Raw genomic sequence first — 113,565 nt, forward strand, 5'->3', positions numbered from 1 at the left:
CAGACGATCCCGCCGGCCGCGCAGCGGGCGATGTCCGCGCGGGCGGGTGCCACTGTGGTCGAAGCCGAGGGCAGCCACGCTATCTACATCTCCCAGCCGGAGGCCGTCGTCGCGCTGATCAAGCAGGCGGCCGCCGGCGGCTGAGCGAACGATCCATAGGAACGGCCATGGCAGCCCGGCGGTAAGCCCCCGGGCTGCCCCCGGCATCAGCTGGCAGAGGTGTGGCCCTCGCTGGTCTTGTCGGCCGTCTGGCTGCCAGGTGTCTGTACGTTGTCGCGCTTCACCGTCGGCACGCTGTTGGCGAACGTCTCAGTCGCGTACGCCGCGCCGTCCGCGAGCTCGTTCAGGAGGGACGTGTTGACGTTGTTGTAGGTGTCGCAGGCCTTGTGGTAGCAGGGGTCATAGGCCACCCCGGCCGTGCCGCCGAAGACAGCGGCCTCCTCAGCCGTCTTGACGGTGTCGGTGCCGGACCGTACGCCGCCCGCCGGGATGCCCGCGTCCATGAACGACTGGTAGTCGGAGGTACCGGTGAACGCGTCCTGCTTGAGCGGGAGCTTGCGCCCGGCGTAGTAGTCGGTGAAGGTCTTCTCGATCGCGGCCGAGCCGGCCGGCGGCTTGGAGCTGTTGGTGCCGAGTGAGTCGTCACCGTCCAGGACACCGCGGACTCCGTTGGGGGAGCCGATCATGTCGAGGTTCAGGTAGAGCGCGATCTTCGCCTTCTCTTCGGCGCTGAGGTTCGCCACGTAGTACTTGGAGCCGAGGTCGCCGCCTTCCTCGGCGCCCCAGAAGGTGAAGCGGACCCGGTTGTTGACCCGGCCGCGAATCTCGCCGATCTTCTGGGCGATGGTGAGGACCGTCCCCGCGCCGCTGCCGTTGTCGTTGATGCCGGGGCCCGCGGCCACGCTGTCGAGGTGGGCGCCGACGGTGACCACGCGGTCAGGGTTGCCGTATGCGGTCTCGGCCACGATGTTGGAGGTCGTGCGCTGTTCGCTGATGGTGTCGGTCTTGATGTGGAGTTTCAGGTCGCCCGCCTTGGCCGCCTGAACCAGTTCGACGCCCAGCTTGTTGGTGAAGCCGATCAGCGGGATGGTGAACGGGCGCAGCGCCGTACCCTCCACTGGCGCATCGGGGACATCAGGCCGCTGATAGTAGGCGACCGCGCTCGCGCCGGCCTTCTGGGCGTTGTCCGTCTTGACCTCGAAGGTACAGCCGCCCCGGCGGATGAGCGCGATGCTGCCGGTGGTGAAACCGGCGAAGTCGTCAGCCTCGCAGCCGCTGCCCAATCCGGCCGCGTCGGGATCCACGGCCACCGCGGCTGCCGTCACGTCGCCGGCGCCCGAGTAGTCGAGGGTGCGGTAGTCGGTGCCATGGGTGTAAGAGGTCGGGGACGGAGCGGTCTGCGCGAAGACCGAGGGTGTGACCTCTTTATAGAAGGGAAAAGCGAAGCGCTGGATCGTGGGTTTGTAACCGGCCAGCGTGAGTTTGGCCACAATGTAATTCGCTGACTTCTCGAATCCGACCTCGCCCGAAGCCCGGTTGCCGCCGTTGTTGTTGGCGATCGTCTGGAATGCCAACTGGTGCGTCCGGATGTCCTTGAGTTGGACCAGGTCAGCGAGGCTCGGGGTGCCGGCGTTGGCGGACGGTGTCGCGCCGAGAGTTGCCGCTAGGCCGATCAAAGTGCCAATAGCGATTTTGCGCACGTGTGCCCTCTCAAGTTCATGACTGACTTCGCGAATCGGAGTCAAGAGATCCGCGCAGATCCAAGATCATAGCCATGGTTTCTGTGGGATAGAGGGCTTACGTGATAAATGCGGCGATACTCCAGGCTTGCGGCTCTTTATGGCCGATGTCCGATCGCCCCTAGCGCACCACCCCGGTGGAACGGCCGTGGAACGCCCTAGAGAGGAGAACCGTCACCGTTCGAAAGGAGACCACATGCGCCACCAGACTGGCTTCCAGCGCCGCGTGTTAACCGTCCTGGTCATGTTCGCCATGGCTCTCGGGCTCCCGGCCGCCGCCCAGGCGAGCGCTCTTTCCTCGACCGCCTTGCGCAGCAACGCCGCCGGCACCGCCAAGTGCATCGGCCTGGCGAACAACGGCAGCACCGCCAACGGCACCCCGCTCGTGATCTGGGACTGTCATTTCCACCCCGACCAGATCTGGCAGGGCAACAACGACCGCTCCATCCGTACGCTCGCCGGCAGCGGCAAGTGTGTGGGGCTGGCGAACAACGGGAGCACCGCCAATGGCACTCCGCTGGTGATCTGGGACTGCCATCTTCACCCGGATCAGCAATGGAGGTTCGCGGCCCTGGGCGCCAACATCTACTCCATCCGCAGCTTCGCTGCCAGCACCGCCAAGTGTGTCGGTCTGGCCAACAACGGCAGCACCGCCAATGGCACCCCGCTCGTGATCTGGGACTGCCACCTCCACCCCGACCAGCAATGGGGGCTGCCTGCCTCTCCCGCGGCCTTCGGATTCGCTTCCTGATCCACTTCTTCGCAGCCGGAAGCGCTCAGGACCGCCCCTAGTGGGAGGTCCTGGGCGCTACCGGCTGACAGAAGAACACGTGCTCTACGCGCGGCCCAGCAGGGCCCGGGCCACGTCGACGTCCGTGATGAGGATGTTGATCCAGCGCCCGCGTACCGCTCCTCGGATCGCGGCGAGCTTGGCCGCGCCGCCCGCGACCCCGATGCGGCGCTCCACCGCGCGCAGCTGGTCGGGGGCGATGCCGATGATGCGGTCGTCGAAGTCGGCTTCGACGGCTCGTCCGTCGGCGTCGAAGTAGCGGGTGCAGACGTCGCCCACGGCGCCGAGCTCCTGGAGCTGGCGCTGGTCCTCGGGGGCGATGGCGTTGCCGGAGCGGCGGAGCAGTGGGGAGGGTTCGAGGGTGCCGATGCCGAGGAGGGCCAGCGTGAGGCGCGACCATGACTTCATGACCTCGGCGACGGCGGGCTCCTTCGACAGCATGTCGCGGAGTTCGCGGCTGTGGACGAGCGCGGCCGACGGCGCGAAGACGGGCCGTGCGCCGGTCAGCTCGGCGAGGCGGCTGGTGAGGCGGGTCGCGTGCAGTTGCACTTCGGGGCTGCCCGAGCCGCCGACTATCTGGACGACCTCTTCGGCGACGGGGGTCGTCTTGGCCCGCATGACGTTGATCGCCTCCAGGAGCGTCGCGCTCCAGGAGGAGATGCCGATGACGTCGCCGCCTTTGAGCGTGGCGTCGAGGTAGGTGGCCGTCGCGGCGGCGAGCGCCGGGATGACGTCAGGCCCCACGCCCTCGGTCTCGACGACGACGGCGTCGCGCAGCCCGTACTGCTCGACGAGGGCTTCCTCGAGCTCGGCGTGCACGCCGTCGGGGGAGACGACCACGGTGCGTACGACAGCGCGGTCGGCGGCCTCTTTGAGGAGGCGCGAGACGCGCGGCTGCGACATGTTGAGATGGGCGGCGATCTCTGGCTGGCGTAGCCCGCGCTCGTGGTACATGCGGGCCACCTTGACCAGTAGCCGCATGTGGTCGGGGCTGGGAGTCGAAGCGATCACCACGTGAGTTCCCCGTCCTTTCTCGCTCCGGTGAGCGCGTCGCCCGGAGCGTCCGGTCTGCATGCTAGACGTTGGAGTGGCTAGAGGCGATGCCGTCGCCCCTAGCCTCCGGCGCCTCAGAGTTTCGCGAAGACGCCGTACTGGTCGGCGTTGTCCTTCGTGATGATCTCGCAGTCGATCGACTGCTTCTCCGGCTGCCCGGTCGCACCGGTCTTGACGAACTTGTCGGCCTGCTCGACCGCGGTCGTGGCGCCGAGCGCGGCCGGCTGCAGGGACGTCGCGAGCATGGTTCCGGCCTTGATCTGCGCGATGGCGTCCGGGCTGCCGTCGAAGCCGACGACGATGACGCCGGTCTTCTTGGCGGCCTTCAACGCCGCCACGGCGCCGAGCGCCATCGTGTCGTTGCCGGCGATCACGCCTTGGATGTCCGGGTTGCGCTGGAGGATGGTCTCCATCTTGCTGAAAGCCTCCTGCTGGTCCCAGTTCGCGGTCTGCTGGGCGACCCGCTTCAGGTCCGGGTACTGCGAGATGACGTCGCCGAAGCCCTTGGAACGCACGCCGGCGTTGGTGTCGGATTCCTTGCCGGTCAGCTCGACGTAGTTGCCCTTCTCCTTCATACCCTTCACGAACTCCTGGGCGGCGAGCTGGGCTCCCTGGGCGTTGTTGGAGACGATCTGGGCCTTGGCGATGCCGGTCTGGTTGATCTCCCGGTCGATCAGGAAGACCGGGATCCCGGCGGTCGTGGCCTTCTGCACGGGGCCGATGGAGGCGTCGGCGCCGGCGTTGTCGAGGATGATCGCCGCGGCCTTGCGCGAGATGGCCGAGTCGATCAGCTCGCTCTGCTTGTTCGGGTCGTCGTCGTGGGAGTCCACCGAGGTCTGGTAGCCGAGCGACTCGGCCTTCTTCTTGGCCGCGTCCGCCTCGGCCTTGAAGAACGGGTTGTCCGGCGAGGGGGTGATGATCGCGATCAGGTTGCTCTTGGGCGCGGAGGCGCTCGACGACGAGGAGGCGCTCGACGACGTCGAGGCCGCGGGTTCGCCGGATGATCCGCATGCGGTCAGCGTCAGCAGCCCTGTGGTCAGGGCCGCCGCGGCCTGGACGACCAGGCGACGGCTGGGGTGGGACATGGTTTACCTCCTGGAAGACGCGCCGGCGTGGACGCGGGATGGGGGATGGGACCGGTTCTGAAACCGTTCCGGTCTGGCATCTGGCAATGGGGTGGGGTGAGGGTCGGCGCTTGGAAAAAGATGAGGGTCAGCGGGCGGGGGTGCCGGGTCTGACCGGGGCGTTGTCGGTTGCAGCCGGTTCGTCGTCGGTGGTCGCCGGTTCGTCGGCGACCGCCACCGCGACCGCCGATGCGGCGGCGCCGCGGCGCTGGAAGCGCTGCTGGGTCTGGTCGAGGATGACCGCGACGATGATCACGGTGCCCTTGATGAAGATCTGCCAGAACGTCGAGACGCCGACGATGACCAGGCCGTCGGCGAGGAAGCCGATGACCAGGGCGCCGACGAGAGTGCCGCGTACGTTCCCGCGCCCGCCGGACAGGGCGGCGCCGCCGATGACGACGGCCGCGATGGCGTTGAGCTCGAAGCTGTCGCCGGCCTGCGGCGCGGCCGAGGTGAGCTCGGAGGCGATGATGAGGCCGGACATCGCGGCGCAGGCGCCGGAGATCATGTAGACGATCACCTTGACGCGCTGGACGGGGACGCCGGTGAGTTCGGTGGCCCGCTCGTTGCCGCCCGTGGCGTAGAGCCAGCGGCCGAAGGGCGTCGAGCGCAGGAGTACGGCGACGACGGCGGCGAGGATGATCATGATCCAGATCGCCACCGGAAGGCCGAGCGGCCGGCCGCCGCCGATCCAGTCGAAGCCGGTGTTGTGGGTGCTGGGGTCGCCGCCGAGCTTGGGATAAGTGGTGCCGCCGGAGATCAGGAGCGCGGCGCCGCGCGCGACGTACAGCATGCCCAGCGTCGCGATGAAGGGCGCGACGTTCAGTCTGGTGATGAGCAGGCCGTTGATGCTGCCCATCACGGTGCCGGCCGCGATGCACAGGATGACCACCGCCCACACCGGCGGGTAGGCGATGACGCCGAACAGGCTCAGATGTACGCCTTGGAGCAGTTCGCCGGCGATCACGCCCGACAACCCGACGATGGAGCCGACCGACAGGTCGATGCCGCCCTTGAGGATCACCAGCAGCATGCCGAGCGCCAGGACGGCGTTAATGGCCACATGCTTGATCATCGTGATCAGGTTGTCGACGGTGAGGAAGGAATCGGACAGCAGGGCGAAGACGATGATCAGGACACCGAGCGCGATGAACGCACGTAGCTCGAAGATCGAATTGAGCGTCTTCAGGCGGCGCGCCTCCGCCGCCGCCCGGCGGCGTTGCCGCAGCACGGCTGCGTGGTCGTTGGTCAGGGTGTCAGCCATGGCTAACCTCTTCGGTGGTGTCGGCGCTGTCGGCCAGGCTCATCAGCTGGTCGCGGGTGATCTCGCCGGCTCGGAGGTCGGCGATCAGCCTGCCGCGGACCAGGACGAGCAGGCGATCGGGTATGTGCAGCGCCTCTTCGGTCTCAGATGTGGTGAACAGCACCGCCAGGCCGCGTTCGGCCTGCCGCGCCATCAGTTCGAAGACGTCGGCCTTGGCGGCGACGTCCACGCCGCGGGACGGTTCGTCGAGCAGCAGTACGCGGGGGCCGGTCATCAGGGCCTTGCCGATGACGACCTTCTGCTGGTTGCCGCCGCTCAGCGAGCCGATCGGGGCGTCGGGGCCGCTGGTCTTGACGGTGACATCGGTGATCATCGTCTGGACGGCGGCGCGTTCCTTCGTGCGATTCACGAAGAGGCGGCGCACGAAACCGGTCAGCGCGGCCAGGGACAGGTTCTGGCCCACGCTCATCGTCTGGACCAGCCCGTCACGCTGGCGGTCCTCGGGGACCAGAGCCAGCCCGGCCTGGATGCGGCTGCGTACGTTGCCGACGACCGGCTCCCCGTACAGGCGGATCTCTCCCGATTCGGCGTGCAGGCGGCCGGCCAGGCACTCCAGGAGTTCGGTACGGCCGCTGCCCATGAGCCCGTAGATGCCGACGGTCTCGCCGGCGCGGACGGTGAGCGAGACGCCGTCGACGGCCAGGCGGTCGGGGTTGGCGGGGTCGGCGACCGACAGTTCGACCATCTCGAGCGCCACCGGCCCGAGTTTGGGCTCGCGGGTCGGGAAGAGGTCGTCCTGGTCGCGGCCGACCATCTTGCGTACGACCCAGGCGAGGTCGACGTCGTCGGCGGCGGCCGTGGCGACCATGGAGCCGTCGCGGAGCACGGCCACGTCGTCGGCGATGTCGAGCGCCTCTTCCAGGTGGTGGGAGATGTAGACGATCGCCACGCCTTCGGCCGTGAGCTCGCGGATGACCTGGAAGAGGACCTTCACCTCCGGGGCGCTCAGCGCCGACGTCGGCTCGTCCATGATCAGGATCCGGGCGTCCTGCAGCAGCGCGCGGGCGATCTCGACGAGTTGCTGCTGGCCCAGCCGCAGGTCGCCGACCATCAGGTCGGGGTTCAGCGCCCCGTCCAGACGGCGGAGCACGCCGGCCGCCAGCGAGCGCATGGTCGCGCGGTCGACGAGGACGCCGCCGCGAGTCCGCTCCCGCCCGAGGAACAGGTTGTCCTGGATGCTGAGGTTCGAGCACAGGCTGAGTTCCTGATGGATGATCGAGATGCCGCGATCGGCCGCGTCGCGGGCGCTGCCGAACTCGACGACCTTCCCGTCGAGCTCCACCTGGCCGGTGGTGGGCGACTCGACCGCGCTGAGGATCTTCATCAGCGTCGACTTGCCGGCGCCGTTCTCGCCGAACAGCACCACCACGCGCCCCGGGACGATGTCGAGCGAGACGCCCTTGAGCGCCTGCGTCCCGCCGTACACCTTGGTGACGTCGACCGCCCGCAGCACCGGGGTCGCCGTCATGACGCCGCCTCGACGGAGATCGGCGTGACGGTCAGCACGTCGGCCGTCAGTGGCGTCATCGCGCCGACCACGGTGACCTTCTTGCCGTCGAGCGACGGGACATCGAGCGACGACAGCACCTTCGCCTTGACCTCGTTGTTCAGGGCGGTGCCCGCGTCGGCGTAGTCGACCTGGTTGACGAACTGGCCGAACGCGATGAAACCGACCGCGTCGCGCAGCGCCGTGCCGTTGATGGCCGGGCCGATCTGCACCTGGACCCTGGACTTGCCGATGCCGGGCACCTCGACCGGCAGCAGGCCGCTCTTCGCCGAACCGGCGGTGCCGGTCAGCGTGACGGCGTAGCTGTACGGCCCGGTGCCGGCGCGGTGGCCGTACTTCTGGCCGGCCGCGTCCGTGTCGTCGGCGATCGCCTTGCTCAGCGTGACGATGTCGACGGCCTTGCTCTTGATCGCCGGTACGACCTTCGGCCCGTAGGTCGCGGCGCCGTAGCGGGCCGGGTCGAATTTCGCCTGCTCGCCGGCGCGCGGCGCGGTGTCCGAGCGGTACGTCGTACTGGCGATGATCGCGATGATCACGAGCACGAGCGCGATCAGGCTGCCGCGGCCCAGCGTGAGCCAGCCGGGCCGGGTGGATTGCACTGCTGTCATGACGTACTCCCGTTCGCGCGTGCGCCGAGGTCGCGTGCGACCGTGAGGCGCTGGTGCCATCTCGCCGCGGCTGCCCTGCGGTGCTCCGCGCTCCAGTCAGGGGTGAAGATCTCCACGTCGCCGTCGGCCCGGCGTTCGAGGTCGCCGGTGGTCCACAGGCCCAGTCCGAGACCGGCCAGGTCGGCCGCGCCGCCCGCCGACAGCTCGTGATGACGGGTGCGGGCCACCTCGACATCGCTGAGGCCGGCCTGCAGCCGCATGAGCGCGGTGCTGCGGGTGAGGCCGCCGTCGGCGACGATCCGGCGCAGGCCCGGCATGGCGGTCAGGACGTCGTCGACCTGGTGCGCCACCGACTCCAGGGCCGCCCGCGCGAGCTGCTCCCGCCCGGTGCCGAGGTCGAACCCGGCCAGCACCGGCACCGCCCGGGGGTCCCACCACGGCGCTCCCAGGCCGCCGAATGCCGGTACGAGGGTGACGTCGCCCGCGTCGGAGCCGGCCGCCAGGTCGACGACCTGGTCCGCGGAGATGCCGAGCAAGTCCGCCAGCCAGGTCAGGGTCCGGCCGGTGGAGCGGATGTTCGCCTCCCTGGCGAACGTCGGCTGCCCGGTGGACCAGGCGATGGTGTCGCAGACCGGACCGCCCAGGCCGCCCGGCGACTCCGCGACCGTCATCACCGACGATCCCGTGCCGTAGGTCACCTTGACCACGCCCGGCCGCCAGCCCGCGTGCGCGAACAGCGCGGCGTGCGAATCGCCCAGCACCGCGAGCACGGGCACCCCGGCGGGCAGCGGGTCCAGGTCGCGGACCGTGCCGAAGGGGCCGGTGGAGGCGACGACGCGGCCCAGCGCCGCGCGGGGGACGCCGAAGATCTCCAGCAGTTCGTCGTCCCAGTCACCGGTCGCGAGGTTCAGCAGCTGAGTGCGGGAGGCATTGCCCACCTCGGTGACGAATTCGCCGGTGAGCGCGTCGAGCAGCCACGCGTCCACGGTGCCCAGGCGCAACTCGCCGCGCCCGCTGCGCTCGCGCGCCGGGTCGTGCCGGTCGAGCAGGGCGCCCATCTTCAGCGCCGAGAACATCGGGTCCAGCGGGAGCCCGGTACGACTCCGGACCAGGTCGCCGTACCCTTCGTCCAAGAGCTGGGCCGCTCGGTCCGCGCCGCGCTGGTCCTGCCAGCCGACCAGTGGCGCGACCGGCCGTCCGGTCGCCGCGTCCCACAGGACCACCGACTCGCGCTGGGTGCTCAGCCCGATCCCGCGTACGGCCCGCGGATCGGCCTGCCGCAGGCAGGCGGCGACGGCGTCGCGGACGCTGCCGAGCAGTTCCTCGGCGTCCTGCTCCGCCAGCCCCGGAGCCGGGTGGCTCTGGGACAACGGCGCACTGGCGCGGGCCACGACCTGGCCGGCGGCGTCGACCAGCAGGGCCTTGGTGGAGCCGGTGCCCTGATCGATGGCGAGGACGAGCGGTTCCATCAGTCCCGTCCCAAAGCCTCACGGGCGGCCTTGACGATGCCCTCGGCGTTCAGGCCGAAGTGGTCGAGCAGGAAGGACGTGCTTCCCGTCGGTGCGAACGTCGGGACGCCCAGCATGCGTACGGGCACGGGATGGCGCTCCGCGACGACCTTGGCGACGGCGGCGCCCAGACCGCCGGACAGCAGGCCCTCCTCCGCGGTGATGATCGCGCCGGTCTGCTCCGCGGCGGCGACGACCTCGGCCACGTCCAGCGGCTCGACGAAGGTCATGTTGACCACCCGCGCGGTGAGGCCCTCCGCGCGCAGGAGCGCGGCCGCGTCGAGGGCCCGCGAGACCATCGTGCCGATCGCGATCACGGTCACGTCGTCGCCTTCGGCCAGGCGCGTCGCCCGGCCGGCCTCGAAGGGCGTGCCCGCCGGTGTCACCGCGGGGACCTTGAAGCGGGGGATCCGGATATAGGAGGGGAGACCGGACGCCGCGGCCCAGCGGACGGCGTCGCGAGTCTGCGACGGGTCGGCCGGGACGACGATGCGCAGCCCGGGGACGGCGCGCATCCAGGACAGATCCTCGATGGAGTGGTGGGTGGGTCCCAGCTCGCCGTACGCCATGCCCGGGCTCTGCCCGCACAGCACCACGTGCCGGTCGCTGTAGGCCACGTCCGCCTTGATCTGCTCCAGGGCGCGCCCGGTGAGGAACGGCGCCGCGGCGGAGACGAAGGGGATGAAACCGGCGTTGGCCAGGCCGGCTGACACGCCGACGAGGTCCTGTTCGGCGATGCCGACGTTGATCAGGCGGTCGGGGAACTCCTCGCGGAATTTGACCAGGTTGCTGGATCCGACCGAGTCATTGCAGACCGCCACGATCCGCTCGTCGGCGCGGGCCAGGGCGGCCAGCTCCTCGCCGAAGTCGACGCGGCAGTCGAACGTGGGGGCCTGCTCGGCGAGGGCGGTCATCGGCTCAGCTCCTCGAGCGCGAGCTGGACCTGCTCGTCGGTGGGCACCTTGTGGTGCCACTCGACCCGGTCTTCCATGAATGAGACACCCTTGCCCTTGACGGTGTTGGCGATGACGGCGACGGGCCTGCCCGTCGACGACGGCGCGTACGCCTGCTTGATCGCGGCGTGGTCGTGGCCGTCGATGACGCGCACCTCCCAGCCGAAGCTCGCCCACTTCTGGTCGAGCGGCTCCAGCGACTTGGTGTCCTCGGTACGCGCGCCCTGCTGCAGCCGGTTGCGGTCGACCACGGCCGTCAGGTTCGCCAGGCCGTAGTGGGCGGCCGTCATGGCCGCCTCCCAGTTGCTGCCCTCCTGCATCTCGCCGTCGCCGAGGACGACGATGGTGCGCCAGGTCTCGCCGCGCAGCTTGGCGCCGAGGGCGCAGCCGGTGGCGACCGGGAAGCCGTGCCCGAGCGGGCCCGTGTTGGTCTCCACGCCGGGCACCTTGACCCGGTTGGGGTGGCCGTTCAGCGGCGACAGCGGCGCCATGTACTCGGCGAGCCGATCCTGGGGGAAGAAGCCGCAGGAGGCCAGCGTCGAGTACAGCGCGGCGGCGCAGTGACCCTTGCTCAGCACGAACCGGTCACGCAGGGGGTTGGCCGGGTCGTGCGGGTCGAGCCGCAGTGTCCCCCACATGGCGGTCACCAGCAGGTCCGTCACCGACAGGTCGCCACCGACGTGCCCCATCCGGGCCGCCTGGATGGTCGTGAGGATGTCGCGCCGGATGCGGGTGGCGATTCCGGCCAGCTCGGGGGCCGCCTCGGCGGGCGAGGCCGCGCGCAGGAGCGCACTCCGCTCGACGTAGGCGTTGGCGACGGGCGCGTCCAGTTCGAGGGGCCTGGACGCGATCTTCACGGCGGTCATGCGGACTCGCTCTCGGCGAGTGCCCGGTAGAGCGCCCGCTTCGCGATGCGCTGGGCGCCGAGGGCGTCCTGCGCCGACTGGGCGGCGGCGAGCGCGTCGCGGTCGAGGTAGCCCAGCGCGTGGTGGAAGGCGCGCATGGTGCGGATGCCCGCCCGCGCCGCCTCGACGGAGTCCTCGCGGAACGGGAACTGGTCGAGCTGCCAGACGCCCTGCCAGCCGGCGTCGCGCAGGGCGAAGAAGAACTCGAACGTCTCCAGCAGGTGCACCGAGCCGACGACCATGTCGTCGTCCCAGCCGCGGAAGTTGTCGTTGACGTCGATCGCGAAGAGTTTTCCGCGGCTCATCGCCATCTTGGCGGCCTCGGCCGGTGTCTCGCCGCCGTACAGGGAGTGGCCGAAGTCGAGCAGGATGCCGACGTTGTCCACGCCCATGTCCTCGATCGCGAGCAGGGTGCGCGCGACGGAGGAGAAGACCATCCGGTTGCGCGGCTCGCGCGGCTTGTACTCGATCGCGAACTTCAAGTCGGGGAACGCCTGCGCGAGCTCGCGGACCGCGCCGACCGACTTGTCCCACAGGTCGGTGTAGTCGGCCTGGAAGGGATAGTCGTAACCGTCCTGCCCGGGCCACAACTTGACGTAGTCGACACCCAGCTCACGCCCGACTTCGGCCGCGGCCGCCACCAGGTCGATGGCGTCCTGGCGTACGGCGGGGTCGGGGTTGGTGAAACCGCCCTTGGCGAACTTGCCCGTGTAGAACTCGGGCGTCACCGCGATCGCGCGCAGGTTCTGCTCGTCGAGCGCCGCCCGTACCTCGGCGGTGCTGATGCCGCCGGGCGGAAACGGCCAGTTCAGGTCGACCACGGACAGGTCGCCCACTGCCCCGGCAAGCTTGATGCAGTCCAAGACCGTCTTCGGCTCGCCGTAGCCGTCGGTCGCATACCGGTCGACATAGGTGGCGAAGTGCCAGATGCCGGCCCCGTAGACCGGCTCATCGTGGGGCTGAATGTTTATGCGATCACGATCAGACATGCAAGCAAGTTACGGGAGGATGAAAAGAGGTGTCAATGGGGTGCCCTTGGTCATGCGTCGGCAACCTTGACGACATCCAGGAGCAGCATGAATACTGCGCATGCCCTTCGCCACTCAGCGGTGAATAGGTATTCGCAGAAGGAGTTGCCGTGCCCCCCTCCAGACTCCCCGCCCCCCGGAGCAGGCGACGTATCCGGGCATTGACCTGCATGATCGCGGCTCTCGGCATGACTGTCGCCACGCTCCCCGCGGCGGCCGAGGCCGACAGCATCCACCCGGAAGGGAACCTGCCCAGAACGGTCGTCACCACCGACATGGAGCAGGATGACTACGCCTCGCTCATCCGTTATCTGCTCTACACCAACGAGGTCGACACCGAGGGGATCATCTACAGCAGCGGCAGGTTCCACTGGTCAGGAGATGGCAAGGGCACGCCGTTCTTCCTCCCCGGCCGGGAGTACACCACGCCGCAGACCTCATGGCGATGGACCGGGACGCGGACCATCCAGGACCAGGCCCTGCGCGCGTACGCCGAGGTCTACCCCAATCTGCGCAGGCATGACTCCCACTACCCCGCGCCGGGCGAGCTGCTGTCCAAGGTCAAGATCGGCAACATCGAGTTCGAGAACGAGATGGCCAAGGACACCGAGGGCTCCGACCTCATCCGCGACCTGCTGCTGGACCACGATTCCCGGCCGCTGTACCTCCAGGCGTGGGGCGGCACCAACACGATCGCCCGGGCCCTCAAGTCGATCGAGGACCGCTTCGGCCGCACGAGGCAATGGCCTCGCGTCAAGGCCGCGGTCTCGAAGAAGGCGGTGATCCTGGCCAGCGGCTTCCAGGACGACACCTACGCGCAGTACATCGCTCCCGTCTGGCCGGAGATCCGCGTCGAGAACCTGGCGGCAGGCTACGCGACCTGGGGCTACAACTGCGAGCGCGGGCAGGGCAACGTCCGAGGCCTACCGGCTGACCGCGTCTACTTCAGCGGCGCGTGGATCAAGAAGAACATCCAGATCGGGCCGCTGGGCTCGCTCTACCGGTCATGGCTGGACGGCCAGTCCATGCCGGGCGACCAACTCGACATCTTCGGCGACCCCGAGCGTGCGGCTGGCGGCTGGTGCAAGCCGCTGGCGCCGTACGACTTCCTCTCCGAGGGCGACAACGTGGCCTTCAACCCCTTGCTCAACACCGGCATCCAGGAACCGGAGAACCCGCTGCTCGGCGGCTGGGGCGGCCGCGCGACCCAGACGACCACCACGCCGAACCTGTGGACCATGGTGGGCGCGGAGAAGGACGAAACCGGTGCCGACGTCAAGAACTACACGACGCTGCGGTGGGCCGGAGCCGCGCAGAACGACTTCGCGGCCCGCATGCAGTGGACGCTGACCCCCAAATACCGCGACGGCAACCACCCGCCCACGGTCGGCATCCATGGCAACGACACCGTCCGGGCCCGGCCCGGCTCGGTCGTCACGCTCACCGGCCGCGCCACCGATCCTGACAATGACCCGGTGGCGCTCCGCTGGTCGCAGTACCGGGAAGAAGGCAGCTACCCCGGCACCGTCACCATCACCGACCGCGGTCACGGCCGGGCCGCCGTCACCGTCCCGGCGGACGCGACACCGGGCCAGACCATCTCGATCATCCTCCAGGGCACCGACGACGGCACGTTCCCCCTCACCCGCTATGACCGCCTGTTCATCCGGGTCGTCTGACGACGCGCGGCATCGCCCGGCGAGCCGTTCCGCCCGCCGGGCGATCCGGGTCAGTGGGCGGCGTCGAGTTTCGCTCGCTGTTCCGCCGTCAACTCCAGGTCCGCCGCGGCCAGGCTCTCCTCCAACTGCTCGACCGAGGAAGCGCCGACCAGCGGGATCACCGGGATCTCGCCGCCGATGAGCCAGGCGAGCACCACCTGGTTGACGGTCGCTCCTGTCTCCTGGGCCACTTCCCGCAGCGCCGCGAGACGCCGGGGGGTGCCCGCGTGCTCGAACGCGTCGCCGAGCGGCTTGTCGTCACGTACGTAACCGCCGCTCAGCAAGGGTGAGTAGGCGACCAGCGCGAGTTCGGGCTCGGCTCGCAGGTAGCTGAGCAGATCACCGCCGACCACGCCGAGGTTGCCGTCCTGAGAGCGCAGCGTCGGAAGATCGGTGCGCTGACGGAGGTACGTGTGGTGATATTGCACGACCTCATAGCCGGGCAGCCCCGCCGCGGCCGCCAGGTTCCGGGCCCGCTCGAGTCGCCACGTCCAGTGATTGCTCGCCCCAAGTAGACCGACAGTGCCTTCCTCGACCAGACCCGCGAAACCCTCGACCGTCTCCTCCAGCGGTACCTTCCAACCTTCGAGGTAGGCGTGTGCGTACAGGAGATCCAGCTTGTCTACGCCAAGCCGCTCCCGGCTGCGCTCCGAGGATTCCCGGATCACCCGGGCCGACAAGCCCTCAAGGTCATGGCTGAGGGCAGACGATGGAACGTTCGGCCGCCCGCCGAGCTTGGTGGCGATGACGATCTCGTCCGTGATGCCGCGGCTGCGTCGCCAGCGGCCGAGCAGCGCCTCGCTTTCACCCCCCTGAGTGCCGTTGACCCAATAGGCGTAGTTGTTGGCGGTGTCGAGGAAAGTGCCGCCGGCCTCGACGAAGCGGTCGAGGATGGCGTACGACGTCGCCTCGTCGATGGTGGTGCCGAACAGCATGGCGCCAAGACTCAGCACACTGACCTGACGACGGGTCTTCGGATCACTGCCGATCGTGCGATACCTCATGGGAATCCCTTCCAAATTGAGCGTTGGGCGGGATTGTGCACCCTAGAGGCGACTCGAGGTCAATGCGTCAGGCGCGCTCGAATTCTGCCGGGCGGCCATTCACGATTCGTTGACACCGCATAGACGCTCAGGCAAGGCGCTCCTTTTCGGCTGGTCGTGGCATCGGGGCGGGCGATGTCCGCTCCGGATGGCACAGCCCCAGCAGGCGCAGCGCGGGCACCGTCATCACGGTGGTGATCAGCGCCATGAGCATCAGCACCGTGAACGTGCCCGCTCCGATCACGCCGATGCTGAGCCCCGTGCTGAGCACGACGATCTCGGTGACGCCGCGCGCGTTCATGAGGACGCCGAGGCCGAGCGCGAGCCGTCCCGGCATGCCGCCGGCCCAGGCGGTCACGGCGGCGGTGCCGAGTTTGCCGAGGACCGCGGCCACGAGCAGCACCGCCCCGCCCAACAGCACCGTCGGATCGTCGAAGGCCATGCGTACGTCGGCCTGCAGCCCGATCGAGGCGAAGAACACCGGCAGCAGCAGCGCGCGGTTGAGTGAGGCGAGCCGGTCGGGCACCGTGCCCAGGACGCGGGCGTTACGGGGGATCACGACGCCGGCCAGGAGGGCGCCGAAGATCGCGTGTGCGCCGATGACGTCCGTCGCCGCCGCCAGGGAGAAGATCAGGCCCAGGACGAGCACGAGGCTGGCGGGCGCGGGCAACCTGGTCGCCGCGTACCTGTCGGCCAGGGTCTTGAGCGCGGGGCGGAGCACGAGGAGCGCGACGAGGACCAGGATGGCGGAGAGCAGCATCGTGGTCAGCGCGCCGGCGGGTGAGCGGGCGTGCGCGAGCGCGATCACCGCGGCGAGCGCACACCACGCGAGTACGTCGGCGATGCCGGCGCACAGGATGGCCAGCGAGCCCAGCCGGGTGCCGGTCAGGCCGACTTCCTGCAGGATCCTGGCCAGCACGGGTAACGCGGTGACGCTCAGCGCGGTCCCGATGAACAGGACGAACTCCGTCTTGCCCGCCGTCGGGCCGGCGAGCGCGGAAGCGAACGGGATCGCCGCGACCGTGCCCAGGGCGAAGGGGACGGCCACCATTGACAGGGCGGCGACGCCCACGACGATGCGTTGCCTGCCCAGGGCGGTGTGGTCGAACTCCGTTCCCACGGTGAAGATGAAGATCGCCAGCCCGGCCTGGGCGAGCAGGTTCAAGTGCTGCATGGCGGCGGCGGGCATGATCAGCTCGGTCGCCGCCGGCGCCAGCGCGCCCAGCGCGGACGGCCCCAGCAGCAGCCCGGCCACTATCTGTCCCACCACTGAGGGCTGGCCGATCCGACGGGCCGCGATGCCGCCGAGCGAGGCCAGTCCGCCGATGACCGCCACGGCGAGGAACAACCTCAGGATCGACTGGATGGGCGTCGCCTCCGCTGCCGGCGATGGCACCACCCCGCGCGCCACCGGGTGGACACCCCAGCCGAAGACCATCAGGAGCGATACGGCGGCCACGGCGGTCAGCGTGAGCGCGATCACCAGACCCCAGGCCGGGGCGGGCAGGAGGCGTTGTTCGGTGTCTTCGAGCGGGTTCTGTCCACGCATGCTGACGCCCCCTCCGGCGGTCTGCGATGGCTACATGGGTTGCGCTTTGAAGGGCTCAGCCGACGACCGGGCCGCTCGCCCGCCGACCAGCAGCAGCGCGCCGACGGCGGCGACCATCCCGACGGCGATGACCGGTACGAGGGCCTGGAAGCCCGGCCCGGCGACCACCAGGCCGAACATCGGCGGGCCGAGCAACGATCCGAGGCTGCCCGCCTGAGCGACGACGCCGTTGCCGACATCGGCGTGGTCGAGACGGTCCAGCACCATTGGGAGCGCGGCGAAGACGAGGGCGCCCAGGAAGCCGTTCTCCATCGAGATGATCGCCGCGCCGACCTGCGCCGCCGTCAGCGAGGCCGCGCCACCGTACATGAGCCAGGCCGCCGGGACGGTGAGGAGTCCGACCAGCGCGAGCACGCGGACCGGCGTGCCACGGCGGAGCAGCACTCCCACGGCCAATCCGCCGAGCGCGCTGAGCAGGGAGATCACCGAGGTCACCGCGCCGGCGGCGGTGGCCGTGCGGCCGTACTCCTCGATGAGGAGCGTGGGCAGCAGGACGATCACCGGAATGGTCACCAGCGCGCCCAGGCAGAAGGCGAGGGCGAGTGCCGCCGGCCACTTCAGGGCCCCGATCTTGGGAACGGGTCCGGCCGCCGCCTGCCGGCCGGACCCGCGCGGCAGCCGTACCCAGACCACCAGGGCCATCGCCAGCGTCAGTGCGGCGATCAGCCCGATCCAGCCCCGCCAGCCCAGAGCGGAGCCCAGCACGCCGCCCCCAAGGGTGCTCAGTCCGATGCCCACGGCGACGAACGTGGCCCAGATCGACAGGGCGGTGCCGCGGTCCCGTTCGCCGGCCAGGCGGAGGATCAGCGCCGGGCAGGCGATGGTGACCAGGACGTATCCGGTGCCTTCGACGCCTCTGGCGGCCAGCAACCAGCCGAAGTCGCCCGCCCACACGCTCGCCGCGCTCGCCGCCGCGATCAGGACCAGCCCGGCGATCAGCGACCGCTCCGTGCCGAAGCGGCGGACCAGGTATCCGGCGGGCAGGCCGACGACGGCGCCCACGCCGACGACCGCCGAGATCACCCAGCCCAGTTCCGACAGCGACAGCCCGAGCTCACCGGCCACGGCCGGCCCGACGGAGGCGAACTTGCCGAGGCTCATCGCCGCGGCGACCCCGCCGAGGTAGACGAGGGCGATCAGCACCCACTGGGAGCGCTGCGGCGATTGCTCGCCCGGCTCCGAGATGCCTGGCGTTGGCTGGCGATCCATGAATCTCCTTCGATCTAATCTGGTTCATCCGCCGCTGCGGTCAGGCGCGCCTGGATGCCCACCAGCCCGGCTCCGGCGAAGGAGAAGCGCACGTCGGCGGGCCGGCGATGGCGGGACACACGGTGACCGTCCTGGACATGGATCCACAACCAGGCTGCGTCCAGGTCCAAGGCGACGGGGCCGCTGTCGGTGGTCGGGCGGGGAGGGACGGCGTACCGGCTCAGTGGCGCCAGCAGTTCGGCGGGCAGCCCGATGAGGTCGACGTCGAGCACGCGGGAACGGCCGTCCATGTCAACGGCGAGCAGGACGCCGCGGGTGACCGCCACGACGGAATCGGCGGAGACGGGGGTGGCCAGACGCAGTTCGAGCAGGCCGGAGGACGCGCGCCAGCCGGCTCCGTCCGCGGGGACGAGCCGGTTGTTCGTGGTACGGATCAGCATCGCGACACGTTCGAGGCGAGGAGGCCGATTCCCGATTCGGTGACGTCGACCGCTCCGGCCGACAGCAGGACGTCGATCATCTCAGGGACGTCCCCGCGCAGCAGCACTCCCTGGAGCACGACCACATTCTCGTCCGCCAGGTCCGACCCGGCGCGCCACGATCGGCCGGGCATCGCGGTGACCACCTGGGGCAGGCTTTCGGCCAGCGTCCGGACCGTCAGCAGTACGTGGGACGGGCCGACCCAGGCGCCACGCAGCAGCAGCGCGATGTTCTGGATCACGCCGCGTTTGCTCTTCTCGGCGTACGCGGCCGGGTTGGCGATCAGTTGCGCGCCGCAGGTCCGGATGGTCTCGATGATCCGCAGGTTGTTCTGGCGGAGCGAATGGCCCGTCTCCACGACGTCCATCATCACATCGGCCAGCTCCGGGATCTTGGCTTCCGTCGCGCCGTAGGACACGACCACCTCGGCCCGCCGTCCGGCGGCCTGGAAGAAGCGGCGGCCGATGTTCGGGTATTCGGTGGCCACGCGGACGCCGTCGGGCAGATCGGTCACGCTGGTGGCGGGGTGGTCGGCCGGGGCCGCGAGCACCAGCCGCCATGGCCGCTCGGTGTTCCTGGAGTAGTCGAAGGACTCCGCCACCTCGACCTTGGCGCCGGTCTCCTCGATCCAGTCGGCGCCGGTCAGTCCGAGGTCGAACGTCCCGCTCTCGACCGCCAAGGGGATCTCGCGCGGCTTGTAGAACGCGACGTGCGTCACGCCGGTGTAGTCGATCACGCCACGGTACGACCGTTCGGAGGGCCGCCGGATGGGCAGCCCCGCGGCCGCGAACAGTTGCAGGGCCCGCCGCTCCAGCGACCCCTTCGGCAGTACGAGGGAGAGCATGATTCCTCCTCGGAAACTACACATGCAGAAGACGGTCGATGCCGGTGATGGGCGGTTCGGCGAGGTCGGCCGGGCGTACCTCTATTTCTCCCACCACGAGGTCCGTCGGCCAGGAGTCGACGATGGTGCCCACGCAGCGGGCGACGGACCGCGTGCTCATCTTGTGCGCCGAGTCATCGCCGTCCAGGTTGGCGATGGCTCCCGGAGAGACGAGGCAGGCCCGGACCCCGTTGCGGCGTTCCTCCAGCAGCAGCGTCTCGACCAGCGCCTTCAGCCCGGCCTTGGTGGCGCTGTAGGCGGCGCCGCCCTCGAAGTAGCGGGTGCCGGCGTGGCTGCCCATCGCGACGAAGACGCCACGGCCGGCCCGCAACGCGGGCAGGACGGCCTTGACCAGGTGGAAGCTGGCGCTGAGGTTGATCGAGACCAGCCGCTCCCAGTCCGCCTCGGTCAACTCGGCTATCGGGTCGAGAACCCGCTCGACCGCGTTGGACACGCAGACGTCGATCCGGCCCGCCTCGTCGAGCACCTGGCCGACCCCCCGCCTGATCTGCGCGGGGTCGGCCAGATCGCACCGGAGCTCCCCGAGCCAGTCCTCCCTCGCCAAGGACCGGTTCAGGGAGAACAGGCGGTAGCCGCGGTCGCGTAGTTCCCCGGCGATGGCCTTTCCGCTGCCGCGATTGGTGCCGGTGACCAGCGCGACCCGGGCGTCACTTGATGACATCGAGGACGCGACTCCACTGGTTGACGATCTCGTCTCCTTCGACACCGTCCCGGAACAGGTCCTTGTCCAGGGGGGATCCGTCCTCGTGCCGCAGCCGGATGCAGTCCTGGGAGATCTCGGAGATGACGGTCAGCTCGCCGTTGCCCGCCTGCCCGAAGATGAGGCAGAAGTCCCACACGTCCAGCGGGCGCAGCCACGATCGCAGCACGTCGTTGACGGCGAGCGCGCGTTCGCGCATCTCCTCGACCGGCAGCCCGAGGACTCTCAGGTAGTCCTCGCCGATCGGCTGGTCCTCGGGGTCGATCCGGTAGTCGAACTTCACGACCGGGCGGGGCAGCGGCGCGCCGTCCTCGAACAGGCCGGGGTACTTCCGGGTGGTCGATCCGGTGGCCCTGTTCTTCACGATCACTTCGAAGGGGGGCGCCGGGCAGTAGTCGGCGAGGTAGGAGTCCTCGGCGACCCGTTCCCTGAACGCGCACCGCACCCCCGCGGCCTCGATCATGGCCGCGGCCCTTTCGTAGAAAGCGAGCCGCAGCGGGCCGGTGCGCTCGACGATTTCATCACGCTGGTAGGTGAAACTGCGCAGGCTGGGGATTATCTGCACGAGGCACTGCCCGCCGGGCAGTAACCACAGACGCTTACTGCGCCCGATGATATCCGGGCTTCCCCGGGTCGCTTCGTGGTCCACGTCGCCTCCACATCACCGCCGACAATGGCCCACACAACTTGATATGCGGCGACCGTTTTGTCAACCCTGGAAAAAGGTTCACTTGACGGCGCTCTCGAAGCCTTGCTATGTCGCCGCCGAGTCGCCTGGCCCGCGCGTGATCGGCGCCGCGTGATCTCTTTTCTTTTCATCGCGCGAGGAACCCGGAATATCGGTTGACCCTGGAAAAAGGAGTACTTGACGGAGTCCGGCCGGGCGAAGGTATTGTCGCTGGAATTACATTTCGATCTTATTAAGCCTGGCCCGGAAGGAGAGGATCATTGTTGCAATATGAGCGGATCGCTCACTCGAAGATCACCAAAAAGTTCAGGGCAGAAGGACAACAGCTCCTGTTCTCGCGAGGTAAGAGAGGCGAGGTGTCGGACGCGAACGGCGTGCCGTACATCGACTTCGTCATGGGTTATGGGCCAGTGATAATCGGCCACTCGGACGACCTCTTCAACGAAATTCTCGGCGGCTATCTGGCCAACGGCATCATGATGCCGGGGTTCACCACGTTCCACCAGGAATATCTGGAACGACTGCTGGGCGAGCGGCCCGGAGACAGGGGCGCGTTCTTCAAGACCGCCTCGGAGGCCGTCACCGCGGCTTTCCGGCTGGCCGCTATGCGGACCGGCCGGCTCGGAATCGTCCGCAGCGGCTACGTCGGCTGGCACGACTCCCAGATCGCCAACTCCCTGAAGTGGCACGAGCCGCTGCACTCGCCCCTGCGCGAGAAGCTCCGGTACACCGACGGGATGCGCGGGATCGGCGAGTCCGAGCCCGTACTGAACTGGGTCGATCTTCGCCTGGAGTCACTGTCAGAGCTGCTGGAGCGGCACCGGGGCCGGTTGGGCTGCTTCGTCTTCGACGCCTACCTGGCCTCGTTCACCACACCTGACGTGCTGCGGCAGGCCGTCGCGATGTGCCGCGAGGCCGGCCTGCTGACCGTCTTCGACGAGACCAAGACCGGCGGCCGGATCTCGGCGCTGGGCTATGACCATGACAACGCCATCGGCTCGGACCTGATCGTGATCGGCAAGGCGCTGGCCAACGGGGCGCCGCTGAGCATCCTGGTGGGCGGCGCCGACCTGCTCGCCCACGCGGAGCGGGCCCGGCTCAGCGGCACGTTCTCCAAGGAGATGATCGCCATTTACGCCGCACTGGCGACCAGGGACATTCTGGAGAAGCCCACCCAGGACGCGCCGGACGGCTGGGCCGAGGTCGGCCGGATCGGCACCGAGGTGGCGGCCGTTCTCTCCGCTGCCGCCAAGGAGGCGGGGGTGGCGGACCTGCTCGGCGCCCGCCCGGTGCTCGGCGGCGGGATGTTCGAGCTGGTCTATCACGACGAAGCGCTCCTTGGCGACAAGGAGCGGCGTGAGGCGCTGCTCGGCGCTCTCACCGGCGCCGGCATCCTCCTGCTCGAAGGGCACCCGTCCTTCGTGAGCCTGGCCCATCGTGACCTCGACTGGAGCGACTTCCATGACCGGGCGCGCCGCGCCTTCCAAGACTGGAACGGAGCCGACCGTGGCTGATCTCCTGCGCCTCGCGCTCGTCGGCTGCGGCCGGCAGATGCAGCAGAACCTCTTCCCCTTCCTGCAGCGGATCCGCGGCTACCAGGTCGTGGCCTGCGTCGACCCTGACCTGTCGCTGGCCGCCGAGGTCCAGGCCTTGGCCCGCGGCGCGGTCTGCGCCGACTCCATCGAAGCGATCGACCTCAAGACCGTGGACGCGGCGATCCTCGCCGTGCCACCGGAGCCTTCCTACCGGCTCACCCGGCAGCTGGCCGAACGCGGCGTCGACTGCTTCGTCGAGAAGCCGGCCGGGCCGTCCACCGACGCGCTCCAGGATCTGGAGCGCGTGGTGTGCCGCAGCGGCCGGCACGTTCAGGTGGGCTTCAACTTCCGCTACGCCGAAACCCTCCAGCGGCTGCACGAGTTGAGCACCGACATCCGGTCCAGTCCGTGCTCGGTGACCATCGACTTCTACAGCCGCCACCCGTCCGCTCCGCAGTGGGGGGTGGACACGACCCTGGAGGCGTGGATCCGGCACAACGGGGTGCACGCCCTCGACCTGGCCCGCTGGTTCGTGCCCTCGCCTGTCGTCCAGGTGGACGCGCACGCCATCCCCGGCGCGCCCGACCGCTTCCAGGTGAACCTCTTCCTGCGTCACGACGACGGCTCACTCTCGACGCTGCGCATGGGCAACCATGTCAAGCGTTTCCTGGTGGGCGTCGAGGTGCAGGGCATGGACGGCAGCCGCTACAGCGCCCCTTCCCTGGAGCGGGTGACGCTCGAACTGTCCGACGGCCTGCCGTACGGCCAGGAACTGCACAGCACGCGCAACCTGGACCACGGCTGGGCGCGCAGCGGGTTCGGACCGGAGCTCCAGGCCTTCGTCGACGCCTGCCGTGCGACGCGGGACGGGCACCAGACGAACGGCCACGCCAAGGACGCACCGTCGATCACCGATGCCCTGGCGGCGTCCGTGCTCTGCGACCGGGCGATGGAGGAACTGAACGCGGCGGGGGAGAACGGCTCCGGCCTGCTGAAGCATCCGGTCCAGGCGTGGGCGTAGGCGGAAGTCGCGGTGAGCGGAGTGAGACATGGCTGAGGAGACGCGGCCGGCCGGTGGTGCCCCACCGGCCGCGTCCCGGAGCATAGGGGGGTGGGTCGCCGGTCATCTCCGGCGGCACAGGATGCTCCTGCTGCTGTTCGCGATCACGGCGGTGGCGGCCAACCTCTGTTCGACGCTCATCCCCGTACAGATCGGCGCGGCGTTCGCCGAGGCCACCGGCGCCCGCCACGACCTCGCCGCGGTCGGGGCGGCGGCGATCACGGCCGGCCTGCTGGCGGCCGGCCGGTTCGCCGCCGACCTGATGTCCAACGGCTCGATGGAGATCATCGCCCAGCGGGTCAAACGGGATGTACGCGACGAGCTGTACCGCAGCCTGCTGGCCAAACGCATGTCCTTCCACGACCAGCAGCGCATCGGCGACATCCTGGCGCGGGCCATCAACGACGCCAGACTCGTCGACTACATGCTCAGCCCCGGGGTCGCCACCGCCGCCAACGGCGTTCTGGCGCTGCTGGTCCCGATCCTGTTCATCGCCACCTTGAACGCCCAGCTGCTCCTGGCTCCCGGCGTGCTGGTGCTGGTGTTCGCGTACGCGCTGTACTACCACCTGCGCCGACTGAACCCGCTGGTCATCCGTACCCGCGAGACCTTCGCCGACCTCAACGAACGCTTCTCCGCCACCCTCGCCGGCATCGCCACCGTCAAGGCGTCCACACAGGAGGACCTCGAACGGCGAGCGTTCAGGGACACCGCCGCCGCCTACCGGGACGCGTTCGTCAGGCGGGGCAGAGCGCAGGCCGTCTACCTGCCGGCGCTTAGCTTCGCGCTCGCGATGGCGATCGGCGCCCTCCACTCCCTCTACCTCTACTCCCAAGGCGGGCTGGGCCTGGCCCAGGTGGTGACCTATCTCGGCTGGCTGGTGCTGTTCGCGCAGCCGGTCACCATGTCCGAGCAGGCCGTTCCGGTCATCCAGGAGGGCTTCGTCGCCGCCGGTCGGATGCGGCAGATCATCGAGGGCGACCCCGCCGAGCGTGAGGACGCCCGGGGCACGGTGGCGGAGATCAACGGCGCGATCACCTTCGACCACGTGTCCTTCCGTCACGGAGGCAAGGACATCCTGCGCGACGTCTCCTTCCACCTGCCCGCCGGCCGCACCCTCGCCGTCGTCGGACCCACCGGCAGCGGCAAGAGCATGCTCGTCAAGCTGGTCAACCGGATGTACGACGCCACCGAGGGACGGGTGCTGATCGACGGCCGGGACGTGCGCGAGTGGGAACCGGGCGCGCTGCGCCGCCAGATCGGCCACGTGGACCAGGAGATCTTCCTGTTCGCCAAGAGCGTGCTGGACAACATCGCCTTCGGCTCGCCGGACGAGGCCGAGTACGAGAACGTGCTGCGCGTCGCCAAGCAGGCGTGCGCGGACGAGTTCGTACAGGAGATGGAGCACGGCTACGCCACCATCCTCAACGAGGGCGGGACGACGCTGTCCGGCGGGCAACGGCAGCGGCTGGCCATCGCCAGGGCGCTGCTGACCGAGCCGCGCGTCCTCACCCTGGACGACGCGACCAGCGCGGTCGACGCCCGGACCGAGACGGCCATCACCGAGGCGATCGAGCGCGCGGCGGCCGGCCGTACCACCGTGCTGGTCTCGCACCGCCCCGGCCAGATCCGGCGCGCCGACGTCATCCTGCTGCTGGACGGCGGGCGGGTCGTCGACCAGGGATCGCACGACGAACTGATCGCGCGCTGTGCGCTGTACCGGGAGATCTACACGTGAGCGACCTCTTCGCGGGCCTGCACGCCGACGAGTACGACCGCGTCTACGGCAACCGCCGGCTGCTGGCCCGAATCCTGCGCTATCTGCGGGCCCAGCACGGCGCCATGCTCGGCTCGGCCGTGCTTGTCGTGGGGTCGGTCCTGCTGACCGCCTCGGTGCCGATCGTCATCTCCCGCATGATCGACCAGATCGGCGGGGGAGCCGGGCTGGGCCTTCAGCTGTGCGTGTTCGTGGTCGCCGCGGCGGCGCTGGCCTGGGCGATGAACTGGGCCCGCCAGGCCATCACCGCCCGGCTGGTGGGCAGGATGGTCTACCGCCTGCAGTGCGAGGCCGCCGACGCCGCGCTGGCCAAGGACGTCGCGTTCTACGACGAGAACTCGGTCGGGAAGGTGCTGAGCCGCGTCACCGGCGACACCGAGGGCTTCGGCTCGGTGATGACCCTCGCCCTGAACCTGCTCAGCCAGATGCTCCTGGTGCTGCTGCTCGGCGGCGCGGTGTTCTGGATCGACGTCGACCTCGGCCTGATCATCCTGGCGGCGCTGCCGATCCTGCTCGCCGCGGCCCTGGCCTTCCGCAGGGTGGCCAGGACGGCGGCGGCGGCCACGCGCCGGGTGATGGCCAGGGTCAACGCCAACGTGCACGAGACGATGATGGGCATCTCGGTCGCCAAGAGCTTCGGCCGGGAACAGACGGTCTATCGCGACTTCGACGCGGTCAACCGGCTGTCCTACCAGGTCTACGTCAGGCAGGGCCTCATCTACGCGGTCATCCTCCCGGTCCTGACGCTGCTGGCCGGTCTGGCCACGGCCGTGGTGCTCTACCAGGGCGGCCGGTTCGCGGTGCTCGGCGGGCTCTCGCCGGGGGAGTGGTACTTCGCCCTGCAGGCGCTCGGCATGCTGTGGCAGCCGGTCACGCAGGCGGCGGCCTTCTGGAGCCTCTTCCAGCAGGGGCTCGCGGCCGCCGAGCGGGTCTTCGCGCTGATCGACAGCGAGCACGCCGTCGTCCAGCGCGGGAACGAGCCGGTGACCGCCCTGGCCGGTGAGATCGAGGCGCGCGGCCTGCGCTTCGGTTATGGGCCAGGCAGCACGGTGTTCGAGGATTTCGAGGTACGGCTCGCCGCACGGGAGACGGTCGCCGTGGTCGGGCACACCGGCGGCGGCAAGTCCACGCTGGCCAAGCTGATCGCCAGGGCTTATGAGTTCCAAGGCGGCGAGCTGCTGGTCGACGGCCGCGACATCCGCTCGCTCGACCTGCGGGCGTACCGGCAGCGGGTGGGTGTCGTCCCGCAGCACCCGTTCGTCTTCGCGGGCACGCTCGCGGAGAACATCGCGTACGGCCGGCCAGGGGCGAGCCGCGCGGACACCGAACGCGCCATCGAGCGCATGGGGCACCACGTGTGGTCGCGGAGCATGCCGATGTCCCTGGACGACCACCTGAGCGCTGGCGGCCGGGGGGTGTCGGTCGGGCAGCGGCAGCTCATCGCCCTGGCCCGGATGTTCCTCCGCGAACCGGACATTCTGCTCTTGGACGAGCCGACGGCCAGCGTCGACCCGCTGACCGAGCGGGGCATCCAGGACGCGTTGTCCCGGCTGTTCACCGGCCGGACGGTGCTGGTGATCGCCCACCGGCTCTCGACCATCCGGCGGGCCGATCGCGTCCTGGTCCTCGACCAGGGCGAGGTCGCCGAGGAGGGCCGCTTCGACGAGCTATTGCGGCGCGACGGCCCGTTCGCCGCCCTGTACGCGACCTACTACGCGCACCAGGAGGCGGTATGAGCGGCTGTGCTCCGCATCCGGTGGAGTTCGAGCGCGTCCAGCGGGAGGCGGCGGCGGAAGGCGTGCGGTGCGTGGTGGGCGCCGTTCTCGTCAACTCGGCCGGTGCGGTGTTCATGCAGCGGCGCGCGCCCCACGTGCGGCTGTTTCCGGGCTGCTGGGACATCGTCGGAGGGCACGTCGAAGAGGGGGAGACGCTGTGCGGGGCACTCGCGAGGGAGATCGAGGAGGAGACGAGGTGGCGACTGGTCGAGGTGGACGGCGTGGTGGACGTCTTCGACTGGAGCGATGGCGACGGAGCGCGCAGACGCGAGATCGACGTGCTCGCCACCGTCGCGGGCGACCTGACCCGGCCCCGGATCGAGCAGGACAAGTTCGTCGAGGCCCGCTGGATGGATCGGGCCACGCTGCGGCGCATGGCGTCGGCCGCCACCGACACCGGCATGATCGACCTCGCCCTGCGAGCTCTCATGAAACAGGCTTAGGAGGACTGCATGGTCTCGCTCGCGCTGCCCAAGGGGTCGTATCTTGAGCGGCCGATCCTGAGCCTTTTCACCGCCGCCGGTCTCGACGTGCGCAGAACCTCGGACCGCAGTTATCGGGCGAGTATCGAGTACGGCGATCGCCTGAAAGTGGCCTTCTACAAACCGCGCGAAATACCGCTGGTCGTCGAGAGCGGCGCCTTCGACCTCGGCCTGACCGGCACCGACTGGATCGAGGAGACCGGCGCGAAGGTCGAGTTCGTGGAGGCGTTCACGCACGTCGTGGGGGCGGATCCGCCCTGGCGGATGGTGCTCGCCGTTCCGGGCGATCATCCGGCGGAGAGCGCCGACGATCTGCTGCCCGGAATCCGGGTCGTCACCGAGTATCCGAAAATCGCCCGGCAATTCTTCGAGAGCCGGTCATTGCCGGCCGAGGTGATTCATTCCTTCGGCGCCGGAGAGGCCAAGATTCCCGAACTCGCCGATGCCGTCATCGACGTCGACGGACCCGATTCGGCAATGGCGCACCACCATATGCGGATTATTTGCACACTACGTTCGTGCGTCCCCCACCTCATCGCCAGTCCGGCCGCCTGGCGTGACGCGGACAGGCGGACCAGAATTCAGAAGGTCGCCCGGCTCCTGGGTTCGGTCGGCGCGGGCGCGGCATGTGCGCTGCTGACAGTGCGCACCTCCGCGCGCGACCTGCCGCGCGTGGCCAGATCCATGCCGGAGCCGTCCTGGCGGGCCGGCACCGGCCTCGCGGACGCCGACCTGGTGGTCCTCCAGGGGCTGGCGCCACGGCGGAACCTGGCCGAGACCATCGACGGCGTCCTGACGGCGGGTGCTCTCGACGTCATCGAATCGCAGGTCGCGAAATGGGTGACGCCGCACCTGACCGAGCAGCCACTGTGAAGCGCCGGATGATCGTGTGCGACCTCGACGGGACCCTCCTGGACTCCCGTGGCCTGGTGTCGGAACGTACGCGGGCGGCCGTGCGCCGCGTACAGGACGCGGGGCACGTCTTCGTCATCGCGACGGCCCGGCCGGTCCGCGACACGCGGCACGTGGCGGCGGCGGTCGGCGGCGCGCCCATCGCGGTCTGCGGCAACGGCTCCATCACCTTCGACTTCGCCCGGGAGGAGGTGGTCGACTACTGCCCGCTGGCCGAGACGCGCCTGGTGACGGCGCTGTCGGTGTTGCGCGACCGCTTTCCCGGCGTGCGTCTGGGCGCGGAGTGCCGGATGGAGCTGCTGCTGGAGGACGCCTTCGAACTGCCCGCCCCCCTGTCACGGAGCGCGCGGCGGGTGCCACGCCTGGAGGAGGCGCTTGCCCGGCACGAGGTCGGCAAGCTCATGGTGCAGTTGGAGGGGATCGCCCGCGAGTACTACGAGGGCGTGCGCGCGCTCCTTTCCGGGTGCGAGGTAACCATCTCGGCGGACGTGTTCTGCGAGGTGATGCGCGCCGGTGTCACCAAGGCGGCCGCCCTGGAGTCGATGGCGGGGCGACTCGGATTCGGCAGCGCGGACGTCATCGCGTTCGGCGACATGCCGAACGATCTGCCCATGCTGACCTGGGCGGGAACGGCGGTGGCCGTCGCGAACGCCCATGCGGCGGTGCTCGCGGCGGCCGACGAGGTGACCGCGTCCAACGACGACGACGGGGTCGCCAAGCGGCTGGAGCAACTCATCTGAGAACCCTTGACACTTGTCTGATGAGTATTCACGATGGGCGCTGAGCCGGGATTCCCTCGGAGGTGCGCATGTCCCGATTAGTCACCCTCTGCCTTGTGCTGTGTTCGCTCGTGGCCTGTGCCACCGTGAACCCGGCTCCCGGCAGGAACGGCGCGGCCGCTGACTCCGCCATCGCGGTCGGCGTGGCCTACAGCCGCGGTGGACGCGGTGACAAGTCCTTCAACGACTCGGTCGGGTCCGCGGTGGACCAGGCCAAGGCGCAGCTGGGCGTGTCGGTGAAGGAACTCAGCCCCAACTCGGCCGGGTCGGACCTGGAGGAGGTCCTGCGGCTGCTGGCCGAGACGGGCCACAACCCCGTACTGGCCGTCGGCTTCTTCTACGCCCAGCCACTGACGAAGATCGCGCCCGCCTTCCCCCACACGCAGTTCGTCATCATCGACGACGCGACCGTGAAGCTGCCGAACGTCACCAACGTGGTGTTCCGGGAAGAGCAGGCCAGCTACCTGGTCGGCGTGGCCGCGGCGCTCAAGTCGCGCACCGGGCGGATCGGCTTCATCGGGGGCGTGCAGACGCCGCCTCAGCAGAAGTTCCTGGCCGGGTACGCGGCCGGCGCCCGAGCGACCAACCCCAAGATCCAGCTCTCCAGCGTGTTCATGAGCCAGCCGCCCGACTTCAGCGGATTCTCCGCGCCGGACAAGGCCCAGGAAGCGGCTCGCGGCATGTACGACGGCGGCGCCGACGTCGTCTACCACGCCGCCGGCGCCTCCGGGATCGGGGTGTTCCAGGCGGCCAAGGCCGCGGGCAAGTGGGCGATCGGGGTCGACGTCGACCAGCGCAAGACGGTCGACCAGGGGCTCTCCCAGGTGATCCTCACCAGCGCCACCAAGAAGCTCGACGTCGCGGTCCTGCGCATCATCCAGGAGGCGGTGCGGGGCAAGACGATCTCCGGGCTGCGCGAGTTCGGGCTCAAGGAGGACGGGGTGGGCTACGCCACGAGCGGCGGCGGCCTCACCGACGTCGAGCCGCGTCTTGAGGAGATCCGCAAAAAGATCATCTCAGGCGGGATCACCGTCCCCGTCGTGCCCTGACCGATCGACCCAGGAGGAGAGAGAGGAGGCCCGATGTCCCCCCGCGCAGCTTCACTCACCAGGCGGATGTTGAGCGCGCTCACTGCTCCTGCGTTCGCGCTGCTGATCGCGCTCACGGTCACCACGGCGCTCCTCGCCGCGGTGGGCGCCTCGCCGGGGCGGGCGTACCTGACGATGCTGGAGTTCGGGCTCCGGCCGGACTCGCTCGTCTCCGCGGTCAACAGGTCGGCCATCTATTTCTTCGCCGGTCTCGCCGTGGCCGTGGCCTTCCGCATGAAGCTGTTCAACATCGGGGTCGAAGGCCAGTACCGCGTCGCCGCGCTGTTCGCCGCGGTCGTCGGCGCGTCCGTGAACCTGCCAGGTCCGCTGCACCTGGCCCTCGTCGGCCTGGTCGCCGTGCTCGCCGGTGCCCTCTGGGCCGGGATCGCCGCGGTGCTCAAGGTGTGGCGCGGGGTCTCGGAAGTGCTGTCCACGCTCCTGCTGAACTACGTCGCCACCGCCGTCATCGCCTACCTGCTGGCCGACTTCTTCGCGGCCGGCAGCGCCTCCGGATCGACGCCGGAGCTCCCGCCGTCGGCCCGGCTGCCCGAACTCGACGGGCTGGTGTCGCTGTTCGGGCTCTCGCTGCCCGCGGGCACCCACCTCGGAGGGGCCGCGCTGGGCGCGGTCGTGCTGGGGGTGGCGGTGCATCTGCTGCTCACGCGCACGCGGTACGGCTACGAGCTGAAGGCCAGCGGGCTGAACCCGGCGGCGGCCCACGTCCACGGCATCGAGCCACGCCGCATGATCCTCCTCACGATGCTCGTCTCGGGTGGGCTGGCCGGCCTGGCCGGGCTGCCGGACCTGCTGGGCAACACCTACAGCTACGGCGTGGACTTCCCCTCCGGGGCGGGATTCACCGGGATCGCCGTGGCCATGCTCGGCCGCAACACCCCGGTCGGCATCGCGCTGTCCGCGCTGCTCTTCGGCTTCCTGGAGCGCTCGGCGCTGATCCTCGACATCCAGGGCCTGCCCAAGGAGATCGTCACGATCATGCAGGGCGTCATCGTGATCAGCGTGGTGGGCGCCCATGAAGTGGTGCGCCGCATGGACCTCAGGCGCGCCGCCCGGCTCATGCGCGAGGAGAGCGTCCCGGTGATCACGCCTGAGCCGGTGAGGCCCGCGACATGACCATGAAGAATCCGCGCGGCTGGGTGCTCGCCGTACTCATCCTCCTGCTCGCGATGTCGGCCGTCAGAACCTTCACCGGAGCCGAGGCCCTCACCGGCTCCGGCGCGATGGGCGCCGCGCTTCGGCTGGCGGTCCCTATCGGGCTGGCCGCCCTCAGCGGCCTGTGGAGCGAACGCGCGGGCGTCGTCAACCTCGGCATTGAAGGCATGATGATCATCGGGACCGTGTGCGGGGCCTGGGCCGGCCACTTCTACGGTGTCTGGGCCGGGGTGCTCGCCGGTGCGCTCGGCGGCGTCATCGCCGGCCTGCTCCATGCGGTCGTCACCGTGACATTCGGCGTGGACCAGGTGGTCTGCGGCATCGCCGTCAACATCCTGGCCGTGGGTGTCGCCCGCTTCCTGTCCGTCATCGCCTTCAGCGGCCTGCCGGGGGCGGGAGCCACCCAGTCGCCTCCCGTCACGGGTGCCATCGGCACCGTGAGCATGCCGTTCCTGGCGGGCGGCTGGGGCACGCCGGACCTGCTCGGACAGCTTGAGCGGAGCCGGTGGTTCCTCCTGGCCGACGTCAGCGGCATCCTGCGGGGATTCCTGCACGAGGTCTCCTGGTTCACCGTGCTCGCCGTCGCGCTGATCCCGGTCAGCTTCGTGGTGCTCTGGAAGACCGCCTTCGGGCTGCGCCTGCGCTCCGTCGGCGAGCACCCCGCCGCGGCGGACTCGCTCGGCGTCCCGGTCCAGCGGATGAGGTACTACGGGGTGCTGGTGTCCGGTGCGCTCGCCGGACTCGGCGGGGCGTACCTGGTCACCGTCTCCTCCACCATCTACCGGGAGGGCCAGACCGGCGGCCGGGGCTTCATCGGGCTCGCCGCCATGATCTTCGGCAACTGGCGCCCGGTCGGCACGGCGGGTGGGGCCCTGCTGTTCGGGTACGCCGACGCCCTGCAACTGCGGGAGCCGAGCGCGGTACACGTACTGCTGCTCCTGGCCGCCGTGCTGCTGTGGACGGCGGCGATCGTCTTCGTACGTCGGCGGCCCCGCCTGCCCTTGACCCTGGCGCTGCTCGGCGCGGCCGCCTTCGTGGTCTTCCAGAGCACCGATTCGGTGCCCACGCAGCTCATCTACGCCACGCCGTACCTCGTCACCCTGCTGGTGCTGGTCACGGTCGCCCAGCGGCTGCGCATGCCGGCCTGTGTCGGCATTCCGTACCGCCGAGGAGGTGCGTGAGCGGATGGAACCGCGTCTGATGGGGTACGCCGACCGCTGGTCCGCCGTCCCCGGACAACAGCTGACCTTGTACGCCGCAGGCCCGCCGGGAGCCGGGACCGTGGACCTGGTCGACCTGATAGACGAAGCCAGCCGCACCCCGGCCGAACCGATCTCCCTCGCGTCACAACCTCTGAAGACCGGCTCCCACCTGGAAGCCTCCGTCCCGGTGCCCGCCAGAGGGAGCGTCGCGCTGTGGATTCGCCCGCACCGGCTCGGCACCCGCCAGGTCGTGGCGGAACTGGGCACACCTGGCTGGCGACTGCTGCTCGCGCTGGACGAGGAGAACCGGGCCGAGGCGAGTCTGGAGACGACATCGGGACTCCTGACCTGCCATGGGCACACCGCCGTTGAGCGGGGATCCTGGTCGCTGCTGGTGGTGGCCTGGGAGGCGACGCCGTCGACGACCACCGTGCGGTTGGCCGTTGGCCGCGCTCCTGGTGTGAGTGCGCAGGCCGCGGGCTTGGCGCTGCCGCACGGGACCGGAGAGGTGCGGCTCGGAGCGGGCTCCTTCGTGGGGCGGATCGCCCTGCCGATGCTGACGAGCGGCCTGATCACCACGTGCGCTCCGCTGCTCGACCTGACCACCGGTGCCGAGCTGGCCAAGCACCTCGGTGAGGACGTCTTGGCCCTCTGGGACGCCTCCATCGATCCGGGCGCCTGCCTCGTCACCGACATCAGCGGGAACGGCCATCACGCCCGCGCCGTCAACCGGCCACTCGCCGGGCTGATCGGGCCGGGCAGCGGCACGGACCGCACCGCCGTACAGCTGAGTCCTGAAGACCTCGACGACGCCCGATGGAAAGAGACGTGCGCGCTGACCATCCCGGAGGAGACGACCTCCACCGTGCTCGGCGTCCGCCTGCGGACCCGGAGCCAGTCCTGCGTCATCCCGGTGATCGTCCGTCCCGCCGGCCCGGGTCGCGCCCCGGTCGCGGTCGTCCTGCCCACCTTCACCTACCTGGCCTATGCCAACCACCGCCAGCTCAGCGAGGCCGAGTACTTCGGGGACTACTCGCGGGTCACCGACCACGGGATCACGCTCTCGCCGACGGACGCCTACCTCAACGAGCACCGGGAGCTCGGCCTGTCGCTGTACGACCAGCGGCAGGAGGGCGGCCCCGTCTACTACTCCTCCGGGCGCCGCCCCGTGCTGAACTTCGCCCCCGGCTACCGCTGGTGGATGACCGGAGCGCCGCGGCACTTCTCCGCCGACCTCCTGCTCCTGCGCTGGCTGCGGTCCGAGGGGTTCGCCTTCGACGTCCTCACGGACGAGGACGTACACGAGGGCGGAGCCGGCCTGCTCGCCGGCTACCGCGTCGTCATGACCGGCAGCCACCCCGAGTACATCAGCGCGCCGGAGCGCGCGGCCGTGAGCGCGTACGTGTCCGGCGGCGGACGGCTGATGTACCTCGGCGGCAACGGGTTCTACTGGGTGACCGGCGTCGACCCCCGCCACCCCCACGCCATCGAGGTCCGCCGCGGCCACGCCGGCGACTGGTGGGACAACGAGCCGGGCGAGGACGTCCTCACCTCCACCGGCGAGCCCGGCGGGCTCTGGCGCCACCGGGGCCTGGCACCACAGGAGCTCCTCGGTGTCGGCTTCGCCGCGCAAGGCTGGGGACCGGCACCCGGCTACACCCGCCTGCCCGACAGTTACCGCGACGACGCCTCCTGGATCTTCGCCGGTGTCGAGACGGACACCGTGGGCCGCTGCGGGCTCGCGCTCGGCGGAGCGGCCGGAGACGAGATCGACCGCGCCGCACCAGAGCTCGGCACCCCGCCCGGCACCCTGCTGCTGGCCACATCCGCGGGCGGGCACAGCCACCATTACCAGCCGGCCACCGAGGAGGCCGCGCTGGGCGCGCATACCGTACGCGCCGACATGACCCTGCGACGCCTCGGCAACGGCGGCGCGGTGTTCGCGGCCGGATCCATCAACTGGGTTGCCAGCCTCGCCTGCTGCGACGGCGACATCAGACGCGTCACCCGGAATGTCCTGTCCAGATTCCTGCTCTCCCCGCCCCTGTGAGGAGGAGTGACATGACCAACGTCAGCGAGCGGCACATTGGTTACCCCTATCCCGACAAGTCGAGTGACCTCACCGATGAGCAGTTGTCCATGCCCGCCGAAGACCTCGCGGCGATCGCCCGCCACCCCCTGACCGTGTACGCGGACACCACCGAGCTCTATCACCGGCTGGCCCGCGAGATGGCCGACGAGCTGCGCGCGAACAACATGCGCGGCGAACCCACCCGCTGGATCCTCCCCGTCGGCCCCAAGGCGCAATATCCCATCCTCGCCCGCATCTGCAATCAGGAGCGCATCAGCTGGACCGAGGTGTTCGCCTTCCACATGGATGAGTTCCTCGACTGGCAGGGCCGGCCCGTGGACCCGTCACACCCCTTCAGCTTCCGCGGCTACTGCGACCGCAACCTCTACCAGCTGCTCAACCCCGATCTGCGGCCCCACCCCGACAACATCATCTACCCGGACGTTTTCGACCCCGACGCGTACGGTGCGCGCCTGCGCCAGGTGGGCGGCGCCGACACCTGCTTCGCGGGATTCGGCTACCGGGGACATCTGGCCTTCAACGAGCCGCCGACGACGCGCTGGCACCACTACGGCCTGGAGGAGTTCGCCGCCTCGACCACGCGCATCGTCCCGCTGCTCGACGACACGATCATGGCCCACTCCCACCGGGTGACCGGCGGCTACACCCAGGCCATTCCCCGCATGGCCATCACCCTGGGCATGTCGGAGATCCTGTCGGCCCGGCGGCTGCACCTCATCACCGACGGAGGCGCCTGGAAGCGCTACATCGTGCGGGTCCTCCTGCTCACCACCGAACCCGAGGTGCAGCTCCCGGTCACCCTCGCGCATCGCCACCCCAACGTGCACGTGAGCCTGGACGCCGACAGCATCGCCCCTTGCGCGTTGGGGCTCGGCTCATGACCGTCCTCGCCATCGGCGCCTACACCGTGGACCTCTACATGTTCGGCGACCACCTGCCGGCCAAGGGGGAGAGCGTCGACGCCGTCGACTACGCCACCGCGCACGGCGGCAAGGCGGCGAACGTGGCGGTCGCGTCGGCTCGGCTGGGCGCGCCCACCCGCTTCGTCGGCTGCCTGGGAGACGACACAGACCGGCTGACGGCGCTGGCCGCGCTGGCCGCCGACGGCGTCGAGGTCGACGACTGCGCCACTGCCGACGGCATCGCGACCGGGCGCAGTTTCGTCTACGTCGACGCGCATGGTCAGCAGATCGTCATGACCTGGCCGGGCGCGGCGAATCTGCTTCCCCCTTCCCGGGCGGCCGCCACAGTGTCCGAACTGCCGGGCACTTCCGTACTCGTCCTTCAAGGTGAGATCCCCGTGGCGACCTCGTCGGCGGCGGCCGCCGCTGCCTCGCCGGACGTGCGCGTCCTGCTCAACCCCAGCCCGGCCGGACCATTCCTCAGCGAAACCGGAGAGGACCTGCTCAGCCGGGCCGATGTGCTGGTGCTCAACGAGAGCGAGCTGTCCGCGCTGGCTTCGGACACACACGACGCGGTGGAGTGCCTGCGCCGCAGAACCAGAGGGCGCACGGTGATCGTCACTCGCGGCGAGCACGGGGCCGAGATCACCGACGACCACGGCACTATGCTGATCGACGTACCCAGCGTGAACGCTGTGGATACGACCGGCGCGGGTGACGCCTTCACCGGGGCCCTGGCGGCCGCCCTCTGCACCGGCGCGAGCCTGGCGCAAGGAGTCCGGCTCGCCTGCCGGGTGGCAGCCGTTTCCGTCACGCGCCGGTTCTGTGCTCCCAGTTACCCATCAGCCGCAGAGCTCGGTGTCGCGCCGCTCCAAGGTGCGCCCGGGCAGGAGAGAACCACGTGACACGACGACACCCCACCCTCGCGATTCAGGTACGCGATCGGCTCCACGCGCTGATCGTCGAACAGGGGCTGCGCCCCGGGGACAGACTGCCCTCGGAGAACGAGCTCATCACCCTCTTCGACGTCGGCCGGACCAGCATCCGAGAAGCGTTCAAGCTCCTTGAGCAGGAAGGACTCATCCAGTCCCGCCACGGCGACGGCCGGTATCTCACCTCTCAGCCCAGCCTGGACCGCCCGCTGACCCGCCTCGAAGGCGTGACGGAGATGCTGGCCAGCCGCGGCTACACCGGCGTCAACACGGTGCTGGACATCGCGGCGACGGAACCGGACCGCAACCAGCGCGAACTGCTTCAGCTGCCTGGCAGCGAGGCCATCGTCCGGCTGGAGCGCCTGCGCCGCTACCAGGACGACGCGCTGCTCTACTCGATCGACCTGTTCCCCCGCTCGCTCATCGGCCGGCCGCTGGACGAGGTGGACTGGACCGGGTCGCTGTTCCAGCTGCTCACCGAGTACGGCCACAACATCGCGTACGCGATCACCCAGGTCCGCGCCGTCACCCTCAGCCAGGCGCAGGCGGAGCGCATCGGCAGCCTCGAAGCCGACGGCGCGTGGCTGCTGCTGATTCAGACCCACCACGACAGTGCGGGCCGGCCGCTGCTGTACTCCCAGGACTACCACCGGGGCACCGACTTCTCCTTCCACCTGGTGAGGCACCGTGACTGACACCTTGAGGCGCCGCCGTCAGGTTCTGTTCGACCAGGACGGCGCACCGGACGACCTGCTGTCGCTTCTCCTGCTGACCCAGTACGACAACGTCGACCTGCGCGGAGTCGCGGTGACCCCCGCCGACTGCCTTCCCCGGCCGGCCCTGTCGGCCACCCACAAGATCCTCGACCTGGTGGGCAGGGACGTGCCGACGGCCGTGGGCGTGCTGCCCGGACGCAACCCGTTCCCCCTCGCCTGGCGGATCGACGCCCTGCGGGCGGACGCGTTACCGGTGCTCAATCAGAAGGATGAGCGCCCCGGCGACGCGGACGCGCTTCCCGCGCACGAACAGCTCGCCACCTGGCTCATGCGGGCGCCGGCTCCGGTCACCGTGCTCGCCACCGGCCCGCTGACCAACCTCGCCTGGTGTCTCGATCACCACCCGCAGGTCGAGTCACGCATCGAGGAGGTGGTCTTCATGGGCGGCGCGCTCGACGTCGCCGGCAACGTCAGACAGCCGGATCACGACGGCAGCGCGGAATGGAACGTCTTCTGGGACCCCGACGCGCTCAAGCGGGTCTTCGACTCGTCCGTCCCCATCACGATGTTCCCCCTGGACGTGACCAACCTCGTGCCGGTGACCCACGACTTCGTCCGGGCCTTCGGCCGCCACTACGGGTGGCACGTCAGCGACCTCGCCGGATCGCTGCTCGCGCTGACATTCGGCACCTTGGAGACCACCGGCCTGCCGTACTGCTGCTGGGACAGCCTGACCACCTCGTACCTGGCCGAACCCGACATCTGCACGTTCGAGACAGTGCGCTGCGACGTGATCACCCAAGGAGAGAGCCAGGGACGGATCGTCCGGCTCCCTGACGGGCGGCCTGTCAGATGCGCACGCGCGGTCGACGCCGACCGGTTCTACCAGCACTTCCTCACCACACTAACCCCGGATAAGCCACCGAATCTCTGACCTAATCCGGGATCCGCGGTTCATGGATCAAGAAGAAAGGATCATGCGATGAGTACGAGAACATTGGAGGTCACCAGGCCGTTCCCAGCCTCCCTGTCCGGCCACCGGGCAGGGTGCTCCAAGCTGTCGGTCTTCTGCCTCGCCATGGACGAGGTCTCCTATTACGGGCTGCCGCTGCTGCTCATGAAGGTGCCGAACGTCGCCAAGGCCGCGGTCGGGCGGAGCGCGGCGGAGGCCAGATCGCGGCTCGCCGGCGAGGATTTCGACGTGGCGGTGATACCGCTCACCATGTTGCCGGAGGTACTGGACGGCGGTCCCCGGCGAAACCGCCCGAGGATATTGGCCCTCGTGCGGGAGCAAGGAGAGATCGTCTCGCGCCTGGCCTGGCGGCACGGCGTGGCCGGCTGCCTCCTTTGGGACGAGATCAATGTCGCGAGCCTGGCCCGCACCTTCGACCGGCTGATCCGCGGCGACGTGCCCACTACGGTGCATCGCCCCGACACGCACCTGAACGGGAAGTTGACCCAGCGGGAGCGTTTCGTGCTGGCCCTGCTGCTGCGGGGGATGAGCAACCACCAGATCGGCCGGGCCATGGGGATATCCGTCCACGGCGTCAAACGGCATGTCTCGAACCTGCTGGTGAAGTTCAACTGCTCCAACCGGACGGAGGTGGCTCTGGTCGCCCAGCGGCTGGGGCTGGATTCCGCGCCGCCGAAGGCCATGTAAGCATCACCGGAATTGATCCGCTTTGTTCGCGCCCAAAAATATGTCTTTCTTGGCCGCCCCCCAATGAAAGGTATGAGCCGCAAACAGGAAAAGGTCATCGAGAAATGGAGTGACAATGGAAATCCCGCCCCTGGAACTCAGTGGTCGCGTTCCCATGGTACGGTCGGCGGAAATCGAGGCGGACATGACGTCCGCCACGGAAGCCATCAGGTCACAGCTGACCGGATGGGGATTCATGGCCGCCGAGGTGCCCGGTATCGGCGCCCGCGTCGAGACCATGATGAACGAATTCGCCGCGGCCTGCGCGTCGACCGAGCCGAGTCTTTCCGATTACACGCACACCGCCGTGCCGCAGTTAGGCGTCGGCGGCACCCACGGGTTCTTCCCGTACAATTCGGAGATCCCCCGGCTGGCCAACGGCGTACCGGATCCCAAGGAATTCATTCACGTCAGCGGAGCCATGATCTCCGACCAGCCGCCCGGAGCCGGAGACCTCATTCGCGCCTTCCCGGCCTTCGGCACCGCCGCCACCGAGGTGTTCGACATCGCGTTCCGGCTGATCTCCCGCTTCGGCGAGGTCGTACGCGGCATGCTGCCGGACGGCACCCCGGAGCTGGAGCTGTCGCGTGACGCGACGAACCTGCGGGTGATCAACTACCGGGACGTCGGCGACCGCCGCGTGCTGGCGCACGAGCACTCGGGGATCCAGATGCTCGGCCTCCAGCTTCCCCCCTCCGACCAGGGCCTCCAGTACGTCCTGCACGACGGCACCTGGGTCGAGCCGGTGATCGCCAAGACCGACGTGGTCCTGTGCAACATCGGCCGCATGCTGACCAGCGCCTCCGACGGACGTTTCCGGCCGTCCACGCATCGGGTGCACACGCGGCCCATGCCCGCGGGCTACCGGCGCCTGTCGTCCGTGCTCTTCGCCTACCCGCCGCACAAGGCCCGGCAGTGGAAGATGGTGGACGGCGAGCTGATGACGCTGAACGCGACATGGGGCGACTTCATCGAGAACAGATTCCAGGGCTTGGGAAAGTAGTCACCCGAGACCCGGGCGGCGGGCAGGGCCTTTTGGTGGCTGCCGGAGCGTCCCTCAGCCCGCCGCCCGCTTCACGAGCTCGCCGATCCGCGCCTCGTCCTCGGCGGTCAGCGTCGTCAGGGCGAAGGCGGTCGGCCACATGGTGCCGTCGTCGAGGTACGCCTGGTCGTTGAAGCCGAGCGTGGCGTACCGCGTCTTGAACTTCTGCGCGGGCTGGAAGAAGCAGACGATCTTGCCGTCCCTGGCGTAGGCCGGCATTCCGTACCACAGCTTCGGCGACAGCTCCGGCGCGTTGGCCTTGATGATGGCGTGCAGCCGTTCGCCGGTGGCGCGGTCCTGCTCCGACATCTCGGCGAGCTTGGCGAGCACCTCGCTCTCCCCGTCGGCCTTGGCCGAGCGCGAGCCGCGCCGGGCGGTGGCCTTCAGCTCCTTGGAGCGCTCCTTCATCGCGCTCCGCTCCTCGTCGGTGAACCCGTCGTACTTCTTGTCGGCCTCGGTGGCGGTCTTGGTGGTCTTGGCGGGCTGCTTGGCGGCGCTCATGGCGTGCGTCCTTCCGTCTGGGTGGCAGTTCGTCGGTGCGTTCCGACAGGAGTTATCTGACCACCGACGCGTCAAGGCCCGCACCGTCCGTGGGACACCGTGGGACATCGGGAACGCGGCCTAGCTGCGGAAACGAGGCTCCGTTCCATGCTCGCGGGCTGGGACGGCACCCACGGTGGCTTGGTACGCCGCACGCGCGAGCTTCTCGTTGTGCGGCCGCCCGAGCTTGCGCGCCAGCTCGATCGTGCGCTCGTGCAACGCCAGCGCCTCGTCTTGGCGGCCCGCCACGCGGCACGTCTCGGCGTACGCGGGCAGGAAGTCGATCTCCAGCTGGGCCTCGGCCAGCGGTTCCAGCAGCTCGAAGGCCTGTCGATGGTGCTCGAGCGCCTCGTCGAGCGAACCCATGACGCGCAGCGCGACACCGAGATAGTTGTGGCACCACGCCTTGTTGTGCTGAGCCTCGGCGAGCTCCAACGCCTCATGCAGCGCTCGCAGCGACTCCGCCGGGTCGTCCGGCGCCAGGGCGACACCGAGCGTGACCAGCCCGGTCATCCGGGCGGGGCCATCGGCCAGAGCCAGTGACGCGCGGGCGAGTTCGGCGGCTTCGCCGTGCCGTCCGAGGTGGAGGGTCACCCATCCGTCGAAGGCCAGCGCCTGGGAGCGTCCGGAGCGATGCCCGGTCTTCTCGAACAACAGGCGCGCCAGCCGGAACTTCGCCTGTGCCGCCTCGAAGTCGCCGAGATCCCGGCGGACGAAGCCGGTACGCAGCGCCAGCGCGCCGGCCAGCTCGTCATCGGCCACACCGGACTGTTCGGCCAGTTCGTACGCGGCGAGCGCCTCGGTGAGACGTCCGGCGGCGGCGCGGGCGAACCCGAGATCCACGAGCAGTGAGGCACGCTGCTGGTCGCGCCCGAGACGTCCCGCGGCGGCCGCGGCCGCCTCGAGCAGACGTATCTGGTCGTCGGTTCCGCGATGCCGGAAGAACCAGACGCGCATGGCCGGCGGCAGCTCAGCCACCACCTCATCCGCGCCGAGCCGAACAGCGGCGTCGAAACAGGCGATCAGGTTGGCGTACTCGGTGTCGAACCAGACCATGGCCTTCGCCGGATCGCCCGGGACGGCCTCCTTGCGGTGGGGCAGGGGCAGTGTCCGATCGTAGGCGGTCGCCCGCGCCAGATAGTGGCTCAGAACACGGTGTACGGCGGCATCCGCCTGCGGCTCCTCATCGGCGGCGAGGTCCGCCGCGTACCGCCGGATCAGGTCGTGCAGCCGATACCGTCCGGGCGAGGGCTCCTGGACCAGATGCGCGTCCACCAGCTCTTCCAGCACCGCGTTGACGCGGTCCGGCGTCATGTCGGCGAGCGCGCCCGCCACCGCCGCGTCGAAGTCGGCGCCGGGCAGCACGCCCAGCAACCGGAACACCCGGCGCTGTCCCGCGTCGAGCTGCTGCAGCGACATGCCGAACACCGAGTCGAAGCGACTGGCGCTGTCCCGCAGCCGCTCGGCCAGCACCGCCACCGTCCAACCCGGCCGGTGCCGTAGCCGCGCGCCCGCCATCCGCAGCGCCAACGGCAGGCCGCCGCACTGCCGCAGCACCTGGGCGACCGCCTCCTCCTCGGTCAGGTCCACCCCGGCCGCCCGGCCGAACAGCGACGCCGCGTCCGCCGGGGGGAGCGCCTCCAGGGAGACCGGCGGCACACCGTCCAGACTCACCAGCCGGTTGCGGCTGGTGACCAGCACCGCGGACTTGCCCGCGCCAGGAAGGAGCGGACGTACGTGCTCCGCGTCGACCGCGTTGTCGAGCAGGACGAGCGCCCGACGCCGGGACAGCTCCGACCGCCAGAGCGCCGCGCGTTCGACCGTGTCGGCCGGGGGATGCGCGACACCCAGGGCGCCCAGGAGCCGGCCGAGCGCGGCCGACGGCTCCAACGGTTCCTGGCCCGGAGTGAAGCCGCGCAGGTCGAGATAGAGCCCACCGTCAGGAAAGGACGGCGCGAGCCGGTGCGCCACGTGCACGGAGAGGCTGGTCTTCCCGACACCCGCCATGCCGTCGATCGCGACCGCGCCCGTGGTACGCAGCAGCTCCTCGACCAGCGCCGCCTCCCTCTCGCGTCCGGTGAAGTCGGCGAGGTCGGCCGGAAGGTCGTTCCGGCGCGGGCTGGGCGCCGCGCCGGCCTTGGACGCCTCGACCCACATCGTGCGCAGCGGACGGGGATCGCGGGCGACGACCCGGCACAGTGCCACGACGGCTTCCCACGGCGGCACCAGCCGGCCGGTCATGTACCGGGACAGGGAGGAGCTGCTGAGGCCCGCCTGGCGGGCGAGAGCGCGCACGCTGAGCCCGCTCAACTCCTTGATCTGGGTGAGCTGGGCGGTCAGGTGTTCGGGTGCGCTCGACACCCGCACACGGTACCCGTCCCAGCCCGCGACCACGGAACAGAGGGTCGTTTCCGCAGCTGGGCCGCATTCCGGGTGTCCCACGCTGTCCCACGGACGGGGCGGTTCCGGACGCGCCGGTGGTCAGATGACTCCCGTCGGAACACGACGGACACCCGTCACCACATGGGCCGACACCCGTCAGAACACTCGCTCAGAACACTCGCTCAGAACACTCGCTCAGAACATGACCACGAAGGAGAAAGCGATGCCCACCGAACGTATGCCGAACCCGGCGACCCTGATCCCCGAGGCGATGCAGGCGCTGATGGCCGTCAACAAGGCCATCGTGGGCGCCGGAGTGGACGGGAAGCTGCTGGCGCTGTGCCACCTGCGAGCCAGCCAGATCAATGGCTGCAGCCCCTGCGTGGCCGGTGGCGCCCAGCAGCTCCGCCACCACGGCGCCACCGACGAACAGGCCCACGCCGTCGTCGCCTGGCGTGAGACGCCCTGGTTCAGCGAGGAGGAACGCGCCGCGCTGGCCCTGACCGAGGCCATCACCCGGCTCGCCGACCGGCCCGATCCGGTGCCCAACGAGGTGTGGGACATGGCAGCCAAGCACTTCGACCAGAAGGAACTCGCCGCACTCGTACTCAACATCGCCATCACCAACGCCTTCAACCGCCTCAACGCGCCGACCCGCCAGCAGGCGGGCGGCAAGTGGTAAGCGCGTCGCGTGAGGGGGGAGCCCTTGGGCGGGCTCCCACCGGTCATTTCAGGAGCTAGGTAGGCGGACGACCGCGGCTCCGTGCTGATATTCGCCGAAGCTCCAGCCGGCGATGAGGGTGGCGCCCAGGTCTTCGACGGCGCCGCTGCCGGGGGGCCATTCCGTGGTGGCGAGGTACTGGGCGCCCGCGGAGACGGCGTCCGCGTCGCCCACACAGTGGAAGCGGAGGTGGTCGCGCAGGGCCTGGTTCTGGATGGGGCGAAGGGCCTTTTCCCATTGGGGTTCGGCCTCTTCCACGTACCCGCCGTCGCCGCCCATGGGGATGAGGTGGGCAGGGCCTCGGTGGGTGAAGGTGGCGGCGCGCAGGGCGTCCAGGAGGGTGCCGTCGGTGGCCAGGCGCAGGGTCGCGGTGATCGAGTAGTGGAAGTCGCCGAGGTCCTCGGCGGTCAGGTCGATGCCGTGGCGGTTCAGGAGGGGAGACAGGTCCGCGCCACGGATCAGCAGGTCGACGCCGTCCAGGGCGGCGGCGGCGCGGACGTCGTCCCCGAAAGCGCCGGAGAACGGACCGTCGAGCAGTCAGCGGGCGGCGCCATCTCGTTGAGGACGTCGCCACCGTAGTAGACCGCGTACGTCGCCGCCGTGTCGTAGTCGTCGAGCCTCCTGCCCAGCAGGAGCCCGAACGCCTCGCTCAGTTCCTCGTCCCAGCCCATGTCTGCCTCATTGCCGAAGGGGTGAATCGCGTAATTATCCTCGATCTCTACCCCTTGGCGGAGATCGAACAGAACTTCGTCGGCGTCGAGCCTTCGCCGGGTCACTTCTCGATGAGGGTCTCGAAGGCCGTGCACAGAAGGCGGACGCTCCGCAGGAACTTCTCGTCCTGGCTCATCCCGGGCGCCTCCTGGAAGACGCGCGGGAAGCGTTCGAGCAGGGCGGCGTAGGCGTTCGGGGTGAGGTCCCGTACCGGAGGAGTGCCCTGCTCCTGCAGGACGAACCCCGTGACGTGGCTGAGGAGGGTGTCGGCGGCGACGATGCGGGGCCCGGCGGGTACGCCCGCCCCCTCCAGGGTGGACAGGAGGCGTTCCATGAGGGACAGGGCGCCGGGGCTGAGCATCTTGGGGCTGTCGGCCAGCAGGATCGCGCCGCTGGGGTGGCGCAGGATGACGTGGCGCAGCGCGCCGGCCTGGGCCTGGATCTCGTCCTGCCAGGTGGCGCCGGGCGGGAGCGCGGTCAGGGCGGCGGTGCCCGCGTCGTAGGCCTGCCCGCAGACGCGGTCGGCCACCAACGCCAGCAGGTCCTTCTTGTTGCGCACGTGGTAGTACAGGCTGCCCGCGTGCGCGCCGAGCCGTTCGGCCACCTGGCGCATGGACAGGCCGTGGTAGCCGACCTCGGCGAACGCGTCGATCGCGGCCTCGACGATCCGCTCCTTCGTGAGCTTCATGGGCCTACCGTATCCCGTTTTCAAACGGTGTTTGAATCGTGTGCTAGCGTGAGCCGTACGGTTTCAAACACTGTTAGAAAAGGTGGGTCACCTTGGACGGGCTGCTGTTCTTCGCGACCACGGCCGCGTTGATGGTGATGATGATCAACTGCGGGCTCGGCGCGCTCGGGGGCGGGCCGGTGCGTGACATGGTGCGCGGGCGTCCCGTCCCGTGGGTCGCCGTGGTGCTGACGACGCTGGCCGTGGCGGGAGTCGTGCTGCAGTCGTCCTGGCCGGGAGCCATGGCCGCGCTGGATCACGACCCCGCCAAGAGCGGCTGGTGGCGGGTGTTCACGTCGGTCTTCCTGCAGAACGGCGGCGTCGGCGGCGCCGTCTGGAACATCGCCACCCTCACCATCGTGGCGGCGCTCGCCCAGTGGCTCTGGGGCACGTGGACGAGCGCCATCCTCTTCCTGGCCGGCGTCCTCCTCCCGGAACGCATCGACGCCCTGCTCGGCATGGGCGGTCCCAGCACCGATCCCCGTAACTTCGCCGGCAGCTCGGGCGCCACCTACTTCCTCGGCGTCTCCCTGGCCCTGGCCCTGCTGACCCGCACCAGGGCCGTGAAGCAGCGGGTCCTGGCGGCCGGCGTCCCGGCGCTCGGGCTGCTCATGTGGTTCCTGCAGGACAACGGCCACGGCCTGGTCGCCGTGTACGGCTTCGCGCTCGCGGTCCTCATCTGGGCGGGCCGCCGTCTGATGCGACGTCCCGCTCAGGTGGGTTAGGACTTGGGCTCCACCGCTTGGCCGCAACTCCACGGGCGGTGGTTCGGGCGCGCCCTTCAGCTCCGCAGGGGGTGGGTCGGGCGCGAAATACGGCGGTTCAGGCGCGCATGTTGGCGCCGCCATCCACGGCCCACACCTGGCCGTTGATCCACTCGGCGTCGTCCGACAGCAGGAAGGCCACGGTCGCGGCCAGGTCGCTCGGGCGGCCCAGGCGGGTCGTGGGGACCATCTCCAGGAACATCTTCTGCAGCTGGACGTCGTTCTGTTCCTTCTGCGTCTCGCCCATGACGAGGCCGGGCATCACCCCGTTGCAGCGCACGCCCGCGGAGCCCCAGTTCCCGGCGATGTGACGCGTGAGCGCGTTGATGGCCGACTTCGAGGCCGCGTAGGCGGGGCGCTTGCGGTCGCCGCCGCTCACGGCGGTGCCCGAGGACGTGTTGACGATGCTGCCACCGCCGTTCGCGAGCAGGTGGGGCAGAACGGCGCGGACGGTCCGTACGTAGCCGACCACGTTGACGTCCATGGTGCGCTCCCATACGTCGAGATCGGTGTCGAGCAGCGACTTGTCACGCCCGAGATTGCCCGGCGAGAGATCAGCGCCGACATTGAACAGGCCGTGCACCGCGCCGAACGCTTCCATCGTCCTGGCCACCATCGCGTTGATGGACGGCTCGTCGGCGAGGTCGAAGTGCACCGCGATCGCCGAGCCGCCCGCCTCGGTGATCTTGGCGGCGGTGGACTCCGCCCCGGGCAGGTTGATGTCGCCGACGACGACGTTGGCGCCCTCCTCGGCGAGCCTGACCGCGGTACCAGCGCCGATGCCGGTCGCCCCGCCGGCCACGATGAACGTCTTCTCCCGCAAACCGCGCATTGTGTTGTGCTCCGATCCATCCGACGCTCTGGCGTCGTGTACGTGATGTAAGTCGCCGTGATCCCACAGGTGCGGGACCACACATCAGCTAACCGTACACCTGTGTACGTTTATGCCCGCTAGGGTTGGATCGTGCGTGAAGACGGCCCACCGACGATGCGGCGTGACGCTGCCCGCAACCGAGACCGATTGCTGTCGGCGGCCCGGCAGGTGTTCGCCGAGCATGGTCATGACGTGGCGCTGGAAGAGGTCGCGCGGGTAGCCGGGGTCAGTCGCACCACCATCTACCGAAATTTCGCGACTCGTGAAGAGCTCGTGGCCACGGTCTTCGAGGACAACGCCGCCCAGATCGAGCGCTATGCGGCGGAGCTGCGTGAGGTGCCTGACGGTGTGGTGAAGCTGCTCGACTTCGTGCTGGACATGCAGGTGGAGAATCGCGGCCTCGCGCAGGTTCTCGCCGGAGTGGACATGCAGTGGTTCACCGACCTCTACAGTCGCATCGCCGCCTCTTTCGAGCCGCTGCTTGAGCGAGGTCGTACGGCCGGGATCGTCCACCCGGTCATCGACATCGAGGACCTGATGCTGGCCATTTCGATGGGCGAGAGCGTCGTGGCCAGCGATGACCTGGTCCGCCGCGAGGGGCGCATCAGGCGGGTGCGGGGCATGCTGCACCGCGCCCTCTTCACCAGGTGAGGCCGAATCAGGGCTCGTTGAGGTAAGTGAGGACGGCGAGGACGCGGCGGTTGCTGCCGTCGTCATCGGCGATGCCGAGCTTGCCGAACATGGAGGTCGTGTACTTGCTGATGGCGCTCTCACTGAGGAAGAGCCGCTGGCCGATGGCCTGATTGGACAGCCCTTCGGCCATGAGGCTGAGCACGGAGTGTTCGCGTTCGGTGAGTCCGCCGAGCCGCCGGGTCGAGGACCCGCTGGACAGCAGCTTGGAGATGACGGCCGGGTCCATCGCGGTCCCGCCACCGGCGACTCGGTGCAGAGCGTCGATGAACTGGTCGGCGTCGAACACGCTGTCTTTGAGGAGATAGCCGATGCCACCGGCGCCGTCGGCCAGGAGCTCGCGAGCGTACAGCTGTTCGATGTGCTGAGAGAGGATCAGGATCGGCAGTCCGGGCAGTTCGCGACGGGCGGCGAGCGCCGCCCGCAGGCCCTCGTCCGACTGCGTCGGCGGCATGCGGACGTCGACGATGGACACATCAGGCCGCCACTTCAGCAGCGCGTCGAGCGTCTCGGGCCCGGTGGTCGCCGTCGCCACGACCTGGTGTCCGTACGCCTCGATGAGGCGGACCATCCCATCGCGCAGGAGGTAGAGGTCTTCGGCTACAACGATTCGCATGGCACCACCATCCTCACACAGGTCGGACCGCCCACCGGGCTGGTGATCCGCAGAGCGCCGTCGAAGGCCGCGAGGCGGCGGCGGAGCCCCGCGAGTCCACCGTCGGCTGACATGCCGGCCCCGCCTCGGCCGTTGTCTTCGACGTCAACGACGATGCCGGTGTCATTCCTGGCGATCGAGATGCGCGCCCGGGTCGCATGGGCGTGTTTGACGGCGTTGGTCAGCAGTTCGGCGACTCCGAAGTACACGGCGGACTCGATCGGCGGGTCCAGGCGTAGCTGAAGGTCGGTGCTGACCGTCGCTTCGAGCGGGCTGTCCAGGGCGAGAGCGCGTACGGCATCGACCAGTCCGCGCTCGTTCAGTATCGGCGGGTTGATTCCCTTGACCAGCTCGCGGAGCTCGGTCAGTGACGTGGCGGCGCCGACCCGTGCTTCCCGCATCAGCGCCTTGGCCTGGTCGGGGTTGGTTTCCATCAGCTTCTCCGCGGTCGCCAAGGAGAGCCCGAGCGCGACCAGGCGGGCCTGCGCTCCGTCGTGCAGGTCCCGCTCGATCCGGCGGATCTCGGCGGCCTGGGCGATCGTGATGTCCGCGCGCTGGGCCGTCAGCTCGTCCACCCGGTCCGCCAGGGCCGTCGCGGGGGAGGCGCGCAGGAAGCGGACGGCCACCGGCTCGACGGACCGCCAGGCGTACGGGGCGCCGCCGATCGCCACGGCCAGGCCGAGCGCCCCGACCAGGCGCGCGGAGAGCGCCGGCTGGGACAACCCGAGGACCGCCGCCACGACTCCGGCCGGTGGGATCGCGCAGATCACGCCCGCGGTGATCGGTACGATCGCCGTGAACCGCAGGTCACGCCAGACGGCGGGATCGCGCCACCGGGTTCGCCACTGCAGATCCATGCGGGCGTCCCGGCTGGTGCGCTCGTAGGAGTAGCCGTTCCACCAGTGCCCGGTCGCCATCTGCGTCACCGGCCCGGCCTGCCGATATCCGGCGGGAATGTCGGTGCCCGTCCACCTCGCGACGAGGGAACGGACCATTCGGCACACCGGGCGGGACAGGGCGAGCGTGCCGATGCACGCCCATATGAACGGCGCTATCCCCGACCACGGGTTTCCGCCCCACCACCAGAACCACAGCGCCACGGCAGCGGCCCACACGGCCGGCACCAGCGTGGCGACGACCACCACGACGCACGCTCGCACGAACCCCACGCAGGCGCTCGCCACCCACTGTCGCATGACTCTTCCTTCGCACTTCATGACCCTGCGCCGATCCGGCCAGTACGGCTTGGTGTCTCCACTGTGCACCGCACCCGCCCCTGGTCCCCACCAGATCGGCTGTGGAGTGGGTCTAGCCCTACCTACCTGTACGTCCAGGCCGATACCGCGCCACTCATGCGCTCCCTAACGTCGACACCGCTCCAGTCGACACGAGAGAAGAAGAGACATGGAAACCATCAACCATCCAGGCATCCAGCGGGCCTTCGGCAAGGCGAAGATCCTCGTCGCGGTCTACGGAGCCCTCAGCGCCGCGGTTCTCATCACGGTCGCCATCCTCGCGATCACCGGGCACACGGTGACCTCGTTCATGTGGGGGCGATCAGCCGGAGTGCTCGCGAGCGCGGCGGTGACCTACTGGCTGACCGTCCTCGCCGCACGAGGAGCACGAGGAGCACGAGGGGCCTTTCTCCGCGTACGCATCATCTCGATCGTCATGCCGGTCGCGATCATCGGCGTCGACCTGATCCCCGGTGTCACCACGGCTTGGTTCGCCATGCTGCAGGCCACCTGCGCCCTTGCCATCGCCGCGGTCGCCTTCATCGTCAACGGGTCCCGACTGCGCGCCGCCTTCTCCGGATGATCGACTGGCCGGGCATTGCCGATGTCCGGTAGATGCCCTGGATCGGCGGCCAACCGCGATTGACACTGGCTCCATGAAATCGACAGTGAAGGCGTTTCTCGCCGCGTCGGCATTGGCCTGCGTGGCAGTGGCAGGCACCGCGGGTGCGGCGAACGCGGCCACCGGGCGGCTGACCTTGATCAGCGGCACAGGTGCCGCCACCATCGCCTACTCCGCTTGCCAGAGTCCGCGGCAGTATCCGGTGCGGCAGTACGAGATCGACGCATTCGTCAACGAGCCGCTGCCCGGCTGTCAGGCCGTGCTGGTCAACCTATCGGGCACCCCGAAAGTGCTGTGCGTCGGCCGCGGGAGCGTGCCTGCCGAATTTCGCCGGTCGGCAAGCGTCATCATCCAGCCTGGCATCGCACCGGCCTGCACGTATTGAGTAGCGATCATCAGCCGGCGTTGCGGCGATACCAGTCGAGGGTCGCGGCGATGCCCTCGGCGTGCGGGGTGACCTCGACCGGTCCGAACGCTTTACGGAAGGCCGAGTCGTCGGCGACGAACGGGCGGTCGCGCTGATACCAGGTTTCGCCGAGTTCGCGCACGGTGGGGTTGAACAGGCCGATGAGGCGCTGCATACCCCGGCCCAGTCCGGCGGTCTTCAGCTCGCCTCCCACCGCGGCACGCACGAGGTCGAGGAACTGGCGGCCGGTGATCGCCTCGGCGGCGGGCAGGTGCCAGGAGCGGCCGTCGGCGTCGGCGCGCTCGCCGAGGGTGACCAGCCCGGCGGCGATGTCCGGCAGGTACGCGACGGTGTGCGGCTGGTCGAGGTCGCCGACCCAGCGGGCGGTCTTGCCGGCCAGGGCGGCGGCGAAGATGGTCGGGCCGTAGGTGGTGTTGACGCCTCCGGGGCCGTAGTAGTCGGAGGCGCGCCCCATGGTCGCGCGGACCCGCCCGGACCGGTGGGCGTCGAGGATCAACTCGTCGACCTCGGCGCGGGCCCGGCCCTTGCGGGTGGTGGCGGCGTGCGGGAGGTCTTCGGTCATGTGGCCGTCGACGGGTCCGTAGACGTACAAGTTGTCGGCCATGACCAGCTTCGCCCCGGCAGCCTCCACCCCGGTCAGGATCGTACGGATGAGGCCGGGGAACTCCTCGGCCCAGCGCTCGTACTTCGGCTGCGCGCACTGGTAGACGACCGCGGCGCCCTGGCAGGCGGCGATGGCGCCCTCAGAGGTGGTGACGTCGTGCCGGTCCACGGCCGCGCCCCGGCTGACGGCGCGGACTCGGTGGCCGCGGGCGGTGAGTTCGGCGACGACGGCCGAGCCGACCCCGCCGGTGGCGCCAAGGACAACGTGCAGGTCAGACATAGTAAAGTCCCCCGGAAGCTGATTTCAAACCGTTGTTATGTAACAACGTTATGCTAATCTTGCTCCCATGGCAAGACCGAGAAACCGTGACTACGGCGAGCTTCGGCACGAACTCGTCGATGCCGGCGGTCGGCTCCTGGCCGCAGAGGGCCCGGCCGCGCTGACCACCCGCCGGGTCGCACAGGAGACGGGCGTGTCCACCACGGCCGTCTACCAGCTCTTCGGTGACAAGGCCGGACTCGTCCGCGAGATGTTCCTGGCCGGCTTCGAGCGCCTCGCCGAGGCCTTCGCCGCCGTCCCCCGCACCAGCGATCCGGTCGCCGACCTGCTCGCGCTCGGCCACGCCTACCGGGCCAACGCCGTGGCCAACCCGCACCTGTACGAGCTCATGTTCGGCCGGCCGATCCCCGCCTTCCAGCCCGACGCCGCCACGGCCGCGCTGATCCAGCCGACCTTCGACACTCTCGTCGCCGCCGTGGCCCGCTGCGTACAGGAAGGCGAACTCGCGCCCGGTGAGCCTTATGCCCTCGCCGTGCGGATCAACGCGCTCGCGCACGGGCTGTGCAGCCTCGACCTGCGCGGCGCCCTTGGTGGCGCCGACGAGGCACGCCGCCACTGGGACGACGCCTTTGACACCATGATGCGAGGGTTGCGCGCCACCGAATAGCAAGACCGGGCGGCCCCTGTGCGGGGCCGCCCGGTCTTTTCAGGAGGGGGAGGGCGTCAGGCGATCGCCGGTTCGCCCGAGGGGCGCGGCGCGCTCACCGGAGCCTCGTCGAGCGACTGCGGGGGAGCGTTGAGCACCGCCTCGTCGAGACGGCTCTCGCCGCGGGCGACGAGGACCGGCACCACCATCTGTCCCGCGACGTTGGTCGCGGTGCGGATCATGTCGAGGATCGGGTCGATGGCCAGCAGCAGGCCGACGCCCTCAAGCGGCAGGCCCAGGGTGCTCAGCGTCAGCGTGAGCATGACGATCGCGCCGGTCAGACCGGCCGTCGCGGCCGAGCCGACCACGGAGACGAACGCGATCAACAGGTACTCGCCGATCCCCAGCGGGACGTTGAACACCTGCGCCACGAAGATCGCCGCCAGCGCCGGGTAGATCGAGGCGCAGCCGTCCATCTTGGTGGTCGCGCCGAACGGCACGGCGAAGGAGGCGTAGTCGCGGTCCACGCCCAGGCGCTCGATGGTGACCTTCTGAGTCAGCGGCAGCGTGCCGACCGAGGAGCGGGAGACGAAGGCCAGCTCGATCGCGGGCCACGCGTTGCGGAAGAACGTGATGGGGTTGACCTTGCCGACCACCGCGAGCAGCGTCGGGTAGACGGCCAGCAGGACGATGAAGCAGCCGACGTAGACGCCGAGACTGAACTTGGCCAGCGGCGCGATCAGGTCCCAGCCGTACGTGGCGACCGACTTGCCGATCAGGCCGGCGGTCCCGATGGGGGCCAGGCGGATGACCCACCACAGCGCCTTCTGGACCAGCTCGAGGATGGAACGGCTGAAGGTGAGGAACGGCTCGGCCTTCTCACCGATCGCGATGGCCGCCGCGCCGAGGACGATCCCCAGGAAGACGATCTGGAGGACGTTGAGCTCGGTGAACGCCGTCACGATGTTCGTCGGGATGATGCCGGTGAGGAAGTCGACCCAGGTACCGACGTTCTCGGGCGCCTTCGCGCCCGCCGTGTTCAGGGTGATGCCCTGGCCCGGGTTGAGGATCAGGCCGAGGCCGATGCCGATGACGACGGCGATCAGCGCGGTGGCCAGGAACCAGAACAGCGTCTTGCCGGCCAGCCGGGCCGCGCCGTTGACGTTGCGGAGGTTGGCGACGCTGACCACCACAGCGGTGAACACCAGCGGCGGCACTGCCAGCTTCAGCAGCTGAACGAAGAGTTTTCCGACTTCGGTGAGCGTGGTGGCCAGCCAGGCGAGGTCCCAGATACGGGCGGCGAAGCCGAGGGCGATGCCCACGACCAGGCCCAGCAGCAACTGCAGGGAAAAAGAGAATCTCTTCACGATGAGGAAGGCTCCGAAAGACGGCATGCCTAAGAAGGCATGCGAAAGGGGGGCGGGTGAGGGGTCGGGGGATCCAGCGCTCGTCAGAGCGCGGTCAGCGACAGAGGGAGCCGGTCAGACGACAGAGATCGATGTGCAGCCGCTCAACAAGCCACACAGACAGGACGATGAACCTCACAGGATCACTTAACCGTAGTTAACGGGACACTATTCCGACTCTACGAGCGATCTATCTTACAAATCAAGACTTTCCCGACCAGATGTCAGGGGATGGACGGCCGGGTGCTCACCGGCGCGCGTAGTGACTATTGGCTCTGATCAGTCAGGGGTGAATGGCTGCGTTTGACCTCTACCGCAGTTGAGGTTCCAGACTGGGGCTCGTAGTCGTCAAGCGAGGAAGTGAGCAGTTGTGCGAGTTGTACGAGTGGCGGAGTTCGGCGGCCCGGAGGTCCTTCAGATCGCGACCGTGCCGGACCAGGTCCCCGGGCCGGGCCAGGTCGTCGTCGACGTCGAGGCCGCCGGAGTCCTGTCGATCGACACGGTGATCCGCAGCGGGCTGGCCGGTGAGATCTTCCCGGTGGAGTTGCCCTATGTGCCGGGCGTCGGCGCGGCGGGGCAGGTCAGCGCGGTCGGCGAGGGCGTCGATCGGGAGTGGATCGGCCGGCGGGTCCTCGCCGACGTCGAGAACGGCGCGTACGCCGAGCAGGTCAGCACAACGCTGGAGAACCTCATCCCGATCCCGGATGGCTTGGGGACGCGGGAAGCCTTGGCGTTGCTGCACGACGGCGCCGGGGCGATGCAGATCTTCGACCGGGTCGATCTGCGGCCCGGCGCGACCGTGTTGGTCCAACCCGCCGCCGGCGGCCTGGGCAGCGGGCTGGTGCAGCTCGCACACGCCGCCGGCGCCCGGGTCATCGGCGCCGCCCGTGGCTCCCGCAAGCTCAAGGCCGTCAAGGAGCTCGGCGCCGACGTGGTGGTCGACTACACCACGCCCGGTTGGCTCGACCAGGTCGGCAGGGTGGACGTGGTCTTCGACGGCGTCGGCGGGGAGCTCGGCCGGGCCGTCTTCGACCTGGTGGAGCCGGGCGGCACGTACTCCAACTACGGATTCTCCGGTGGCGGCGGGTTCACCGAGATCGACCGCGACGAGGCGGCGCGCCGCGGGGTGACCGCGATCGGCATGGAGCAGCTTGTCGAGGGCCAGCCGCATCGAATGACGTGGGCGCGGCGAGCGCTGAAGGAGGCGGTAGCCGGCCGGATCCGTCCGCTCATGGGCCAGACGTTCCCGCTGGAACACGCCGCCGAAGCGCACACCGCCCTCGAGAACCGCGACACCCTGGGCAAGACCCTCCTGCTGACCTGACAGGTTTCTCGGTTGTGGCGAGCTTTGGTCAGGGCAGGAGGACCCAGAGGTCGTACCCCTCTGGTGGGTAATAGCAGGCCCAGTCCTTCATGGCGGAGGTCCGAAGATCCTCAAGGCGGCCCTCTGGGCAGTGTCAGCCGCCGGCGGCCGATCGCCTGGTGTTCAGCTGGTCGAACCCCACCGCGACGAGGATGAGCACGCCGATGGCGATCTGGAGGTAGAAGGCGTTGATCGCCAGGAGGTTGCCGCCGTTGTTGAGTACGCCCATGATCAGTGCGCCGGTGGCGGCGCCGATCGCGCTGCCCTTCGCGCCGAAGAGGCTGGCGCCGCCGATGACGCAGGCGGCGATCGCGTTGAGCTCGAAGCCGGTTCCTGCGGTGGGGATGCCCGCTCCCAGACGGGAGGCGAGCAGCACCCCGCCGAGGCCGGCGAGCAGGCCCGAGATCATGTAGACGGAGATCGTCACCAGGCGGACGGGGACGCCCGCGAGGCGGGCCGACTCGGGGTTGGAGCCGACGGCGTAGATGTAGCGGCCGAAGACCGTCCGCGCGAGGACGAACCACATCACGGCGGTGACCACGGCGGCGATGATGAGCAGGTTGGGGATCCCCAGGATCGTGCCGTTGGCGATGGTCTGGAACGCGTCCGGCACACCCTGAATGGTCTGGGCGTCCGTGGTGACCAGGACCAGGCCGCGGGCGATGCCGAGCATGCCCAGCGTCGCGATGAACGGCGGTAGCAGGGCCTTGGTCACCAGCAGGCCGTTGACGATCCCGAGCACTGTGCCGATTCCCACGCCGAGCAGGATCGACGGCAGGATCGGCACACCGGCGACCAGGAACTGTGCGGTGGAGGCGCCGGACAGGCCGAGGATGGAGCCGACCGACAGGTCGATCCCGGCGGTCAGGATGACCAGGAGCTGCCCGATCGCGATGATCCCGAAGATGGCGACCTGACGGGCGAGGTTGGCCAGGTTGTTGCCGGTGAGGAACTCGTCGCTGGCGAGCGTGAGTGCGCCGATCGCCACGAGCAGGACGACGAGCCCGCCGCTCTCTCGTCCGGCGATGTCGCCCAGCGTGACGACCCGCCGCTTCGGCTCGGCCGTCGGCTCGGGCGCCTGCCTGGGCTGCGGCACCGTCTCCAGCGCCGCCGTGTCGTCGGCCGCGCCGCCGGGCGGCCTGTTGGTGATCGTCGTGGTCTCGATCGGCTCGCGCCAGACCAGCTTAGGCATCTCGGCTCATCCCTCCTGGGTCATCTCCGCCGCTCTGGAGCTCGCTCTTCGGAAGCTCGCCGCTCTGGAGCGCGCCGTCCGGGAGCGCGCCGTCCGGGAGGTCAGTGCCTCCGGCGCCGCTGGCCAGGCGGAGTACGTCCTCCTCAGTGGCGGTTCCGGGAAGCTCGCCCGCGACCGCACCGTCCCGCAGCACGAGGATGCGATCGGCGAGCCCCAGCAACTCCGGCAGGTACGACGAGACCACGATGATCCCCAGCCCGTCGCCCGCCAGGTCACCGATGACGTTGTAGAGCTCGCCCTTGGCCCCCACGTCGATGCCCTTCGTGGGCTCGTCGAACATCAGTACCTTCGGCTTGGTGAGCAGCCACCGGGCGAGCAGCACCTTCTGCTGGTTGCCGCCGGACAGCGTCGAGACCGGCTGGTCGTACGAACCGGCGCGCAGCCGCAGGCTGTCGAGCAGCCGGTCCGCCTCCTCGGTCTGTTCGCGGCCGGGCAGGAGGCCCCGGCGAGAGCCGCTGCGCAAGCTCGCGATGGTGACGTTCTCCCGGATCGACAGCTCCGGCAGCAGCCCCAGCACCTTGCGGTCCTCGGTAAGAAGTCCTACCCCGGCGGTCATCATCGTGCGCGGCCCGGACGGTTTCACCGACTTGCCCCTGACCTCCACCTCACCGGCCACGATGGGAGCGGCGCCGAAGATGGACAGCAGCAACCCGCTCCGCCCCGCCCCCAGCAGCCCGCCGATGCCGAGGATCTCGCCCTCCCCGACGTGCAGGTCGATGCTCGGCGAGCGGTCGAACCGGCGCAGGCCCCGGACCCGCAGCGCGGGCGTTCCCGCGTGCCGGTGGGTCTCCGGATAGAGCGAGCTGATCTCCCGGCCGACCATCGCGGTGATCAGCCGGTCCTCGTCGTACCCGCTGATCGGCCCGGCCTCGGACAGGCCCCCGTCCCGCAGGACGGTCACCCAGTCGCCGATCTCGAACATCTCCTCCAGCCGGTGCGTCACGTACAGCATCGCTATGCCGCGCTCGCGCAGCCGCAGGATGTGCTGGAGGAGGCGCTCCGACTCCGCCTCTGTGAGCGCCGTGGTCGGCTCGTCGAAGACGATCACCTTGACGGAGTCCGCGGTCAGCACCTTGGCGATCTCCACGAGCTGGCGGGTGGCCGCCGGAAGGCGTTCCACGATCGCGTGCGGGCTGAGCTCCGTCAGGCCGACCTCGTCGAGGGCCTTCCTGGCGCGGGTCTCCAGCTGGTTCCTGGCGATGATCCCGGTCCGTGCCGGAAGGCGGCCCATGAACAGGTTCTCCGCGACCGACAGGTGGGGGAGCAGGCTGAGCTCCTGGTAGACGGCCTGCACGCCGGCCGCGCGTACCGATGCCGGGGTCGGCGCGGTGACCGGGTGGCCGTCGATCTCGTAGCTGCCGCTGTCGCGGCGCAGCGCACCCGTCAGCACCCGGATCAGGGTCGACTTCCCCGCGCCGTTCTCCCCGGCCAGGCAGTTCACCTGGCCGGGGACCAGGCGGAGCGAGACGTCGCTGAGCGCCTGGACGGGGCCGAACGCCTTGGAGACGCCGTGCAGCTCGACGACCGGCGCGGTCATCATTCCGCCTTCATCGTCGGCGGGTTGAGCAGCTGCTTCACATCCGGCGCCGTCATGTTGCCCTTGTCGGCCACGACCGCCCCGGGGTCGATGTCACGCGGCGGGATGCGCTTGACCGTGGCCATCCCGGCCGCCAGGACACCCTGGTATCCGAAGAAGTACGGGTTCTGCACCACCAGCGCGTCGATCGTGCCGGCGACGAGCGCGGCGTTCTCCTGCGGGTCGGAGTCGAACGCCACGACGGGGACGGTCGCGGCGGCGTGGTTGTCCTGGATCGCCCGAGCCGCGCCGACACCCGAGGTGTTGTTGTCGGCGAAGACCCCCGCCAGGTTCGGATTGGCGGTCAGCGCGTCGTTGACCTGCGACGCCGCGGTGTTGATGTCGTTGTTGTTGAAGCGCTGCAGCCCCACCTTGACCTGCGGGCAGTTGTTCGCGATGCCCTGCTTGAAGCCGGCGTCCCGAGCGACGAGTGACTGGATGCCGGCCACCGAGGACTCGATCATGACAGTGCCGCTCGTCTTGTTCTGCGCCTTGAGCAGCTCGCACATGCGCTTGCCCGCCTGGGTCCCGGCCTTGACGTTGTCGGTGCCGATGAACCCCTCTGAGGCGGTGGTCACGCGGCTGTCCACGGTGATGACCTTGAGACCCGCCTTGCGCGCCCGGTCGATCGCCGAGTTCAGGGCGCTGGAGGAGTTGGGCGCGATGACCAGCCCGTCGACGCCCCGGGAGATGGCGTTCTCGACCAGTTGTACCTGCTGGTCGATGTTCGTCTCGGAAGTCGGGCCGAACGTGCTCACGTTGAGCCCGAAATCCCCGCCCGACTGCTTCGCCCCGGCGATCATCGTCTGCCAGAACGAGGAGTCGCTCGCCTTGATGATCACATCGATTTTCTTGCCGCTCGCCAGCCCGCCCGCGCCGCCGCCCGCGGCGTGTCCGGCCGTACTTGTCGCCCGGCCTCCCACCACCCCGAGTACCAGCGCCACCAGCGCGATCGCCGCGACCAGCGAGAGCGAGAAAACGATTCGAGAACTAGCCATGACGACCCCCTGAAAGGTGTCTCAGGCGGCAGTCGCTCTCGGTCGTAGCGCCCCCGAGAACACCCTTCCAGCAAAGCCTGGGAATTCACTGGTTCGAAACTAGTAAAGAGAAAAGAACTCATTACTCGCATCCGCCAACCACCGCGCCGCTGAGCGCCACAGCGGCGGCGGTTGAGCGACTACAGCGGTTACAGCAGGATGCGGCGGTGCCGCGCGTACTGGCGAGGGCGCTGGACCCTGGCGAGCTCGCGGAGGGCGCGCGACGCGCCGCTCCGCCTGGCCAGGGCGAGCGCCTGACGGGCCAGCTCGGCCGAGCGCTCCTTGTCATGGGCGTCGGCGTACGCGTGGGCCATGCGGGCCAGGGCGTAGGCGACGGCGTACGTCGGCTGCGCCTTCGGCGGTCCCAGCTCCAGGATCTCGATCGCGCCACCGGCCTGACCGAGGTCGATGAGGCACCCGGCGCACAGCGCGTTGTGCGCCTCGGCCGAGCAGTCGAACCGGTAGGGCGGGTCCTCGTCCGGTTCCTCCAGCGACTGCGCCGACTCCTCCAGGCGGCGATGGCACATGTCCACGTCCCCGGCGAGGGCGTGGCCCTGCGCTTCGTGATGCCGGCACAAAGCGTCCATCCGTGGCGGCAGTTCGGCGCGTTCGCGGGCCGCGATGGCCAGGTCCACGAGCCGGCTGGGATCGCCGGTGGTGTCGGAAAGACCGCCCCGCTGGGCGAGCGTGTACGCCTCCAGCAGCGCGTCCGCCGTTCCACGGGCATCGCTGATGGCCTCGTCCGACCAGGTCAGCGCCCCGTCGGGGTCGCCGGCCTCGTGGTGCATGCGGCTGATCAGCTCGGCGTTCTCCGCGGCGAGCGCCAGGAAGGCGCGCCTGACCGGCGTACTGGCGTCGCGGTGGAACTCCTCGATCCCGGCGAAGACCGGCCGCAGCGCGTTGATCAGGTCGGCGGGGCGGAGGTCGGTCCGGGAGTAGGCGTCGAGGAGGGTCCTGAAGTAACGGACCGTCCCGTCATCGGCGCGCTGGGGCGCCTCGATCGCCCGGCCGGTACGCTCCTCCTCTTCGGCGCTGAACATCCCCGACTGCAACGGGATGTTCGTGACGTAGTGCCACCGGGTGGTGCCGGCCGCGTCCCCGACGAACAGGTCCGCCTCGTCCACGCCGAACGCCCGGCAGAGCAACTCCGCGTGCGACTCGTCGAGCCGCCGCTCTCCGGTCTCCCACAGCCGGATCATCGAGCTGAGCGCCTCCGGTTCGGGGAGCTGATCACGCGTCGTCTCGTCCGCCGCGTCGGCCAGCCGTCTCCCGAGCTCGTCGCGGCTCCACAGCCGTCCACGGCGCAGGACCCTCAGGCGGGCGGCCCAGATCGGAACATCGATGTCAGCCATTGGCGTTCCTTCAGCGTCCGAGTGATTTGTCTCTATTGTCCGTTTCCCTGGGCTGTCTCGTTAACCCTGAATCGGTAGATCAGCCGGTTGACCTGGGCGGATGGCCGCCCCTGCGAGTGATGTCACATAGCGGTCCAAAGCCGGAAACCTCCGCGCAACCCTTGACATGCCAACCCGCCACCCAGCACGCTTGTCGGGAAATGAAAAGACTTTTCACACAGTGAAAAGCATTGGAAGGCGGCCACACCCCCATGAGCCACGAACCCGCGCTCGCCCAGCACCCTCCCGACCATCCGGCACCAGCGGCGCCGTCCGCTGACGCCCGGCTGAGAACCGGGGCGCAGGCCGCCCTCGTGGCCCTCTCGGTCTATGTCGCGATCGAGTCCCTGAGCCTGGGTCTGTGGTCCTCGTTCGGCCCTGGGGCGGGGTTCTTCCCGTTCGTGCTGGGTGTGGCGCTCGGGGCGCTGAGCGTCGCGTGGTTCTTCCAGTCGATCCGCGAGGGGCGCGCCGACGCCGCGCCGGGCGACCGGACCGACGTCCGGCACGCCGTCACCGTGCTGGTCAGCCTCGTGGTCCTGGCGGCGGTCATGGACCTGCTCGGCTACCAGATCAGCATGTTCCTGTTCCTCATGTTCCACCTCAAATGGCGGGCGGGACGAAGCTGGGCGCTGTCGCTGGTGCTCGCCCTGGTGGGCAGCGCGGGCGTCTTCTACGGCTTCGAGCACGGCCTGATGGTGCAGCTGCCGCCGTCGGCGATCCCGTTCCTCGCCGGATGGGGTCTGTGATGGATGTCCTGTCCGACCTGCTCGGCGGTCTGTCGACGGCGCTGTCGCCGCAGAACCTCCTGTACGCGTTCATCGGCTGCACACTCGGCACCCTGATCGGGGTACTGCCCGGCATCGGCCCCGTCGCCGGGGTGGCGCTGCTCATCCCGCTCACCCTCAACCTGGACCCGACCAGCGCCATCATCATGCTGGCCGCCATCTTCTACGGCACCCAGTACGGCGGCACGATCACCAGCGTCCTGCTCAACACACCGGGCGAGGCTGCCTCCGCGATCACCACGATCGACGGCTACGCCATGACCAGGCAGGGCCGCGCGGGAGTCGCGCTCACCATCGCCGCGCTCGGCTCGTTCGTGGGCGGCACCGTCGCCACGGCGGGGCTCGTCGTCGCGGCCAAGCCGCTCGGCGACCTGGGCCTGCGGATCGGGCCGCCGGAGTTCTTCGCCCTCATGGTGCTCGGCATCTCGCTGCTGGTCGCGCTCGCGGGCCGCTCCATGACCAAGGCGCTCATCTCCGGCGTGCTCGGCCTGCTGATCTCCATGGTCGGCATCGACCCCGTGGGCGGGGCGCCCAGGTTCACCTTCGGCAGCGATCGGCTGCTCGACGGCATCAACTTCGTCGCCGTCATCATCGGGCTCTTCGGACTGTCGGAGATCCTCGGCGCGGCCAAGGGCGGCACCGCGCAGGCGGTGGCGCCAGGGCTGCGGGCGCTCCTGCCCGGCCGCACGGACCTGCGGCGCAGCGTGCCCGCGATTGCCAGGGGTACCGGCATCGGGTTCGCGCTCGGGCTGATCCCGGGGATGACCGGCTCGGTCTCCTCGCTGCTCGCCTACGGCGCGGAGCGGAAGTTCGGCAGGCACCGCGCCGAGCTGGGGTCGGGCGCGGTGGAGGGCGTCGCGGGCCCGGAGACGGCGAACAACGCCCACGCGAACGGCGCGCTCGTGCCGCTGTTCACGCTCGGCATCCCGGCCTCGCCGACGATCGCCGTGCTCATGGGTGCCTTCCTGCAACAAGGGCTGACGCCGGGTCCCACGTTGTTCGCCGAGCACGCGGACGTCGCCTGGGGGATCATCGCCAGCCTGTTCGTCGGCAACGTCATCCTGCTGGTGCTGAACGTGCCGCTGGTCGGGGTGTGGACGTCCATTCTGCGCATTCCGTATCCGGTGCTGACCGCGATGATCCTCACCTTCATGGTGGTGGGCGCCTACACGATCAACTTCACCGTCTTCGACGTCTTCGTGATGGTCGCCTTCGGGCTGCTCGGCCTCGCGCTGCGCCGCCTGGACATCCCTCTCGCGCCCCTGGTGCTGACCCTCGTGCTCGGGCCCCTCATGGAACGTTCCCTGCGCGAGTCGCTGGAGCTGTCCCAGGGCGACTTCACCGTCTTCCTCACCCGTCCGATCAGCGTCGTGCTGCTGGTGGTCGCGCTCGTCATCGCGGCGAGCCCGCTGCTGCGGCTGCGCAAGCCCGCCGCGCTGGCCGAAGATCCCGAAGCCTGACCAGAACGTCACCCCCCAAGAAAGAGGAGCCATCGTGAGACTCAAGATCGCAGTCATGGCCGTGGCCGTGACGACAGCGCTCGCCGCGTGCGGTGCCCAGCAGGCCGGCGGGGCCCCGGGCGCCTGGCCGCGCAAGGGGAAGCCGATCACGCTGATCGTCTCCTTCGCGCCCGGCGCGGCCGTCGACGCGGCGGCCCGCGTGGTCGCGCCCATGCTGGAGAAGGAGCTGGGTACGAACGTCGAGGTGCTCAACCGGCCGGGCGCCGGCGGCCAGATCGGCTACACCGCGCTCAGCAAGGCCAAGGCGGACGGCTACACCATCGGCGCCACCGGCTCGCCGTCCATCGTCGTCTCGCCCCTCGACCCGAGCCGGGGCGCCACCTACACACGGCAGAGCTTCCAGCCGCTCGGCATGCAGGTCCTCGACCCGATGCTCGTCGGGGTCGACCCCAGCAGTCCGTACAAGACCCTGAAGGACCTGATCGAGGCGGTCAAGGCCAAGCCGAAGAGCATCACCGTCACCACCACGGGCGTGCAGACCGGCGAGCACTTCGCGCTGGCCGACATCCAGCAGAAGACGGGGGCGCAGTTCGCGCCCGTGCACTTCTCGGAGGGCGCCGCGTCGGCCATCGCCGCCTTCCTCGGCAAGCACGTCGGCGCGTACGTCGGCAACGTCAGCGACGTCAAGCCCCTCGTCGCCCAGGGCAAGATCAAGGTGCTCGGGGTCATGTCGGGGCAGCGCAGTCCGTTCCTGCCGGATGTGCCCACCTTCGCCGAGCAGGGGTACCAGATCGAGCAGGCGACCGCCCGCGGCTACGCGGCTCCGACAGGGGTGCCCGCCGAGGTGCGTACCAAGATCGAGGCGGCGTTGAAGAAGGCCATCGAGGATCCGGCGGTCGTCGCCAAGATGAAGGATCTCGGCCTGGGCACCGTCTACAAGTCCGGTCAGGAGTACGCCACGTACTGGACCGAGCAGGAAACCACCATCAAGCAGACCCTTCCCCTCGTCCGTAATGACAAAGGCTGATTTGAAAAAGGCTGAGAGGCAACGAACATGACTGAACCCTCCGTGCTGAACAGGCTCGCCGCTCTGCCCACCGCCAACATCGGCGATGCGATGGACCGCCTCGGCATCCTCGACTCCCGGATCCGCCCGGTCTGGCCCGGCGCCCGCGTGGCCGGGCGCGCCTTCACCATATGGACCCGGTCGGGCGACAACGCGCTCATCCACCAGGCGCTCGAGGTCGTCGGGGCGGGCGACGTCATCGTGGTCAACGGCGGTGGCGACGAGTCCAGGGCGCTGATCGGCGAGCTGATCGGCCAGCGCGCCAAGAACAGCGGCGTGGCCGGATTCGTTATCGACGGAGCCGTCAGGGACGCCGAAGGGCTTGGCGAGATGGGCATGCCGGTCTTCGCGCGAGCGGTGACGCCCGCGGGGCCGTACAAGAACGGACCTGGTCATCTCGGCCGCACGATCGCGGTCGGCGGCGTCGCCGTCGCACCGGGAGACCTGATCCTCGGGGACGCCGACGGTGTGGTGGTGGTTCCGCTCGCCGAGGCCGAGCGGGTCGCGCAGGCGGCGGAGGCGGTCTTCAGCCTCGAGGAGGGCAAACGGGCTGCCATCCTTGGATCCGAGTGACAGCGAATCCGAGTGACAGCGAATCCGCGTGACAACCGTTCTCCTAGGGCGAGGGAGTTCCACCGATGGCCGCTGGGCAGCCACAGCCGTCCATGCGCTCGGTCGAGCGCGCGTTCGACGTGATCGAGGTGCTGGAGCAGAGCGACAAGCCGATGCGGCTATCGGACGTCGCGCGGCGGGCCGGTCTGTCCCCGGCCACCACCCTGCGCCTGCTCGGGGTGCTCCAGCGCCGCGGGTTCGTGGTCGCCGAGCAGCAGGCCTACCACCTCGGCCCGGCCACGCTCGCGGCCGCCCACAGCTTCCTCGTCACCGACAGCCTGAGCCGCGCCGCCACCCCGGTGCTGCAGGAACTGGCCGCCACCACCGGCCTTACCGCGACCCTGCACATCAGATCGGGCCTGGAGCGCATCGTCATCGCCCGGGTCGACGGCGCCGATCCGCTGCGTTACCAGCTCCCCATCGGCCAGCGGCTCCCGCTGCATCTCGGCGCGGGCAAGGTGCTCGCGGCGGCCATGCCCGAGGAAGAGCTCGAGGCCCTGATGTCAGCGGTACGCGACCTGAGCACCGCGGGCGGCAAGTCCGTGAGCGAGGCGGACCTGCGTGCCGAACTGGCGCTGATCAGGGAGCGCGGCTACCACGTCTCCGCCGACGAGCGCGTGGTGGGCTCCTCGGGCGTGAGCGCGCCCGTGCCGCGCCCGGACGGCCAGGTCATGGCCACGGTGGGCATCTCCGGCCCCGCCGAACGCCACCCCGAGAGCGAAATGCTGAGCATCGTGCCCGAACTGCTCCGCGCCGCCGCCGCGCTCGGCCGCGCGCGTGACCTTTGACGATCTCCTTTCGTTAACCTCTCCACTTCTTTGAGCAAGGATTGATGAAAATGCGTTGTGCCGTCATCGGCCTGGGAGAGGCGGGCGGCGTCTTCGCCGCCGCACTCGCCGCGTCCGGGCACGAGGTGCTCGGGTACGACCCCGCCAACACCCCCACGCCTGAAGGTGTCACCAGGACCGCGACGCTGCGGGAGTGCGTCGAGGGAGCCGCGTACGTCCTGGTTCTGACCGCTGCGTCCGCCGCCCCCGCCGTCGCGGCGGAATGTGCGCCCCTTCTTGCCGAAGGCGCCTGCTACGCCGACTTCACCTCCGCGCCCCCCTTGGTCATGGAGCGGCTCGGCGGGACCATCGACGGCTTCGCGGACGTGGCCATTCTCGGCCCCGTGCCGCTGCATGGGCACAAGGTGCCGCTCCTCGTCAGCGGGCCGGGCGCGGCGGCGGTCTCCCGGCTCGTGAGCCCGCTCGGTACCCCTGTGGAAGTGCTCGACGCGCCGCCCGGCGCGGCGATGGCCCGCAAGCTCCTGCGCAGTGTGTTCATGAAGGGGCTGGCCTTGGTGGTCTGCGAAGCCGTCACAGCGGGAGAGGCGGCGGGTGACAAGGACTGGATCCGGGCCGAGGTCGCCAGGCAGCTCGCCGGTGACGGGCAGGCGGTCATCGACCGGTTCCTGACCGGCACGCGTACGCATGCCGTACGGCGGGCACAGGAAATGCACGACACCGGGGCGTACCTGGACGATCTCGGGGTGCCGACCGAGATGACCCGCGCCGCCGAACGGGGTCTGCGCCGCATCGCGACCCAAGCCGACCCTCTCCTGGCCGAGGCCCGTCCCTGACGGTTCGCTTCCCAGGCGGTCATGTCGTGGCATGGTCGCCTGGGAAGCAGCCGTATTTCAGGGCCGAACCCCTCTGGCGTCAGATCCGGTCGCTGAGGGTGCGCAGCAGTGCGCCGAACCCGCGAGTGGCGAGACGCGGCGGGGCGGCTCCGTTCATGCGCAGGAGGTATTCGCCTTGCAGCAGCGTCCTCGGGCCGGACACCGCGAGGCTGCGCGTGGCGATCGTGGAGGCCAGGGCCGCCTGCCGCCTCCGCCTGGCCGAGTACACCTCTACGACGGAGGCCGGGTCGGGCACGGCGCCCAGGCAGTCCACCAGCGTCGCCACGTCCTCTAACGCCTGGTTCGTGCCCTGCGCCATGACGGGCGGCATCCCGTGCGCCGCGTCCCCGAGCAGCACGCACCGCCCGCCACCCCAACGGCGCGGCACCCTGTGCCGGGTGTGCGGGAACACCTCGGCGTCGCCCTCACCCAGCGACGCCAGCACCCGCTCGACCGGCGAGCCCCACCCCCCGAACCGCCGGCGCAACATCTCCAGCGGCTTGTCCTCCGGCGGCGCGCCCGGCGACCACGGCACGTCGAAGAACCACTGCATGAGCCCGTCACCCGCCCCCATGTACCCGAAGTCACCCCGCCGGCCGACCATCATCGTCGTGGCCGACCCGGGATCGAACGGGGCCGGCGTCAGGCCCTGCCAGGTCGCCACACCGGTCTGGGCCGCCGGGCCGTCGCCCAGGACGAGGGTACGCACCCGCGAGCGCACCCCGTCGGCTCCGACCAGGACGTCACCGGCGTACTCCTGACCTGTCTGAGTCCGCACCTGTACGCCGCCGCCGTCGGCCCGCAGCTCCGCGACCCGTGCGCCGAACCGTACGGTCCCCTGCGGCAGGCCGCTCTCCAGGAGGGTGATCAGCGACCCGCGCGGGATCACCCGCGCCACCGACCCGAACCGTTCGGCCAGCGCCGCCAGGTCGAACTCCAGCACCCGGCGCCCGCGTGCGGTCCGCAGGCATAACGTCGTCAGCGGTTGTCCGGTCCCTTCCAGATCGACGCCCAGGTCCCCGAGGATGGCCGTGCCGTTGTGCCACAGCGTGATGGCCCCGCCCTGGACGCGCGGCTCCGGTGCCTGCTCCAGCACGACCACCTCGTGGCCCGCGCCGATCAATCCCCGTGCCGCCGCGAGCCCGCTGATCCCCGCTCCTGCCACAAGCACCCGCACCGGCGGCCTCCACTTCAACTCTACGAGAAGTAGTACTACCCCTTATAGAGCATCTGGCCACCGTCCACAAGGTCGCATGGAACAGGGCCTCCACCGCGCCGTGGAGGCCCTGTCAACGCTTGATGGTCAGCTGCAGTGTTCGAAGATGCTGTCGTAGGTGGAGGAGCCTGCCTTGCCGCCCCACCTCACGCACTTGTCCGCCGCCGCGGCGCGTACCGGCCCCGCGTAGTACGCGAAGTTGCCTGAGTCGGTGACCCTGCTACTTCCCTGCACTTCCAGGTAGGCGCTCGTCGCCGTGGCGGTGCCGAGGGAGGTTCGCTTCAGGGTGGTGACGCAGTTGTTGCCGTTGCCGCTGTTGTAGAGCAGGTAGACCGTGCCGGAGGTGCCGAGCGCCGCCGAGTCGATCACGTCGTAGCCGGCGCCGCAGACCTCCTGCGGGGTGTACGGGTTGGTGGTGTTGCCGCAGTTCTTGGAGGTCACCGTCTGGTTGGGGTAGCCGAAGGTCGTGCCGTTGAAGACGGCCTTCTGGATGTTGGAGGGGTAGTCGGTGCCCAGCCGTACCTCGTAGTGGAGGTGGGGGGAGATGTTGTTACCTGGCTTGCTGGTGTTGCCGACCGTGCCGATCTTCTGTCCCTGGGAGACGGTGGCTCCCTCGCTGACCGAGCGAGTGTTCAGGTGCGCGTAATAGGTCGCCCAGCCGCCGCCATGGTCGATCTTGACGAGGTTGCCGTAGCCGTTGGTCGAGCCCTGGTGGGCGGAGATGACCACCGTGCCCGCGGCCGCGGCCACCACGGGGTCGCCCAGGTCGGCGTCGGCCGTGCTGCCCCTGTTGAAGTCGATCTCCCACGACAGGTGGGCGCTGCTTCCGTTGGAGTTGCCGGTCCACGCCTGCCCGCAGGGGAAGGGCAGCTGGAAGTTGGTGGCCATGATGCTCGCGTCCGCCGTCACCTGGTTGGGCGGGTCGCCACCGCTCTCCTCGCCTGGGTCGGCGGCGGCGACACTCAGGAACAGGGCTAAGCCCGCGATCGCGATTGCTCGGAGTTTCAACTGGACCCCTTCCGCACCGTGTATGTCTTGCTAGGGCCCAGGGTGGGAAAAATCCGTACAGAAAACATACAGAAACTGCATGGTTCCGCTCCGTGTCCGTACGTGGCCCTCCGTACGCCCGGCAAGGACCGGCGATCCGGCCCGTGAGCTAAGCCGTCCGAGCCGCCACCGTCCGCCACCCGAAGGTGATGGAGCCGACCAGAAGCACCAGGCCGGACAGCACGCCACTGATGAGCGGCACCCAGGCCACGGCCGCCGTGGACGCCAGAACGAGACCGGCGACGCCCAGCAGGGTGAGCACCACACCGGGCACGGCAATGCTCCAGTCCTTCCATATGGGCGCCAACGCGATGAAGTGCACACCGACCACGAACGCCACCCAGGCCACATTGGTCTCAACAGGGCGTTCCCAGGCGGCCAGCACCCGGAGGCCACCGAAGAGCAGAATCGCCTCGGCGGCGACGATGATCAGGTAGCCGCGGCTGAACATGTTCCGCTGCGGGCCCGCGGCGGACCGCTCCTTGCGGGCGGTGACGAACCACAGGGCCAGGACACTCGCGGCCGCCAGGCACGCGGCCACCCGCAAGAGGTTCACGGTCACGGTGTTGAGCGGGCTCTGCGCGTTGACGACGACGAAGACGGCGCCGAAGACCGCGCCAACCAGCAATCCAGTCATTCGCTGCATGATCTTATCGAACTCCATATCGGGTGGGGGCCGCAGTGGGGCTGGGCCGAGGACGAGGTAGGTCTGGCACTACCGCGCCGCGCGGCGGCAGAGAGGCGGGACTGGGCACTACCTGACTGCGCCGCGCAGGTAAGCCAGCACGGCCAGCACCCGCCGGTTGTCGTCATCGGAAGCAGGTAGCTCCAGCTTGGCGAACACGCCGGCCACGTGCTTGCCCACGGCCGCCTCCGTGATGGACAGGGTGCGGGCGACGGCCTTGTTGGAGCGCCCTTCGGCGATCAGCGCCAGCACCTCGCGCTCGCGCGGGGTCAGCTGGTGAGCAGCCTCAGTGACCTCCCTGGCCCTGGACCAGGTCTGCTCGAACAGATCGATGAGGGTGGCGATCAGACTCTGCTGCCGGATCACCAGCGCGCCCGGCGAGTAGGCGACGGGGGTGATGCGGACGAACGCTATGGTCCGGTCGAAGATGAGCAACTGCTGGATCGGCTCGTCGACGACCCGGTGCAGGTCACCGGCCGCGTGCAACTCCCTGAGCCGGGCCGCTTTGCGGGGGTCGTCCAGCACGCTCGCGTGGATGATCGTGCGCATCGTCATGCCGTCCCGCAGGGCGTCGAGCACGTCGACCCGGCTCCTCTGCTCCTCGCGGCCCTTCTCCGACGAGCCCACCGGATGCATGGCGCGCAGCTCCCCGGCCGAGGCGGCGGCCTGCGCGATCTGCTGCCGTACGAGCTCGCGGTCCTCCAGCCGTTCGACGTCGACGGGGATGCCGCGCAGCTCGCCCACCACCTCTTCCAGCCGATGGGCCAGCTGAGCCAACGACACGCTCTCGTCCACACGCCTCCTTCGCCTACCGCGCCGTCCGGACGCGAACCCCCTGGCAGTTGCCGACCATTCTCGCAGCGCCTGCATGAGCTGCGCCGCGGCGCGGGTGGTCGAGCCGCGGGTGGAGCTGGTAATGCGAGTGGAGCCGGTAATGCGAATAGTCCTTTATGACTGACCGATGGCGCCTGAGGGTAGAAGTTCTCCAGAGAGGTTTGCTCCGATTTATTTCCCAAGGTGGTAGCCATGCGGCGATGGCTTGCTCGGATAAAGGACCAGGCCGACGCCGTAATCGCACTCATTCTGGCTGTTGTGTTCAGTGTTCTCGGTGTGCTGGAAGCGGTCCCGGGTGACGTGATCAACAATACGATCCTGGTGACTCTGGCGGTGCTGGCCTTCTCTCTCCTGCGGGATCGCTGGCGGAAGCAGGAGACCGGTGAGACGGCGCTGCGCAGGTTTTCGGAGCTCATTGGTGATCTGGATGATTCGCTGTACGAGCTTCGAGAGGTGAGGCAGCTGGGTGGTGAGATGGCGCCCGTGTACGGGCTGCTTCGCGGCCTGGCCGAAGTCGAGGTTTTAGCGGGCCCGGCGATCAGCCGGGCATTCTCCGAGGCTCGTCGATCCTGCGACTTCTGGGAGTTCAAGGGAGGCACGGGCACATACCTTCGGGCCAAGACGTTGCCAGAGCTCGCCCGGCTGTCGCGACTGCGGAACCGGCCCATACGTATTCGCGTTGACATCCTGGATCCGGCCGATTTCGAGCTGTGCGACGCCTATGCCAGATATCAGCAGCAGATAGCGCACGAACTATGGCCGCAGGACAACGGCGAAGGAGTCGGGAAGCGTATTCAGCTCAATTGTTTCGCGACTGTTCTTTCCGCTTTCCGGTATAATCAGCGATCTCCGTTGGATATCGAGCTCTCCCTCTCCTCGGTATGGTCCAATCAGCGCTTCGACCGCTACAACGACCATCTGCTCATAACCGTGCGGGACAAAGGTTGGCCCGCCTACCGGATCCGTAGCAATGCGAAGCTCTACGCGGACTATTCGACCCACCTGTCGGTCAGCTTCCGGCAAGCTCGGGCGGTGCGCCTGAGCGGCCTCGGTGACAGCGTATTAGCCGAAATACCGTCCACCGCGGAGATCAGACAGCTTTTCGACCAGCTCCATCTTCCATTGCACTCCTATACGGATCACGACATCGCACACATCCGCCAGCAGGCGCTGACCCCCACCAACCCCTACGGCGACTGACCTCGTTCCGTGGCTCCGGAGGCCGGAGGCCGCCTCGTCAAGGCTCCGCGTGTTCGGGGCGTCTGGCATGCCCGCATGTCCTAGGGTAAGCCTCTAGCGATCTTCGGATGCGCAGCTCGCACCAGCATGTAACACCTCAGGGAGAGCCGTGTCCCCGATGGGCGACCGACCCGATCTTGCGGAGATCGGCGACCTGCTTCGCAAGCAGGACCCTCGCCTTCTCGAAGAGCCGTGCGCCAGACTGCTCGACGCCGTCGCCCGCGATCGCCATCCCGTGGAGCCGTTGCTGCACCCTCTCGGGTTCGTCTACGCCCCGCTCGCCCGCTGGCCACACGCCACTCTGCGCCTGCATCTGTGGCCGCCGGTGGCACGGCGTCGGCACCTGACGGCCGACGAGGTGTCTCCCATGCACGATCACACATGGGACCTCGTCAGCTATATCGCCCACGGCGCCCTGGAAAACGTCGAGGTAAGTGTCGTTGAGGTGGACGAGCCGTCCGATGCTGATTTCCGGGTGTTCACGATCTACGGCGAGGGCGTGGTCGACCGCGTGGTGCCCACCAAAACCCTGGTGAGGATCGAGGCCGAGCGGAAGACGCGCCATTTCGCGAGGAGCGTCTATACGATGCCCGCAGATGTAGTGCACCGGAGCGAGGCTTCCGGTGATCCGACGGTCACCCTCGTCCTGGCGCTGCGGACGGAACGCCAAACCGAACGCGCTCTGGGGGCCCTGGACTTGCCTGCCTACACCACTCGGCGACAGGCGTTTCCAAGAGACGAGTTCACGAAAGCAGTCCGGGACATTTTTCTTGAAAATTAGCTTTGCCGCCAAACGCGGCGAATGACCCACAAGCGTCCGGTGGGCGAAACGGGAGAGCGACGGCCCCTGACCAGCGGGGCCGTCGCTCTCCTCTTGCCATCAGGCTCTGATGAGCGGCGGGCGGGAGTGGAGGTCATGGAGCGTCAGCCGACGGACCTGTTCCGACGGTGATGACGACTTTCCCGGCGGGATGGCCCTCGGCGAGGTAGCGGATGGCGTCGGGTGCGTCGGCGAGGGGGTAGGTGCGGTCGATGACCGGGGTGACCGCGCCCGATTCGATCAGCTCTGCCAGCTCCTCCAGCTCTTGGGCGCGTTCCTTGGAGGTCAGGCCACGGAGCCGCTGGCTGGTGAACATCGAGACGAAGGGCGCGCGCATCTGGCGGGTGTAGCCACCGAGCAGCCCGCCGGCGTCATGTCCGCCGCCGGCCAGCACCAGGGTCCCGCGCGGGGTCAGGGCGCGCCGCAGCAGCGCCAGTGGGCGGCAGCCAGCGAGGTCGATGATCACGTCGTAGCTCGGCCCGTCGCGGTCGACCTCCTCCCGGGTGTAGTCGATCACCTCGTCGGCGCCGAGTGACCGCACCAGATCGGCCTTGCCGGTGCCGCACACGGCGGTGACCTTCGCGCCGGACGCCTTGGCGAGCTGCACCGCGAACGATCCGATGCCGCCGGCCGCGCCGATGACCATCACTCTCTGCCCGGCGTGTACCTGCCCGCCGTCGCGGACGCACTCCAGCGCGGTCACCGCCGAGATGGGCACCGCGGCGGCCTGCTCGAACGACAGCCTGGGGGGTTTGGGCGCGAGCCGCTTGGCGGGGGCGGCCGCGTATTCGGCGAACGTGCCGCTGCGCGGGCTGGTGCCGTACACCTCGTCACCGGGTTTGAACCGCTGAACGCCGGAGCCGACCGCCACGACCACCCCGGCCAGGGCCCGGCCGCGTACGGACACCCTGGGCCTGGTCAGGCCGAACCAGGCACGCGCCCCGTACGGCCGGCCGGTCATGCAGACCCACACGCCCGGGTCCACCCCGGCGGCGTGTACCTGGACCAGCACCTCGTCGTCGCCGATCGACGGCCGGTCCATCTCGCGTAACCGGAGGACATCGGCCGAGCCGTACACGTCCTGAGCGATCGCTTTCATGGTGTCTCCTCCTGGGAGTCGGGGTATTGGAACACCTCGTCGAGCGGGACCTTGAACACATGGGCTATCTGGAAGGCCATCTCCAGGGACGGCGAGTAGCGGCCCTGCTCGATGGCGATGACGGTCTGGCGGGTCACGGAGATGCGGTCGGCCAGCTCGGCCTGCGTCATCTCGTCGTGCTCGAAGCGCAGGGCACGGATGCGGTTGGTCACACGGGTCGGTTTCACCATTGAGGCAGGCTCCTGCGGTAGACGATGACCTTGGCGACATTGCCGAGGACCGACGACAGGGCGAAGCACACGTAGATCACGTTGGCGATCCAGAAGCGGTCCCAGTCGGCGATCGCCATGAGCATCGCCGCGACCGCGCCGATCACCACGAACGCCTGGCCGACGTGGTCGCCCAGCCGCCCGATCTCCCGGTCCCTCTCGTCCTTGACCAGGGACGCCGGCCTGGCCGCGGCGACCACGATCTCGAGCGCGATCGTGCCGAGGATGGCCGCTGCCACGCTCCACAGCAGCGCCGCGCCATAGGGCACTTCGGCCAGCGGGCGCTCGCCGGTCCGGCCTAAGACCACGAACGCGTACCCGCCGTACGCGGCGACGGAGACGATCAGCCGGATCCACGCCCGTCTCTCTTCGAGTGTCATGACAGCTCCCTGATGTACAGAATCTTTGACATCTCGAAAGTAGCAAATCTTTGACTTCATGTCTAGAAAGTTTTACATCGCTCTCCGGTCCAAGCCCGGGCCGAACACACGCAAGACCGCCGACGGACTCACCGGAGTCCGTCGACGGTCTTCGATCTGGCAGCCGCTAGGGCAGTCCCCACGCGGGCGCACTGTCATCGCCCGGGACATCGCGCGGCCGAGAAGGGTGCTGACCTGGCCGGCTGATGACGGCCGTCCTGCCTCTGCGCAGCGGGATCTCGAGCGTGTCCGTACCGCGGTGGGGGAGCGGTCTGCCGTGCTCGTCGCGGACCTCGACCGGGCCCTCGATGCCGTGCCGGAGCCGCAGCGGCTCGCCCGCCTCGCTGTGCACCCTGATCCAGTCCGTACGCCCCTGGCTCCGCGAGGCGTCCACCAGGAACGCGCCCTGCGTACGCAGCCGCTCGACCGACACGTCGGCCCAGGTGGCGGAGACCGCGGGGAACACCTTGACCACCCCGCCATGGCTCTGGATCAGCATGTCGAGCATCGACTGGGCGGCGGCCAGCGGGCTCTCGATGGCGAAGTTGGCGCCCTCCCTGTACATGGTGTTCGGGGTGATCGCGCAGTTGTCCACGACGTTGCCGTCGATGAAGAAGCGCAGCTGGGCCAGCGCCTCCTCCGGGTTGCCGAACAGCGTCTCCATCGAGGAGGCCGCCGCGAAGCTGTAGCCGTGCCACCGCTCGCGCATGCCGGTCCAGTGCTCGAAGCTGCGCCGGTCGAGCGACTCCTGCAGCGGATACATCCAGAGCAGGTGCGAGTAGTGGCGGTGCGACTCGGCCAGCGGCACGTCCGCGCCGATCATCACCCCGTCCTCGTTCTGGTGGTACGGCACCAGCCGCGCGAGGATCTCCTGCCAGCGGGACTTGCGCGGGTCGTCGAGGCGTAGCCGCTCGGCGCTGTCGAGGAGGGTGCGGCAGCCCCAGCGGATGAGCGAGAGGTCGTAGGTGGCGTCGGAGGCGTTGGCGTACTCGGGTGAGCGGGTCTCGGGCAGGTGCAGCCGCCCGTCGGCGCCCTCGACCAGGAAGCGCTCGTAGTACGTGATCGCGCCGGTGAGGATCGGGTGGAGCACGTCGCGCAGCACGCCGTCGTCCATGGAGTGGCGGTAGGCGAGCCAGACGTTGTGCATGCCCCAGGTGAGGTTGCCGGTGTGGTCGTTGGGACTCACGCCGGGCACGCCGACGTATCGCGGGCCGGGCCTGAGCATGCGATCGCCCGGATGGCACAGCGCGTACGACTTCCCATCGCGATAACCCGGATTCACATTAAGCTCCAGATTTTCGCGATATTTCCGGAACGTTGTGGTCACCGCGTCCAGCTCCGGGTGGTTCGAGCCGTTGATCATCGGATAGCTGACCTGGACGTTCAGGTTCCACCAGATGTTGGTCCAGCTGTTGCCCGCCTCGGGGAACCACGGCCCCCACTCGGTCACCACGGGCGCGCCGTCCCTGGTGGCCGAGGCCATCTTGTAGAGCTGGATCCAGTAGAACCGCTGCAGCCGCTTGTCCGGGACCGACAGCAGGCTGCGCCGGTAGAACCGCTGCCACCAGAGCCGGTGGGCCACGACCTGCGCCTCCGGGTTCCCGTCGAGCACCTGGCGCACGGTCCGTACGGCCTCCTCGACCCCGGTCGAGTCCGGGTATCCATAGGCGATCGTGGCCGCGAACACCCGCCCGGTGCCGTGCCGGACCTCGCGCCAAGCCGTCGTGTACCCGCCTCCGGCGTGCATGGGCTGCTCGACGTGCCCCTCGGCGACCACCGGTTCGGGATTGCCGGTGTACTCGGGCGGGAGCCGGATCGTCCTGGTCGTATGGGAGGGCAGGGGCGTGAAGCCCCACGCCGCCGCCTCCTCTCCCGGGGTCGGCGTCATGGACACCAGCAGCACGCCGCGCTGGTTGAGCACGAGCGCGCTGAACCGGACGCCGCCCTGGGTGGTCGTCACGGTCCCGGTGAGCTCGGCGCGTTCGAGGTCCAGCCGCCAGTCCACCGCGGTGACGGTCCCGGCGAAGGTCAGCGTCAGATAGCCGATGGGCAGCCGCGAGTAGCCGATCGCCGCCTCCCACTGCCCTCGCTGGTCCTGCACGAGGGAGTGGCTGAGCATGAACCGCAGGACGTTCCCCTCACCGCCCTTGTTGTAGACGTGCACGCCGAGAAACCCGTTGCCCAGGAACGGCCCGTTCTGCCAGCCGCTGGGCAGCCGCTTCCAGATCATGGCGGCGTCACGCAGGACGTCCCCGTACGCGTCCGTCTTCTCCGGTACGGCCTGCGCCCACGCGGTGGGGGAGGTGGCGACCACGGCAGCGGCTCCGCCTAAGGCAAGACCTCCGAGGAATGTTCGTCGCGAGGATGGATTTTCCGACATAGTGCCTCCACTGGGGGGACTGATGAGGCAATTCATCTGATGAATGAGAAGATCTATCCCGATGACTGGCTCTGTCAACCCTTCTCAACGTGCTGGGTCGGCAGGGGCGACAGGGATTTTCAGCACGAATCGCGCGCCCTTCTCCGAATCCTCGATGGTCAGCGACCCGCCGTGACGCTCGGCGATCTCCCTGGCGATCGCCAGGCCGAGTCCCGTACCCCCCATGTCCTTGCTTCGGGCGGCATCCAGCCGGGTGAAGCGCTGGAAGACGAATTCCCGCTGGTCAGGGGAGATGCCGGGGCCGTCGTCGTTCACCTCGAGCACCGCATCGTCACCCTTGCGGCGGACCGAGATCGCCACGGTGGAGTCGGCGTGCCGCGCGGCGTTGTCCAGGAGGTTGGTGAGCAGGCGGCCGAGCTGGAGCCGGTCTCCGTTCACGACCGCGTCGGGCCCGAGGTCGGTCACGACGCGTGCTTTGGGGGCCCGGCGTTCGAGCTCGGACTTGACCAGCTCGCGCAGGTCCACGCGGTCGCCGTCGCAGTGGGCGCCGGCGTCGAGCCGGGCCAGCACCAGCAGGTCGACGACGATCGCCTCCAGCCGGTCGAGGCTGGCCAGCAGGGCTTGCGCCATCGCGGGCCAGTCCGCCTCGTCCGGGTGCAGCATGGCCGCTTCCACCTGGGTGCGTATGGCGGTGATGGGACTGCGCAGGTCGTGCGAGGCGTCGGAGGCGAAGCGCCGCTGCTGCTCGACCGCCGCCTCCAGCCGCTCCAAGGTCAGGTTCGCGGTCTCGGCCAGCTTCCGGATCTCGTCGTGGTGGTCGGGCACGGGCACCCGGCGGCCGAGGTCGGTCGAGGTGATCTCGGCCAGCTCGGCGACGATGTCGTCGACGGGGTCGAGGGTCTTGCTGACGGTACGGTAGGCGCCGATCGCCGTGGCACTGATCAGCAGCGCGGACCCGACGAGCAGGGTGATGACGACCGAGCGATCGATGTACCCGGGGATGACGAAATCGGCGCCGTAGACGATCCAGTCGCCTCCGGCCCCGGCGACCCGTATGGCCACGACGATCATGCACGTGTCCCCGAAGCTCGGCACGGTGCAGACGATCCGGTCCTTGATCAGGTTGTCATCCGGTGGGGCGAAGGAGGCCATGCGTGGTTGGCCGAGCATCCGCAGGTTCGCCGCCACGAGCTTGCCGTGGGCGTCCACCACCTGGAGAGCGGCGATTCCATGGTCGGGGAGCAGGGAAGGGAGCTGGTCGCGCGAGATGTGCCGGGCCACGTGCAGCTCGGACTGGAGGATCACGTCGGTCCGGTCGTCCATGGCGCGGTCGTGGGCGGCCAGCAGGATGAACACGCAGAAGACCACGCACAACGCCGCCATGACGGCACCGGCCAGCAGCGTCATCCGTGTCCGTACGGACAACTCGTGCCGCAAGGTCACCATGTCTCTCCGTCCGCCTGACGATCACGCGCCAGGAGCGGATGTGGAGACAGCCGCTCCTGGTTCGCCTGACGCGATCAGGTGTGCCGCGCGTGCAGCATCGGTTTCAGCGCCACCAGTGCGCCTACGGCGAATATCGCGGTGGCCAGGTAGATGAGCCCGAGGTGGCCGAGAGTGGCGAAATGGTACGGGTAGTGCGCGGGCAGGGCGACGACCAGGCCCAGCACTGGGACCACGATCGACGTCACGTACGCCCACCAGAGCCCGTGCCTGACCCCGAACCAGGCGAGTGCCGCGGTGGCCAGCCCGGTCGAGGCGAGGAACCCTGACAGCGCGATGTGCAGGTGCGCGATGTACCTGAACAGGTCGGGACTGAACGACTGGACCTGCGCCCGGCTGACATCGACCTCGTGCGGACCGATGCCGAGCTCCAGGAACCCGCCGGTGAAGTTGCGGATGAAGAAGATCACCGCGTAACCCATGAATGTCAGGCCGGCCAGTGCCATGAGCGCCGCGCCGAGCCGCAGGGCGCCGGGCGCCGCTTCTGTCGCCGGGTGATGAGCGATGGTCGCCATGGCCGCCCCCTTCCTGAAATTGTCGCCAAGGGGGGAGCACGGAATGAACACCCCCATTGTCCCACCTGCACGGGAACGCACTTGGCCACCCTGAGGAGGTGGGAGCTGTGCCGATTATTGGGCATTTTGTGACTGGTGGTTCAGCCGGAGGAGACCGCAGGAATACATACCTCATTGCTACGCTATGAGATGAGTTGATGACGTTGCGTAGTTATGGGGAGTTAGCGTGAAGGTCGCCTGCGTCGGCGGAGGGCCCGCCAGCCTGTACTTCTCGATCCTGATGAAGCGGGTGGACCCGTCCCACGACATCACCGTCTATGAGCGAAATCCGGCCGGGTCGACCTATGGCTGGGGCGTGACATATATCTACGAACTGCTCCACAGTCTCCACGGCGTCGACCCCGAGTCCGCGCGTGCCATCATCGAGAGCTCGGTCCGCTGGGACGGCTGGGTCATGCACGTTTGCGACCGCGCCACGGTGACCGTGGATCACGGGGACGAGGGTTTCGGCATCGGCCGGCATCGATTGCTCGACATCCTCACCGAGCGGGCCCGCTCCCTCGGTGTGCGCATCGAGTACGAGCGCGAGATCGCCGAGGAGGAGGAACTGGCCGACGCCGACCTCGTCGTCGCCGGTGACGGGGTCAACAGCGTGCTGCGCGAGCGCCACTCCGACCATTTCGGGACCCAGGTCGCGGTCGGCCGGAACGTCTACATCTGGCTCGGCACCACCAAGATCTTCGAATCGTTCACCTTCGCCTTCGTGGAGACCGAGCACGGCTGGATCTGGTACTACGGCTACGGATTCGGCAAGGACCACAGCACCTGCGTCATCGAATGCGCCCCTGAGACCTGGCGGGGACTCGGGCTCGACCAGGCGAACGAGGCCGACGGCCTGGCCCTCCTGGAGAAGCTCTTCGCCCAAATCCTGGACGGGCACCCCCTGATCGGCCGGGCGCACCCCGACGGCCGGGCGCACTGGCTGAACTTCCGCACACTGACCAACCGGAAGTGGTACCACGGCAACCTCGTCCTGGTCGGGGACGCCGCGCACACCACGCACTACTCCATCGGCGCGGGCACCGCCCTCGCGCTGGGGGACGCCGCATTCCTGGTCAACGCGCTGCACGAGGAGACGGCGCTCAAGCCCGCCCTCGCCCGCTACGAGCGGGAACGCCGGGCGGTCATCCGGGCCACCCAGCGGGCGGCCCGCTACAGCGCGCGGTGGTACGAGAGCCTGCCCCGCTACATCAACCTGCCGCCTTGGCAGCTGTTCGCGCTGCTCGGCCAGCGGCACTCGGTGCTGCTCCCGCACATCCCGCCGCGGCTGTACTACCGGCTGGACCAAGTGGCCGGGAAGCTCGGGCTGGCGCGCGATCCCAAGCACTGACCGAGCTCTGGTCTTGCGTTCTGTACCTACTAGTATGTACGGTCAGTGCCGTGGACACGAGGGAACGGCTGATCGAGAGCACCCGGGAGCTGCTGTGGGAGTGCGGCTACGTAGGCACCTCGCCGAAGGCGATCCAGCGGCGATCCGGGGCCGGCCAGGGCAGCATGTACCACCACTTCCGCGGGAAGTCCGACCTGGCGCTGGCCGCGATCACCCGTAGCGCCGAGGAGCTGCGTGATCGCGCTGAGGCGGAGCTCGGCGGCTCGGGCACACCGGTCCAGCGGATCGCCACCTACCTGCGCCGGGAGCGCGAGGCTCTCCGGGGCTGCCCGGTGGGCCGGCTCACCCAGGACTCGGACGTCATGGCCGATCCCACGTTGCGCCGGCCGATCGAGGAGACCTTCGCCTGGCTGCGCGACCGGCTCGCCGGGGTCCTCACCGAAGCGCGGGCGGCCGGTGAGCTGGCCACCGCGCTCGACCCGGCGGCCACCGCCGCCGCGCTCGTCGCGGTGCTGCAGGGCGCGTATGTGCTGGCCCGCGCGGCCGGCGACGCGGACGTCTACGCACAGGCCGTGGACGGCGCGCTCGGCCTGCTCGCTGCCCACTGAACCGGATCGTTGAAAGGAAGAAGTAATGCCATTTGTACGCATTGATGCGGTTCGTGCAGACGAGAAGCGGCTGGCGGCCCTGGGCCGGGCCGTGCACGATGCCCTGGTCGACGCCATCGGCATCCCGCCGGACGACAGGTTCCAGGTGATCACCGGCCATGACGGAACGCGGCGGATGGTCAGCTACGACGACAACTACCTCGGCATCCACCGGGACGACGACCTCGTGTTCGTGGCCATCACGATGCGCTCCGGGCGCACCGCGGACCAGAAGCAGGCTCTCTACCGCAGGATCGCCGAGCTCGCCCAGGACTACGCGGGGACCGAGCCGCGGAACGTGTTCGTCACGGTCACCGAGAACGAGCCGCTCGACTGGTCGTTCGGCGACGGCGTGGCCCAGTATGCGCGGGCCGCTCCGTGATCTCCACGGCCGTCCCGGGCCGGGACGGCCGCCGAGGCTCCGTGATCTCGGCCAGCAGGCTGTCCCAGCGGGCGCCGATCTCCCGCAGGTCATAGGCCCTGGCGGTGCGCTTCGCGGCGGCGCCGAACTTGCGGCGCAGGTCCTCGTTCTCGATGAGCTCGCAGATCGTCTCGGCGAAGGCGCCGACGTCGCCCGGCTCGACCAGGCGGCCGTCGAGACCGTCGGTGATGACCTCGGCCGGACCGGTGGGGCAGTCGAAGGCGACGGCGGGCAGGCCCTTGCTCATCGCCTCGATCAACGCCATCGGCATCCCCTCGGAGCGTGAGCTGAGCAGGAACATCCCCGCCTTCGCCAGCTCCTCTCCGACCTGATCGGTACGCCCCATGAGGAAGGCGCGTCCGTCCAGCCCCGACTCCTCGATCTGGGCCCTCAGCCGCTCGCGCCACGGCCCCGACCCGTAGACGCGCAGCGTCCACTCCGGGTGCCGCTCGCCGACCAGCCGCCAGGCCGCCAGGAGCAGGTCGAAGCCCTTGACCCGATCCAGCCGCCCCACCGCGACGGCGGTCGTGCCGTCCAGCGAGGCGTCGCCGCCGCCCAGGGGTGGCAGGGCATTGGGGATGCAGGTCAGATGGAGCTGGGGCACCGCCCTGGTGTAGCGCTCCAGATCGGCACGGGTCAGTGTGACCAGCGCGTCCAGCTTGCCGTACCGGCGCTTGATGACCTTGCGCAGCTCGGGCTTGTGCGCGGCCAGGTTGCGGTGTTCCTGGCCGATGGTGATGACCCCGGGCGGCGCGAAACCGGCGGCGAACAGGTTGAGGCTCGGCCTGGTGGTGATCAGCACCCCGCCGCGCAGCGAGCGCAGGTAGCGCAGCAGCACCAGATCGGTCAGCAGCGAGCAGCGCCGGTAGGAGGGCTCGGTCGGGGGCACCAGCACGCTGGGCAGCCGCGACAGCCATCGGCGCAGCCTGCCTTTGTCGCGCGTACGGTCATCGAGAACCGAGATCCGCACACCGGAGGGGAGCGGGAAGAACGGCTGGTTCCGCTCGCGGATCAGGCTGACGATCTCGACGTCGTGGTCGCGCGCCAGGTATCCGGCGAGGTTGAGCACCGTGCGGATGGTGCCACCCATGCCGTACGCGTGGAACAACAGGATGCGCACCGTGCCGGCATCGGGCGCGGGTGCCGTGCGGGCCCGCCGCAGGTCCGCCAGCCGGAGCAGCCACAGGGCCGTCCATCGCACCCAGCGTGCCCCTGACCCCAGCAGCCAATTTCGCGATCGCTCGTACACCTCAGCCGCCCCCTACCTGGATGATCGTCACGAGAAGGACATGTCAGAACCCCCCTACCTTTCTACTACATAGTTTGTAGTAGTTGAAGGGGGTGAATCGCCCAGGCACTACAGCTACCCTGCTACACAAGCTGTAAGTAGAGAGTGAGCGCTTATGACCTCACCATCGCGCCAACGCCGGGACCGGGGCGGCCTGGAGAGTGAGGTGCTGGCCATCCTGGCCGGCACCCCTGGTCCGCTGACCCCCGGTGAGGTGGCCCAGCGGCTCGCATCCCCGCTGGCCTACACCACGGTCATGACGGTGCTCAGCCGCCTGCACGACAAGGGCGCCGTCAGCCGGGTCCGCACCGGCCGCGCCTACGCCTACTCCATCCAGCGCGACGAGGCAGCCCGGCGGGCGGCGCAGATGCGCAGCCTGCTCGGTGAGGGCCAGGACCGGGCTCGAGTGCTGGCCCAGTTCGTCGGGGAGCTGTCCGAGCAGGACGAGGCGTTGCTGCAGCGGCTCCTGCGCGAGAGCGGCGGCACCTGACATGCGCGTCGACGTCTACCTGCCGCTGCTCATCTCGCTGCTGCTCGGCCTGGTCGCCGCGCCGCTGGCGCGCTGGCTGCCACCGTCCACCGCCGGCCGTGCCCTGGTGGCCGCCGCGCTGGTATCGGCGGTCAGCACCGCGTACGCGCTCGCGCTGCTCACCTGGACCCTGCTGGCCCAGATCCGGCTGGTGGCCTGGCTCGGCGGTTGGTCCCTGCAGTCCTGGGACGATGCCGATCCCGTGCCCACCCCGGTCGCCTTGGGCGCGGCGCTCGCTCTAGGTGTCGCCGCGATCCGGCTGACCCGCACCATCTTCCGGCATCGCCGGGCCATGGCCGAGGTCCGCCGTGTCGCCGACGAGTTGGACGGCGGACCGGGCGACCTGGTCGTGATCGACGAGGTCCGCCCCGAGGCGTTCGCCCTGCCCGCCCGGCGTGGCGGGCGGGTGGTGGTCTCCACCGGCATGCTGAACGCCCTGAGTCCGGACGAGCGACACGTCCTGCTGGCCCATGAGAACGCCCACCTGGCCCACCGCCACCACCTGTGCCGGGCGCTCGCCGACGCGGCCGCCGCGGTCAATCCCCTCCTGTATCGCCTTCCCCGGGCCGTCGGCTACGCCACCGAACGCTGGGCCGACGAAGAAGCCGCGAGCGCCGTCGGTGATCGCGCGCTCGCCGCCCGGGCGCTGGCTCGCGCCGCCCTCGCCTCGCTGGCCGCATCGTCTTCTCCCGCGGCCCCGGCGATGGGCTACCACTCGTCGGACGTACCCGAGCGAGTGCGCTCCCTGCTCAGCCCCCGGCCACGGCGCCGGCCCGTGCTCGTGGCCGTGCTCGCCGCCCTGGCCGTCCTGACGCTGTGGGCGCCGCTGAACGCCAACCAGGACGCCGAGTCGCTGCTGGTGCACAGCGGGGCGCCCATCTTCCTGCTCTGCGCTCCCCACTGCCCGGCCTGAAGCTGGATCAGGGGCGGTGGGAGAAACGGTCGACCAGGATGGCCAGCCGCTGGTCGTGGAACTCGCGGGGGAGCCTGCCGCCGCGCATGAGCGTCACCAGCCCGTGCAGGCCGCTCCAGAAGGTTTCGGTGAGCAGGCCGAGGTCGTCGTCGCCGACCTGCGATTCCAGCGCCTGGCTCAGCTCGCCGAAGGCCGCCTGCAGGGGAGCCGGTGCCTCGGGGGTGGCGAAGGGCAGGTCGACGGCCAGATTGAAGATCACGTCGTACAGTGCGGGCCGCCGTTCGGCGAAGTCCGCGTAGGCGGCGCCGACGGCGGCGAGGGCCTGCCGGGGGTCGTCTGTCGAAGTACGGGCCGCGCGCAGGTCGACGGCCAGGTCGGCGCAGCCCTCCACCGCGACCGCCGCCATGATGGCGTCCTTGCCCTTGAAGTGGCTGTAGAGCACCGGCTGGCTGTATTCGACCTGTTCGGCCAGGCGGCGCGTCGTCACCGCCTCCCAGCCCTCGGCCTCGGCCAGCGTCCGGGCCGCTGTGATGATCAACCGTTCCCGCTCCGCCCGCTCGCGTTCCTTGCGCTCCTGAATCGACATGCCGACAACTCTAGCATCGCTAGCACTTCTGTCGATGCTCTAAATCCGGGCGGCGGGCGGGCCGCCGCCCGGAGCCACCTGGTCAGGCGATGGTGCAGGTCGTGCCGCCCAGGGTGAAGGAGGTGGGTTTGCCGGTGTTACCGGTGTGAGTGGCCTGGAAGCCGAAGTTGGTGGAGGCTCCGGGCGCGATGGTGGCGTTGTAGCTGACGTTCCTGGCCGTGACCTGACCGCTGGAGGGGGAGACGGTGGCGTTCCAGGCGGAGGTGACCGTCTGCCCGCCGGGGAGGGTGAAGGTCAGGGCCCAGGTGTTGATCGGGGACGCGCTGGTGTTGGTGATGGTGACGGATGCGGTGAATCCGGTGTTCCAGCTGTTCATGGTGTAGGTGACGCCGCAGGGTCCGCCGGGCGTCGGCGTGGGAGTCGGGGTGGGTGTCGGGGTGGGTGTCGGCGAAGGGCCGGTGGACCCGCCGTCCAGGCCGAAGAACTGGATGACCCCGGCGGCCATGCCGCCCTGCGGAAGGCTGTGCCCGATCCCTTGGATGCTGACGCCCTCGACGGCGACCATGGTGCCGGTGCCGCCGTAACGGGTCCGGGTCCAGGACGCCTGCGGGTGGTCGGTGAACGTGGGCGTCTGGCTGAGGCCGTGGACGTCGGTCCACTGCTTGATCTCTTCCTGGAAGTTCGGGTAGCGGAGCGTGGCGTCCTCGGTGCCGTGCCACAGTTGCATGCGCGGACGCGCCCCGGTGTAGCCGGGGAAGGCGCCGCGTACGAGGTCGCCCCACTGCTGCGGGGTCTTGATGATGGTGCCGTTGGCGCAGGCGCTGTTCCAGCTGGAGCCGTCGGTGGTGGCGAAGCAGCCGAACGGCACGCCCATGAACGCCGCCCCGGCCTTGAAGACGTCGGGATAGTCGCCCAGCAGCACGTTCGTCATCATGCCGCCCGAGGACGCGCCGGTCACGTAGACCCGGGAGGCGTCGCCGTTGTTGTGCTGCTCGACATACTTGACCATGGACACGATCCCCACCGGGTCGCTGCCGCCGTCGTGCTTGAGCGCCTGTGGCGAGGAGACGTCGAAGCAGGATCCGCTCCTGGTGGCGGAGGGGTAGATGACGATGAATCCGTACCTGTCCGCCAGCGAGGCGAACTCGGTCCCGGAGTAGAAGGCCGGGCCGGAGCCCGTGCAGTAGTGCACGGCCACCAGGATCGGCGGCCGGGCCGCGACGTTGTTCGGTACGTACACGTACATCCGCAGCCCGCTGGGGTTGGTGCCGAAGTTGGTCACCTCGGTGAGCGAGGCCGGCGAGGCCGGCGGCGCCATGGTCAGCCACGCGATGACGAACATCGCGGCGGCGATCAAGGCGCCGAGCACTCTGGTGGTCATCCTCATCCGCTGCCCCTCTCTCGATGCGACCCCGAAATATTCGGAGTATTCTTAAAAACTTTTCGAGAGACAAGGACCCAAGTGGGCCGCCATGCCCGGCATTCGAGTGACCTGGGGAATCTGCTTAACCCAGGCTCGGATTCTTGAAAGTTTCGGAAATCACCTGGTCAGGCTGGTACGTAGGTGTGCGCGTACGGCGGGGGTCAGCACCTGGCCGGCCCGTTCCACCATGAGCGTCATGTGGTACGCCACGAGCGCCATGTCGCAGTCAGGCGCGACGAGAACGGCCAGGCATGAGCCGTCGCTGATCGACATCGTCAGCAGCAGCCCATGCTGCATCTCCACCACGGACTGGGTGACGGTGCCGGCCTCGAAGACCCTGGCCGCTCCCAGCGTCAAACTCACCAGCCCCGCGGCGATCGTGGCCAGTTGCTCGGCCCGGTCGGCGGGAAAGGCCGCCGAGACCGCGAGGGGCAGTCCATCGGATGAGACGACGATCGCGTGGGCGACGCCTGGGACGGTGCTGACGAATTCAGTGACCAGCCAGTCGAGCCCATGCCCCACGTAAGTCAGGTCGTTCATGCACCCAGTTCCCTGTTCATGGGGCCAGTAGAAGGGGCCCTGCCCTGACTGATGTCCTCGCGCGCGGCCCGGAGGCCCTTCTGGAAACTCGCCAGGCGGTTGCGCGCCCGGTCGGGTGAGATCGGCGGCGCCGGCGGGACGTCCTTCGGCGCGGTGGACGCGCCGGCCGAACCCGGCACGAGGTTGGCCTTGGGCACCCGTCTGGGCAGCCCGGCGGCCGTCGCGCCGTCACGTACCGGCTCGACCGCGGCCGCCGCGGCGTGCCAGCCGGCATCCGCCTGGGCGGAACTCCAGTTCGCGCCGCTTTCACCACGCTCGAACCAGGCCGACTCGATCGACTCGTAGATCGGCAGGTACTCATCACCCCCGGAGGCCGGCCGCACGGCCGGGATCGGGCCGGTGGCGGCCGACTCGGTCTCGGGGAAGTCGTATCCGGCCCGCGCCGGGCCGTCCACGCGGTCGCCGAGGCTCCTGCTCGGCGGCTGGTCGCCAGTGGGCCATTTCGGCGGGTCGTTATCGCCGGACCAGCCGACCGGCGTTCTCGACGGCGTCCAGATGTCGCCGGTGTCGTAGGAGCCGAAGCTCGCGCGCGGCACGGCCGGCCGACCGGTCTCGGCAGGCCGCGGGGGCGGCGAGGGCCAGGCGCCTGCCGAGCCCGGAGGATTGGAGGGATACGACGGGTGTCCCGGGCCCATCTGGTACGTGGCCGCCGGCAACGGCGGCGGCGTGGAATAGGCCTCCTCGCGGCCCCCGACGGGCATGCCGGCGTAGGCGGGCGAAGGCATGCCCAGCAGCGCCTCCGGAATCAGCACCATGGCGGTGAGACCGCCGGAGCCGTGCGGGCGCAGCTGTACGCGGATGCCGTGCCGGTGCGCCAGCCTGGCGACCACGAACAGGCCCATGCGGCGCGACACCGAGACGTCCACGATGGGCGCGTTGGTAAGGCGGTCGTTGGCCTGGGCCAGTTCGTCCTGGGTCATGCCGATGCCGGAGTCGGTGATCGACACCATCACGCCGCCTCCGTCAATGCGGCTGCCGGAGACCGTCACGCGAGTCTCGCGGGGCGAGAACGACAGCGCGTTCTCCACCAGCTCGGCCAGCAGGTGGATGACGTCGTTGACGGCCTGACCGGCGACGGCAACGCCGTCGGGCACCTGCAGGACGACCCGCTCGTAGTTCTCGACCTCCGACAGGGAGGCGCGGGCCACGTCGACCAGCTTGACCGGCTGGCTCCAGCGGCGCGGCGGGTCCTGACCGGCGAGGACCAGCAGGTTCTCGCTGTTACGGCGCATACGGGTGGCCAGGTGGTCCAGCTTGAACAGGTTCGCCAACCGGCTCTCGTCCTGCTCGCCCTGCTCCAGCCCGTCGATGAGGGTGATCTGCCGCTCGACCAGCGTCTGGCTTCTGCGCGAGAGGTTGACGAACATCGCGTTGACGTTGCTTCGGAGTCGGGACTCCTCACCGGCCAGCCGGACGGCTTCCCGGTGTACCTCGTCGAACGCCCGCGCGACTTCACCGATCTCGTCCGTCGACGAGATGGCGATCGGCGGCACCTGGGCATCGTCCGCGCTGACCTCGCTGGTGCGGAGCTGCCGAACGAGCTCAGGCAGCGTTTGGCCGGCGACCTTGAGCGCGTCTCCGCGCAACCGCCTGAGCGGCCGGACGAGCGAGCGGGCCATGACGGCGGTGACGGCGAGGACCAGGATGATCAGGGTGATGACGAGGGCGATGTTGAGCCCGGCCACGTACTGGTCGTTGCCCTGGACGTCGGCGCTGATGGTGGCGACCTGCTGCGACATCGCCTTCTGCACGGTGTGCGCGCTGTCGACGGTGTCGCTGATGGACTCGAACCAGCGGGCGACGTCGTCGGTGGTCGAGGTGTCGAGCCGCCGCAGGGACAGGCCCGTGTTGGTGAGGAACACGGCCCTGTTCATGTAGAACTCGCCCCGGCCGACCTTCACGCTGGCGACCGTGTTGTCGAAGAACTGCCGCTGGGCGACGGTGGCCACGGTGCGGAACGAGGTGCGTTCGCTCTCACGCCTGGAGCGGGCATCGAGGAACGCTTTGTACTCGGGTTCTTCGAACGACCCTCTGACCAGCGCGATCATCAGCAGGCCTCGCAGTTTGGAGGTCTCCTCCTCATAGCGGGCGATGGCTCGCAGGGCCGCGGTCGTGGAGATGAGCTGCTCGTCTGTCGAGCCCTGTGTGACCTCGTCGTAGAGTTGCAGCATCTCGGCGATGGCCTCGGAATACTTCTCCATCGTCGGGAGCGGCGGCAGCAGTGTGCCGGCCACGGTGGCTCGCAGCGAGGCGAGCTGGGTCAGCCTGGTGCGTATGGTGGCCAGCTTCCTGCGGCCGAGATCGGACAGCGAGTCCTCGGCCGTCGCGGCGGCCGCGTTCGTGCGCGCCACGCTGGCGTTCACGATCCCCTGCTGGGCCGCGAGCTGCTCCTTCTCGGCCGATGCCCTGTTGGAGGCGACGAACTGCGCCGAGAGGTCACGTTCGAGGGCCATCTCGCGGGACAGCTCGCCGAGTTGCGCGACGAGGGAACTCACGTTGCTGATGTGCTGATACTGCTGTGCGCTGCTGATCGAGGTGGCGACGCGTAGCCCGCCCAGCATAACGGCTACCAGGGTGGGAATGGCAATGAGAGAAATGAGGCGGGTTCGCACCCGCCAATTGCGCAAGGCCATTGCGCTACCGCGGGCGGGCGCCGAGTCGGTTGACTTCGAATTCGCTACTGAATGTCCCGGCAGAGCGGGGGCCCCGACGCGTCCGTGTTTGGTCGTCGTTGTCCTCACTGGTGGCAACCTCTCGCGTGGCCTGCTACAGGGAATTCGTCACGGAATTCGTCACACTGTCGAGTTAGTGCAGGCAAGTTGATCACGAAGTCGAGAGGTTAGCCAACTCCTCGGAAGTTTCAACGGGTCCAACGCGATATTTTTTTGTTGATACTTTAATCATATTTTACATTACAGTGCATATATCTGAAAAATCATGCCAATCCGGGCATGTGATCATCAACAGTACTCTAAGTACATAGAGTCTATATCTCCACATATATTGCGTTTCATTGAAATATTTGGATATGCGTGGCATGGCGCTTCAGGTTTGATCTTCCCTCCGCTACGCTTCACGCTCGGCGTTCTCGATGTCGGATCGCCAGACGCTGCTTCCCCTGGTAGGAGACCCCCCGATGACCCGCACACTGCGCTGTCGCGCCCTTTTTCTCGGCGCCGCAGTCGCTCTCACCCTTACCGCCTGTGGTGGGAACAGCGACTCTCCTGGCGCGTCGGCCAATAGCAACGGCTTGGAGAAGACCACCATCAAGGTCGGTGCGCTACCGATTCCTGACGCTGTGTCGCTCTATATCGCCAACGCCAAGGGCTTTTTCAAGGAAGAGGGCCTGACGGTCCAGCCGGTCACCATCACTGGCGGAGCGGCGGCGATTCCGCAGGTCAAGAGCGGCGCACTGGACATCTCTCAAACCAACTACGCCTCGACCTTCCTGGCCGTCAGTAAGGGTGAGAAGCTCAAGCTGGTCGCGGACGCGTACCAGGCCGGTCCGAACACCTTCAACATCATGGTTCCGAAGGATTCACCGATCAAAACGGTCGCTGACCTCAAGGGAAAGACCGTCCTGGTCAACAATCTCCGGAACATCGCCACGCTGGCTGTGACTACGCAACTCAAGGTGGCGGGACTTACCGAGAACGACGTCAAGTTCGCCGAGAAGCCGTTCCCCGACATGGGCAACGCGATTACCAGCGGGCAGGCTGACGCCTGCTGGATCACCGAGCCGTTCATCACCGCCAACCAGAGCAAGCTGGGCTTCCGCAAGCTGGCCGACACCATGACGGGCGAGACCGAGGACCTGCCGATCGCGGGCTGGATGGCCACCGACGAGTGGGCGAAGAAGAACCCGAAGACGCTGGCCGCCTTCCAACGGGCGATCGGCAAGGCTCAGAGTCTCGCGTCGAGTAACCGCAAGGAGATCGAAGCGATACTGCCCACGTACACGAAGATCGACGCGAAGACCGCCTCGGTCATCACGCTGGGCACTTTTCCGAGCGAGCTGAGCGCCACCCGACTGCAGAAAGTGGCCGATCTCATGCTCGACTACAAGTACCTCACCAGTGCTTTCGACGTGAAGTCGATCATCGCGGCACCGTCGAGCGGATGACCCGTGCACAACTGCTCCGCGGCGTCGTGGGCGCCGCGGGCTTTCTCGCCGTCGGCGAGCTGGTCATCCGGTTCGGGCTGAGCCGCGACCTGGTCTTCCCGCCGCCTTCGGCCATCCTGTACGAGGCGGTGCTCCTCCTGGCCGACCGAGACTTCCTGACGGGAGCGCTCACGACGCTCACGAACTGGGCGCTCGGCCTGCTGGTCGCGGTGGCGGTGGCCGTCCCGGCGGGCGTCCTGCTCGGCGCGCTGACCCCGATGGAGCGCGCCCTCCGGCCGCTGCTGGAGTTCCTGCGACCCATCCCCTCTGTCGCGATCATTCCGCTGGCGATCCTGCTGATCCCGGAGGACGAGCTGATGAAGGTCTCCGTCATCGTCTACGCGTCCGTCTGGCCGATACTGATCAACACGTTGTACGGCATGCACGACGTCGACCCGCTGGCCAAGGAGTCCCTGCGCAGCTTCGGATTCGGGAGGCTGGCCGTGCTCGGCAGGGTGAGCCTGCCCAGTGCCGCGCCCTTCGTCGCCACCGGCATCCGGATCGCCGCCGGGATCGCGCTGATCATCGCCGTCAGCGCCGAGCTGCTCGCCGGAGGCGTCGCGGGCCTGGGGGTCTTCGTGGTCCAGGCGGGAAGCGGGAACAGGACCGACCTCATCATGGCGGCCACGTTCTGGGCCGGCGCGTTCGGCCTGCTGGCCAACGTGGCGTTACAGGCGGCGGAGCGCCGCCTGTTCCGCTGGCGCCTGGTGCGGACGGGGGCGGTGTCGTGAAGTCGCTCGCCAGGTCCTGGGTGATCCTCGCCGTCATCGTCTTCTGGGAGCTCGTCGCGCGGCGGCTCGAGGACACGGACTTCCCGCCGCCCACCACGATCGTCTCCCGCATGTACGAGCTGTGGTTCTCCGGCCCGGCCGCCCGGCTGTTCCTCACAGACGACGCCTTGGGCAACATCCTGCCCAGCCTGGGACGCATGTTCTCCGGGTGGATCCTGGCCTCGCTCATCGGAGTGGTGCTGGGAGTGCTCCTGGGGCGCTCGCGGGTGGCGACCGACTACGTGAGCGTGCTGATCGAGTTCGGCCGTGCCATTCCGCCGCCGTTGCTGCTGCCGCTGTTCATCGTGTTGTTCCAGGCGGGCCTGCGGATACAGCTCGCCGTGATCGTGTCCGGTGTGATCTGGCCGGTGCTGCTCAACTCGATGGACGGGGCCAGGTCGGTGGACCGGACCTACACCGAGACCGCCACCGTCTTCGGGCTGTCGAGGGCGCAGCGCCTGGGCCGGATCGTCATCCCCGCCGCCTCACCCAAGATCTTCGCGGGCCTGCGGCTGAGCCTGTCGCTCGCGCTGATCCTCATGGTGATCTCTGAGGTGTTCGGCAGCACGGACGGCATCGGCTACCAGCTGCTGACGGCACAGCGCAGCTTCGACACACCCGCGGTGTGGGCGACGATCGCGCTGCTGGGGATGCTCGGCTTCATCGTGAACGCGCTTTTCGTGGTGGCGGAGCGCCGGGTGCTGGTCTGGCACAGGCAGGCCACCCAGACGCCATGACCTCTCTTGGAACCCCTTGGAACCTTTTGGAAGGGACACATGCCACACTCTGACAGCCTCCTCTGGAGATCTGTTTCCGAAATTTCGCGATTCGCGGCTTTGTTGACCATGGCGGAGCTGGGCGTCGCCGACCATTTGGCGGACGGCCCGCTCGACACCGATGAACTGGCCAAGAGGTGCGGGGCGCACGCCCCCTCGCTCCGCCGGGTCCTGCGTGAGCTGGCGAGCATGGGGGTCGTCCACACAGTCGGCGCCGACATCTACGGCCTGACCGACATGGGCACCACGCTCCGCTCCGACGTCCCCGGCTCGATCCGTTCCTCGATCCGCGCGCTGGGCGAGGAAGGCTTCTGGTACGCGATGGGCAAGCTGCCGGACACGGTGCGCCAGGGCAGCTCAGCATTCGTCGCGAAGTACGGGAAGTTGTACGAGCATCTGGCGAAAAATCCTGATGTGGGCCGCATATTCGACGACTACATGGCCACCAGGGCGATCACGTTCACGGACGGCCTGGTCAAGCGGTACGACTTCGCGGGCATCGAGACCATGGTGGACGTCGCCGGGGGCAGTGGCCACATTATGGCCACGGTCCTGCACGCCAATCCGGGCATGCGCGGCATCCTCTTCGATCTCGACCAGGTGGCGGCCCGGGCCAGGAACCTGCTGGCCACCGAGGGCCTGGCCGATCGGTACGAGGTCGTGGCCGGCGACTTCTTCGCCTCGGTTCCGGCGGGCGCGGACGCCTATCTACTGGCGAGCATCCTGCACAACTGGGACGACGGCGACGCCCTGCGGATTCTGCGCAATGTCCGCCGCGCGATGAACCCCGGCGGGCGGGTGCTGGTGCTGGAGGTGGCACTGCCCGACGACGAGGCGCCGCATCTGGGCAAGGATCTCGATCTGCGCATGCTGGCCATCTTCAACGGCGGCCTTGAGCGCAGCCGGGAGGAGTACGCGACACTGTTCGAGCAGGCCGACCTGGAGTTGGCGGAGGTCATCGAGCTGGGTGCGGGAGCGAGCCTCCTTGAGGCCAGGCCCGTCTGAGGCAGGCCTCCTGAGCGGATCCGCGGCCGTTCGCTACCCGATATGACCGATAGGACCACCGGAGGGTGACGCCTCGGGCGGTGACGCCGCGGGCGGGCGAGCCGCCCGCGGCGCTACCGGATCACTGGACGGTGATCTTGTCCACTTCGACGGTGATCCCCTTGACCTGCGGGGTCGAGGTGGCCGTCGTCACGTTGCCGACGCCCGGGCTGACCCCCTTGATCTTCATCGAGTAGGTCAGGGCACCGCCGGGCGCGCCGGGTGTGCTCGTGACCACGAGGTCCTGGGTGGGCGGCCCGGAGATCTGGTCGCCCGCCGTACCCTCGTCGTTCTCCGCGCCCACGGTCAGTCCCGCGCCCGCGGGGGCGTCGCCCGGCAGGTTGGCCGGGTCGTAGGCGTAGCTGATGTCCTCCACGCCGTTGAGCCCGATCCACTGCTGGAACACCTTGAGGCTGCTCGTACCGAAGGTGTGGACCCGCCATTCCAGCACCAGCCAGCGGCTGACGCCGTCGGTCAGCGTCCCGGCGAAGACGCCGGGGGCGCCGGTGCCGTCGAGGTCGGTCCAGTAGGAGGCGAGCACGGCGTTCGGCCGCGCCGGGTCGGGCAGTGTCTGCGGGAGGAAGGCGATGTCGTCGGCGCCGTTGGTTCCGCCGGCGACGCTGTAGCCGTTGGAGACCACGCCGATCCTGGTGTAGGTCTTACCGGCGAAGGTAAAGGCGGGCACCGTGAAGTTCAGCGCCTGCTCGTCCCCGATCGGCGTCGGTGTGATGCCGAAGGCGTCCAGCGGAAGATATCCGGCAGGACCCGCACCCGGCGCGATGGTCGGCTTGTCGGGCTGGCGGCCGGGCAGTGTCGCCTTGGCCGTCGCGATCTGGGTCCCGATCTTGGTGGCCCCGGTCACGCTGTTCAGCCGCAGGCGTGCGTCGAGTGTGCTCAGCGCGGTCACCTCGGTGCTGGACAGGCTGTTGTTCTGCACGGTGACCGTGCAGGTGGACTCACCGGTGTTCCTCGGGATGGTGGCCGGCGCGCAGGTCTGGTCGACCGGCACGATGCCTTCCTGGCGGAAGAAGGCCACCGGCAGGTGCAGTGCCCGCGAGCCGCCGACCTGCTTGAGGTTCACCTGGCCGAAGTACTGCCCGTCGGGCAGGTCCGGCGCGGTGATGACCACCGTCAGCTTCGTGCTCTTGCCCGGTGCGACGGTGAAGCGCGCCGGCAGCACCGTGATGTTGGCGCCGCTGACGGTCGTGGCCGAGGCGGAGAAGGTGAGCGACTTGCTGGTGGTGTTCGTGACCGTGCGCTTGGCGGTGATGAGACCGGGCATGGTCGGCGCGTTCACCGAGGGCAGGTTGAGGTCGATCCTGTTGAGCGGGTCGGTGGCCGAGGCGATGAAGTTGGCCGCGCTCTCGTCCAGGGTCAGTCCGGGGTCACCGGCCTTGGTCAGGTCGATGCGCCCGCCGCCCATGTCGAACGGGTCCGCGGGGGTGACGCGGTCCTGCTTGGTGACCGCGGTCTTGGCCGTGGTCTCCAGAGCCGACTTCACCTGTCCCGGTGTCCAGGTCGGATGCAGGGCGAACACGAGCGCGGCCGAGCCGGTCACGTGCGGCGCCGACATGGACGTGCCCTGGATGACCTGGTACAGGTTGCCGGGCGGCCCTTCGAGCGGTGACTCGGGAGTCGGGGTCATGCCCGCCAGGATGTGCAGGCCGGGCCCGGTGACGTCGGGCTTGAGGAAGTCCCCGCCGGGACCGCGCGAGGAGAAGTAGGTCATCACGTCGCCCTGCCAGCTGGCCTTGACCCCCTGGGTGAACGACGCCGTCGCGCCCGGATGCGCGGACAGGAAGCTCATGAGTACGTCGGTCTCGGGCTTGTTGACGTGCACCGACGGGACCCAGTGGGCGTCGGTGAAGACGTCGAACGGGAAGGCGTTGTAGAGGATCATCCCCGCCGCGCCGCCCTGCTTGACGTTGAAGCTCTTCAGCACCCGGTTCGGGCCGCGCTCGCAGGCGACGATCTTCCCGGTGAAGATCCCGGCCGGCGCCGGGGTGTCACACAAGGAGTTGGAGTACGGCGGAGCGGACGCCAGCACCACCGGCAGCGGCGAGGCGAGCCCGGAGGTGACGGACGCGCCCTTGATCGTCGCCGTGGCGCCACCGCCGGACAGCGTGATCGCGGACTGGAACGTTCTGGTCTGCGTGGACGCGGCCACCGTGGTCACCCACGGGCTGCGGTGGTCGGTGGTGTTGGCGCCGGGCCCCGAGTTGCCCGCCGACGCCGAGACCAGCACGCCCGCCGCGTACGCGTCGAGGAAGGCCAGCTCGACCGGGTCGCTGTAGGGGTCGGAGCCACCGGAGATCGAGAAGTTGATGACCCGGACGCCGTCCAGAATGGCACGTGCCACCGCCTGCGCTGAGTCGGACGGGAAGCAGCCCTGCGCGCCGCACACCTTGTAGACCGAGACCTCGGCGGCGGGCGCGATGCCGTGGATCGGGCCGCGGCTGATCCCCATCGGGTTCGCGTCGGCCACCGGGCCGCCGGCCGACGTGGTGGCGGTGTGGGTGCCGTGCCCGTTGGAGTCACGGGCGCTGTCGGGGTAGACCTCGCCACCGAAGACCGCGTTGTAGGTCTCCAGGAACGGCTGCCCGCCGATCAGCTTGTTGTTGCAGGTGAAGGGATCGTTGGCCGGGGTCAGCGGGTTGTCGCCGAAGTCGCAGACCCGGGGCGTGCCGTCCTTGGTCGGACCGGGCGCGGGCAGGCCGGTCGGGGCGGCGAACTGGGGGTGCTCGGGCCAGGCGCCTGAGTCCAGCACGCCCACGATCACGCCCTTGCCCGCGGAGTTGCTGCCCCCGAGCTGGTTGTAGATGGTGTTGGCGCCGATGAACTCCGGGCTGGAGTCGGTGAGGAGCTGCTGGGGCTTGTCCTCCTGTACGGCGACGGCGCCGGGCAGCTTCAACACCTCGGCCGCCTTGTTGCCCGGGATCCGGAGCGCGATGCCGCCATAGACGGTCCTGACCCGCTGGCCCACCACGGCCCCTGGGACCTTGCCGGCCAGCTGGTCGAGGAACGCCTTCTCCACGCTCTCGATGTGCTGGCCGTACTTCTTGGCCTCGGCACTCCTGGTGTCGAGTGCCTTGCCGGTGACGGCGGGACTGGTGCCCGGCAGACCGGGCAGCCCGCCCCGATAGGCGGCGAGCGAGTCGTAGTCCAGCTTGACCATGATGTTGATCGGCGCCGGCGACGTGGTCCGTAACAGCGCCTGGTCACTCTTGGCGAGCTTGCCCGTCGGGGACTTGGCGCCCTCGACGAGCTGGGCGCCGGTGACGGGGGTGGCCTGCCACTTCCCGTTCGCGGGAGAGGGGGTGGGGGTGGCCCGCGCCGCTGCCGGGCTCATCACCGCCACCATGCTCAGGCCGATGACCACCGACGCGAGCCGCCGCGCACGGGATAAGCGGGGACTGGATAACACAAGTTCCTCCTCGTCGAGGCTGCATGGACTCACCACGCGCCAAGGAGGCGTCAGGTCACCCTGCGTCGAGGCACACCGGAGAGATCACTGAACCCTCCCCGGTGGGTGACAAGCCGTATGAGTCGCCCGGTGGGGCGGCTCGGTACCGACCGGAGTGTAACCAGCGATCACCCGGCCGAGAACCCCACTGAGTTGCCATAATCCGGCGGGCAATTTGGCTATTCGTACGGCTCGGCCGGCTGATCGATCTTCACTACGTCGGTAGCGGTCATGTCAGGGATTACGTAGCCGTTGGGGATCTTGCCTTTCCACGGGATCCATGAGCCGGTGACCTGTACCCAGGAGTTCTCCCTCGGAGCCGGTACGCCCCGGACCGCCACCTTCAAGGCGAGGGCGTCGGCGGCGCAGCAACTCATCTGCATCCTGGTGACGTACCAGAGATTCTTCTTCTTCGACGGCACCACGAAGCCGGTCAGCTTGACCTGCCGGCCCGCGAGCGACGTGCCGGCGGGGTCGTAGGCGCGCCCGATGAACTCGCCGAGCGCCAGCTGGGGCGCGCCGTCGGAGAGCTTACGAAAGGCCGCGGGGGCGGGCGGGCGCGGCGCGGGCGCGTCGTCCTCGCCGCCTGCCGCGAACGAGCCCAGCGCGGGAGGTGCGATCAGCACGATGGCGAACACCGGCACGGCCAGCAGCCACGCCACCCGTGACCCGTGGTCGTGACCGTGGTCGTGCCCATCACCCTGCCCGCGCCACTGCCTGACCAGGGACACCAGGGCGAGGATCGCCAGCACCACCCCGGCTCCGACGAGTAACGGCCGGAAACCCGGTTTGACGTAGTTGACGTACGTAGTGGAGAAGGCGGAGATGTTCAGCAGCGCCCCGCCGAGGATCAGCAGCATCAGACTCTGCGTCTGGCGTTTCACAGCAGCACCCATCCGGTGACGAAGCTGACGCCGATCGCCAGCGTCAGCGTGAGTGGCACGAAGCGCCAGGCGAAGGGCCGCCCGAACGTACCCGCCTGCAACGCGATCAGTTTCAGGTCGACCATCGGCCCCACCACCAGGAAGGCGAGCTTGGCCGTGGGCGAGAAGGCGGTCAGGGAGGCGGCCACGAACGCGTCGGCCTCCGAGCAGATCGACAACAGCACCGCCAGCAGCGCCAGCACCAGCACGGACAGCACTGGAATCCCGGCCACGGAGGTGAGCCACGAGCGGGGGACCACCACGTTGAGCGTCGCCGCGGTCAGCCCGCCGACGACCAGGAACCCGCCGGTATGCAGCAGGTCGTGGCACATCGCGTCCACGAACGCGCCCCACTTGCCATGCCCCGGCGCCGCGGTACGGCGGGGCACCGGCAGCCACTCGGTGCGCCCGAACCGCGCCCAGATCCAGCCGGCCAGCACGGCCACGGCCAGCGAGGCGCCGAACCGCGCGACCACCATCGCCGGGTCGCCGGGAAAGGCCACCGCCGTGGCCACCAGCACAACCGGGTTGATCGCCGGCGAGGCGAGCAGGAACGCCAGCGCCGCGGCGGGCGCCACACCACGCGCCATCAGCCCCGAGGCCACCGGCACCGAGGCGCATTCGCACCCGGGCAGCACCGCGCCCGCCACCCCGGCCACCGGCACCGCCGCGTAGGTCTGACGCGGCAGGGCCCTGGTCCAGAACGAGGCGGGCACGAACGCGGTGATGGCCGCCGACAACGCCACCCCGAACACCAGGAACGGCAGCGCCTGCACACACACTGCCACGAAGATGGTGGCCCATGTCTGCAGCACAGGAGCCGTGAGGTAGGGCGCCAGCAGGAACCGGCCCGCCACCAGCAGCGCGACCAGGCCGACGAACGACCACGGCAGCCACGACTCATGGGCGGGTCTGCGCCCCCACGAGTCCGGTGGGAGATGATCTTCCGCCTCGGGCCAATCCAGCGGGGTTCTCTGTGTCATCGTCCTCCCTGCCCAGCGCTCGGTTCTGATGACACGCGAGCAGCAGATTAGCGGGTTCCGCGGTGTCCTTGCCGCAGGCCGAAACCAAGGGTGCCCGGTTGTCACTGTCCCGGGGAGCCCTCCTTCGCCCAAGGCGCTCAGGCTTCGGACGTTCGGGGGACGGTGGGGGCCGTCGTGGCCGGCCGTGGTGCGGGCGTGGCGGTGACGTCCCAGTCGGTGTCGGACAGCCTGAGCGTGCGTACGCCCAGCCGGCCGAACACCACCGCGATCGCGCCGAGCGCGGCGAGCTCCACCGCGGCCGGCGGGTCATCGGGTAACACGTTGTGTACGATCACGACGGCGGTGATCAGCGCCGGGGCCCACCAGCCGATCAGCCCGGCTCGCCAGGCCGCCCAGGTCAGCAGCGCTATGCCGATGCCGAAGCTGGTCAGCAGGACGAAGAAGGTCACGAGCGCCGGGTCGGCGTTGAGCCTGTCCTCGAAGGCCCGCATCTGCGCCGGATCGCCGCCGGCCAGTGACCGCATGACGAGGTACACCGTGGCGAGTCCCATGTGTCCCAGCGCGCCGAGCAGGGTGCACAGTCCTCCCAGGTGGGCGAGCAGTGAGCCGCGGTCGCGAGCCTGGTGGACGATGCCGCCGATCGCGGGCACGGTGAGCACCGCCGATGCCAGCAGTGTCAGCGCCGAGGCGGTCATCAGTCCCGGTCGGCCGACCGCGGCGCCGTAGAAACCGGTTCCGCCGGTCGGGTCGAGTGGGTCTTGGGCTACCAGCAGCGTGCCGAGCCCGATCAGGCTGAGCCCCGCCGCGATGCGGCGGAGACGCCGGGCGTCGGAGAAAGCGGACATGATGTCCCTCCCGTGGTCGCGACCGCCTCGATGGCGGCCGACGCCTCAATGTCCTGCCGGGACGCCACCGCGGTCGTCAGTAGTACGGCTCGATCCGGGTCCGCCCACGGGATGACGGCAGCACCTGAAAACGTCGTCCCCCAGGCTGACTCGCCGCAGCTCCCCGCAGGCTTATCGTCAACCCATGGTCAGGCTTACCGCATCGCCGCACCGGCGCGACGTGCTCCTGGCGCTGGGCATCGCCGGCCTCGCCCAGGCGGAGGTGTGGTCCGGCGCCGTCGTGGGCGGCTCCCGGCCGGCGGTGGCCGCCACCGTGCTGGTGACGGGCCTGGCACTGGCATGGAGCAGACGGGCCCCGACGGTGGTGCTGGTGATCGTGTTCGGCGGCCAGATCGTTCAGGCCTCGCTCGGCGTGGACTCCAACAGCGGCTTCTCGACGCTGTTCGCCCTGGTCATCGCGGTCTTCTCGGCGGCCTTCCACGCGCGGCACCTCATGGCGGTCCTGCCCGTGTCACTGGGCCTGGCCGCGGTGGCGGTGCTGATCGAGAAGGGACCCTCGCCCGCCGACCTGCTCTACGCGGGTGTGTTCGTGACCGGTGTGTGGCTGGCCGGTCACGCGGTGAGCATCAGACAAATCCGCGCCGAGCTGTCCGAACAGCGGGCCGCGCAGATCAAGCGCGAAGCCGACTGGCAGGCGGCGGCCGCGGTCAACCAGGAGCGCGCCCGGATCGCCCGCGAGCTACACGACGTGGTGGCCAACAGCATGGCGGCGATGGCGCTGCACGTCGGCGGGATCCGCCGGCTCCTGCGGCCCGAACAGCAGGCCGAGCGGGAGGCGCTCCTGGTGGCCGAGCAGACCGGGCGTCAAGCGCTGACCGAGATGCACCGGCTCCTCGCCCTGCTCCGCGAACCGGACGCACCCGTGTCGCACACCTCCCTGCCACGGCTGGCCGACGCCGGTGACCTGCTCGAACCGCTCCGGGCGGGCGGCCTGAGGGCCGAGCTGCGGGTTGAGGGCACTCCCTTACCGCTGCCGCCCAGCATCGACCTGTCGGCGTACCGGATCTTGCAGGAGGCAATCACCAACGTGGGCAAGCATGCCGACGCCACCCGGATCGACTGCGTGATCCACTACGGCGACAAGACGCTACGCCTCGATGTCCTCGACGACGGCAGGCCACCGCAGGCGGACGGTGGGTCACCACGGACTGACGGCAGGTCAGCACGGACGGACGGCAGGTCACCACCAGCCGACGGGCCGACGCCTTGGAGCGGCCACGGACTTGTCGGGATGCGCGAACGGGTCGCGCTCTACGACGGGACACTGGAGGCCGGTCCGCAGCCGGGCTGCGGCTACCGTGTCACCGCCGTCCTCCGGCTGACCGGTCAGTCCGGGCAGTCCAGGCAGTCCGGGCAGGGCTCATGACGATCCGCGTGCTTCTGGCCGACGACCAGCAGATGATCCGCGCCGGGCTGCGCCTGATCATCTCGGCGGAGCCCGACATCCAGGTGGTGGGCGAGGCCGGTGACGGGCTCGGCGCGGTGACCGCAGCACGCAGGCTCCGCCCGGACGTGACACTCATGGACATCCGCATGCCCAGGCTGGACGGCATCCAAGCCACCCAACGCCTCTTCGCCGACACCCCGCCGCCGACCCGCGTCATCGTCCTGACCACGTTCGACATCGACTCGTACGTCTACGAGGCGCTTCGGGCGGGGGCGAGTGGCTTCCTGCTCAAGAACGCGCCCCCGGAAGACCTCGTCCACGCCATCCGCGTCGTCGCCTCCGGCGCGGGGTTGCTCGACCCGGCCGTCACCCGGCGGGTGATCGAGGAGTTCGCCCGCACCCCCGCACCACTCCCGCCGCCACCGCAGGTCGCCAGCTTGACCGCACGCGAGCTCGAGGTCCTGCACCTGGTCGCGCGCGGCCTGTCCAACGCGGAGATCGGGGCCCGTCTGTACGTCAGCGAAGCCACCGTCAAGACCCACGTCGCCCGGATGCTCACCAAACTCGCCCTCCGCGACCGCGTCCAGGCCGTCGTGTACGCCTACGAACACGGCCTCATCCGCGCCGGCAACTGACCCACGACGCTCCTGTCCGAGCACGACAGCGCTGCCCGGCGGCACCCACACCACCACTCACCTCGTCGCATGTCCACGACCTCATCGTGCGCACCACGCCACCAACAGGCATATAAGCGACAAATTTGTGTTTTGTGTTATCTCAGTGGTGATGTTCCCGTCTCCTGGTCGGAGCATCGGAGTTCCGGATCGGGGTGATGGATGTACGCGCGCTCGACGTACGAGGTCGAAACGGTGCTGGCGGCCGGGGCGGGCGACCACGGAGCGGTCGACGAGCTGGTGAGGAGCCATCTGCAGCTCGTGTACAACATCGCCGGCCGCGCCATGAACGGCCACCCGGACGTGGACGACGTCGTGCAGGAGACCATGGCCAGGGTCGTGACCGGGTTGTCCGGACTGCGCGATCCCAGGAGCTTCCGATCCTGGCTGGTCGCCATCGCCCTGAACCAGGTGCGGGAGTGGCGGCGGGCCGCCGCCGCCACCACCAACACCGCCGCCCTCGACGAGGCGCTGGGCATGGCGGACGCCAGTGCCGACTTCGCCGGTCTCACCGTCACCCGGCTCGGCCTTTCCGGGCAGCGCAAGGAGACGGTGGAGGCCAGTCGCTGGCTCGACGCCGACGACCGTGAGGTGCTCACGCTGTGGTGGCTGGAGGCCGCGAACGAGATCACCCGGGCGGAGCTGGCAGCCGGCCTGGACCTGAAGGAGAGACACGCGGCCGTCCGCGTGCAGCGGGTCAAGCGGCGGCTGGAGTCGGCCCGCGCGGTGGTGCGGGCCCTCTCGGCCCGTCCCCCCTGCGCCGGGCTGGCGTACGTGGCCGATGGCTGGACGGGCACGCCGTCACCCCTGTGGCGCAAGCGGCTGTCGCGGCATGTACGCGAGTGCCGGATCTGCGCGGATCGTCTGTCAGACCTGGTTCCGGCCGACCGGCTGCTGGCGGGGCTGGGCCTGGTGGCCGTCCCGGCGGGGTTCGCGGTGGGCCTGCTGGAGATGGCGCGGACGGCAGCCGTACCAGTGCTGAAGGGCGGCCTGGTGGCGAAGGGGAAGGTGGCGGCCGGCGCGGTGGGTTCCTCGCTGGCGGCCAAGCCCGTCGCGATCGCGGCGGTCGGCACCGCGCTGATCGCCGGTGGTGCGGTGATCGTCCAGAACCTCCAGCCCGAGCCGCCGCCCCGGCAGGCCGCGCCGGTGATCGCGACCTCCGTCTCCGCCTCCTCCCCGCGCCCCTTGCGGAAGTCGAAGCCGACACCGAAGCCGACGCCGAAGCCGACGCCGACGCGGAGCCGTCCGGCGGGCCTGTACGGGCGCACCGTCGACACGGTGGACCAGGCGCCGCCCAAGGCTCGGCGTCCCGCCCCGCTGCCCCGGCGCGCCGCGGGCACGCTGGCCATCGGCGGGAAACACGGCTACTCGAGGTATGGCGGCGCCCCCCAGATAACGCACCGGGGCGACTACATCACCATCACCGGCAAGGGCTACTTCGAGGTCCGCTGGGGCATCCTCTACCGCAGCCGGCTCGGCGACTTCCGGGCCGCCACCTGGACCGGGCTGAAGGGCAAACTGTTCCACGTCGCGTCTGGCGGTGGGCGGCGGATGGACGACGAGCAGGCGCCGGGCGTCACCTGGATGGGCGCTCCCGAGACCGGCTTCGTCCGGCTGCCTCCCGGTCAGCAGCAGATGTGGCAGAACGAGTTCTACTACCTGGACGGCCGGGTCACCATCCACAACAACGAGAGCGGCACGGACATCGACCTCAACGTGGCGCCCCGGACCTGGAGCGAGGTCTGGCGGGACATCTCCACCGGGCTCGACCCCGCCAGGGGAATCGTCCGTTACGGCCTGACTCGCGACACCGGTGACGACCGTGCCCCCGTCCCGCAGTACGTCACCAGGGCGCGGCCCGCCGACCCCGCGACGGTGCCCCAGCGCAGTCGGGTCTCATCCTGAAATTTCTGTTATCAGCGGCAGGCGGCTCCGTCTCCTGTGACAAGAGTGACCCCTGGGAAAGGACTTCCATGACCACGCAGCCCTCCCGCCGGAGCCTGCTGAAGGCGGCCGTGACCGTGGGCGCGGGCGCCGCCGTACTCCCCGCCCTGCCCGCCGGCGCCTCGGCCGCGGCGCTCAGGCACCCCGGCATGCTGCACACGCAGCCGGATTTCGACCGGATGCGGGCCCAGGTGAACGCCGGAGCCCAGCCGTGGAAGGCGGGCTGGGACAAGCTGGTGGCCAACAGCCGCTCCAAGAGCACCTGGAAGGCTCGCCCGGTGGAGACGGTCGTCAGAGGCGGTACGGGGGCGAACCACGTGCAGCTCGCCATCGACGTGGCCGCCGCCTACCAGAACGCGCTGCGCTGGAAGATCAGCGGCGACAAGGCCCACGGCGACGCCGCCCGCGACATCCTCAACGCCTGGTCGGCCGCGCTGAAGGCGGTGACGGGCAACGCCGACCGTTTCCTCGCGGCGGGCATCCAGGGCTGGCAACTGGCCAACGTCGGCGAGATCATGCGCGGCTACCCGGGTTTCGACCTCGACCGCTTCAAGAAGATGATGCTCACCGTCTTCTACCCGCTGAACGACCGGTTCCTGCGGGGGCACAACGACGCCTGCATCACCAACTACTGGGCCAACTGGGACCTGTGCGCCATGGCCTCCATCCTGGCCATCGGCATTCTCTGCGACGACCAGGCCAAGGTCGACCAGGCCGTGGAGTACTTCAAGCACGGCAAGGGCAACGGCGCCATCATGAACGCGGTGCCGTTCCTCCACCCCGGCGGCCTCGGCCAGTGGCAGGAGAGCGGCCGCGACCAGGGCCATGCCAGCCTGGGCATCGGGCTGATGGGCGTGCTGTGCGAGATGGCCTGGAACCAGGGCATCGACCTGTACGGCTACGCCGACGACCGGTTCATGAAGGGCGCCCAGTATTTCGCCAAATACAACCTCGGCGAGAGCGTGCCGTTCACCACGTACAAGTGGGGGACCGGACAGAACTGCGCACCCCGTGAGCAGACGGAGGTCAGCGCGGCGGGGCGCGGCATGAACGACCCGGTCTGGGCGGTGCTCTACAACCACTACGGGGTCCGCCGGGGCCTGCCGGTGCCCCACATCGAGGCGTACGGCAAGCGGCTCGCCCCCGAAGGGGGAGGCGGGGACTACGGCGGCAGCAAGTATGACAACCTCGGCTTCGGCACGCTGACCTTCACCAGGGCCACGGCCGCGGGCGGGGGCGGGCTGCTGCCGACGGGCGTCTCGCGGGCCTTCCAGTCGGTCAATCGCCCGAAGGCGTACATCCAGGCCGCGGGTGCCGTGGGCCACATCGGGGCGACCGCGCTCGCGCTGCGCATCGTGCCCGGCCTGTCCGACGCCAAGGGATACTCCTTCGTCGACTCCGCGGGCCGATACCTGCGGCACAAGGACTTCCTGGTCCGATTCGACATCAACGACGGCACCGCGCTGTTCAAGCGTGACGCGACCTTCCACGCTCGCCAGGGCACGGTGGACGGCTCGGTGCGGCTGGAGTCGGCCAACTACCCCGGTCGGTTCGTCCGCCACCGCGATGATGCCCTCCGCCTGGACAAGGCAGAGGACACGACGCTGTTCCGCGGCGACAGCTCCTTCAAGCCGACCGCCTGACCTGGCGACGGCTCCTTCAGCCCGACCACCTGACCCGAGTGCCCAGGCGGCGGCGGTGTGACCGCGCCGCCCGGGCACCTTTCGTCAGATCTCGCAGTTGAGCTCGGTGTCGCCTCTGTCGGAGTCGCACGTGTCGGTGCCGCCGTCGGCGCTGATGGTGTCGTTGCCGCCGATCCCGTCGACGGTGCTGATGACGTCGTCGCCGTTGCCGCCCCGGATCTCGTTGGCCGCGGCGTTGCCGGTGATCCGGTCGGCGCCCGCGCCGCCGAACACCCGCTCCACGTCGCCGCCGACGTTGTCGCCCTCGCCGGCCGTGCCGTCGTTGGCCACCCCGTCCAGGGTGATGGTCTGGGCGGCGCCCCGGTTGTTGTACGCCGCCAGGTCCGATCCGGGACCGCCGGAGAAGCTGTCCCGGCCATCGATGCTGTCGGCCTGATAGATGTCGTCACCGCCGTTGCCGAACGCGGTGTCGTCGCCCAGGCCGCCGGAGAGGGTGTCGCCCGCGCTGCCGCCCCTGAGGGTGTCCCGGCCGGCCTCGCCGAACTGCTGCGTGGTCACCGCGGAGTTGTTGGTGATGGTGTCGTCCAGGTCGCCGGCGAAGATCCGGATGACGATGACGCCCTGGCACCGTACCTGGTTGGCCGTGACCTGCGAGCAGGCGCCGCCGTCGGCGCGGACCACGTCGCCGGTGTCGGAGACCAGTACGTTGCCGGAGGCGTCGGTGGAGACGGTGATGTTGTTCACCTTGCCCTGGGCCGCCACCACTTGGAGGTTGTTACCGAAGAGGGCCGCCAACGTGTCCGCGCGGGACGGTAAGGCGAAGACCGCTTGAACACCGGCCATGGTCGCGGCCAACGCCAGGATGGACAGAATCTTTCTCATGTGTGGTGCACACCTCTCTGAAGGGGATGTGCCGCAATTAGAGGGTATGCGCACGGTCCCGGGACAGGTAAAAGGGCGCATATTCTTTATGGCGCGGACAATTATGCGTATTGCCTGGTGGCGGGGCCGCGCGGTCGATATTCGTCCCGACAATGGAACTGAGTGGAACGGAATGGAACGCCGTAGCCGGGAGGCGTTCGCCGTCGAATATCGCGCCGATTCCCATGCAAGATCATGTACATCTGAGTCATACTCTGCTGCATATGGGGCGACGGAGGGCGGCGGATACGTGAGGCGGCTGCGCGGCTGGTGGCTCTTGGTGATCGCGGCGACGGCCAGCGCGGTCGTCTCCCTCCTGGCTTCGTCCATGCCCGCGCTGGTCGGCTCCGTGCTGGTGGGGGCGGTCAGCGGCGGGGCCGCGGTCCTCACCGTACGAGCCGAGCGCGCGATCGACCGGAACGCGGCCACGCAGCCGCAGCTCTACACCGGCGAACGCCGAAAGCCGCTCCAGGTGCGCGACATCGAAGACCCGCTCAGCCTCGGGGTCCACCTGGCGCCCCCGCTGACCGGGCCCGACGGCACGATCGACCGATGCCCGCCGTACACCCGCCGCGACCGGAGCGACGACCTGGAGCGGGCGCTGGCCGTGAGCAGGTTCGTCCTGGTCGTGGGCGAGTCGACGGCCGGCAAGACCAGAGCCGCCTACGAGGCGATGCGCGCGTGCCTGCCGGACCACACGTTCATCCGCCCGGTGGGCAAGCCGGACCTGCCGCAGGCCCTGGACCTGGCGCGGCGCCGGAGCAAGAGCGTCGTCTGGCTGGACGACCTGGACCTGTACCTGGGCGTGGACGGCCTGACGGCGGAGATGATCAGCCCACTGATCGCCGCCCCGGACCGTCATTGCGTGGTCCTGGCCACGATGAGGTCGCACGAGCGGGCTCGCTACAGCCCTCGGGCGAGCTCGGGTCTGAGCGACAGCGACCGGCAGGCGCACCGGTTGGCGGGAGCCGTGCTGAAGCAGGCGCTGGAGATCCGGATCGAGCGCCTGTGGTCGCCGGACGAGCGGCGGGCGGCGGCCGACGTCGACGATCATCGGATCCGCCAGGCGCTCGAGCATGGCGACCAGTACGGCGTGAGCCAGTATCTGGCCGCCGGCCCGCAGCTGTTCCAGGAATGGCTGGACGCTCAGGGCTCCTGGCCGGAGGGCCGGCCGCGCGGCGCCGCGCTGGTGAGCGCGGCGGTCGATGTACGGCGGGCGGGGGTGCAGCGGCCGGTGCCGCTGTCGTTGCTGCGCGAGTTACACGAGGGCTACCTGCGGCCCGGTGTTCGCCCGGAATCGTGGGAGCAGGCACTGGACTGGGCGACCCAACCGCTGCACTCGACCAGCAGCCTGCTCGTTCCGGCCGAGGACGAGCAGTATGTGGCGTTCGACTATCTGGCCGACGCTCTGGACGAGGCCCAGGGCCTGCCCGAGGTGCCGGGACAGACCTGGGAGGCGGTCGTCTCCTTCGTCACCGCGAGTGATGTCGTGGAGGTCGGCTGGTCGGCATATTTCCGGAACCGTACGGATATCGCCGAGCGTGCCCTTGACCAGGCGTTCGACGCGGGGCTTCTCGAGGCGGCGCTGGACTTCGCCCACATGATGAGTTCGGCCGGCCGCGATGAGGACGTGGTGAGCTGGCTGGAACGAGCCCTGGCCAGGGCGGCCGAGAGCGGCGCCCCGCCGGAGGAGGTGATCGCCCTCCGAGACCGGGTGGCCTGGTGGATCGGGGCGCGCTTTCACCAGAGCGGAGATCCCGCCCGGGCGCTCGACCTGGCGCGGGCGGCCGCGGAAGAGAGCGAACGCCTCCTGGGCGCGGAGCACGCGCAGACGTTGGCGTGCCGCCTGACGCTGGCCCGCCAGGTCGGCGCGGTGGGCCGCACGGAAGAGGCGCTCGCGCTGGCGGAGGAGCTGGTCGAGGTCGGTACGCGGGTGCACGGGGCGGACAGCGGCATCGTGTTCGGTGGACGGTTCGAGATCGCGATCTGGACCCGGTGGGGCGGGAATCCCCGCCGGGCGGTCGAGCTCTGGCAGGAGCTCGCCGCCGACAAGGTCGCGATCGGTGACAGCGAGATCGCCGACAGCCTGGACAACATCGAGGCCGCCCTTGAGGAGGTCGGCGACCCGCGGCTTGACGCGGATGCCGTCGCCTGGCTCGACGAACTGGGTGAACGTGTGCTCCAGGAGGGGGCGCTGGACGGCTGGGGCGCCATGACGCTGTTCACCAACCTGGCCTGGTGGGTGGGCGGCCGGATGGACGGGGCGGGAGATCACGAGCGGGCGAGAGAGATCGCCGAATGGGCCCTGGAGGTGGGCCGGAGCGTGTTCGGCGCCGGTGACGCGCATGTCCTCGCAGGGGAGGTCATCCTCGCGCACCAGCTCGGCAGGCTCGGCGACCCCGAAGCCGCGGTGCGGCGCTGCGCGCGAGCGGCCGAGGACGCGGCCCGGATCTATGGCGAGACCCATCTCCTCACCGGCTTCGCGCGATCCGTACTGAGCCGGTGGAGCCCGCAGGACTCAGCGGGATGAGATGACGCGGGATGAGGCGACGATGTCCGAGAGCCAGGCTTTCTCCGGTTCGAGCATGGATTCCGTGGAGAAGCCGGTCTCCGCCTCCACCTCGGCGATGTCGGCGCGCACCTGTGCCGCCTCGCTGTCGGCCAGGTGGTCGAAGATGGTCAGGGACCGCCGCCAGGTCTCGACGGCCAGCACCGGGCAGCCGGTCGCCGCCAGGGCCTGGCCGAGGATGTGCAGGGTGCGGGCCTCGGTGTTGCAGTCGCCGATCTCACGGCTGCGGTCCAGCGAGCGGAAGCACCAGCGGATCGTCTCCTCGTGGTCGCCCAGCGCGGCGTACGTGATGCACATGTCGGTCAGCGCGATGCCCTCGCCCCAGAGATTGTCGATCGCGCGGAAGGCGGCGAGCGCGGACAGATGGTGCTGGAGTGCTGTACGCGGCTGGCCGAGAGCGAGCAGCGCCCGGCCGAGCCCGGCCGAGGCGATGGCCTGACCCCAGTGATAGCCGAGGTCGGTGAAGATGGCCAGCGCCTCCCGGTGGCACACGACGGCCGCCTCCGCCGCGTCCAGGTCCCGGTGCACCAGGCCGAGCGTGTTCAGCGCGTTGCCCTGGCCCCAGCGGTCGCCGAGATCACGCTGGAGCGCCAGCGCGATCTCGGCGTGCGGGAGCGCGTCCTTGAACTGCCGGCGGTCCCAGTGAGCCAGCGCGAGGCTGGTGCGGATCGTGGCTTCGGCGTGCGCGTCGCCCAGCAGCAGCGCGGCCTCCAGGCCGATCTCGTTGCTGGAGATCCAGGAGTCCCAGTGCTTGCGCAGGTTGAAGAAGCTCCACAGCGCGCACGGCAGCTGCCATGCCACGCCGTACTGGCCGAGCGTGAAGGCCCGCCGTACGGCGGCCATGAGGTTGGCGTGCTCGGTCTGGAGCCAGCACAGCGCGGCGTCGTAGCCGGAGAAGGTGTACAGCTCGCACGACGGCTCCAGCGGCGGGAGCGGAAGGCCCTGATGCTGGGGGTTGAGCACCTGATCGGCCTGGTCGACGGTGTGGAGGTACCACGACAGCAGGCGCTTGACCGCGGCCAGCCGGTCGGCGTCGGACTCCTCGGCCTCGACCCGTTCGCCGGCGTAGACGCGCATCAGGTCGTGCATGCGATACCGCTCGACGCCGCCCGTCTCCAGCAGGCACCGGTCGGTCAGGATCTCGGCCAGCCGCCGTGCCTCGGCGGGCGGGACCCCGATCAGCGCCGCGGCGGCGCCGACCCCGAACTCCGTCCCGCTGTGCAGCCCGAGCAGCCGGAACGCCCGCGCGGCCCGCGGATCGAGCGCCTGGTACGACCACGAGAACACCGCCCGCAGGCTCATCTGCGGATCGTCGTCCACGTCGAGCAGGTCGAGGCGGGACCGCTCGTCGCGCAACTGGGCGACCAGGTCCGCCAGCCGCGCGCCGGACCGCCGGGTCACGTGCTCGGCGCTGATCGCCAGCGCCAGCGGAAGGTGGGCGCACAGCCGGGCCAGCTCGGCCGCGGCCTCGGCCTCGGCGGACACGCGCCCGGCGCCGAGGATCTTGCCCAGGAGCGTGTACGACTCCGCCTCAGGCAGCCTGCTGAGGAAGACGTGCCGCGCGTCATCGTGTACGGCCAGCCCGGCCAGGCGGGTGCGGCTGGTCACCAGCACCAGGCAGTCAGACCCGGGGAGCAGGGGTCGTACCTGGGCGGTGTTGCGGGCATTGTCCAGCAGCACCAGCACCCGCCGACCGGCCAGCGTGCTGCGCAGCAGCGCGGAGCGGGCCTCGACCGCCGTGGGGATCTGGTCGGCGGGTACGTTCAGGGACCGCAGCATCATCTCCAGGGCGGTGGCGGGCGCCATCGGCTCGCCGGGGCCGAACCCGCGCAGGTCGATGTGCAGTTGCCCGTCGGGGAAGCGCTCCCGCACCTGGTGGGCCCAGTGCACGGCCAGCGCGGTCTTTCCGACCCCGCCCGCGCCACCGATCGCCGCGATGACGATGGGCCGATGCTCCCCTTCTTCCGGAAGTAAGTCGTACAGCTTCGCCAGGTCCGTGTGGCGGCCGGTGAACCGGGCGAGATCGGACGGCAGCTGGCGCGGCACCGGGGCCGGGGGATAGGTCGCGGGCTCGGCGGGCGCCGACTCCGTCGTCGTCAGGGGAATGCCGTTCAGCACGGCCTGCTGGAGACGCCGCAGCTCACTGCCGGGATCGATGCCGAGCTCCTCGCGCAGCAGGGCGGCGACGTGGCGGTAGACCTCAAGCGCCTCGGCCCGGCGCTCGGCGAGATGGAGGGCCAGCACCAGTTGTTCCCAGAGCCGCTCGCGCAGCGGGTGCTCGGCGGTGGCGGCCTTGAGGTCCGCGATGATCTCCTCGTGGCGGCCGGTCCGCAGCCCGAGGTCGAACCAGCGCTCCAGCAGCCGCATCCGCTCCTCTCCCAGCCGGGGCACCTCGTCGCGGTGCAGCGACTCCGACACCACGTCGACCAGCACCGGGCCCCGCCACAACGCGAGCGCCTCGCGCAGCAGACCGGACTCTCCCGCCTGGTCGCCCGCCCCGGCCGCCAGCGTCGCCTGTCCGGCCAGCTCGCGGAACCGCTCGACATCGAGGGTGTCGGCGTCGGCCCGCAGGATGTATCCCGCCCCCATGGTCTCGATCAGCGGCCGCCCGTCGGCGCCGTCGTCCAGTGCCCGGCGCAGCCTGGTCATCTGGGTGTGCAGGGCCGCGCGCGCCTGCTTGGGCACATCGTCGCCCCACACGTACTCGATGAGTTTGTCGGGCGGTACGTGGTGGTTGGCGTTCACCAGCAATGTCGCCAGCGCGATGCGCTGCTTGGCCGCCGAGAGCCGTACCGGCCGGCCGCCGCGTGTTATCTCCAGTGGTCCCAGCACACTGAACCGGATCCCCGTACCCGTTTCCATCCGTGGACCTTTCCGCGATCTCCCGTCGGTGTGCGCGCCATCCCCAATGACACGATCACCTGTTCGCACTCTCCACCATGCAGCAAGGAAGGACGGTTTCCGCGTGTCCCGGAATACATCCTGTCCGGAGTTCTACTTCGTAGCCATCCTTAATACGGCCGCCCCGCGCTGGGGCGACAGGTTGCCGAAAGGATGACGTCAGCCTTTTGACAGGGCAGCTGTTTACCGTGATGACGACAAGGGGTCAGGAATTTCACGTAGACCAGGGGGAGAAACATGCAGAAAAGACATCTCGGGGTGGCTGCGGTGTCGGCCATTCTACTCGCCGGCGCCGTTGTGTCCGCGCCGAGCGCGTCGGCGGCGCCCGCGTCCGTGACGGCACGTCCGGCGGGGGCAGCGTCTGTGTCCGCGATGGCACGTCCGGCGGGCGACGCAGCGGTGGCAGCGGCGGCGGCGGCGCGTCCGGCGGTGGCTGCGGCCGATCCCATCGACTGCAGTGGATGGTGGCACTTCACGGGCAACGACCCGAAGTCCGCCCGTATGGTCCGCTGGGGCGGCACCAACGGACGCCCGCAGTTCAACCTCATGTACGGCAAGATCCAGGGCATCCAGCACGGCTGGGCCCAGTTGTCCGGCGCCAAGCAGGGCGACTGGGTCACCCTTGACGTGACCAGCGACGGGGGCCGTACCTGGGGCTACTGCGGTCCGTTCGAGGCCCGTTGGGACGGGGACATCGTGACCACTCCCGCCGCGCGCACCTCGAGCGACCCGAACCTGCAGTTCCGCGCCTGCGGGGCACCGAGGGGCGTGCCCGGCAGCCGGGCCATCTGCACCGCCCCCTGGTGACAGGGACCGCGTCCTGGCCACCGCATCGCACCCATCGGCCAGGACGCGGCTCTCGGCGGCTGAGCCGGTGCGGCCCTCGGTGGCCGCACCGCAGGGGCCCGGCGGTGGCCCTGGACGGGGACACCGCACGCGGTCCTCGGTGAGCAAGACCCGAGTCTGACTGGGGCGGTCAGATTTGGGTCTTGCTCGCCGGAAGACCTCCGATCTACGCTCCAGATTACTCGTTAGTTAACTTTCCTAATAAAACGAGTAGGAGCACCCCCCGATGCACCGATCCATCCGGCTTGTCGCGCTGGCCGCGCTCGTCGCCGCCCTCTTACCCGTCGCCCCCGCCCAGGCCGCCCCCACCACCCGAGCCGTCGCCCCCTCCCGATACGAGGCGGAGAGCGCCACGATCTCGCAGGGCGTGGTCGAGTCCAACCATGCCGGATTCAGTGGGACAGGATTCGTCAACTACGACAACCTGACCGGCAGCTACGTCGAGACCACGATCAACGCCCCGAGCGCGGGCACCGCCTCGATCACGCTGCGTTTCGCCAACGGCACCACGGCCAACCGCCCGATGGCCATCGCGGTCAACGGCACCACGGTCAACCGGGACTTCCCGAGCACCGGTGACTGGACGACCTGGCAGGACGTCACGATCACGGCGCCGGTCAACGCGGGCGCCAACACCGTCAGGGCCACGGCGACGACCGCCAACGGCGGGCCCAACCTCGACTACATCGACGCCGACGTGGCCGCGCCGTCGAACGACTACCAGGCGGAGAACGCCACGATCTCGCAGGGCGTGGTCGAGTCGAACCACGCCGGCTACACCGGCACGGGCTTCGTCAACCTCGACAACGTCGTCGGCTCGTACGTCGAGTTCACCGTGAACGCGGCCACCGCCGGCAACGCCACACTGGCCCTGCGTTTCGCCAACGGCACCACGGTCAACCGCCCGATGGCCATCGCGGTCAACGGCACGACCGTGAACCGGGACTTCCCGAGCACCGGTGACTGGACGACCTGGCAGGAGGTCACGGTCGCGGCCGCGTTGAGCGCGGGCGCCAACACCGTCCGCGCCACGTCCACCACCGCGAACGGCGGCCCGAACCTCGACCGGTTGAGCGCCTCAGTCATCGGACCACCTGACACCGAGAAGCCGTCCGTGCCGGGCAACCCGCGCGCCACGGGCACCACGTCCGCCTCCATCACGCTCGCCTGGGACGCCGCCACGGACAACAGCGGCACCATCAAGGACTACCGCGTACGCGAGGGCGATACCGTCGTGGCCACCGTCACGGCCGCCACCGCCCAGATCACCGGACTGGCGCCCAGCAGCACGCACACCTATACGGTCACCGCCCGCGACCCGTCGGACAACGAGTCGGACCGCAGCGCCGCCGTCACGGCCACCACCCAGGCGGGCGGCACCGGCACCCCCGTCGCGGCCAACGGCCAACTGCACGTCTGCGGGGTCAGGCTCTGCAACGAGCACGGCAAGGAGATCCAGCTCCGCGGCATGAGCTCGCACGGCCTGCAGTGGTACTACCAGTGCCTCAACACCGCGTCACTGAACGCGCTGGCCGACGACTGGAAGGCCGACGTGCTGCGCATCTCCATGTACATCCAGGAGGACGGCTACGAGACCAACCCCCGCCTGTTCACCGACCGGGTGCACAACCTGATCGAGCAGGCGACGGCCAGAGGCATGTACGCGATCGTCGACTGGCACATGCTCACCCCCGGCGACCCCAACTACAACCTGGCCCGCGCCAAGACGTTCTTCACCGAGATCGCCCAGCGGCACAACGGCAAGAACAACCTGCTCTACGAGATCGCCAACGAGCCCAGCGGCGTCTCCTGGTCCACGATCAGGAACTACGCCCAGCAACTCATCCCCGTCATCAGGCAGTACGACCCCGAAACCCCGATCCTGGTCGGCACCCGCGCCTGGTCCTCCCTCGGCGTCTCCGACGGCGCGAGCGAGACCGAGGTCGTCAACAACCCGGTCAACGCGACCAACATCATGTACACCTTCCACTTCTACGCGGCCTCCCACGGCACCGAATACCTCAACACCCTGTCGAGGGCCGCCGACAAGCTCCCGATGTTCGTCACGGAGTTCGGCACCCAGACCTCCTCCGGCGACGGGTCGAACAACTTCACGAGGTCGCAGCAGTACCTCGACCTGATGGCCCAGAAGAAGATCAGCTGGACGAACTGGAACTACTCGGACGACGAACGCTCCGGCGCCGTCTTCACCGAAGGCACCTGCCCCAACGGCCCCTTCACCGGCACTTCTCGCCTCAAGGCGGCCGGCGTGTGGGTCCGCGACCGAATCCGC

Annotated in this window: 104 protein-coding genes and 1 pseudogene (2 of these 105 cut by a window edge); 52 read left to right on the forward strand and 53 right to left on the reverse strand. The window is 69.3% G+C overall.

Annotated elements, in window-relative coordinates; genetic code table 11:
* Positions 1–144: the 3' portion of an alpha/beta hydrolase gene (locus AB0C30_RS09965; protein WP_357941618.1), read on the forward strand. 546 nt of this gene lie to the left of the window's left edge; the window shows 144 of its 690 coding nt (coding positions 547–690); its start codon lies beyond the left edge, outside the window; its stop codon occupies positions 142–144.
* Between the two features lie 62 nt (positions 145–206).
* Here AB0C30_RS09965 and AB0C30_RS09970 read toward each other — a convergent pair whose 3' ends face one another.
* Positions 207–1,676 (reverse strand): M20/M25/M40 family metallo-hydrolase, encoded by a 1,470-nt coding sequence (locus AB0C30_RS09970; protein WP_357941620.1) that lies wholly within the window; start codon positions 1,674–1,676, stop codon positions 207–209.
* 259 nt (positions 1,677–1,935) lie between these two features.
* On the opposite strand from AB0C30_RS09970, the gene AB0C30_RS09975 reads away from it, so the two are divergent.
* Complete coding sequence (locus AB0C30_RS09975; protein WP_357941623.1) at positions 1,936–2,490, forward strand: RICIN domain-containing protein; 555 nt, start codon at positions 1,936–1,938, stop codon at positions 2,488–2,490.
* An 84-nt stretch (positions 2,491–2,574) separates the two neighbouring features.
* Here AB0C30_RS09975 and AB0C30_RS09980 read toward each other — a convergent pair whose 3' ends face one another.
* The 9 genes from AB0C30_RS09980 to AB0C30_RS10020 form a co-directional block, all read right to left on the reverse strand.
* Complete coding sequence (locus AB0C30_RS09980) at positions 2,575–3,543, reverse strand: sugar-binding domain-containing protein (RefSeq protein ID WP_357941625.1); 969 nt, start codon at positions 3,541–3,543, stop codon at positions 2,575–2,577.
* Between the two features lie 113 nt (positions 3,544–3,656).
* The gene (locus tag AB0C30_RS09985; protein ID WP_357941627.1) at positions 3,657–4,667 is read right to left on the reverse strand and encodes a D-ribose ABC transporter substrate-binding protein; all 1,011 of its coding nucleotides are present in this window, start codon (positions 4,665–4,667) and stop codon (positions 3,657–3,659) included.
* A gap of 127 nt (positions 4,668–4,794) precedes the next feature.
* Positions 4,795–5,970, reverse strand: a complete 1,176-nt coding sequence (locus tag AB0C30_RS09990) for an ABC transporter permease (protein ID WP_357941628.1) — start codon at positions 5,968–5,970, stop codon at positions 4,795–4,797.
* On the reverse strand, positions 5,963–7,498 hold the full coding sequence (locus AB0C30_RS09995) for a sugar ABC transporter ATP-binding protein (RefSeq protein WP_357941630.1): 1,536 nt from the start codon (positions 7,496–7,498) through the stop codon (positions 5,963–5,965). Before AB0C30_RS09995 ends, AB0C30_RS09990 begins: the two co-directional genes overlap by 8 nt.
* Positions 7,495–8,145, reverse strand: coding sequence for a DUF2291 domain-containing protein (locus AB0C30_RS10000; RefSeq protein WP_357941632.1), 651 nt, complete (start codon positions 8,143–8,145; stop codon positions 7,495–7,497). Before AB0C30_RS10000 ends, AB0C30_RS09995 begins: the two co-directional genes overlap by 4 nt.
* Complete coding sequence (locus AB0C30_RS10005) at positions 8,142–9,614, reverse strand: FGGY family carbohydrate kinase (RefSeq protein WP_357941634.1); 1,473 nt, start codon at positions 9,612–9,614, stop codon at positions 8,142–8,144. The genes AB0C30_RS10000 and AB0C30_RS10005 overlap by 4 nt, the downstream gene beginning before the upstream one ends.
* A complete protein-coding gene (locus tag AB0C30_RS10010; RefSeq protein WP_357941636.1) occupies positions 9,614–10,567 on the reverse strand; it encodes a transketolase C-terminal domain-containing protein in 954 nt (317 codons plus the stop codon). Before AB0C30_RS10010 ends, AB0C30_RS10005 begins: the two co-directional genes overlap by 1 nt.
* Positions 10,564–11,472, reverse strand: a complete 909-nt coding sequence (locus AB0C30_RS10015) for a transketolase (RefSeq protein ID WP_357941638.1) — start codon at positions 11,470–11,472, stop codon at positions 10,564–10,566. The genes AB0C30_RS10010 and AB0C30_RS10015 overlap by 4 nt, the downstream gene beginning before the upstream one ends.
* Positions 11,469–12,500 carry a sugar phosphate isomerase/epimerase family protein gene (locus tag AB0C30_RS10020; protein WP_357941640.1) on the reverse strand — a complete coding sequence of 344 codons (1,032 nt, stop codon included), beginning with the start codon at positions 12,498–12,500 and terminating at the stop codon, positions 11,469–11,471. Before AB0C30_RS10020 ends, AB0C30_RS10015 begins: the two co-directional genes overlap by 4 nt.
* Positions 12,501–12,727: 227 nt before the next feature.
* Between AB0C30_RS10020 and AB0C30_RS10025 the strand changes: the two genes are divergently transcribed.
* Positions 12,728–14,218 (forward strand): nucleoside hydrolase-like domain-containing protein, encoded by a 1,491-nt coding sequence (locus AB0C30_RS10025; RefSeq protein ID WP_357941642.1) that lies wholly within the window; start codon positions 12,728–12,730, stop codon positions 14,216–14,218.
* Positions 14,219–14,268: 50 nt separating this feature from the next.
* On the opposite strand, the gene AB0C30_RS10030 is transcribed toward AB0C30_RS10025, so the two are convergent.
* The 7 genes from AB0C30_RS10030 to AB0C30_RS10060 form a co-directional block, all read right to left on the reverse strand.
* Positions 14,269–15,261: an aldo/keto reductase gene (locus tag AB0C30_RS10030; RefSeq protein ID WP_357941644.1), complete on the reverse strand. Its 993-nt coding sequence runs from the start codon at positions 15,259–15,261 to the stop codon at positions 14,269–14,271.
* A gap of 127 nt (positions 15,262–15,388) precedes the next feature.
* Positions 15,389–16,849, reverse strand: coding sequence for a cation:proton antiporter (locus tag AB0C30_RS10035; RefSeq protein WP_357941646.1), 1,461 nt, complete (start codon positions 16,847–16,849; stop codon positions 15,389–15,391).
* A 30-nt stretch (positions 16,850–16,879) separates the two neighbouring features.
* Positions 16,880–18,118 (reverse strand): MFS transporter, encoded by a 1,239-nt coding sequence (locus tag AB0C30_RS10040; protein WP_357941648.1) that lies wholly within the window; start codon positions 18,116–18,118, stop codon positions 16,880–16,882.
* Between the two features lie 14 nt (positions 18,119–18,132).
* Positions 18,133–18,558, reverse strand: a complete 426-nt coding sequence (locus AB0C30_RS10045) for a hypothetical protein (protein ID WP_357941650.1) — start codon at positions 18,556–18,558, stop codon at positions 18,133–18,135.
* Entirely contained in the window at positions 18,552–19,442 is an 891-nt protein-coding gene (gene hisG, locus AB0C30_RS10050; protein WP_357941652.1) for an ATP phosphoribosyltransferase, read from the reverse strand. The genes AB0C30_RS10045 and hisG (AB0C30_RS10050) overlap by 7 nt, the downstream gene beginning before the upstream one ends.
* 16 nt (positions 19,443–19,458) lie before the next feature.
* Positions 19,459–20,163 (reverse strand): SDR family NAD(P)-dependent oxidoreductase, encoded by a 705-nt coding sequence (locus tag AB0C30_RS10055; protein WP_357941654.1) that lies wholly within the window; start codon positions 20,161–20,163, stop codon positions 19,459–19,461.
* Positions 20,150–20,851 (reverse strand): phosphoribosylaminoimidazolesuccinocarboxamide synthase, encoded by a 702-nt coding sequence (locus AB0C30_RS10060; RefSeq protein ID WP_357941657.1) that lies wholly within the window; start codon positions 20,849–20,851, stop codon positions 20,150–20,152. The genes AB0C30_RS10055 and AB0C30_RS10060 overlap by 14 nt, the downstream gene beginning before the upstream one ends.
* Positions 20,852–21,153: 302 nt before the next feature.
* On the opposite strand from AB0C30_RS10060, the gene AB0C30_RS10065 reads away from it, so the two are divergent.
* The 17 genes from AB0C30_RS10065 (at position 21,154) to AB0C30_RS10145 (ending at position 40,014) form a co-directional block, all read left to right on the forward strand.
* Positions 21,154–22,404, forward strand: a complete 1,251-nt coding sequence (locus AB0C30_RS10065; RefSeq protein ID WP_357943092.1) for an aminotransferase class III-fold pyridoxal phosphate-dependent enzyme — start codon at positions 21,154–21,156, stop codon at positions 22,402–22,404.
* The gene (locus AB0C30_RS10070; protein ID WP_357941659.1) at positions 22,397–23,446 is read left to right on the forward strand and encodes a Gfo/Idh/MocA family oxidoreductase; all 1,050 of its coding nucleotides are present in this window, start codon (positions 22,397–22,399) and stop codon (positions 23,444–23,446) included. Before AB0C30_RS10065 ends, AB0C30_RS10070 begins: the two co-directional genes overlap by 8 nt.
* Before the next feature lie 28 nt (positions 23,447–23,474).
* Positions 23,475–25,223 carry an ABC transporter ATP-binding protein gene (locus tag AB0C30_RS10075; RefSeq protein WP_357941661.1) on the forward strand — a complete coding sequence of 583 codons (1,749 nt, stop codon included), beginning with the start codon at positions 23,475–23,477 and terminating at the stop codon, positions 25,221–25,223.
* Positions 25,220–26,998 (forward strand): ABC transporter ATP-binding protein, encoded by a 1,779-nt coding sequence (locus tag AB0C30_RS10080; RefSeq protein WP_357941663.1) that lies wholly within the window; start codon positions 25,220–25,222, stop codon positions 26,996–26,998. Before AB0C30_RS10075 ends, AB0C30_RS10080 begins: the two co-directional genes overlap by 4 nt.
* Positions 26,995–27,480 (forward strand): NUDIX domain-containing protein, encoded by a 486-nt coding sequence (locus AB0C30_RS10085; protein ID WP_357941665.1) that lies wholly within the window; start codon positions 26,995–26,997, stop codon positions 27,478–27,480. The genes AB0C30_RS10080 and AB0C30_RS10085 overlap by 4 nt, the downstream gene beginning before the upstream one ends.
* A 9-nt stretch (positions 27,481–27,489) precedes the next feature.
* A complete protein-coding gene (gene hisG / locus AB0C30_RS10090; protein WP_357941667.1) occupies positions 27,490–28,392 on the forward strand; it encodes an ATP phosphoribosyltransferase in 903 nt (300 codons plus the stop codon).
* Positions 28,389–29,171, forward strand: coding sequence for an HAD hydrolase family protein (locus AB0C30_RS10095; protein ID WP_357941668.1), 783 nt, complete (start codon positions 28,389–28,391; stop codon positions 29,169–29,171). Before hisG (AB0C30_RS10090) ends, AB0C30_RS10095 begins: the two co-directional genes overlap by 4 nt.
* A 68-nt stretch (positions 29,172–29,239) precedes the next feature.
* Positions 29,240–30,259 carry a BMP family ABC transporter substrate-binding protein gene (locus AB0C30_RS10100; RefSeq protein ID WP_357941670.1) on the forward strand — a complete coding sequence of 340 codons (1,020 nt, stop codon included), beginning with the start codon at positions 29,240–29,242 and terminating at the stop codon, positions 30,257–30,259.
* Between the two features lie 33 nt (positions 30,260–30,292).
* Positions 30,293–31,429 (forward strand): ABC transporter permease, encoded by a 1,137-nt coding sequence (locus AB0C30_RS10105; protein ID WP_357941672.1) that lies wholly within the window; start codon positions 30,293–30,295, stop codon positions 31,427–31,429.
* Positions 31,426–32,649 (forward strand): ABC transporter permease, encoded by a 1,224-nt coding sequence (locus AB0C30_RS10110; protein ID WP_357941674.1) that lies wholly within the window; start codon positions 31,426–31,428, stop codon positions 32,647–32,649. Before AB0C30_RS10105 ends, AB0C30_RS10110 begins: the two co-directional genes overlap by 4 nt.
* A 4-nt stretch (positions 32,650–32,653) precedes the next feature.
* Positions 32,654–34,720 (forward strand): N,N-dimethylformamidase beta subunit family domain-containing protein, encoded by a 2,067-nt coding sequence (locus AB0C30_RS10115; protein ID WP_357941676.1) that lies wholly within the window; start codon positions 32,654–32,656, stop codon positions 34,718–34,720.
* Between the two features lie 11 nt (positions 34,721–34,731).
* Positions 34,732–35,643: a hypothetical protein gene (locus AB0C30_RS10120; protein ID WP_357941678.1), complete on the forward strand. Its 912-nt coding sequence runs from the start codon at positions 34,732–34,734 to the stop codon at positions 35,641–35,643.
* Positions 35,619–36,569 (forward strand): ribokinase, encoded by a 951-nt coding sequence (locus AB0C30_RS10125; RefSeq protein WP_357941680.1) that lies wholly within the window; start codon positions 35,619–35,621, stop codon positions 36,567–36,569. The genes AB0C30_RS10120 and AB0C30_RS10125 overlap by 25 nt, the downstream gene beginning before the upstream one ends.
* Positions 36,566–37,291 carry a GntR family transcriptional regulator gene (locus AB0C30_RS10130; protein WP_357941682.1) on the forward strand — a complete coding sequence of 242 codons (726 nt, stop codon included), beginning with the start codon at positions 36,566–36,568 and terminating at the stop codon, positions 37,289–37,291. The genes AB0C30_RS10125 and AB0C30_RS10130 overlap by 4 nt, the downstream gene beginning before the upstream one ends.
* Positions 37,284–38,246: a nucleoside hydrolase gene (locus AB0C30_RS10135; RefSeq protein WP_357941684.1), complete on the forward strand. Its 963-nt coding sequence runs from the start codon at positions 37,284–37,286 to the stop codon at positions 38,244–38,246. Before AB0C30_RS10130 ends, AB0C30_RS10135 begins: the two co-directional genes overlap by 8 nt.
* Positions 38,247–38,294: 48 nt before the next feature.
* Positions 38,295–38,972, forward strand: a complete 678-nt coding sequence (locus AB0C30_RS10140) for a LuxR C-terminal-related transcriptional regulator (RefSeq protein WP_357941686.1) — start codon at positions 38,295–38,297, stop codon at positions 38,970–38,972.
* Between the two features lie 184 nt (positions 38,973–39,156).
* On the forward strand, positions 39,157–40,014 hold the full coding sequence (locus AB0C30_RS10145) for a 2OG-Fe(II) oxygenase family protein (RefSeq protein WP_357941688.1): 858 nt from the start codon (positions 39,157–39,159) through the stop codon (positions 40,012–40,014).
* Between the two features lie 54 nt (positions 40,015–40,068).
* Here AB0C30_RS10145 and AB0C30_RS10150 read toward each other — a convergent pair whose 3' ends face one another.
* On the reverse strand, positions 40,069–40,554 hold the full coding sequence (locus AB0C30_RS10150) for a DUF1801 domain-containing protein (RefSeq protein WP_357941690.1): 486 nt from the start codon (positions 40,552–40,554) through the stop codon (positions 40,069–40,071).
* A gap of 120 nt (positions 40,555–40,674) precedes the next feature.
* Positions 40,675–42,954 (reverse strand): helix-turn-helix domain-containing protein, encoded by a 2,280-nt coding sequence (locus tag AB0C30_RS10155; protein ID WP_357941691.1) that lies wholly within the window; start codon positions 42,952–42,954, stop codon positions 40,675–40,677.
* Positions 42,955–43,198: 244 nt separating this feature from the next.
* Here AB0C30_RS10155 and AB0C30_RS10160 point away from each other — a divergent pair, with 244 nt between their 5' ends.
* Positions 43,199–43,657, forward strand: coding sequence for a carboxymuconolactone decarboxylase family protein (locus tag AB0C30_RS10160; RefSeq protein ID WP_357941693.1), 459 nt, complete (start codon positions 43,199–43,201; stop codon positions 43,655–43,657).
* Between the two features lie 48 nt (positions 43,658–43,705).
* Here AB0C30_RS10160 and AB0C30_RS10165 read toward each other — a convergent pair whose 3' ends face one another.
* The 3 genes from AB0C30_RS10165 to AB0C30_RS10175 form a co-directional block, all read right to left on the reverse strand.
* Entirely contained in the window at positions 43,706–43,975 is a 270-nt protein-coding gene (locus AB0C30_RS10165) for a hypothetical protein (RefSeq protein WP_357941695.1), read from the reverse strand.
* Between the two features lie 179 nt (positions 43,976–44,154).
* On the reverse strand, positions 44,155–44,367 hold the full coding sequence (locus AB0C30_RS10170) for a hypothetical protein (RefSeq protein ID WP_357941697.1): 213 nt from the start codon (positions 44,365–44,367) through the stop codon (positions 44,155–44,157).
* 101 nt (positions 44,368–44,468) lie between these two features.
* Positions 44,469–45,095 (reverse strand): TetR/AcrR family transcriptional regulator C-terminal domain-containing protein, encoded by a 627-nt coding sequence (locus AB0C30_RS10175; protein ID WP_357941699.1) that lies wholly within the window; start codon positions 45,093–45,095, stop codon positions 44,469–44,471.
* Positions 45,096–45,187: 92 nt separating this feature from the next.
* On the opposite strand from AB0C30_RS10175, the gene AB0C30_RS10180 reads away from it, so the two are divergent.
* On the forward strand, positions 45,188–45,859 hold the full coding sequence (locus AB0C30_RS10180; protein ID WP_357941701.1) for a hypothetical protein: 672 nt from the start codon (positions 45,188–45,190) through the stop codon (positions 45,857–45,859).
* Between the two features lie 97 nt (positions 45,860–45,956).
* Here AB0C30_RS10180 and AB0C30_RS10185 read toward each other — a convergent pair whose 3' ends face one another.
* On the reverse strand, positions 45,957–46,721 hold the full coding sequence (locus tag AB0C30_RS10185; protein ID WP_357941703.1) for an SDR family oxidoreductase: 765 nt from the start codon (positions 46,719–46,721) through the stop codon (positions 45,957–45,959).
* 141 nt (positions 46,722–46,862) lie between these two features.
* Here AB0C30_RS10185 and AB0C30_RS10190 point away from each other — a divergent pair, with 141 nt between their 5' ends.
* Positions 46,863–47,423 (forward strand): helix-turn-helix domain-containing protein, encoded by a 561-nt coding sequence (locus AB0C30_RS10190; RefSeq protein WP_357941705.1) that lies wholly within the window; start codon positions 46,863–46,865, stop codon positions 47,421–47,423.
* 7 nt (positions 47,424–47,430) lie between these two features.
* On the opposite strand, the gene AB0C30_RS10195 is transcribed toward AB0C30_RS10190, so the two are convergent.
* Positions 47,431–48,078: a response regulator transcription factor gene (locus AB0C30_RS10195; protein ID WP_357941707.1), complete on the reverse strand. Its 648-nt coding sequence runs from the start codon at positions 48,076–48,078 to the stop codon at positions 47,431–47,433.
* The gene (locus AB0C30_RS10200) at positions 48,063–49,313 is read right to left on the reverse strand and encodes a sensor histidine kinase (protein ID WP_357941709.1); all 1,251 of its coding nucleotides are present in this window, start codon (positions 49,311–49,313) and stop codon (positions 48,063–48,065) included. Before AB0C30_RS10200 ends, AB0C30_RS10195 begins: the two co-directional genes overlap by 16 nt.
* 208 nt (positions 49,314–49,521) lie before the next feature.
* Here AB0C30_RS10200 and AB0C30_RS10205 point away from each other — a divergent pair, with 208 nt between their 5' ends.
* Entirely contained in the window at positions 49,522–49,935 is a 414-nt protein-coding gene (locus tag AB0C30_RS10205) for a hypothetical protein (RefSeq protein ID WP_357941710.1), read from the forward strand.
* Between the two features lie 73 nt (positions 49,936–50,008).
* Positions 50,009–50,359 carry a hypothetical protein gene (locus AB0C30_RS10210; RefSeq protein WP_357941712.1) on the forward strand — a complete coding sequence of 117 codons (351 nt, stop codon included), beginning with the start codon at positions 50,009–50,011 and terminating at the stop codon, positions 50,357–50,359.
* A gap of 10 nt (positions 50,360–50,369) precedes the next feature.
* Here the strand turns inward: AB0C30_RS10210 and AB0C30_RS10215 are convergent, their stop codons facing one another.
* On the reverse strand, positions 50,370–51,284 hold the full coding sequence (locus AB0C30_RS10215; RefSeq protein ID WP_357941714.1) for an NAD-dependent epimerase/dehydratase family protein: 915 nt from the start codon (positions 51,282–51,284) through the stop codon (positions 50,370–50,372).
* 67 nt (positions 51,285–51,351) lie between these two features.
* Between AB0C30_RS10215 and AB0C30_RS10220 the strand changes: the two genes are divergently transcribed.
* Positions 51,352–51,951, forward strand: coding sequence for a TetR/AcrR family transcriptional regulator (locus AB0C30_RS10220; RefSeq protein WP_357941717.1), 600 nt, complete (start codon positions 51,352–51,354; stop codon positions 51,949–51,951).
* Positions 51,952–52,007: 56 nt separating this feature from the next.
* Here AB0C30_RS10220 and AB0C30_RS10225 read toward each other — a convergent pair whose 3' ends face one another.
* Together AB0C30_RS10225 and AB0C30_RS10230 are read right to left on the reverse strand one after the other, a co-directional pair.
* Positions 52,008–53,297 carry a dicarboxylate/amino acid:cation symporter gene (locus AB0C30_RS10225; protein ID WP_357941719.1) on the reverse strand — a complete coding sequence of 430 codons (1,290 nt, stop codon included), beginning with the start codon at positions 53,295–53,297 and terminating at the stop codon, positions 52,008–52,010.
* A 94-nt stretch (positions 53,298–53,391) separates the two neighbouring features.
* On the reverse strand, positions 53,392–53,475 hold the full coding sequence (locus tag AB0C30_RS10230; RefSeq protein WP_357943094.1) for a putative leader peptide: 84 nt from the start codon (positions 53,473–53,475) through the stop codon (positions 53,392–53,394).
* Between the two features lie 231 nt (positions 53,476–53,706).
* Between AB0C30_RS10230 and AB0C30_RS10235 the strand changes: the two genes are divergently transcribed.
* Positions 53,707–54,660 (forward strand): zinc-binding dehydrogenase, encoded by a 954-nt coding sequence (locus tag AB0C30_RS10235; RefSeq protein ID WP_357941721.1) that lies wholly within the window; start codon positions 53,707–53,709, stop codon positions 54,658–54,660.
* Positions 54,661–54,793: 133 nt separating this feature from the next.
* On the opposite strand, the gene AB0C30_RS10240 is transcribed toward AB0C30_RS10235, so the two are convergent.
* From AB0C30_RS10240 to AB0C30_RS10255, 4 genes are all read right to left on the reverse strand, one after another.
* Positions 54,794–55,891, reverse strand: coding sequence for an ABC transporter permease (locus AB0C30_RS10240; protein WP_357941723.1), 1,098 nt, complete (start codon positions 55,889–55,891; stop codon positions 54,794–54,796).
* Positions 55,884–57,491 (reverse strand): sugar ABC transporter ATP-binding protein, encoded by a 1,608-nt coding sequence (locus AB0C30_RS10245; protein WP_357941725.1) that lies wholly within the window; start codon positions 57,489–57,491, stop codon positions 55,884–55,886. The genes AB0C30_RS10240 and AB0C30_RS10245 overlap by 8 nt, the downstream gene beginning before the upstream one ends.
* Positions 57,488–58,525, reverse strand: coding sequence for an ABC transporter substrate-binding protein (locus AB0C30_RS10250; protein ID WP_225289951.1), 1,038 nt, complete (start codon positions 58,523–58,525; stop codon positions 57,488–57,490). Before AB0C30_RS10250 ends, AB0C30_RS10245 begins: the two co-directional genes overlap by 4 nt.
* Before the next feature lie 188 nt (positions 58,526–58,713).
* Positions 58,714–59,916: a hypothetical protein gene (locus AB0C30_RS10255; protein ID WP_357941727.1), complete on the reverse strand. Its 1,203-nt coding sequence runs from the start codon at positions 59,914–59,916 to the stop codon at positions 58,714–58,716.
* Positions 59,917–60,167: 251 nt separating this feature from the next.
* Between AB0C30_RS10255 and AB0C30_RS10260 the strand changes: the two genes are divergently transcribed.
* The 6 genes from AB0C30_RS10260 (at position 60,168) to AB0C30_RS10285 (ending at position 65,499) form a co-directional block, all read left to right on the forward strand.
* Positions 60,168–60,701: a tripartite tricarboxylate transporter TctB family protein gene (locus tag AB0C30_RS10260; RefSeq protein WP_357941729.1), complete on the forward strand. Its 534-nt coding sequence runs from the start codon at positions 60,168–60,170 to the stop codon at positions 60,699–60,701.
* Positions 60,701–62,200, forward strand: a complete 1,500-nt coding sequence (locus tag AB0C30_RS10265; RefSeq protein ID WP_357941731.1) for a tripartite tricarboxylate transporter permease — start codon at positions 60,701–60,703, stop codon at positions 62,198–62,200. The genes AB0C30_RS10260 and AB0C30_RS10265 overlap by 1 nt, the downstream gene beginning before the upstream one ends.
* 34 nt (positions 62,201–62,234) lie before the next feature.
* The gene (locus AB0C30_RS10270) at positions 62,235–63,227 is read left to right on the forward strand and encodes a tripartite tricarboxylate transporter substrate binding protein (RefSeq protein WP_357941733.1); all 993 of its coding nucleotides are present in this window, start codon (positions 62,235–62,237) and stop codon (positions 63,225–63,227) included.
* A gap of 27 nt (positions 63,228–63,254) precedes the next feature.
* Entirely contained in the window at positions 63,255–63,839 is a 585-nt protein-coding gene (locus tag AB0C30_RS10275; RefSeq protein WP_357941735.1) for a methyltransferase, read from the forward strand.
* A gap of 65 nt (positions 63,840–63,904) precedes the next feature.
* Complete coding sequence (locus AB0C30_RS10280; protein WP_357941737.1) at positions 63,905–64,666, forward strand: IclR family transcriptional regulator; 762 nt, start codon at positions 63,905–63,907, stop codon at positions 64,664–64,666.
* A gap of 44 nt (positions 64,667–64,710) precedes the next feature.
* Positions 64,711–65,499, forward strand: coding sequence for a DUF1932 domain-containing protein (locus tag AB0C30_RS10285; protein WP_357941739.1), 789 nt, complete (start codon positions 64,711–64,713; stop codon positions 65,497–65,499).
* A 79-nt stretch (positions 65,500–65,578) separates the two neighbouring features.
* On the opposite strand, the gene AB0C30_RS10290 is transcribed toward AB0C30_RS10285, so the two are convergent.
* The 4 genes from AB0C30_RS10290 to AB0C30_RS10305 all read right to left on the reverse strand — a co-directional run bounded on the left by AB0C30_RS10290 (position 65,579) and on the right by AB0C30_RS10305 (position 69,281).
* Positions 65,579–66,715, reverse strand: a complete 1,137-nt coding sequence (locus AB0C30_RS10290) for an NAD(P)/FAD-dependent oxidoreductase (protein ID WP_357941741.1) — start codon at positions 66,713–66,715, stop codon at positions 65,579–65,581.
* A gap of 126 nt (positions 66,716–66,841) precedes the next feature.
* Positions 66,842–67,762: a M23 family metallopeptidase gene (locus tag AB0C30_RS10295; protein WP_357941743.1), complete on the reverse strand. Its 921-nt coding sequence runs from the start codon at positions 67,760–67,762 to the stop codon at positions 66,842–66,844.
* Between the two features lie 148 nt (positions 67,763–67,910).
* Complete coding sequence (locus tag AB0C30_RS10300) at positions 67,911–68,438, reverse strand: hypothetical protein (RefSeq protein ID WP_357941745.1); 528 nt, start codon at positions 68,436–68,438, stop codon at positions 67,911–67,913.
* Positions 68,439–68,555: 117 nt separating this feature from the next.
* Complete coding sequence (locus tag AB0C30_RS10305; RefSeq protein WP_357941747.1) at positions 68,556–69,281, reverse strand: helix-turn-helix transcriptional regulator; 726 nt, start codon at positions 69,279–69,281, stop codon at positions 68,556–68,558.
* A gap of 231 nt (positions 69,282–69,512) precedes the next feature.
* Between AB0C30_RS10305 and AB0C30_RS10310 the strand changes: the two genes are divergently transcribed.
* Positions 69,513–70,520: a hypothetical protein gene (locus AB0C30_RS10310; RefSeq protein WP_357941749.1), complete on the forward strand. Its 1,008-nt coding sequence runs from the start codon at positions 69,513–69,515 to the stop codon at positions 70,518–70,520.
* A 157-nt stretch (positions 70,521–70,677) separates the two neighbouring features.
* Positions 70,678–71,340, forward strand: a complete 663-nt coding sequence (locus tag AB0C30_RS10315; protein ID WP_357941751.1) for a hypothetical protein — start codon at positions 70,678–70,680, stop codon at positions 71,338–71,340.
* A gap of 133 nt (positions 71,341–71,473) precedes the next feature.
* Here the strand turns inward: AB0C30_RS10315 and AB0C30_RS10320 are convergent, their stop codons facing one another.
* The 6 genes from AB0C30_RS10320 to AB0C30_RS10345 form a co-directional block, all read right to left on the reverse strand.
* Positions 71,474–72,478, reverse strand: a complete 1,005-nt coding sequence (locus tag AB0C30_RS10320; RefSeq protein ID WP_357941753.1) for an NAD(P)-dependent alcohol dehydrogenase — start codon at positions 72,476–72,478, stop codon at positions 71,474–71,476.
* Positions 72,475–72,708 (reverse strand): helix-turn-helix transcriptional regulator, encoded by a 234-nt coding sequence (locus AB0C30_RS10325; protein ID WP_357941755.1) that lies wholly within the window; start codon positions 72,706–72,708, stop codon positions 72,475–72,477. Before AB0C30_RS10325 ends, AB0C30_RS10320 begins: the two co-directional genes overlap by 4 nt.
* Entirely contained in the window at positions 72,702–73,127 is a 426-nt protein-coding gene (locus tag AB0C30_RS10330) for a hypothetical protein (protein WP_357941757.1), read from the reverse strand. Before AB0C30_RS10330 ends, AB0C30_RS10325 begins: the two co-directional genes overlap by 7 nt.
* 166 nt (positions 73,128–73,293) lie before the next feature.
* On the reverse strand, positions 73,294–75,582 hold the full coding sequence (locus tag AB0C30_RS10335) for a glycoside hydrolase family 95-like protein (protein WP_357941758.1): 2,289 nt from the start codon (positions 75,580–75,582) through the stop codon (positions 73,294–73,296).
* Positions 75,583–75,630: 48 nt separating this feature from the next.
* A complete protein-coding gene (locus AB0C30_RS10340; RefSeq protein ID WP_357941760.1) occupies positions 75,631–76,992 on the reverse strand; it encodes an ATP-binding protein in 1,362 nt (453 codons plus the stop codon).
* Positions 76,993–77,066: 74 nt separating this feature from the next.
* On the reverse strand, positions 77,067–77,564 hold the full coding sequence (locus AB0C30_RS10345; protein ID WP_357941762.1) for a hypothetical protein: 498 nt from the start codon (positions 77,562–77,564) through the stop codon (positions 77,067–77,069).
* 226 nt (positions 77,565–77,790) lie between these two features.
* Here AB0C30_RS10345 and AB0C30_RS10350 point away from each other — a divergent pair, with 226 nt between their 5' ends.
* The 3 genes from AB0C30_RS10350 to AB0C30_RS10360 are packed head-to-tail and all read left to right on the forward strand — an operon-like array spanning position 77,791 to position 79,983.
* A complete protein-coding gene (locus tag AB0C30_RS10350; protein WP_357941764.1) occupies positions 77,791–78,954 on the forward strand; it encodes an FAD-dependent monooxygenase in 1,164 nt (387 codons plus the stop codon).
* A 50-nt stretch (positions 78,955–79,004) separates the two neighbouring features.
* Positions 79,005–79,562 carry a TetR/AcrR family transcriptional regulator gene (locus AB0C30_RS10355; protein ID WP_357941766.1) on the forward strand — a complete coding sequence of 186 codons (558 nt, stop codon included), beginning with the start codon at positions 79,005–79,007 and terminating at the stop codon, positions 79,560–79,562.
* Between the two features lie 25 nt (positions 79,563–79,587).
* Positions 79,588–79,983 carry a tautomerase family protein gene (locus AB0C30_RS10360; protein WP_357941768.1) on the forward strand — a complete coding sequence of 132 codons (396 nt, stop codon included), beginning with the start codon at positions 79,588–79,590 and terminating at the stop codon, positions 79,981–79,983.
* Here the strand turns inward: AB0C30_RS10360 and AB0C30_RS10365 are convergent.
* Positions 79,913–81,223 carry a glycosyltransferase family 4 protein gene (locus tag AB0C30_RS10365; RefSeq protein ID WP_357941770.1) on the reverse strand — a complete coding sequence of 437 codons (1,311 nt, stop codon included), beginning with the start codon at positions 81,221–81,223 and terminating at the stop codon, positions 79,913–79,915. The genes AB0C30_RS10360 and AB0C30_RS10365 overlap by 71 nt on opposite strands.
* A 202-nt stretch (positions 81,224–81,425) precedes the next feature.
* Between AB0C30_RS10365 and AB0C30_RS10370 the strand changes: the two genes are divergently transcribed.
* Together AB0C30_RS10370 and AB0C30_RS10375 are read left to right on the forward strand one after the other, a co-directional pair.
* Positions 81,426–81,800, forward strand: coding sequence for a BlaI/MecI/CopY family transcriptional regulator (locus AB0C30_RS10370; protein ID WP_357941772.1), 375 nt, complete (start codon positions 81,426–81,428; stop codon positions 81,798–81,800).
* Between the two features lies 1 nt (position 81,801).
* On the forward strand, positions 81,802–82,752 hold the full coding sequence (locus AB0C30_RS10375; RefSeq protein WP_357941774.1) for a M56 family metallopeptidase: 951 nt from the start codon (positions 81,802–81,804) through the stop codon (positions 82,750–82,752).
* Positions 82,753–82,759: 7 nt separating this feature from the next.
* Here the strand turns inward: AB0C30_RS10375 and AB0C30_RS10380 are convergent, their stop codons facing one another.
* The 4 genes from AB0C30_RS10380 to AB0C30_RS10395 form a co-directional block, all read right to left on the reverse strand.
* The gene (locus AB0C30_RS10380) at positions 82,760–83,338 is read right to left on the reverse strand and encodes a TetR/AcrR family transcriptional regulator (RefSeq protein WP_357941776.1); all 579 of its coding nucleotides are present in this window, start codon (positions 83,336–83,338) and stop codon (positions 82,760–82,762) included.
* A gap of 82 nt (positions 83,339–83,420) precedes the next feature.
* Entirely contained in the window at positions 83,421–84,725 is a 1,305-nt protein-coding gene (locus tag AB0C30_RS10385; protein ID WP_357941778.1) for a PHB depolymerase family esterase, read from the reverse strand.
* Between the two features lie 153 nt (positions 84,726–84,878).
* Positions 84,879–85,301: a roadblock/LC7 domain-containing protein gene (locus AB0C30_RS10390; protein ID WP_357941780.1), complete on the reverse strand. Its 423-nt coding sequence runs from the start codon at positions 85,299–85,301 to the stop codon at positions 84,879–84,881.
* A complete protein-coding gene (locus tag AB0C30_RS10395; RefSeq protein ID WP_357941782.1) occupies positions 85,298–87,922 on the reverse strand; it encodes a nitrate- and nitrite sensing domain-containing protein in 2,625 nt (874 codons plus the stop codon). The genes AB0C30_RS10390 and AB0C30_RS10395 overlap by 4 nt, the downstream gene beginning before the upstream one ends.
* Positions 87,923–88,497: 575 nt before the next feature.
* Between AB0C30_RS10395 and AB0C30_RS10400 the strand changes: the two genes are divergently transcribed.
* The 4 genes from AB0C30_RS10400 (at position 88,498) to AB0C30_RS10415 (ending at position 92,074) form a co-directional block, all read left to right on the forward strand.
* Positions 88,498–89,484: an ABC transporter substrate-binding protein gene (locus AB0C30_RS10400; RefSeq protein WP_357941783.1), complete on the forward strand. Its 987-nt coding sequence runs from the start codon at positions 88,498–88,500 to the stop codon at positions 89,482–89,484.
* Positions 89,481–90,254 (forward strand): ABC transporter permease subunit, encoded by a 774-nt coding sequence (locus AB0C30_RS10405; RefSeq protein ID WP_357941785.1) that lies wholly within the window; start codon positions 89,481–89,483, stop codon positions 90,252–90,254. The genes AB0C30_RS10400 and AB0C30_RS10405 overlap by 4 nt, the downstream gene beginning before the upstream one ends.
* On the forward strand, positions 90,251–91,030 hold the full coding sequence (locus AB0C30_RS10410) for an ABC transporter permease (RefSeq protein WP_357941787.1): 780 nt from the start codon (positions 90,251–90,253) through the stop codon (positions 91,028–91,030). The genes AB0C30_RS10405 and AB0C30_RS10410 overlap by 4 nt, the downstream gene beginning before the upstream one ends.
* Before the next feature lie 108 nt (positions 91,031–91,138).
* On the forward strand, positions 91,139–92,074 hold the full coding sequence (locus tag AB0C30_RS10415) for a methyltransferase (protein ID WP_357941789.1): 936 nt from the start codon (positions 91,139–91,141) through the stop codon (positions 92,072–92,074).
* A 121-nt stretch (positions 92,075–92,195) separates the two neighbouring features.
* Here AB0C30_RS10415 and AB0C30_RS10420 read toward each other — a convergent pair whose 3' ends face one another.
* From AB0C30_RS10420 to AB0C30_RS10435, 4 genes are all read right to left on the reverse strand, one after another.
* Positions 92,196–95,537: a S8 family serine peptidase gene (locus AB0C30_RS10420; RefSeq protein ID WP_357941791.1), complete on the reverse strand. Its 3,342-nt coding sequence runs from the start codon at positions 95,535–95,537 to the stop codon at positions 92,196–92,198.
* A gap of 218 nt (positions 95,538–95,755) precedes the next feature.
* The gene (locus AB0C30_RS10425) at positions 95,756–96,460 is read right to left on the reverse strand and encodes a TIGR03943 family protein (protein WP_357941793.1); all 705 of its coding nucleotides are present in this window, start codon (positions 96,458–96,460) and stop codon (positions 95,756–95,758) included.
* Complete coding sequence (locus tag AB0C30_RS10430; RefSeq protein ID WP_357941795.1) at positions 96,457–97,482, reverse strand: permease; 1,026 nt, start codon at positions 97,480–97,482, stop codon at positions 96,457–96,459. Before AB0C30_RS10430 ends, AB0C30_RS10425 begins: the two co-directional genes overlap by 4 nt.
* 137 nt (positions 97,483–97,619) lie before the next feature.
* The gene (locus AB0C30_RS10435) at positions 97,620–98,327 is read right to left on the reverse strand and encodes a hypothetical protein (RefSeq protein WP_357941797.1); all 708 of its coding nucleotides are present in this window, start codon (positions 98,325–98,327) and stop codon (positions 97,620–97,622) included.
* Between the two features lie 184 nt (positions 98,328–98,511).
* Between AB0C30_RS10435 and AB0C30_RS10440 the strand changes: the two genes are divergently transcribed.
* The 4 genes from AB0C30_RS10440 to AB0C30_RS10455 all read left to right on the forward strand — a co-directional run bounded on the left by AB0C30_RS10440 (position 98,512) and on the right by AB0C30_RS10455 (position 104,035).
* On the forward strand, positions 98,512–99,753 hold the full coding sequence (locus AB0C30_RS10440; protein ID WP_357941799.1) for a histidine kinase: 1,242 nt from the start codon (positions 98,512–98,514) through the stop codon (positions 99,751–99,753).
* A complete protein-coding gene (locus tag AB0C30_RS10445) occupies positions 99,750–100,409 on the forward strand; it encodes a response regulator transcription factor (protein ID WP_357941801.1) in 660 nt (219 codons plus the stop codon). Before AB0C30_RS10440 ends, AB0C30_RS10445 begins: the two co-directional genes overlap by 4 nt.
* A 201-nt stretch (positions 100,410–100,610) precedes the next feature.
* The gene (locus AB0C30_RS10450; protein ID WP_357941803.1) at positions 100,611–102,353 is read left to right on the forward strand and encodes a sigma-70 family RNA polymerase sigma factor; all 1,743 of its coding nucleotides are present in this window, start codon (positions 100,611–100,613) and stop codon (positions 102,351–102,353) included.
* Between the two features lie 68 nt (positions 102,354–102,421).
* On the forward strand, positions 102,422–104,035 hold the full coding sequence (locus AB0C30_RS10455; protein ID WP_357941805.1) for an AbfB domain-containing protein: 1,614 nt from the start codon (positions 102,422–102,424) through the stop codon (positions 104,033–104,035).
* Between the two features lie 84 nt (positions 104,036–104,119).
* Here the strand turns inward: AB0C30_RS10455 and AB0C30_RS10460 are convergent, their stop codons facing one another.
* Entirely contained in the window at positions 104,120–104,917 is a 798-nt protein-coding gene (locus tag AB0C30_RS10460) for a hypothetical protein (protein WP_357941807.1), read from the reverse strand.
* Between the two features lie 289 nt (positions 104,918–105,206).
* Here AB0C30_RS10460 and AB0C30_RS10465 point away from each other — a divergent pair, with 289 nt between their 5' ends.
* Positions 105,207–107,486: a hypothetical protein gene (locus AB0C30_RS10465; protein ID WP_357941809.1), complete on the forward strand. Its 2,280-nt coding sequence runs from the start codon at positions 105,207–105,209 to the stop codon at positions 107,484–107,486.
* On the opposite strand, the gene AB0C30_RS10470 is transcribed toward AB0C30_RS10465, so the two are convergent.
* Positions 107,475–110,387 carry a BTAD domain-containing putative transcriptional regulator gene (locus AB0C30_RS10470; RefSeq protein WP_357941811.1) on the reverse strand — a complete coding sequence of 971 codons (2,913 nt, stop codon included), beginning with the start codon at positions 110,385–110,387 and terminating at the stop codon, positions 107,475–107,477. The genes AB0C30_RS10465 and AB0C30_RS10470 overlap by 12 nt on opposite strands.
* 402 nt (positions 110,388–110,789) lie before the next feature.
* Between AB0C30_RS10470 and AB0C30_RS10475 the strand changes: the two genes are divergently transcribed.
* From AB0C30_RS10475 to AB0C30_RS10485, 3 genes and pseudogenes are all read left to right on the forward strand, one after another.
* The gene (locus tag AB0C30_RS10475; protein WP_357941813.1) at positions 110,790–111,233 is read left to right on the forward strand and encodes a hypothetical protein; all 444 of its coding nucleotides are present in this window, start codon (positions 110,790–110,792) and stop codon (positions 111,231–111,233) included.
* A gap of 265 nt (positions 111,234–111,498) precedes the next feature.
* Positions 111,499–112,326: pseudogene (locus tag AB0C30_RS10480) on the forward strand (carbohydrate-binding protein); the annotation flags it as partial.
* A 60-nt stretch (positions 112,327–112,386) separates the two neighbouring features.
* Positions 112,387–113,565, forward strand: partial view of a cellulase family glycosylhydrolase gene (locus tag AB0C30_RS10485; RefSeq protein ID WP_357943096.1) — the 5' portion only. It continues 18 nt past the right edge of the window; 1,179 of the gene's 1,197 nt are visible here — the first part of the coding sequence; its start codon is at positions 112,387–112,389; its stop codon lies off the right edge, out of view.

It is taken from the genome of Nonomuraea sp. NPDC048901, from assembly GCF_040649695.1.
In the GTDB taxonomy this organism is placed as follows: Bacteria; Actinomycetota; Actinomycetes; order Streptosporangiales; family Streptosporangiaceae; genus Nonomuraea.

Excerpts from the sequence above, each read along its gene's own strand:
- AB0C30_RS09975 (WP_357941623.1), top strand. The coding sequence starts at position 1,936 with ATGCGCCACCAGACTGGCTTCCAGCGCCGCGTGTTAACCGTCCTGGTC.
- AB0C30_RS09985 (WP_357941627.1), bottom strand. The coding sequence starts at position 4,667 with ATGTCCCACCCCAGCCGTCGCCTGGTCGTCCAGGCCGCGGCGGCCCTG.
- AB0C30_RS09990 (WP_357941628.1), bottom strand. The coding sequence starts at position 5,970 with ATGGCTGACACCCTGACCAACGACCACGCAGCCGTGCTGCGGCAACGC.
- AB0C30_RS09995 (WP_357941630.1), bottom strand. The coding sequence starts at position 7,498 with ATGACGGCGACCCCGGTGCTGCGGGCGGTCGACGTCACCAAGGTGTAC.
- AB0C30_RS10000 (WP_357941632.1), bottom strand. The coding sequence starts at position 8,145 with ATGACAGCAGTGCAATCCACCCGGCCCGGCTGGCTCACGCTGGGCCGC.
- AB0C30_RS10005 (WP_357941634.1), bottom strand. The coding sequence starts at position 9,614 with ATGGAACCGCTCGTCCTCGCCATCGATCAGGGCACCGGCTCCACCAAG.
- AB0C30_RS10010 (WP_357941636.1), bottom strand. The coding sequence starts at position 10,567 with ATGACCGCCCTCGCCGAGCAGGCCCCCACGTTCGACTGCCGCGTCGAC.
- AB0C30_RS10015 (WP_357941638.1), bottom strand. The coding sequence starts at position 11,472 with ATGACCGCCGTGAAGATCGCGTCCAGGCCCCTCGAACTGGACGCGCCC.
- AB0C30_RS10020 (WP_357941640.1), bottom strand. The coding sequence starts at position 12,500 with ATGTCTGATCGTGATCGCATAAACATTCAGCCCCACGATGAGCCGGTC.
- AB0C30_RS10025 (WP_357941642.1), top strand. The coding sequence starts at position 12,728 with ATGACTGTCGCCACGCTCCCCGCGGCGGCCGAGGCCGACAGCATCCAC.
- AB0C30_RS10030 (WP_357941644.1), bottom strand. The coding sequence starts at position 15,261 with ATGAGGTATCGCACGATCGGCAGTGATCCGAAGACCCGTCGTCAGGTC.
- AB0C30_RS10035 (WP_357941646.1), bottom strand. The coding sequence starts at position 16,849 with ATGCGTGGACAGAACCCGCTCGAAGACACCGAACAACGCCTCCTGCCC.
- AB0C30_RS10040 (WP_357941648.1), bottom strand. The coding sequence starts at position 18,118 with ATGGATCGCCAGCCAACGCCAGGCATCTCGGAGCCGGGCGAGCAATCG.
- AB0C30_RS10045 (WP_357941650.1), bottom strand. The coding sequence starts at position 18,558 with ATGCTGATCCGTACCACGAACAACCGGCTCGTCCCCGCGGACGGAGCC.
- hisG (WP_357941652.1), bottom strand. The coding sequence starts at position 19,442 with ATGCTCTCCCTCGTACTGCCGAAGGGGTCGCTGGAGCGGCGGGCCCTG.
- AB0C30_RS10055 (WP_357941654.1), bottom strand. The coding sequence starts at position 20,163 with ATGTCATCAAGTGACGCCCGGGTCGCGCTGGTCACCGGCACCAATCGC.
- AB0C30_RS10075 (WP_357941661.1), top strand. The coding sequence starts at position 23,475 with ATGGCTGAGGAGACGCGGCCGGCCGGTGGTGCCCCACCGGCCGCGTCC.
- AB0C30_RS10085 (WP_357941665.1), top strand. The coding sequence starts at position 26,995 with ATGAGCGGCTGTGCTCCGCATCCGGTGGAGTTCGAGCGCGTCCAGCGG.
- hisG (WP_357941667.1), top strand. The coding sequence starts at position 27,490 with ATGGTCTCGCTCGCGCTGCCCAAGGGGTCGTATCTTGAGCGGCCGATC.
- AB0C30_RS10100 (WP_357941670.1), top strand. The coding sequence starts at position 29,240 with ATGTCCCGATTAGTCACCCTCTGCCTTGTGCTGTGTTCGCTCGTGGCC.
- AB0C30_RS10105 (WP_357941672.1), top strand. The coding sequence starts at position 30,293 with ATGTCCCCCCGCGCAGCTTCACTCACCAGGCGGATGTTGAGCGCGCTC.
- AB0C30_RS10110 (WP_357941674.1), top strand. The coding sequence starts at position 31,426 with ATGACCATGAAGAATCCGCGCGGCTGGGTGCTCGCCGTACTCATCCTC.
- AB0C30_RS10115 (WP_357941676.1), top strand. The coding sequence starts at position 32,654 with ATGGAACCGCGTCTGATGGGGTACGCCGACCGCTGGTCCGCCGTCCCC.
- AB0C30_RS10120 (WP_357941678.1), top strand. The coding sequence starts at position 34,732 with ATGACCAACGTCAGCGAGCGGCACATTGGTTACCCCTATCCCGACAAG.
- AB0C30_RS10140 (WP_357941686.1), top strand. The coding sequence starts at position 38,295 with ATGAGTACGAGAACATTGGAGGTCACCAGGCCGTTCCCAGCCTCCCTG.
- AB0C30_RS10145 (WP_357941688.1), top strand. The coding sequence starts at position 39,157 with ATGACGTCCGCCACGGAAGCCATCAGGTCACAGCTGACCGGATGGGGA.
- AB0C30_RS10150 (WP_357941690.1), bottom strand. The coding sequence starts at position 40,554 with ATGAGCGCCGCCAAGCAGCCCGCCAAGACCACCAAGACCGCCACCGAG.
- AB0C30_RS10160 (WP_357941693.1), top strand. The coding sequence starts at position 43,199 with ATGCCCACCGAACGTATGCCGAACCCGGCGACCCTGATCCCCGAGGCG.
- AB0C30_RS10165 (WP_357941695.1), bottom strand. The coding sequence starts at position 43,975 with ATGGGCGGCGACGGCGGGTACGTGGAAGAGGCCGAACCCCAATGGGAA.
- AB0C30_RS10170 (WP_357941697.1), bottom strand. The coding sequence starts at position 44,367 with ATGGGCTGGGACGAGGAACTGAGCGAGGCGTTCGGGCTCCTGCTGGGC.
- AB0C30_RS10175 (WP_357941699.1), bottom strand. The coding sequence starts at position 45,095 with ATGAAGCTCACGAAGGAGCGGATCGTCGAGGCCGCGATCGACGCGTTC.
- AB0C30_RS10195 (WP_357941707.1), bottom strand. The coding sequence starts at position 48,078 with ATGCGAATCGTTGTAGCCGAAGACCTCTACCTCCTGCGCGATGGGATG.
- AB0C30_RS10200 (WP_357941709.1), bottom strand. The coding sequence starts at position 49,313 with ATGCGACAGTGGGTGGCGAGCGCCTGCGTGGGGTTCGTGCGAGCGTGC.
- AB0C30_RS10205 (WP_357941710.1), top strand. The coding sequence starts at position 49,522 with ATGGAAACCATCAACCATCCAGGCATCCAGCGGGCCTTCGGCAAGGCG.
- AB0C30_RS10210 (WP_357941712.1), top strand. The coding sequence starts at position 50,009 with ATGAAATCGACAGTGAAGGCGTTTCTCGCCGCGTCGGCATTGGCCTGC.
- AB0C30_RS10215 (WP_357941714.1), bottom strand. The coding sequence starts at position 51,284 with ATGTCTGACCTGCACGTTGTCCTTGGCGCCACCGGCGGGGTCGGCTCG.
- AB0C30_RS10220 (WP_357941717.1), top strand. The coding sequence starts at position 51,352 with ATGGCAAGACCGAGAAACCGTGACTACGGCGAGCTTCGGCACGAACTC.
- AB0C30_RS10240 (WP_357941723.1), bottom strand. The coding sequence starts at position 55,891 with ATGCCTAAGCTGGTCTGGCGCGAGCCGATCGAGACCACGACGATCACC.
- AB0C30_RS10245 (WP_357941725.1), bottom strand. The coding sequence starts at position 57,491 with ATGATGACCGCGCCGGTCGTCGAGCTGCACGGCGTCTCCAAGGCGTTC.
- AB0C30_RS10250 (WP_225289951.1), bottom strand. The coding sequence starts at position 58,525 with ATGGCTAGTTCTCGAATCGTTTTCTCGCTCTCGCTGGTCGCGGCGATC.
- AB0C30_RS10255 (WP_357941727.1), bottom strand. The coding sequence starts at position 59,916 with ATGGCTGACATCGATGTTCCGATCTGGGCCGCCCGCCTGAGGGTCCTG.
- AB0C30_RS10260 (WP_357941729.1), top strand. The coding sequence starts at position 60,168 with ATGAGCCACGAACCCGCGCTCGCCCAGCACCCTCCCGACCATCCGGCA.
- AB0C30_RS10265 (WP_357941731.1), top strand. The coding sequence starts at position 60,701 with ATGGATGTCCTGTCCGACCTGCTCGGCGGTCTGTCGACGGCGCTGTCG.
- AB0C30_RS10275 (WP_357941735.1), top strand. The coding sequence starts at position 63,255 with ATGACTGAACCCTCCGTGCTGAACAGGCTCGCCGCTCTGCCCACCGCC.
- AB0C30_RS10280 (WP_357941737.1), top strand. The coding sequence starts at position 63,905 with ATGGCCGCTGGGCAGCCACAGCCGTCCATGCGCTCGGTCGAGCGCGCG.
- AB0C30_RS10285 (WP_357941739.1), top strand. The coding sequence starts at position 64,711 with ATGAAAATGCGTTGTGCCGTCATCGGCCTGGGAGAGGCGGGCGGCGTC.
- AB0C30_RS10300 (WP_357941745.1), bottom strand. The coding sequence starts at position 68,438 with ATGACTGGATTGCTGGTTGGCGCGGTCTTCGGCGCCGTCTTCGTCGTC.
- AB0C30_RS10310 (WP_357941749.1), top strand. The coding sequence starts at position 69,513 with ATGCGGCGATGGCTTGCTCGGATAAAGGACCAGGCCGACGCCGTAATC.
- AB0C30_RS10315 (WP_357941751.1), top strand. The coding sequence starts at position 70,678 with ATGGGCGACCGACCCGATCTTGCGGAGATCGGCGACCTGCTTCGCAAG.
- AB0C30_RS10320 (WP_357941753.1), bottom strand. The coding sequence starts at position 72,478 with ATGAAAGCGATCGCTCAGGACGTGTACGGCTCGGCCGATGTCCTCCGG.
- AB0C30_RS10325 (WP_357941755.1), bottom strand. The coding sequence starts at position 72,708 with ATGGTGAAACCGACCCGTGTGACCAACCGCATCCGTGCCCTGCGCTTC.
- AB0C30_RS10330 (WP_357941757.1), bottom strand. The coding sequence starts at position 73,127 with ATGACACTCGAAGAGAGACGGGCGTGGATCCGGCTGATCGTCTCCGTC.
- AB0C30_RS10335 (WP_357941758.1), bottom strand. The coding sequence starts at position 75,582 with ATGAATTGCCTCATCAGTCCCCCCAGTGGAGGCACTATGTCGGAAAAT.
- AB0C30_RS10340 (WP_357941760.1), bottom strand. The coding sequence starts at position 76,992 with ATGGTGACCTTGCGGCACGAGTTGTCCGTACGGACACGGATGACGCTG.
- AB0C30_RS10345 (WP_357941762.1), bottom strand. The coding sequence starts at position 77,564 with ATGGCGACCATCGCTCATCACCCGGCGACAGAAGCGGCGCCCGGCGCC.
- AB0C30_RS10360 (WP_357941768.1), top strand. The coding sequence starts at position 79,588 with ATGCCATTTGTACGCATTGATGCGGTTCGTGCAGACGAGAAGCGGCTG.
- AB0C30_RS10370 (WP_357941772.1), top strand. The coding sequence starts at position 81,426 with ATGACCTCACCATCGCGCCAACGCCGGGACCGGGGCGGCCTGGAGAGT.
- AB0C30_RS10375 (WP_357941774.1), top strand. The coding sequence starts at position 81,802 with ATGCGCGTCGACGTCTACCTGCCGCTGCTCATCTCGCTGCTGCTCGGC.
- AB0C30_RS10380 (WP_357941776.1), bottom strand. The coding sequence starts at position 83,338 with ATGTCGATTCAGGAGCGCAAGGAACGCGAGCGGGCGGAGCGGGAACGG.
- AB0C30_RS10385 (WP_357941778.1), bottom strand. The coding sequence starts at position 84,725 with ATGAGGATGACCACCAGAGTGCTCGGCGCCTTGATCGCCGCCGCGATG.
- AB0C30_RS10390 (WP_357941780.1), bottom strand. The coding sequence starts at position 85,301 with ATGAACGACCTGACTTACGTGGGGCATGGGCTCGACTGGCTGGTCACT.
- AB0C30_RS10395 (WP_357941782.1), bottom strand. The coding sequence starts at position 87,922 with ATGCTGGGCGGGCTACGCGTCGCCACCTCGATCAGCAGCGCACAGCAG.
- AB0C30_RS10400 (WP_357941783.1), top strand. The coding sequence starts at position 88,498 with ATGACCCGCACACTGCGCTGTCGCGCCCTTTTTCTCGGCGCCGCAGTC.
- AB0C30_RS10405 (WP_357941785.1), top strand. The coding sequence starts at position 89,481 with ATGACCCGTGCACAACTGCTCCGCGGCGTCGTGGGCGCCGCGGGCTTT.
- AB0C30_RS10415 (WP_357941789.1), top strand. The coding sequence starts at position 91,139 with ATGGCGGAGCTGGGCGTCGCCGACCATTTGGCGGACGGCCCGCTCGAC.
- AB0C30_RS10430 (WP_357941795.1), bottom strand. The coding sequence starts at position 97,482 with ATGACACAGAGAACCCCGCTGGATTGGCCCGAGGCGGAAGATCATCTC.
- AB0C30_RS10435 (WP_357941797.1), bottom strand. The coding sequence starts at position 98,327 with ATGTCCGCTTTCTCCGACGCCCGGCGTCTCCGCCGCATCGCGGCGGGG.
- AB0C30_RS10440 (WP_357941799.1), top strand. The coding sequence starts at position 98,512 with ATGGTCAGGCTTACCGCATCGCCGCACCGGCGCGACGTGCTCCTGGCG.
- AB0C30_RS10445 (WP_357941801.1), top strand. The coding sequence starts at position 99,750 with ATGACGATCCGCGTGCTTCTGGCCGACGACCAGCAGATGATCCGCGCC.
- AB0C30_RS10450 (WP_357941803.1), top strand. The coding sequence starts at position 100,611 with ATGTACGCGCGCTCGACGTACGAGGTCGAAACGGTGCTGGCGGCCGGG.
- AB0C30_RS10455 (WP_357941805.1), top strand. The coding sequence starts at position 102,422 with ATGACCACGCAGCCCTCCCGCCGGAGCCTGCTGAAGGCGGCCGTGACC.
- AB0C30_RS10460 (WP_357941807.1), bottom strand. The coding sequence starts at position 104,917 with ATGAGAAAGATTCTGTCCATCCTGGCGTTGGCCGCGACCATGGCCGGT.
- AB0C30_RS10470 (WP_357941811.1), bottom strand. The coding sequence starts at position 110,387 with ATGGAAACGGGTACGGGGATCCGGTTCAGTGTGCTGGGACCACTGGAG.